109 protein-coding genes and 1 pseudogene (1 of these 110 only partly in view) are annotated in these 112010 nt (G+C 66.9%); 70 read left to right on the forward strand and 40 right to left on the reverse strand.

What is annotated here, in order from left to right:
• Positions 1-143: 143 nt before the first annotated feature.
• Complete coding sequence (locus HNP60_RS02365) at positions 144-599, forward strand: carboxymuconolactone decarboxylase family protein (RefSeq protein WP_184149749.1); 456 nt, start codon at positions 144-146, stop codon at positions 597-599.
• The gene (locus tag HNP60_RS02370) at positions 599-1465 is read left to right on the forward strand and encodes a sigma-70 family RNA polymerase sigma factor (protein WP_014074840.1); all 867 of its coding nucleotides are present in this window, start codon (positions 599-601) and stop codon (positions 1463-1465) included. Before HNP60_RS02365 ends, HNP60_RS02370 begins: the two co-directional genes overlap by 1 nt.
• A 563-nt stretch (positions 1466-2028) precedes the next feature.
• On the opposite strand, the pseudogene HNP60_RS19820 reads toward HNP60_RS02370, so the two are convergent.
• The 3 genes and pseudogenes from HNP60_RS19820 to HNP60_RS02385 form a co-directional block, all read right to left on the reverse strand.
• Positions 2029-3414, reverse strand: a pseudogene (locus HNP60_RS19820) (DEAD/DEAH box helicase); the annotation flags it as partial.
• 696 nt (positions 3415-4110) lie between these two features.
• Positions 4111-5154: an aspartate-semialdehyde dehydrogenase gene (locus HNP60_RS02380; RefSeq protein ID WP_184051117.1), complete on the reverse strand. Its 1044-nt coding sequence runs from the start codon at positions 5152-5154 to the stop codon at positions 4111-4113.
• Between the two features lie 323 nt (positions 5155-5477).
• A complete protein-coding gene (locus HNP60_RS02385; protein WP_184149755.1) occupies positions 5478-5771 on the reverse strand; it encodes a DUF1244 domain-containing protein in 294 nt (97 codons plus the stop codon).
• A gap of 114 nt (positions 5772-5885) precedes the next feature.
• Between HNP60_RS02385 and pyk the strand changes: the two genes are divergently transcribed.
• A complete protein-coding gene (gene pyk, locus HNP60_RS02390) occupies positions 5886-7343 on the forward strand; it encodes a pyruvate kinase (protein ID WP_184149757.1) in 1458 nt (485 codons plus the stop codon).
• A 244-nt stretch (positions 7344-7587) separates the two neighbouring features.
• A complete protein-coding gene (locus HNP60_RS02395; RefSeq protein WP_221414653.1) occupies positions 7588-10587 on the forward strand; it encodes an N-6 DNA methylase in 3000 nt (999 codons plus the stop codon).
• 20 nt (positions 10588-10607) lie between these two features.
• Here HNP60_RS02395 and HNP60_RS02400 read toward each other — a convergent pair whose 3' ends face one another.
• Positions 10608-11234, reverse strand: coding sequence for a hypothetical protein (locus tag HNP60_RS02400; protein WP_184149760.1), 627 nt, complete (start codon positions 11232-11234; stop codon positions 10608-10610).
• On the reverse strand, positions 11221-12303 hold the full coding sequence (locus HNP60_RS02405) for a Rieske 2Fe-2S domain-containing protein (RefSeq protein WP_184149774.1): 1083 nt from the start codon (positions 12301-12303) through the stop codon (positions 11221-11223). The genes HNP60_RS02400 and HNP60_RS02405 overlap by 14 nt, the downstream gene beginning before the upstream one ends.
• A gap of 80 nt (positions 12304-12383) precedes the next feature.
• Here HNP60_RS02405 and HNP60_RS02410 point away from each other — a divergent pair, with 80 nt between their 5' ends.
• Positions 12384-12935, forward strand: coding sequence for a TetR/AcrR family transcriptional regulator (locus HNP60_RS02410; RefSeq protein ID WP_184149777.1), 552 nt, complete (start codon positions 12384-12386; stop codon positions 12933-12935).
• A 35-nt stretch (positions 12936-12970) separates the two neighbouring features.
• On the opposite strand, the gene HNP60_RS02415 is transcribed toward HNP60_RS02410, so the two are convergent.
• From HNP60_RS02415 to ubiA, 4 genes are all read right to left on the reverse strand, one after another.
• Positions 12971-13684 (reverse strand): 2-phosphosulfolactate phosphatase, encoded by a 714-nt coding sequence (locus tag HNP60_RS02415; RefSeq protein ID WP_260394610.1) that lies wholly within the window; start codon positions 13682-13684, stop codon positions 12971-12973.
• 121 nt (positions 13685-13805) lie between these two features.
• A complete protein-coding gene (gene ykgO, locus HNP60_RS02420; RefSeq protein ID WP_008069451.1) occupies positions 13806-13931 on the reverse strand; it encodes a type B 50S ribosomal protein L36 in 126 nt (41 codons plus the stop codon).
• Between the two features lie 271 nt (positions 13932-14202).
• A complete protein-coding gene (locus HNP60_RS02425; protein WP_014074852.1) occupies positions 14203-14847 on the reverse strand; it encodes a YqaA family protein in 645 nt (214 codons plus the stop codon).
• 49 nt (positions 14848-14896) lie between these two features.
• Positions 14897-15802 (reverse strand): 4-hydroxybenzoate octaprenyltransferase, encoded by a 906-nt coding sequence (gene ubiA, locus HNP60_RS02430; protein ID WP_184051100.1) that lies wholly within the window; start codon positions 15800-15802, stop codon positions 14897-14899.
• Positions 15803-15956: 154 nt separating this feature from the next.
• Between ubiA and HNP60_RS02435 the strand changes: the two genes are divergently transcribed.
• From HNP60_RS02435 to HNP60_RS02445, 3 genes are all read left to right on the forward strand, one after another.
• Positions 15957-16328, forward strand: a complete 372-nt coding sequence (locus HNP60_RS02435; protein ID WP_014074854.1) for a DUF4440 domain-containing protein — start codon at positions 15957-15959, stop codon at positions 16326-16328.
• Between the two features lie 126 nt (positions 16329-16454).
• On the forward strand, positions 16455-17063 hold the full coding sequence (locus HNP60_RS02440; RefSeq protein WP_338056685.1) for a DUF4136 domain-containing protein: 609 nt from the start codon (positions 16455-16457) through the stop codon (positions 17061-17063).
• On the forward strand, positions 17060-18217 hold the full coding sequence (locus tag HNP60_RS02445) for a M14 family metallopeptidase (protein WP_184149783.1): 1158 nt from the start codon (positions 17060-17062) through the stop codon (positions 18215-18217). Before HNP60_RS02440 ends, HNP60_RS02445 begins: the two co-directional genes overlap by 4 nt.
• Before the next feature lie 303 nt (positions 18218-18520).
• On the opposite strand, the gene map is transcribed toward HNP60_RS02445, so the two are convergent.
• Together map and HNP60_RS02455 are read right to left on the reverse strand one after the other, a co-directional pair.
• Positions 18521-19291 (reverse strand): type I methionyl aminopeptidase, encoded by a 771-nt coding sequence (map, locus tag HNP60_RS02450; protein ID WP_184149786.1) that lies wholly within the window; start codon positions 19289-19291, stop codon positions 18521-18523.
• Position 19292: 1 nt separating this feature from the next.
• The gene (locus tag HNP60_RS02455) at positions 19293-19505 is read right to left on the reverse strand and encodes a ParD-like family protein (protein ID WP_184149789.1); all 213 of its coding nucleotides are present in this window, start codon (positions 19503-19505) and stop codon (positions 19293-19295) included.
• A gap of 313 nt (positions 19506-19818) precedes the next feature.
• On the opposite strand from HNP60_RS02455, the gene HNP60_RS02460 reads away from it, so the two are divergent.
• On the forward strand, positions 19819-21669 hold the full coding sequence (locus tag HNP60_RS02460) for an AAA family ATPase (protein ID WP_184149792.1): 1851 nt from the start codon (positions 19819-19821) through the stop codon (positions 21667-21669).
• A 120-nt stretch (positions 21670-21789) separates the two neighbouring features.
• Here the strand turns inward: HNP60_RS02460 and HNP60_RS02465 are convergent, their stop codons facing one another.
• Both HNP60_RS02465 and HNP60_RS02470 read right to left on the reverse strand, forming a co-directional pair.
• Positions 21790-22185 (reverse strand): hypothetical protein, encoded by a 396-nt coding sequence (locus HNP60_RS02465; protein WP_184149795.1) that lies wholly within the window; start codon positions 22183-22185, stop codon positions 21790-21792.
• Positions 22186-22430: 245 nt separating this feature from the next.
• Complete coding sequence (locus tag HNP60_RS02470) at positions 22431-23159, reverse strand: dienelactone hydrolase family protein (RefSeq protein WP_184149798.1); 729 nt, start codon at positions 23157-23159, stop codon at positions 22431-22433.
• A gap of 126 nt (positions 23160-23285) precedes the next feature.
• Between HNP60_RS02470 and gpmA the strand changes: the two genes are divergently transcribed.
• Positions 23286-23972: a 2,3-diphosphoglycerate-dependent phosphoglycerate mutase gene (gene gpmA, locus HNP60_RS02475; RefSeq protein ID WP_184149801.1), complete on the forward strand. Its 687-nt coding sequence runs from the start codon at positions 23286-23288 to the stop codon at positions 23970-23972.
• Positions 23973-24248: 276 nt separating this feature from the next.
• Here the strand turns inward: gpmA and HNP60_RS02480 are convergent, their stop codons facing one another.
• Positions 24249-24524, reverse strand: a complete 276-nt coding sequence (locus HNP60_RS02480; RefSeq protein ID WP_184149804.1) for a GNAT family N-acetyltransferase — start codon at positions 24522-24524, stop codon at positions 24249-24251.
• Between the two features lie 6 nt (positions 24525-24530).
• A complete protein-coding gene (locus tag HNP60_RS02485) occupies positions 24531-25169 on the reverse strand; it encodes a GGDEF domain-containing protein (protein WP_184149807.1) in 639 nt (212 codons plus the stop codon).
• Between the two features lie 230 nt (positions 25170-25399).
• Between HNP60_RS02485 and purE the strand changes: the two genes are divergently transcribed.
• The 7 genes from purE to HNP60_RS19825 all read left to right on the forward strand — a co-directional run bounded on the left by purE (position 25400) and on the right by HNP60_RS19825 (position 29630).
• Positions 25400-25888, forward strand: a complete 489-nt coding sequence (purE, locus tag HNP60_RS02490) for a 5-(carboxyamino)imidazole ribonucleotide mutase (protein ID WP_184149810.1) — start codon at positions 25400-25402, stop codon at positions 25886-25888.
• Positions 25885-26973 (forward strand): 5-(carboxyamino)imidazole ribonucleotide synthase, encoded by a 1089-nt coding sequence (locus tag HNP60_RS02495; protein ID WP_184149813.1) that lies wholly within the window; start codon positions 25885-25887, stop codon positions 26971-26973. The genes purE and HNP60_RS02495 overlap by 4 nt, the downstream gene beginning before the upstream one ends.
• Before the next feature lie 19 nt (positions 26974-26992).
• Positions 26993-27487: a dihydrofolate reductase gene (locus HNP60_RS02500; RefSeq protein WP_184149816.1), complete on the forward strand. Its 495-nt coding sequence runs from the start codon at positions 26993-26995 to the stop codon at positions 27485-27487.
• A 128-nt stretch (positions 27488-27615) separates the two neighbouring features.
• Entirely contained in the window at positions 27616-28548 is a 933-nt protein-coding gene (locus HNP60_RS02505) for a bifunctional riboflavin kinase/FAD synthetase (RefSeq protein ID WP_184149819.1), read from the forward strand.
• Between the two features lie 102 nt (positions 28549-28650).
• On the forward strand, positions 28651-29214 hold the full coding sequence (locus HNP60_RS02510; RefSeq protein WP_184149823.1) for a GNAT family N-acetyltransferase: 564 nt from the start codon (positions 28651-28653) through the stop codon (positions 29212-29214).
• An 18-nt stretch (positions 29215-29232) separates the two neighbouring features.
• Positions 29233-29499, forward strand: a complete 267-nt coding sequence (locus HNP60_RS02515; RefSeq protein ID WP_184149825.1) for a nuclear transport factor 2 family protein — start codon at positions 29233-29235, stop codon at positions 29497-29499.
• An 8-nt stretch (positions 29500-29507) separates the two neighbouring features.
• The gene (locus HNP60_RS19825) at positions 29508-29630 is read left to right on the forward strand and encodes a hypothetical protein (RefSeq protein ID WP_260394615.1); all 123 of its coding nucleotides are present in this window, start codon (positions 29508-29510) and stop codon (positions 29628-29630) included.
• A 10-nt stretch (positions 29631-29640) separates the two neighbouring features.
• On the opposite strand, the gene HNP60_RS02520 is transcribed toward HNP60_RS19825, so the two are convergent.
• From HNP60_RS02520 to HNP60_RS02530, 3 genes are all read right to left on the reverse strand, one after another.
• Entirely contained in the window at positions 29641-30444 is an 804-nt protein-coding gene (locus HNP60_RS02520) for a MipA/OmpV family protein (protein WP_184149827.1), read from the reverse strand.
• A 162-nt stretch (positions 30445-30606) separates the two neighbouring features.
• Positions 30607-30885 carry an entericidin EcnAB gene (locus HNP60_RS02525; protein WP_184149829.1) on the reverse strand — a complete coding sequence of 93 codons (279 nt, stop codon included), beginning with the start codon at positions 30883-30885 and terminating at the stop codon, positions 30607-30609.
• A 66-nt stretch (positions 30886-30951) separates the two neighbouring features.
• Positions 30952-31140 (reverse strand): Thivi_2564 family membrane protein, encoded by a 189-nt coding sequence (locus HNP60_RS02530; RefSeq protein WP_014074873.1) that lies wholly within the window; start codon positions 31138-31140, stop codon positions 30952-30954.
• Positions 31141-31477: 337 nt separating this feature from the next.
• Between HNP60_RS02530 and ileS the strand changes: the two genes are divergently transcribed.
• The 4 genes from ileS (at position 31478) to HNP60_RS02550 (ending at position 35997) form a co-directional block, all read left to right on the forward strand.
• A complete protein-coding gene (gene ileS, locus HNP60_RS02535; RefSeq protein WP_184149832.1) occupies positions 31478-34510 on the forward strand; it encodes an isoleucine--tRNA ligase in 3033 nt (1010 codons plus the stop codon).
• Positions 34507-35022 (forward strand): signal peptidase II, encoded by a 516-nt coding sequence (lspA, locus tag HNP60_RS02540; RefSeq protein WP_184149834.1) that lies wholly within the window; start codon positions 34507-34509, stop codon positions 35020-35022. The genes ileS and lspA overlap by 4 nt, the downstream gene beginning before the upstream one ends.
• Before the next feature lies 1 nt (position 35023).
• Complete coding sequence (locus HNP60_RS02545; RefSeq protein ID WP_184149836.1) at positions 35024-35443, forward strand: DUF3035 domain-containing protein; 420 nt, start codon at positions 35024-35026, stop codon at positions 35441-35443.
• 65 nt (positions 35444-35508) lie between these two features.
• Positions 35509-35997 (forward strand): pyridoxamine 5'-phosphate oxidase family protein, encoded by a 489-nt coding sequence (locus HNP60_RS02550; protein WP_184149838.1) that lies wholly within the window; start codon positions 35509-35511, stop codon positions 35995-35997.
• A gap of 93 nt (positions 35998-36090) precedes the next feature.
• Here the strand turns inward: HNP60_RS02550 and HNP60_RS02555 are convergent, their stop codons facing one another.
• Both HNP60_RS02555 and dxs read right to left on the reverse strand, forming a co-directional pair.
• Complete coding sequence (locus HNP60_RS02555; protein ID WP_184149840.1) at positions 36091-36900, reverse strand: DUF72 domain-containing protein; 810 nt, start codon at positions 36898-36900, stop codon at positions 36091-36093.
• On the reverse strand, positions 36897-38825 hold the full coding sequence (gene dxs / locus HNP60_RS02560) for a 1-deoxy-D-xylulose-5-phosphate synthase (RefSeq protein WP_221414774.1): 1929 nt from the start codon (positions 38823-38825) through the stop codon (positions 36897-36899). The genes HNP60_RS02555 and dxs overlap by 4 nt, the downstream gene beginning before the upstream one ends.
• Before the next feature lie 91 nt (positions 38826-38916).
• Between dxs and HNP60_RS02565 the strand changes: the two genes are divergently transcribed.
• Together HNP60_RS02565 and HNP60_RS02570 are read left to right on the forward strand one after the other, a co-directional pair.
• The gene (locus HNP60_RS02565) at positions 38917-39303 is read left to right on the forward strand and encodes a VOC family protein (protein WP_184149846.1); all 387 of its coding nucleotides are present in this window, start codon (positions 38917-38919) and stop codon (positions 39301-39303) included.
• Between the two features lie 3 nt (positions 39304-39306).
• Positions 39307-39627 carry a hypothetical protein gene (locus tag HNP60_RS02570; RefSeq protein ID WP_184149849.1) on the forward strand — a complete coding sequence of 107 codons (321 nt, stop codon included), beginning with the start codon at positions 39307-39309 and terminating at the stop codon, positions 39625-39627.
• Between the two features lie 305 nt (positions 39628-39932).
• Here HNP60_RS02570 and HNP60_RS02575 read toward each other — a convergent pair whose 3' ends face one another.
• Positions 39933-40397, reverse strand: a complete 465-nt coding sequence (locus HNP60_RS02575; protein ID WP_014074883.1) for a Fur family transcriptional regulator — start codon at positions 40395-40397, stop codon at positions 39933-39935.
• Positions 40398-40507: 110 nt separating this feature from the next.
• Between HNP60_RS02575 and HNP60_RS02580 the strand changes: the two genes are divergently transcribed.
• Positions 40508-41509 carry an alpha/beta hydrolase gene (locus tag HNP60_RS02580; RefSeq protein WP_184149852.1) on the forward strand — a complete coding sequence of 334 codons (1002 nt, stop codon included), beginning with the start codon at positions 40508-40510 and terminating at the stop codon, positions 41507-41509.
• Between the two features lie 21 nt (positions 41510-41530).
• Here the strand turns inward: HNP60_RS02580 and dctA are convergent, their stop codons facing one another.
• Positions 41531-42805, reverse strand: coding sequence for a C4-dicarboxylate transporter DctA (gene dctA / locus HNP60_RS02585; RefSeq protein ID WP_041392454.1), 1275 nt, complete (start codon positions 42803-42805; stop codon positions 41531-41533).
• Positions 42806-42923: 118 nt separating this feature from the next.
• Here dctA and HNP60_RS02590 point away from each other — a divergent pair, with 118 nt between their 5' ends.
• The 6 genes from HNP60_RS02590 (at position 42924) to HNP60_RS02615 (ending at position 55459) form a co-directional block, all read left to right on the forward strand.
• Positions 42924-44666, forward strand: a complete 1743-nt coding sequence (locus HNP60_RS02590) for an acyl-CoA dehydrogenase (RefSeq protein WP_184149855.1) — start codon at positions 42924-42926, stop codon at positions 44664-44666.
• Positions 44667-45005: 339 nt separating this feature from the next.
• Positions 45006-48158 (forward strand): TonB-dependent receptor domain-containing protein, encoded by a 3153-nt coding sequence (locus tag HNP60_RS02595; RefSeq protein WP_184149858.1) that lies wholly within the window; start codon positions 45006-45008, stop codon positions 48156-48158.
• Between the two features lie 144 nt (positions 48159-48302).
• On the forward strand, positions 48303-50450 hold the full coding sequence (locus HNP60_RS02600; RefSeq protein WP_184149861.1) for a PQQ-dependent dehydrogenase, methanol/ethanol family: 2148 nt from the start codon (positions 48303-48305) through the stop codon (positions 50448-50450).
• Positions 50451-50860: 410 nt separating this feature from the next.
• Complete coding sequence (gene ahpC / locus HNP60_RS02605) at positions 50861-51424, forward strand: alkyl hydroperoxide reductase subunit C (protein ID WP_184051044.1); 564 nt, start codon at positions 50861-50863, stop codon at positions 51422-51424.
• A 173-nt stretch (positions 51425-51597) separates the two neighbouring features.
• On the forward strand, positions 51598-53181 hold the full coding sequence (gene ahpF / locus HNP60_RS02610) for an alkyl hydroperoxide reductase subunit F (protein WP_184149864.1): 1584 nt from the start codon (positions 51598-51600) through the stop codon (positions 53179-53181).
• A gap of 139 nt (positions 53182-53320) precedes the next feature.
• Positions 53321-55459 carry a M3 family metallopeptidase gene (locus tag HNP60_RS02615; protein WP_184149867.1) on the forward strand — a complete coding sequence of 713 codons (2139 nt, stop codon included), beginning with the start codon at positions 53321-53323 and terminating at the stop codon, positions 55457-55459.
• A gap of 55 nt (positions 55460-55514) precedes the next feature.
• On the opposite strand, the gene HNP60_RS02620 is transcribed toward HNP60_RS02615, so the two are convergent.
• From HNP60_RS02620 to ispH, 5 genes are all read right to left on the reverse strand, one after another.
• Positions 55515-55868: a YbaN family protein gene (locus HNP60_RS02620; RefSeq protein WP_184149870.1), complete on the reverse strand. Its 354-nt coding sequence runs from the start codon at positions 55866-55868 to the stop codon at positions 55515-55517.
• A 52-nt stretch (positions 55869-55920) separates the two neighbouring features.
• Positions 55921-56412 carry a DUF6265 family protein gene (locus tag HNP60_RS02625; protein WP_184149873.1) on the reverse strand — a complete coding sequence of 164 codons (492 nt, stop codon included), beginning with the start codon at positions 56410-56412 and terminating at the stop codon, positions 55921-55923.
• Between the two features lie 77 nt (positions 56413-56489).
• Entirely contained in the window at positions 56490-56948 is a 459-nt protein-coding gene (gene rnhA / locus HNP60_RS02630) for a ribonuclease HI (protein ID WP_184149876.1), read from the reverse strand.
• Positions 56945-57919, reverse strand: a complete 975-nt coding sequence (gene thrB, locus HNP60_RS02635) for a homoserine kinase (RefSeq protein ID WP_184149879.1) — start codon at positions 57917-57919, stop codon at positions 56945-56947. The genes rnhA and thrB overlap by 4 nt, the downstream gene beginning before the upstream one ends.
• 4 nt (positions 57920-57923) lie before the next feature.
• Positions 57924-58880 carry a 4-hydroxy-3-methylbut-2-enyl diphosphate reductase gene (gene ispH / locus HNP60_RS02640; RefSeq protein WP_184149882.1) on the reverse strand — a complete coding sequence of 319 codons (957 nt, stop codon included), beginning with the start codon at positions 58878-58880 and terminating at the stop codon, positions 57924-57926.
• Between the two features lie 143 nt (positions 58881-59023).
• Between ispH and HNP60_RS02645 the strand changes: the two genes are divergently transcribed.
• The 9 genes from HNP60_RS02645 to tatC all read left to right on the forward strand — a co-directional run bounded on the left by HNP60_RS02645 (position 59024) and on the right by tatC (position 66339).
• On the forward strand, positions 59024-59677 hold the full coding sequence (locus HNP60_RS02645; RefSeq protein WP_184149885.1) for a hypothetical protein: 654 nt from the start codon (positions 59024-59026) through the stop codon (positions 59675-59677).
• A 72-nt stretch (positions 59678-59749) separates the two neighbouring features.
• A complete protein-coding gene (argS, locus tag HNP60_RS02650) occupies positions 59750-61480 on the forward strand; it encodes an arginine--tRNA ligase (RefSeq protein WP_184149888.1) in 1731 nt (576 codons plus the stop codon).
• Positions 61480-62223 (forward strand): SPOR domain-containing protein, encoded by a 744-nt coding sequence (locus tag HNP60_RS02655; RefSeq protein ID WP_184149891.1) that lies wholly within the window; start codon positions 61480-61482, stop codon positions 62221-62223. The genes argS and HNP60_RS02655 overlap by 1 nt, the downstream gene beginning before the upstream one ends.
• Positions 62224-62251: 28 nt before the next feature.
• Complete coding sequence (gene nagZ, locus HNP60_RS02660; RefSeq protein WP_184149894.1) at positions 62252-63265, forward strand: beta-N-acetylhexosaminidase; 1014 nt, start codon at positions 62252-62254, stop codon at positions 63263-63265.
• The gene (locus tag HNP60_RS02665; protein ID WP_221414652.1) at positions 63262-64071 is read left to right on the forward strand and encodes a segregation and condensation protein A; all 810 of its coding nucleotides are present in this window, start codon (positions 63262-63264) and stop codon (positions 64069-64071) included. Before nagZ ends, HNP60_RS02665 begins: the two co-directional genes overlap by 4 nt.
• Positions 64068-64679 carry an SMC-Scp complex subunit ScpB gene (gene scpB, locus HNP60_RS02670; protein WP_184149897.1) on the forward strand — a complete coding sequence of 204 codons (612 nt, stop codon included), beginning with the start codon at positions 64068-64070 and terminating at the stop codon, positions 64677-64679. Before HNP60_RS02665 ends, scpB begins: the two co-directional genes overlap by 4 nt.
• Positions 64680-64832: 153 nt before the next feature.
• Positions 64833-65078: a twin-arginine translocase TatA/TatE family subunit gene (locus HNP60_RS02675; RefSeq protein ID WP_184149900.1), complete on the forward strand. Its 246-nt coding sequence runs from the start codon at positions 64833-64835 to the stop codon at positions 65076-65078.
• Between the two features lie 32 nt (positions 65079-65110).
• A complete protein-coding gene (gene tatB / locus HNP60_RS02680) occupies positions 65111-65569 on the forward strand; it encodes a Sec-independent protein translocase protein TatB (RefSeq protein WP_184149903.1) in 459 nt (152 codons plus the stop codon).
• Positions 65566-66339: a twin-arginine translocase subunit TatC gene (gene tatC, locus HNP60_RS02685; protein WP_184149906.1), complete on the forward strand. Its 774-nt coding sequence runs from the start codon at positions 65566-65568 to the stop codon at positions 66337-66339. The genes tatB and tatC overlap by 4 nt, the downstream gene beginning before the upstream one ends.
• A gap of 13 nt (positions 66340-66352) precedes the next feature.
• Here tatC and HNP60_RS02690 read toward each other — a convergent pair whose 3' ends face one another.
• Positions 66353-67414: a cell wall hydrolase gene (locus HNP60_RS02690; protein WP_184149909.1), complete on the reverse strand. Its 1062-nt coding sequence runs from the start codon at positions 67412-67414 to the stop codon at positions 66353-66355.
• Between the two features lie 199 nt (positions 67415-67613).
• Here HNP60_RS02690 and HNP60_RS02695 point away from each other — a divergent pair, with 199 nt between their 5' ends.
• The 23 genes from HNP60_RS02695 (at position 67614) to HNP60_RS02805 (ending at position 93193) form a co-directional block, all read left to right on the forward strand.
• Positions 67614-68600, forward strand: a complete 987-nt coding sequence (locus HNP60_RS02695; protein ID WP_184149912.1) for a cysteine synthase A — start codon at positions 67614-67616, stop codon at positions 68598-68600.
• A 58-nt stretch (positions 68601-68658) separates the two neighbouring features.
• On the forward strand, positions 68659-69045 hold the full coding sequence (locus tag HNP60_RS02700) for a hypothetical protein (RefSeq protein ID WP_014074908.1): 387 nt from the start codon (positions 68659-68661) through the stop codon (positions 69043-69045).
• A 52-nt stretch (positions 69046-69097) separates the two neighbouring features.
• Entirely contained in the window at positions 69098-70387 is a 1290-nt protein-coding gene (locus HNP60_RS02705; protein WP_184149914.1) for a DUF4350 domain-containing protein, read from the forward strand.
• Between the two features lie 204 nt (positions 70388-70591).
• The gene (locus HNP60_RS02710) at positions 70592-71074 is read left to right on the forward strand and encodes a division/cell wall cluster transcriptional repressor MraZ (RefSeq protein ID WP_041391689.1); all 483 of its coding nucleotides are present in this window, start codon (positions 70592-70594) and stop codon (positions 71072-71074) included.
• The gene (rsmH, locus tag HNP60_RS02715; protein WP_184149917.1) at positions 71071-72051 is read left to right on the forward strand and encodes a 16S rRNA (cytosine(1402)-N(4))-methyltransferase RsmH; all 981 of its coding nucleotides are present in this window, start codon (positions 71071-71073) and stop codon (positions 72049-72051) included. The genes HNP60_RS02710 and rsmH overlap by 4 nt, the downstream gene beginning before the upstream one ends.
• On the forward strand, positions 72048-72701 hold the full coding sequence (locus HNP60_RS02720) for a colicin transporter (protein ID WP_184149920.1): 654 nt from the start codon (positions 72048-72050) through the stop codon (positions 72699-72701). The genes rsmH and HNP60_RS02720 overlap by 4 nt, the downstream gene beginning before the upstream one ends.
• Positions 72701-74458 carry a peptidoglycan D,D-transpeptidase FtsI family protein gene (locus HNP60_RS02725; RefSeq protein WP_184149923.1) on the forward strand — a complete coding sequence of 586 codons (1758 nt, stop codon included), beginning with the start codon at positions 72701-72703 and terminating at the stop codon, positions 74456-74458. Before HNP60_RS02720 ends, HNP60_RS02725 begins: the two co-directional genes overlap by 1 nt.
• Entirely contained in the window at positions 74458-75885 is a 1428-nt protein-coding gene (locus HNP60_RS02730; RefSeq protein ID WP_420825238.1) for a UDP-N-acetylmuramoyl-L-alanyl-D-glutamate--2,6-diaminopimelate ligase, read from the forward strand. Before HNP60_RS02725 ends, HNP60_RS02730 begins: the two co-directional genes overlap by 1 nt.
• On the forward strand, positions 75882-77267 hold the full coding sequence (locus tag HNP60_RS02735) for a UDP-N-acetylmuramoyl-tripeptide--D-alanyl-D-alanine ligase (RefSeq protein WP_184149929.1): 1386 nt from the start codon (positions 75882-75884) through the stop codon (positions 77265-77267). The genes HNP60_RS02730 and HNP60_RS02735 overlap by 4 nt, the downstream gene beginning before the upstream one ends.
• Positions 77264-78334, forward strand: coding sequence for a phospho-N-acetylmuramoyl-pentapeptide-transferase (gene mraY / locus HNP60_RS02740; RefSeq protein WP_184051007.1), 1071 nt, complete (start codon positions 77264-77266; stop codon positions 78332-78334). Before HNP60_RS02735 ends, mraY begins: the two co-directional genes overlap by 4 nt.
• Positions 78331-79659, forward strand: coding sequence for a UDP-N-acetylmuramoyl-L-alanine--D-glutamate ligase (murD, locus tag HNP60_RS02745; protein WP_184149933.1), 1329 nt, complete (start codon positions 78331-78333; stop codon positions 79657-79659). The genes mraY and murD overlap by 4 nt, the downstream gene beginning before the upstream one ends.
• Positions 79660-79733: 74 nt before the next feature.
• Complete coding sequence (ftsW, locus tag HNP60_RS02750) at positions 79734-80933, forward strand: putative lipid II flippase FtsW (protein ID WP_041392470.1); 1200 nt, start codon at positions 79734-79736, stop codon at positions 80931-80933.
• Complete coding sequence (gene murG, locus HNP60_RS02755; RefSeq protein WP_184149936.1) at positions 80930-82093, forward strand: undecaprenyldiphospho-muramoylpentapeptide beta-N-acetylglucosaminyltransferase; 1164 nt, start codon at positions 80930-80932, stop codon at positions 82091-82093. The genes ftsW and murG overlap by 4 nt, the downstream gene beginning before the upstream one ends.
• On the forward strand, positions 82090-83517 hold the full coding sequence (murC, locus tag HNP60_RS02760; protein WP_184149938.1) for a UDP-N-acetylmuramate--L-alanine ligase: 1428 nt from the start codon (positions 82090-82092) through the stop codon (positions 83515-83517). Before murG ends, murC begins: the two co-directional genes overlap by 4 nt.
• The gene (locus HNP60_RS02765) at positions 83517-83735 is read left to right on the forward strand and encodes a hypothetical protein (RefSeq protein WP_014074921.1); all 219 of its coding nucleotides are present in this window, start codon (positions 83517-83519) and stop codon (positions 83733-83735) included. The genes murC and HNP60_RS02765 overlap by 1 nt, the downstream gene beginning before the upstream one ends.
• On the forward strand, positions 83735-84658 hold the full coding sequence (gene murB / locus HNP60_RS02770; protein ID WP_184149941.1) for a UDP-N-acetylmuramate dehydrogenase: 924 nt from the start codon (positions 83735-83737) through the stop codon (positions 84656-84658). Before HNP60_RS02765 ends, murB begins: the two co-directional genes overlap by 1 nt.
• On the forward strand, positions 84655-85626 hold the full coding sequence (locus tag HNP60_RS02775; RefSeq protein ID WP_184149944.1) for a D-alanine--D-alanine ligase: 972 nt from the start codon (positions 84655-84657) through the stop codon (positions 85624-85626). Before murB ends, HNP60_RS02775 begins: the two co-directional genes overlap by 4 nt.
• Positions 85623-86588, forward strand: a complete 966-nt coding sequence (locus HNP60_RS02780; protein WP_184149947.1) for a cell division protein FtsQ/DivIB — start codon at positions 85623-85625, stop codon at positions 86586-86588. The genes HNP60_RS02775 and HNP60_RS02780 overlap by 4 nt, the downstream gene beginning before the upstream one ends.
• Before the next feature lie 5 nt (positions 86589-86593).
• The gene (ftsA, locus tag HNP60_RS02785; protein ID WP_014074925.1) at positions 86594-87856 is read left to right on the forward strand and encodes a cell division protein FtsA; all 1263 of its coding nucleotides are present in this window, start codon (positions 86594-86596) and stop codon (positions 87854-87856) included.
• Between the two features lie 115 nt (positions 87857-87971).
• Complete coding sequence (ftsZ, locus tag HNP60_RS02790) at positions 87972-89456, forward strand: cell division protein FtsZ (protein ID WP_184149950.1); 1485 nt, start codon at positions 87972-87974, stop codon at positions 89454-89456.
• A 54-nt stretch (positions 89457-89510) separates the two neighbouring features.
• Positions 89511-91322: a tetratricopeptide repeat protein gene (locus tag HNP60_RS02795; protein WP_184149953.1), complete on the forward strand. Its 1812-nt coding sequence runs from the start codon at positions 89511-89513 to the stop codon at positions 91320-91322.
• Positions 91319-92479, forward strand: a complete 1161-nt coding sequence (locus tag HNP60_RS02800; protein WP_184149956.1) for a deoxyguanosinetriphosphate triphosphohydrolase — start codon at positions 91319-91321, stop codon at positions 92477-92479. The genes HNP60_RS02795 and HNP60_RS02800 overlap by 4 nt, the downstream gene beginning before the upstream one ends.
• 36 nt (positions 92480-92515) lie before the next feature.
• On the forward strand, positions 92516-93193 hold the full coding sequence (locus HNP60_RS02805; protein ID WP_184149959.1) for a DUF938 domain-containing protein: 678 nt from the start codon (positions 92516-92518) through the stop codon (positions 93191-93193).
• Here the strand turns inward: HNP60_RS02805 and HNP60_RS02810 are convergent.
• The 8 genes from HNP60_RS02810 to HNP60_RS02845 form a co-directional block, all read right to left on the reverse strand.
• Positions 93156-94109, reverse strand: a complete 954-nt coding sequence (locus HNP60_RS02810) for a DMT family transporter (RefSeq protein ID WP_184149962.1) — start codon at positions 94107-94109, stop codon at positions 93156-93158. The genes HNP60_RS02805 and HNP60_RS02810 overlap by 38 nt on opposite strands.
• A gap of 21 nt (positions 94110-94130) precedes the next feature.
• Complete coding sequence (rarD, locus tag HNP60_RS02815) at positions 94131-95018, reverse strand: EamA family transporter RarD (protein WP_420825216.1); 888 nt, start codon at positions 95016-95018, stop codon at positions 94131-94133.
• Positions 95015-95287, reverse strand: coding sequence for a hypothetical protein (locus HNP60_RS02820; protein ID WP_420825217.1), 273 nt, complete (start codon positions 95285-95287; stop codon positions 95015-95017). The genes rarD and HNP60_RS02820 overlap by 4 nt, the downstream gene beginning before the upstream one ends.
• Positions 95288-95380: 93 nt before the next feature.
• Positions 95381-95956, reverse strand: coding sequence for a PEPxxWA-CTERM sorting domain-containing protein (locus HNP60_RS02825; protein ID WP_184149965.1), 576 nt, complete (start codon positions 95954-95956; stop codon positions 95381-95383).
• A 136-nt stretch (positions 95957-96092) separates the two neighbouring features.
• Positions 96093-97376, reverse strand: coding sequence for a cystathionine gamma-synthase family protein (locus HNP60_RS02830; protein ID WP_184149968.1), 1284 nt, complete (start codon positions 97374-97376; stop codon positions 96093-96095).
• A gap of 101 nt (positions 97377-97477) precedes the next feature.
• Entirely contained in the window at positions 97478-98761 is a 1284-nt protein-coding gene (murA, locus tag HNP60_RS02835) for a UDP-N-acetylglucosamine 1-carboxyvinyltransferase (protein WP_184050980.1), read from the reverse strand.
• Between the two features lie 103 nt (positions 98762-98864).
• Entirely contained in the window at positions 98865-100184 is a 1320-nt protein-coding gene (locus HNP60_RS02840) for a M20/M25/M40 family metallo-hydrolase (RefSeq protein WP_184149971.1), read from the reverse strand.
• A 99-nt stretch (positions 100185-100283) separates the two neighbouring features.
• Positions 100284-100850 (reverse strand): HNH endonuclease, encoded by a 567-nt coding sequence (locus HNP60_RS02845; protein ID WP_014074937.1) that lies wholly within the window; start codon positions 100848-100850, stop codon positions 100284-100286.
• Positions 100851-100946: 96 nt separating this feature from the next.
• Here HNP60_RS02845 and gluQRS point away from each other — a divergent pair, with 96 nt between their 5' ends.
• From gluQRS to HNP60_RS02860, 3 genes are read left to right on the forward strand one after another with little or no spacing between them, the layout of a single operon-like run.
• Complete coding sequence (gene gluQRS, locus HNP60_RS02850) at positions 100947-101831, forward strand: tRNA glutamyl-Q(34) synthetase GluQRS (protein WP_184149974.1); 885 nt, start codon at positions 100947-100949, stop codon at positions 101829-101831.
• Positions 101832-101863: 32 nt separating this feature from the next.
• Complete coding sequence (locus tag HNP60_RS02855; RefSeq protein WP_184050974.1) at positions 101864-102100, forward strand: HIG1 domain-containing protein; 237 nt, start codon at positions 101864-101866, stop codon at positions 102098-102100.
• 14 nt (positions 102101-102114) lie between these two features.
• Positions 102115-102699: a cob(I)yrinic acid a,c-diamide adenosyltransferase gene (locus HNP60_RS02860; protein WP_184149977.1), complete on the forward strand. Its 585-nt coding sequence runs from the start codon at positions 102115-102117 to the stop codon at positions 102697-102699.
• Between the two features lie 26 nt (positions 102700-102725).
• Here the strand turns inward: HNP60_RS02860 and HNP60_RS02865 are convergent, their stop codons facing one another.
• Positions 102726-103679, reverse strand: a complete 954-nt coding sequence (locus HNP60_RS02865) for a hypothetical protein (RefSeq protein WP_184149981.1) — start codon at positions 103677-103679, stop codon at positions 102726-102728.
• A gap of 122 nt (positions 103680-103801) precedes the next feature.
• Between HNP60_RS02865 and HNP60_RS02870 the strand changes: the two genes are divergently transcribed.
• Both HNP60_RS02870 and HNP60_RS02875 read left to right on the forward strand, forming a co-directional pair.
• Entirely contained in the window at positions 103802-105067 is a 1266-nt protein-coding gene (locus HNP60_RS02870) for a glutamate-5-semialdehyde dehydrogenase (protein WP_184149984.1), read from the forward strand.
• A complete protein-coding gene (locus tag HNP60_RS02875) occupies positions 105064-105639 on the forward strand; it encodes a hypothetical protein (protein ID WP_184149987.1) in 576 nt (191 codons plus the stop codon). The genes HNP60_RS02870 and HNP60_RS02875 overlap by 4 nt, the downstream gene beginning before the upstream one ends.
• Before the next feature lie 594 nt (positions 105640-106233).
• Here the strand turns inward: HNP60_RS02875 and HNP60_RS02880 are convergent.
• From HNP60_RS02880 to HNP60_RS02890, 3 genes are all read right to left on the reverse strand, one after another.
• On the reverse strand, positions 106234-106950 hold the full coding sequence (locus HNP60_RS02880; RefSeq protein WP_260394617.1) for a L,D-transpeptidase family protein: 717 nt from the start codon (positions 106948-106950) through the stop codon (positions 106234-106236).
• A gap of 93 nt (positions 106951-107043) precedes the next feature.
• Positions 107044-107559, reverse strand: a complete 516-nt coding sequence (locus HNP60_RS02885) for a DUF2721 domain-containing protein (RefSeq protein WP_184149993.1) — start codon at positions 107557-107559, stop codon at positions 107044-107046.
• Positions 107556-108767 (reverse strand): LL-diaminopimelate aminotransferase, encoded by a 1212-nt coding sequence (locus tag HNP60_RS02890; protein WP_184149997.1) that lies wholly within the window; start codon positions 108765-108767, stop codon positions 107556-107558. Before HNP60_RS02890 ends, HNP60_RS02885 begins: the two co-directional genes overlap by 4 nt.
• Before the next feature lie 119 nt (positions 108768-108886).
• Between HNP60_RS02890 and HNP60_RS02895 the strand changes: the two genes are divergently transcribed.
• The 3 genes from HNP60_RS02895 to clpS all read left to right on the forward strand — a co-directional run.
• A complete protein-coding gene (locus tag HNP60_RS02895) occupies positions 108887-110629 on the forward strand; it encodes a PHA/PHB synthase family protein (RefSeq protein ID WP_184150000.1) in 1743 nt (580 codons plus the stop codon).
• 150 nt (positions 110630-110779) lie between these two features.
• Positions 110780-111703 (forward strand): phasin family protein, encoded by a 924-nt coding sequence (locus HNP60_RS02900; RefSeq protein ID WP_260394618.1) that lies wholly within the window; start codon positions 110780-110782, stop codon positions 111701-111703.
• A gap of 152 nt (positions 111704-111855) precedes the next feature.
• Positions 111856-112010 carry the start of an ATP-dependent Clp protease adapter ClpS gene (clpS, locus tag HNP60_RS02905; protein ID WP_173385012.1) on the forward strand. The gene runs 175 nt beyond the window's last position, so 155 of the gene's 330 nt are visible here — the first part of the coding sequence; its start codon is at positions 111856-111858; its stop codon lies off the right edge, out of view.

Here is a 112010-nt window from a genome sequence, read left to right on the forward strand (position 1 = left end):
GGGCCGGTGTCCAGCATCGAGAGTGGGCAGGGGCGCTCGCGGCGCGCGCTTCGCCCATTGCGCATGAAAAAAATTCCGGCCGATGTCACATTCGCTGGCGCCGGCTCGTCATGTCCGTGCAACCCTGAAGGAAGGAGATGACGATGACCACCCGCTTCAATCCCTATGCCGCCGCGCCCGCGCTGATGAAGAGCTGGACGGAGCTGTCCCTCGCCGTGGCCGACAGCCTCGAGTCCAGCCTGATCGAGCTGGTCAAGATCCGCGCCTCGCAGATCAACGGCTGCGCGAACTGCATCAACATGCACAGCCATGAGGCGCGCGCGAAGGGCGAGACCGAGCAGCGCATCTATTTGCTCTCCGCCTGGCGTGAGGCGCCCTGCTACACGGATCGCGAGCGCGCGGCGCTAGGCTGGACGGAAGCGCTCACCCGCCTGTCGGAAGGGCATGCCCACGCGGCGGCGAAGGAAGCGCTGAACTGGGAATTCACCGAGGAGGAGCAGGTGAAGCTCACCTTGATGATCAACATCATCAATGGCTGGAACCGCATCGCCGTCGGTTTCGATCTCTGGTACGACATGCCCGTGAAGGCAGCGGCCTGATGGAGCGGGGGACGCGGCAGGACGCGGCGGCGCGGTTCGATCCGCTGCGTCCCCGGCTGGTCCGGGTCGCCTACCGGATGCTCGGCTCGGTGGCCGATGCCGAGGACATGGTGCAGGAAGCGTTCATTCGCTGGATGGGCACGGATCAGGCCGCGATCCGCGAGCCGGAGGCCTTCCTGCGCCGGGTCGTCACGCGCCTGTGCCTCGATCATCTCAAGTCCGCGCATGTCCGGCGGGAGACCTATGTGGGGCCGTGGCTGCCCGATCCGCTGGTCGAGGAGGATGCGGGCGAGGAGGAAGAGGACGTCACCTTGCCGCTGATGCTGGCGCTGGAGCGTCTTTCGCCGCTCGAGCGGGCGGCCTTTCTCCTGCATGATGTGTTCGGCCTCGGCTTCGCGGAAGTCGCCGCGACGGTCGGGCGGGACGCGGCGGCCTGCCGGCAGCTCGCGGCGCGGGCACGCACGCATGTGCGGGAAGCGCGGCCACGCTTCCGCATCGCGCGGGATCGTGGGCTGGAGATTGCCGGCGCGTTCTTCGCTGCCTCGCGCAGTGGCGACATGAGCGCGCTCGGGGCGATGCTCGCGCAGGATGTGAGCATGCACAGCGATGGCGGCGGCAAGCGCCCGGCGACCATCCGCCCGGCGCTCGGCTTCGCGCAGGTCATGCAGCTTCACAAGGCGCTCGGCATCCTGTTCCGCAAGCATGGATCGCAGCTGGTGCGCGTCTGCTTCGTGAATGGCCTGCCCGGCTTCGTGACGCTGGAAGCGGACGGCGAATATCAGACGACGGCGCTGGACATCGAGGATGGCCGGATCGCCGCCATCTACGTCATGCGCAATCCGGACAAGCTGCGCCACCTGCACTGAGGGGCGCACGGGGCCGGAGCTACCTGAATGTCAGGTCCCCGCCGGCCCGGCGCGCTTGGCACCTCTGTCCCGCCCGCCGCGCCGGCAGGCGCGGGGCGGGAGCGGGATGATCGGTTGGGGGAGGGTGGTCAGCCGCTCCGTCCGGCCCGGCTGCGGCGCCCGCCGCCACCACCGCCGGCATTGCCCTGCGGACGGCCATTGCCGAAGCGGCGCTGGCCACCGTCGCGGCGCGGGCCACGCTCGGCTTCGCTGCCGGCGGGCGCGCCTTCGCGCATCCGCTTGGGCAGCTGCTCGCCGTCCCGCCGGGCCGGCTGGTCGCCATAGACGGCCAGCGGATCGAAGTTCGGGCGGCCCTGGCCGCCACCGCGTGCCTCACCCTGACGTGCGCCGTCGTGGCGCTGCCCGGTGCGGCCGCCGCGCTCGTTGCCCTCGGGGCCACGACGCTGGGGGCGGCCATCGCGGCTCGCATGGTCCCGGCCGCCCTCCGGCGTGCGCTCGGACCAGGCCGGGCGGCCCCGGCCTTCGATGCGGATATCGATCAGCGGCCGCTCGCGACGGCCCTCGCCCTGCGGGGCGGCTTCTGCGCGAGCCTGCGCGGGGCGGCGATCCTGCCGCTCCGGCCGGGGCGCATGCGCGTCCTGCCGGCGGTCGGCCTGTGCCGGTGCGCCGCGCTCGCCATGGCGCGCGCGCTGCGGGCGCCGGCCCTGGCGCGCGCCGTTGCCGGCATTGCGGCCCGGCGCGCTGTCGCCCACGGCCTGCTCGATCGCTTTCTTGGAAGGCAGCGGCAGGCGTCGTGCCTCGACCACGAAATTCTCCGGCAGCGGCATCTGCTCCAGCTTCACGCGGGTCAGCCGCTCGATGTCGCGCAGATAGGGGCGCTCGTCCGGCGCGACGAAGCTCATCGCGATGCCGTCCGCGCCCGCGCGGGCCGTGCGGCCGATGCGGTGGACATATTGCTCGGGCACGTTGGGCAGCTCGAAGTTGAACACGTGCGAGACGCCCGAGACGTCGATGCCGCGCGCCGCGATGTCCGTCGCCACGAGGATCTGGACGCTGCCGTCACGGAAGCCCTTGAGCGCGGCGGTGCGCTGGCCCTGGCTCTTGTTGCCGTGGATGGCGGCGGCGCTGATCTGCGCGGCGACGAGGTGGCGCGCCACGCGGTCCGCGCCATGCTTGGTGCGGGTGAAGACGAGCGCCCGGTCCAGCGCGCCCGAGGCGATCGCCTCGCGCAGGCGCAGGGTCAGCAGCGCCTGCTTCTCCTGCTGCTCGACGAAGGTGGCATATTGCTCCACGCGCTCGGCAGTGGTCGATTGTGGCGCGACTTCCACCTTCACCGGATTGTGGATGAACTGCTTGCCAAGGTCCGCGATGGCCTGCGGCATGGTGGCGGAGAAGAACAGGCTCTGCCGCTCCTTGGGCAGCATCCCCGCGATGCGCTTGAGCGGCTGGATGAAGCCGAGGTCCATCATCTGGTCGGCCTCGTCGAGCACGAAGATCTCGACATTGCGCAGCGTGAGCGCGCGCTGCTCGATCAGGTCGAGCAGGCGGCCCGGCGTCGCGACGAGGATGTCGCAGCCCGGCACCAGCGCGCGCGCCTGCTTGCCCACCGGCACGCCGCCGAAGACGACCTGCACGGAGAGGTTCAGATATTTGGCATAGCCGCGCATGTTCTCGGCGATCTGCGCAGTGAGCTCACGCGTGGGCGAGAGCACCAGCATGCGGCAGGAGGCCGGCTTGCGGGCCTGCGCATTGCCGATCAGCCGGTGCAGCGAGGGGAGGGAGAAAGCGGCGGTCTTGCCGGTGCCCGTCTGGGCAATGCCCAGCAGGTCGCGCCCTTCGAGCAGCGCGGGAATCGCCTGCTGCTGGATCGGCGTCGGGTCGGCATAGCCCTTGGTTTCGAGCGCGCGAAGGAGGGGCTCGGCAAGACCAAGGTCGGAAAAATAGGACATGAATATACTCTCGATAAGGACATGCGGCGCATGCGCGTCAGAGGCGCGCGCGCAACAGGGGTCTCCGTTACGGGCGACCCTGCGTGAATAAGGAAGCTTTTGCGGTTTCGCATCCGTTCGTCCCGGCCGCCCTTGTGCGAAGATCGCGGGGCCTCACGCTGCTCGGAATTGCGCCGGATCACTAGTCCGCGCGCCGAATGCTGCGCTGCACATAGGGCTGTTCGCGGGGAAAAGCAAGGGTGCCGGGGTTCGGCGGGTGTCCCATGGTCTGTTTGCCGAGTTTCCCGAAACGTCCAGGCGCGCCGCCAGCGCGGCGGCGGGTCCTCTCCGAGGGCAAACGGACCGGGAGGTCAGGAGGCTGTTGGCGGGTATTGCCGCTCCTCTGCCGTCATACCCGTGCACACGGGAATCCAGTTGCGAGGGTGCGATGTGGCGCGGCCGTGATCCCGCATCATACGACGGCGATGCAGACAGGATTTCGCGCCGGATCGCGGCTGCACCCTCAGCTCCCGTCGGCAAGGTGATCTGGATTCCCGTGTGCACGGGAATGACGAGGATAGGACCGATAATGACCAGCTGCCTTGAGGATCGCCGAGTCCAGTTTGAGAAACTGGAAGAAGCGGAATCCCGGATCGAGTTCGGGATGACATATCCATCCTCCCCGGCGCATCACCGGGGAGGGGAGGCTACGTCAGTTCATCGGCCGCAGAGCACTTCGCCGATCTGCACGGCGTTGAGCGCGGCGCCCTTGCGCAGATTGTCGCCCACCACGAACATCGCGAGGCCGTGGTCCACCGTGCGGTCGGGGCGTACGCGGCCGACGAACACGGGGTCGGCGCCGGTCGCTTCCAGCGCGTTCGGTACGTCGCTCAGCACCACGCCGGGGGCCTTGCCGAGCAGGGCGAGCGCGGTCTCCACGTCGATGGGCCGCTCGAACTCGGCATTGATGGAGAGGCCATGGCCGGTGAATACCGGCACGCGCACGCAGGTGCCCGAGACGGGCAGGTCGGGAATGCCCAGGATCCTGCGGCTCTCGTCGCGCAGCTTGAGCTCTTCCTCGGTGTAGCCGTCCTCGCCCAGCACATAATTGAGCGGCACGATGTTGTTGGTGATCGGCACGGCCCACTTCTCGGGCGCGGGGAGGAAGTCCGCCTTGCCGTTGAAGGCGAGCGCGGCGCCCTTGTCGCCCACCGCGGCGATCTGCCGGGCCAGCACGTCGATGCCTTCCATGCCGCCGCCCGAGACGGCCTGATAGGTCGCTACGATCAGCCGCTTGAGCCCCGCCGCCTCGTGCAGTGGGCCGAGCACCGGCATGGCGGCCATGGTGGTGCAATTGGGATTGGCGATGATGCCCTTGGGCATGTTGGCGAGCGCATGGGGATTCACTTCGGCGACGACGAGCGGCACGTCCGGGTCGCTGCGCCAGGCCGAGCTGTTGTCGATCACGATGGCGCCCGCGGCGGCCACCTTGGGCGCCAGCGCCTTGCTGGTCGAGCCGCCGGCGGAGAAGAAGACGAGGTCGAGCCCGGCGAAATCGGCGGTGGCGGCGTCCTCCACCGTCACTTTCTCGCCCTTGAAGTCCACCTGCGAGCCGGCCGAGCGGGCGGAAGCGAACAGGCGCAGCGTGCCGACCGGGAAGTCCCGTTCCTCGAGCAGCTGGCGCATCATCGAGCCGACGAGGCCCGTCGCGCCGACGACGCCGACATTGAGCGGAACATTGGATGAGAAGCGGGCAACCATGAGTGAACGTCTCCTTGTGTTGGGCGGAGAACGCGGCGGTCAGGCTTCCGGTCGGAAAGTCGGCCCCGCGCGCTTCGCGGGGCTTGCGGTCCGGATGATCGTGGCCCTCAGGCCGCGCGCGTACCAGACACCGCCCCGCGAATGCGGGTCGGTTTGGTCATAATCGTCGGCAGGGCGATCATCGTGAACATCGCGCGGGCCTCTAGCGGCGTCGGCGCTCCAAGTAAACAGGGGGCGCGCAAATTTTGTGACAAGGCTGCACGGGGCGCCCGCCTCGCGACATTTCCTTGCGTGAAAGGCGTTTGCGCGGGCCGCGGCGCGGGTCAGCCGGCGTTGCGCGCCACGCTGGCTTTCATGCGCTCCAGCTGCTCGGGCGTGGCTTCGCTCTGGTGGCTGTCCTTCCACTGCGCATAGGGCATGCCGTAGATGATCTCGCGCGCGCTTTCGCGGTCCATCGCCCCGTCGGCCTCGGCCACCCAGTCGGCGAGGCAATTGCGGCAGAAGCCGGCCAGCCCCATCAGATCGACATTCTGCGCGTCGGTGCGATGGCGCAGATGATGGACGAGCCGACGGAAAGCCGCTGCCGCCGTCTTGTCATCGAGCGTCTCTATCGTCATTGAATGCCTCTTCTGCTTTCTGTTCGAACCATTGCCGCCCTGTTCGCCGCGCTTGCCGCGTCGTTACCGTCATTTGGGCAGGCATATCGCTGACGCAAGGGGTTGCCTTTACCGATGAAGAAACTTGCCCCCCGCACCCGCAAGGTCCGTATCCTCGCCACGCTCGGCCCGGCCAGCAGTGGCAGCGAGATGATCCGCCGGCTGTTCCTGGCCGGGGCGGATGCCTTCCGCCTCAACATGAGCCATGGCGGGCATGAGGGGCATGCGGCGAATGTCGAGGCGATCCGCGCGCTGGAGAAGGAGCTTGGCCGGCCGACCACGATCCTGGCGGACCTGCAGGGCCCCAAGCTGCGCATCGGCACCTTCGCCGACGGCCCGGTGATGCTGAGGCCGGGCGACAGCTTCCGGCTGGATCGCGACACCGAGCCCGGCGACGCGCGGCGCGTGGCGCTGCCCCATGCGGAGATCTTCGCCGCCGCCCAGCCGGGCACGCGGCTGCTGCTGGACGATGGCAAGCTGGTACTGCGCGTGAAGGCCGTGAGCGACGATGCCATCGAGACGCAGGTCGAGGTCGGCGGGCAGCTCTCGGAGCGCAAGGGCGTCAACGTGCCGGACGTGGTGCTGCCGATGGCCGCGCTCACGGACAAGGACCGGCGCGACCTCGCTTTCGCGATCGAGGCGGGGGTGGACTGGATCGCGCTCTCCTTCGTGCAGCGGCCGGACGATCTGGCCGAGGCGCGCCGGCTGATGGGCGGCCATGGCCAGCTCCTCGCCAAGATCGAGAAGCCCGCCGCGCTCAACCGGCTGGAAGAGATACTGGAAATGTCGGACGCGGTGATGGTGGCGCGCGGCGATCTCGGCGTCGAGTTGCCGCCTTATGCCGTGCCGCCGCTGCAGAAGCAGATCGTGGAGAGCGCCCGACGCCTCGGCAAGCCGGTGGTCGTCGCGACGCAGATGCTCGAATCGATGATCAAGTCGCCCACGCCCACCCGCGCGGAAGTGTCGGACGTGGCCACGGCGGTCTATGACGGCGCGGACGCGGTGATGCTCTCGGCCGAGACGGCGGCAGGCGACTGGCCCGAGCAGGCCGTGGCGATGATGGACAGCATCGCGCACAGCGTGGAGCATGATCCGGGCTATCTCGATCGGCTGCACTTCACCAAGACCATTCCCGATCCCACCACGTCGGACGCGCTGGCCGGCGCCAGCCAGACGATCACCACCACCGTCTCGGCCAAGGCGATCGTCTGCTTCACCGCATCGGGCAGCACCGTGCGCCGCATCGCGCGCGAGCGGCCCTCCGCGCCCATCCTCGCCCTCACGCCGCGCGCCACCACCGCGCGCCGCATGGGCCTGTTCTGGGGCGTCCACGCCGTGCGCACCAAGGATATCGGCAGCTTCGAGGAAATGATCGGCAAGGCCAAGCGCATGGCCCTGCGCCACGGCATCGCGGCGGGCGGGGACAAGATCATCGTCCTCGCCGGCGTCCCCTTCGGCACGCCGGGCTCCACCAACGTCCTGCACGTCGCCACCATCCGCGGCGATGAACTGCGGGTCCACGGCGAGGGCTAGGGGGCGCTGTCGGAGCGCCTTGATGGCCGGGGCTATGGCTGGACGGGGCGGGGCGCGGCTTGCGGATAGCTGCTCTTCGTTGCGACCATGTCCGATGGCAGCTACGCTCCCAATATCGCGCGTTGAGCAAGCTTGCTAACGCGGATATTCTTCTTCTGTCCGTTTCTCGACGGCACCGTGAAACCGGGATAACAAGCGACACGCAAGAAAAGCTGGGCTTGGATGCCCCGAAGGGGGGGACATTTTGATTGAACTGATTGAACGCCTACTTCAGCGGGAGAGCCAGCGAACGGAAGCCGACATTCAGGCCGACATTCGGCAGTTCATACTAATGGCACCCTTTGACCTTAATGATAATCAGGTCGTAAACTTGGAGTCACCGGTAGGGGACCGCCGCCGCATTGACATCGAGGTTGGTTCGACTGTCATCGAGGTCAAGCGCGACTTGCGACGAGGCAGGGTGAGGATAGACGCAGCGGAGCAATTGGCTGGTTACGTGGCCGCGCGCCGCGAGCAGACTGGTCAGCGTTACATTGGAGTTCTCACTGACGGTATCGACTGGACGTGTTACGATCTAGTGGACGGTTCTACCCTTCGACCGGTTGCACAATTCACTCTGCAATCCACAGCCGACCTTGATCGGCTCGTTGTGTGGGTCGAGGGCGTACTCGCCACGACCCACGCCATCACCCCCACGTCCACAGCTATAGTGACGCGCCTAGGAGCGGGCAGCAGCGCATATGCCTTGGACCGGGCCACGTTGGGTGCTCTCTATGCCCGGAATCGTGACTTGCCCACGGTTCGGATGAAGCGAGAACTTTGGTCTCGGCTGCTAACTTCGGCTCTGGGAACTCAATTCGAAGACACCGACGACCTATTCATCGAGCACACGCTCCTCGTAAACTCAGCTGAGATCATCGCCCACGCCGTCTTGGGCCTTTCGGTCCAGTCGATCCCGCCGGCTGCTCTCTTGTCTGGGCAGCGCTTCGACGAGGCGGGAATCTATGGCGTCGTTGAGCCTGACTTTTTCGATTGGGTCGTCGAGGTAGATCAAGGTGAGGTTTTCATTCGGACCTTGGCGCGGCGGCTTGCTCGCTTCGATTGGAGCAACGTCGAGCAAGACGTGCTGAAAGTACTTTATGAAAGTATCATCGGGGCGGATACGAGAAAGCGGCTGGGGGAATATTACACCCCGGACTGGCTTGCTCAGGCCGTCGTTTCCGAAACCTTGCGCGCGCCTCTCTCCACTCGCGTGCTTGACCCGGCCTGCGGTTCGGGCACCTTCCTATTCCACGCAATTCGAACTTACATCGCCGCAGCGGAAGCGGCCGGGAATTCGCTTCCCGAACTACTTGCGGGGGTAACGCAGAATGTAATCGGGATGGACCTTCATCCGGTAGCCGTGACCTTAGCACGCGTTACCTATCTCCTGGCTCTCGGGCGCGCTCGGATTGTCGATCCGAACCGCTGCACCATTCAGATCCCGGTTTATCTTGGCGACTCGCTCCAATGGCGCGAACAGAACACGGACCTTTGGTCTGCGGGAAATCTCGTTATTCAAGCGGATGATTCTCGGGAGCTATTCACGTCCGACCTTCGCTTCCCATCCACTTTACTTGACGATGCGGGTAGATTTGACCAACTGGTCAACGACTTGGCCCGCCGTGCCTCGTCGCGTAATCCGGGTGCACCAGTCCCATCGTTATCCGCGACATTTCAGAGACTAGGCATCGCTCAGGAAGACCGCGCAACAATCGAAGCGACCTTCCGAACTATGTGTCGACTCCACGATGAGGGCCGCGACCATATTTGGGGCTACTATGTTCGAAATCTAGCTCGCCCGATGTGGCTCTCCCGTGAAGGGAACAAAGTCGATCTGATTATCGGCAATCCGCCTTGGCTCGCACTGCGGTTTATGACACCCGGAATGCAGACCACTTTCCGCAACATGAGTACGGCGCGCGGACTCTGGGCTGGAGCCGAGTTGGCGACTCAGCAAGACCTTGCGGGGCTATTCGTCGTGCGTTCGTGCGAACTCTATCTTCGCCGCAATGGGCGATTTGCGATGGTGTTGCCCAACGCCGCACTCGACCGACCAAATTACGATGGTTTTCGGACCGGGGCCTATGGCGACGGTGCAGGCGGTTTGCAGATTGCGTTCCAACCAAGCTGGGATTTGCGTCGCCTCCGTCCGCACTTCTTTCCCCGAGCAGCTTGTGTAATATTCGGCGAGCGAGCGGAAGAAGCGGTTCCGATGCCCCTAGAGGCGTCGATCTGGAGGGGCCAGATCGTTGACCGTTCCGCACCCTGGGATGAGATTTCCGCCTTGCTGGAGCGCACGGAAGGAAGTGTCCGGCGATTGGCGGGGGCATGTCGGTCTCCTTACCACGCGATGTTCACGCAGGGTGCCGTTCTCCTCCCACGTTTGGCGTTTATGGTCGAACGCCAGCAGGCCAACCCGCTAGGCTTACCCGCCGGAAGCGCAGCCGTCATCTCACACCGTAGCAACAATGAGAAGAAGCCCTGGAAGCAGCTAGATAGCTTGACGGGCATCGTCGAAACCGACTTCCTCCGACCGGTTCATACCGGTGAAACGTTGTTGCCATTTCGCATGTTGGACGCGCTCGAGGGCGTATTGCCATGCAATCAGCAAGGATTGCTAAGCGAGCCAGAGGGCATCGACATGTTCCCCGGATTAAGCCGGTGGTGGTCGCAAGCGAACGACCTATGGCTAGAACATCGTTCGAGCGAAAAGCTCACGTTGATGGAACAGTTGGATTACCAATCCAAGATGACCAAACAACTCCCGGTCGCCGCGCTGCGGGTCGTGTACAACCGCAGCGGTATGCACGTCGTCGGCGCGAAATTAGAGGATCGTCGCGCCATCTTAACTAGTGGCCTCTACTGGATGCCGGCCTTTTCCGTCGCTGAGGCAGACTATCTATGCGCATTACTCAATGCCCCTCATACGACCGAACTAGTCAGGCCCCTTATGTCGTACGGCAAGGACGAGCGCGATATAGCAAAGCACATCTGGGAGTTGCCAGTTCCGCGCTTTGATACTGCCAACGAAACACATGTCCGGCTGGCGGCCTTAGGTGCGCAGTTGGAGCAAACGGTCCAAGCTATCGAATGTAATGAGGCTCGTCATTTTGCTGCATTGCGGCGCGATATCCGCCGTATCATTGAGACGACAGATGAGGGCATTGAGGCAAACGAGTTGGCCCTGGAATTACTCGGTTAACGTCCTGGCGGAGCCCCCAATCAAGCCGTCGCAGCCTCCGGTTCCCAGACCCAGAACTTCTCGCCGAACCGGGCGTGGAGCTGGTCCAGCAGTTCCTTCTGGATCGCCTTCACCCGTGCGGCGGTGGTGAGTTCGGCTTCGTCCACTTCCTCCCACACCAGGCTGGTCTTGTCCTCGTAGAGATGTTCGCCGGCCAGCAGCGCGCGGTTGTCATAGGGCCAGATGAAGGCCTGCCGGCTGCGGACATGGTAGAATTTGTGCGGGTCCGGCACGTCATAGCCGATCGCCTGCATGATGCCGCCCAGACCCAGCAGGTTGAAGGTCAGCTCGTCCGCGATGCCCCAGTCGGCCACGGCGATGCGGTCGTCACTGTTCCAGAGCACCACGTCGCCCACGCTGTTGTAGAAGGCCTTCACGCCCTCGCGCCCCTTGATCACGGCGGGATTGGCGCCCCATGTGATCCGGTAGACCGGCCGCTCCACCATCATGTCGTCGGCGCAGATCTGGTCGTAGAGCCCGGCGCCCTCGAGATGGACGTGCCGCCAGAAATTGAGGATGATCTTGCGGTGGAAGGGGTTGCGCGTCTGTTCGTAAAGCGCCTCGGTGGGCTTCATGCAGTCGTAGACGGCCTGTTCAAACCGGTTCATCCTCTCGTCTCCTCTCCGATGCGGCACCGGCCGGGTCCTGCGCCCGTTCCCGGTCCATCATCGCCTGGAGGATACGGCGGCCCTGCACCGCTGTCACGTCGCTCTTGAGCATCAGTTCGGGCGGCAGCGCGTCCATGGTGCTGATGATCTTCTCGATTTCCTCGGTCGCGAAACTGTCCTCGGCGAGCACCGGCTCCAGCCGGATCTTAGCGTCCTCCAGCCGGTCGCGCGAAGGGGCGCTCATGCCGAAGAAATAGTTGCAGCTCGTCTTCGTCGCCGGCGTCACGGCGTGCCACACGCGGCTGGTGTGCAGCAGTCGCCCGCCCTGCGGCCGGTCTTCCGGAATGCGCGATTCGCCGATCCCGGCGTGGAAGCCCGGGAAGTAGAAGTCCATGCCCGAGATCCGGTCGACGGGGCCGTCATACACGCTGCGGTCGTGATAGGGCGGCATCGGCGTGTTGCGCATGAAGCGGCGGCTGGAGAGGCGCCGTTCGTTGAGGTCGCGCACTTCCGGGGTCGCCGCATCGTCCGGCGTCCCGATCGAGGTCGCGTGCAGATAGCCCAGGTGCGAGAGGTCCAGCAGATTGTCGTTGAGCAGCTGGTAGCGGCCCTTGACGTGCATCGAATAGAAAGCGTCGGGGATCATGCCGGGGATGTTGAAGCCGATCTCGTCGAGCGTCGGGATCAGCGCCTCGTCCGCCTGGTCCGGGTCGCCCGGCCAGATCCAGGCCCACAGGCCCCGCTCGACGAGCGGATAGGCCTTGATTGCATAGACGCCGGGGATCGTCTTCTGGCTCGGCACGAAGGTGCATTTGCCGTCCGAGCCGAAGGTGATGCCGTGATAGCCGCACTGGATGGCGTCGCCCACCCGCTTGCTTTCGCCCAGCGGATAGTGCCGGTGCGGGCAGCGCCCGTCCACCGCCACGGCCGTCCCGTCCGCCTTGCGATAGAGCACGACCGGCTGGTTGAGGATCCAGCGGCTGAGCAGCGCCTCGCCGATCTCGCGGCAGAAGGCCGCGACATACCAGCCGTTGCGCGGCGCGTAGCTTCCGGGCGTGAAGGGGTACATGCATCGTCTCCATCGGCTAATCGAACATTGTTCGTTTTGCGATGGATGCTTTTTGCGCGCGTTGGTGTCAAGGCGCTGGCATGTCTTTCTCCAAACTCGACCGGGACATGATCGTGGCGGAGGCCGTCGCGCTGCTTCGGGAGGAGGGGCTTGGCGCGGTGAGCCTGCGCCGGGTCGCCGCGCGGCTGGGCGTCAGCGTCTCCTCGCTGTACTGGCACGTGCCGGACAAGGGCACGCTCCACGGGCTGATGTCCGCGTCCATCTTCCGCGCCTGCCTGGATGCCATTCCACCCGCCGGGGACTGGCGCGGCTGGCTCCATGGCTTCGGCCTCGCCTTGTGGGACGCGCAGATCGCGATTCCCGATGCGCGCCAGCTCATCATCGTCGCGCGCCCGCAGGCGGGCCTTGCCGAGGCTTCGCTGGCGCGAATCCTGGACGCGCTGGAGCAGCTCGGCCTGCCGGCGCCGCATGCGCTTGTCGCGCAGCGCTCGGTGCAGGCGCTGGTCACGGGCTGGACGACCTTGCGCTCGGTGCGCCCCGATGCCGTGGCGGCCGATCGCGACAGTTTCGTCATCGCGCTCGATGTGCTGATCGACGGCTGGGCGACACGGGTGGCGGCGGAAGTCGCCTGAGGGGAGCGGGCCGGCGCCGCACGCCCCCATGACTCCTATTGCCGGTAGGCCCCGTCCACCAGCAGCGGCGCGCCGTCGCTTGCATCGATGTCCACCGCCATCTCCACGTCGCCGCCATGGCCGGCCGCGATCAGCTCCCGGCCGGAGGCGGATGCGTGCACGAGCCGCGCCACGTCCGCCCGGGCCGCGTGCCAGGCCATGCAGGCGGTCTCCGCTTCGGCGGAGAGGGCGGGGCCGAGCCCGGCGATGATCGCGCCCGCGCCCAGCCAGTCCTCGATCGCCGGGCGCAGCGATCCGTCCGGCCAGCGCTCCCCGGCGGGAATCACCGCGATGTCGCGCCCGGCCGCGAAGGCGCGCACCGACTCCGCGAGCGCTGTGGCATTGCGCAGGCAGCCGGTGAACACCGGCCGGTCGCCGCAGGCCAGCGAGAGGCGCCCGCCATTGGGGGAGGGGAGGATGAGCCGCGTGGCCGGCGCGATGTCCGACAGGCTGACCGGGGAGAGGGAGAAGCCGCCGCCGGGCGCCCCGCGCGGCTGCGCGATCACGCTTCCGGCCGGGGGCTCAGCCTCCCGGGGGCCCGGTGCGCCGCCGTCCGCAATTCCGAGGTCATGCGGACAGACCAGCGCTCCGCGTGCCGTCGCCACGTCCACGGCGGTGGAGAAGGACAGCACATCCACGATCACGATCACGCCGACCGCGTCGCGCAGTGTCTCGATGCCGTGCAGGCCCCATTCGCAATGGACGGTCATGCCGCTCTCCCGTGCGCCTCTCATGGGCCGGATCGGCAACGCCAAAACGCCCGGCCAGAGACTGGCCGGGCGTCTTCTGTTCCGTCAAGCGGACTTGAGGCAGTCCGCCGCGTGCGCTGGATCAGCCCTGGCGGGCCTTGAAGCGACGCTGCGTCTTGTTGATGACATAGGTGCGCCCGCGACGACGGATCACGCGGTTGTCCCGGTGGCGGTCCTTGAGCGACTTGAGTGAATTGCGGATCTTCATGATCGGGCGTCCAGTGAATCGTGCGGTCGGAAAATCGAAGCCGCGCCTCTATGGGCCGGTCCGGGGAAAGTCAAGGCGCGAGGGGCCGAAAAATCGCCTTTCCTCGCCCGGCTGCGCGGGCGCAGCGCGGCGGGGATCGGCCGTTTTCCCCGGCCATGCGCCGCGCGGTGAGGGTGCGGGGAGGGTTGGGCGCGACCGGCGCGCCCCCCTCCAGCACCGATTCGCGCGAGGGTGCGGGAGCGGCACAATGGGCCCCCCGCATCGCGCATCCTTACCGGGCGATGATCTGTTCCATGGTGGCGTTGCCGCACTTGTCGTTCGTGGCGCCGCTGCCGCCGCCGAGCACGCCCGCGAGCAGCACGCCGCCCACCAGCAGCACCGCGAAGGCCGCCGTGATCCAGCCGAGATAGCGCTCCAGATAGACCTTGATCGGCGCGCCGAACTTCCAGAACAGCGCGCCCACCAGCACGAACTGCATGGCGCGCGAGGCGACGCTGGCCCACAGGAAGGTGAACAGCGGCAGGCCGATGAAGCCCGCCGTGATGGTGATGAGCTTGAAGGGGATGGGCGTGGCGCCCTTCACGAGGATGATCTCGGCGCCATAGTCGCGCAGGTAGCAGGCCGCCTTGGGGAAGCTCTCGGTCAGGCCGAGCGTCGCGAGCAGGCTCTGCCCCAGCGCCTCGAACAGGAAGAAGCCGATCGCATAGCCGAGCAGTCCGCCCGCCACCGAGGCGAGCGTGCAGATGATGCCGTAGCGCAGCGCCCGGGCCGGGCGCGCGAGGCACATCAGCCCGAGCAGCGGATGCGGCGGGATCGGGAAGATGCTCGATTCGAGGAAGGAAACGACGATGAGCCACCATTCGGCATGGCGGTGCGCGGCCTTGGCCAGCGTCCATTCGTAAAGGCGATGCAACATCGCGGGCGCCCATAGCCGCTTTGCCGGGCGGGCGCCAGCGCCGGAAAAATCAGGCGCTGCCGACGACGAGGCAGGCGAGGAACATCAGCAGGCCCGCGAACCGGTTGGAGCGGAACTTGATGAGCGGGTCGGCCTCGTCTTCGCGCAGCGTGCCGACCTGCCAGAGGAATTGCGCGGCGAGCGGCAGCAGCGCGACCGGCGCGAGCCACACAGGCGCGACCAGCCAGAGCGCCGCGCCCCAGAGCGCGAGGGCCAGCGCGAAGCAGGCGGCGACGCCCGCCTTCACATGCCGCCCCATGGCCAGCGCGCTGGAGCGGATGCCGACCAGCGCGTCGTCCTCCCGGTCCTGCAGCGCGTACACCGTGTCGTAGCCGATCACCCAGAAGAAGGCGCCGGCATAGAGGAGCAGCCCCGCCGCATTCATGCCGCCGGTCATTTCCACCCAGCCCACCGGCGCGGCCCAGGTGAACACCAGCCCCAGCCAGGCCTGCGGCCACCATGTGATGCGCTTCATGAAGGGATAGGCCGCGACGAGGGCGAGGCTGGCGAGCGCCACCAGCTGCGCCTGCCAGCGCAATTGCAGCAGCACGATGAGGCCGATGAAGCAGAGCGTCAGCAGCCAGGCCCAGCCCGCCTTGAGCGAGACGGCGCCGCTCGCGATCGGGCGGCTCGCGGTGCGCGCCACCTGCGCGTCGAGGTCGCGGTCGACGATGTCGTTGTAGACGCAGCCCGCCCCGCGCATGGCGATGCTGCCGAGCAGGAACCAGAGCAGCATCGGCCAGCGATCCGGCAAGCCGCCCGCCAGCGCGATCGCCCAGGCGCCGGGCCAGAAGAGCAGCCACCAGCCGATCGGCCGGTCGAACCGCGCGAGCAGCGCATAGGGGCGCGCGGCGGCGGGGAGCAGGCGCATCAGGCCGCGCATCTGCGTATCCGGTACGAATTGCGCCGCGTCCATGATGTGCCGCTCCGGTCCCCGTGCTGTGCCGATGCTCCGGCCCATAGGATTGATCGCCGCGCAAGGGGAGTCCCTCTTTCGCTCGTCCTTCCGCGCAACCTTCTGCCCGGCGCCGCATTGGCAGGAAGATGGAGATGGAAAAGGAGAATGCGTGATGGAAGACGATCGCGTCTGGTCGCATGAGAAGGCGTTGTGGACCGGCAGTGCCGAGCAGTTCGCCGCGGCATTGGATGAATCCTGCCTCATGGTCGTGCCGGCGCCGCCTTATGTGCTGGAGGGCCGCGACGCCATCGAGAGCATTGCCGCCACGCCGCGCTGGGCGGAGGTCACGCTGGCCCATGGCTGCATCGTCCGCCCGCAGGACGGACTGATCGTCGCGGCCTATGAGGCTTATGCCAAGCGCCCCGACGCCACCGAGATGCGCGCCTGGTGCACCTCGACCTGGCGCCGCATTGCGCATGATGACTGGCGGCTGGTCCAGCACCAGCAGATGCATGCCGCCGATGGCCCGCTTCGCTCGGGCTGAGGCGTGGGCCGCACCGCCTCCGCGCACGGTGATCTTGATCCCGGCGCGGGGAGGGTGCACTGCTTGTGGGTCGCCAATGGGCGGCGGGAACAACAGGTTGGCACGAGACGCAAGGATGGAGAGGCGATGATGCGCACGAGGCACTTGAAAGGCGCGCTGCTGGCGCTTGCGCCGGCGCTTCTGCTTACGGGCTGCGCCACGTCCACCGGCCCGGTCGAGGTCACGCGCTTCCATGCCGATCAGGTGGCGCGCCAGGGCCGCGTGACGATCGTGCCGGCCGACGCGGCGGACAGCAACAGCCTGGAATTCCGCGCCGTCGCCAATGCGGTGAGCGCCGCGCTGGCCCGCAATGGCTTTACCGTGCTCGATGAGGGCGCGGCCGGTGGCGATGTCGAGGCGGTCGTCGCCCTGACGCGCGACACTTATGCGCCCGGCGCGCAGGGCCGCTCGCCCGTGAGCGTCGGCGTCGGCGGGTCGACGGGCAGCTTCGGCAGCGGCGTCGGCGTGGGCATCGGCCTCAATCTCTCGGGCAAGCCCAAGCCGGTGGTGGCCACGCGCCTGCGCGTGCAGCTGCGCCGCGCGTCGGACAAGGTGGCCTTCTGGGAAGGGCGTGCCGAGACGGCCGCGAAGGAGGGTTCGCCCGCCGCGCAGCCGGGCATTGCGGTCGGGCGTCTGGCCGATGCGCTTTTCCAGGGCTTCCCCGGCTCGTCCGGCGAGACTATCACGGTGCAATGACCAACCAGACCCGTCCCGCGCCCGCCCCTCTTCTCATCACCAGCCGGTTCGACAGCGGCAATATCGTCGTCGAGCGGATCGAGGGAACAACCGCCACGCTTTCCATCCGCAAGGATAATGAGAGCGATTTCTTCCAGTGGTTCCATTTCCGCGCCGCCGCCCCGGCCGGCACGGCGCTGACGCTGCGCATCACGGGCCTGCATGGCTCGGCTTATCCCGATGGCTGGCCGGGCTATGATGCCGTCGTCTCGGAGGATCGCGAACAGTGGCTGCGCGCGCCCGCGACTTATGATCGGGGGGAGGATGGCGGCACGCTCACCATCCGCCACGAGATGGGCGCCGATGCCGCCTGGTTCGCTTATTTCGCGCCTTATTCGCTGGAGCGCCACCAGGATCTTCTGGCGAGCGCCGCCTCCTGCCCCGGCGTCACGCTGCGCCAGCTCGGCCTCAGCCTGGATGGCCGGCCGATCGATTGCCTGGAGCTGGGCACGGGCGAGAAGCCCGTCTGGCTCATCGCGCGCCAGCATCCCGGCGAATCCATGGCCGAGTGGTGGATGGAAGGCGCGATCGACATGCTGACCGATCCGGGCAATGCCCATGCCCGTCGCCTGCTGGCCGCCTGCCGCTTCCACATCGTGCCGAACATGAACCCGGATGGTTCCTTCCGTGGTCATTTGCGAACCAATGCGGCCGGCATCAATCTCAATCGCGAGTGGCATGCGCCCGCCGCCGAGCGCTCGCCCGAAGTGCTCTGCGTGCGTGATCGCATGGACGAGACCGGCGTCGCCTTCTGCATGGACGTGCATGGCGACGAAGCCATCCCCGCCGTGTTCCTTGCGGGGTTCGAGGGTATTCCCACCCTGCGGCCGGAGCGCATCGCGCTGTTCCGCAAATATCGCGATACGCTCGCTGCCCGCACGCCGGATTTCCAGACGCGCCTCGGCTACACCGAATCGCAGCCGGGCAAGGCCAATCTCTCCATGGCCACCACCCAGATCGCGGAGCGCTACGGCGCCGTCGCCATGACGCTGGAAATGCCCTTTAAGGACAATGATGACCTGCCCGATCCCCGGCAGGGCTGGAGCCCCGAGCGCTCCATGCAACTCGCCCGCGATTGCCTCGCCACGCTCGCGGAAATGGTCGGGGACATCTGAGGTCCGGGGACATCTGAGCGGAGAGGGAGCACCCGCGCCCCGGAGGCACCGCTCCCCGTCCCCCATTCCCTTCGTCATCCCGGATTCTCAGCGCCCGGCCTCCTCACGCCCGGCCCCCATCTCCTTCGTCATCCCGGGCTCGACCCGGGATCCAGCTTCTTCTTTTTCAAACCTGCCGGGTCCCGCGATCCTCAAGGCAGCGGGATCCCGGGTCGAGCCCGGGATGACGTCGTGCCGGGACGACATCGTGCCGGGGCTACATCGTGCGTGAGAGGCCAGGGCGCCGCCCCCAAGCCCCGCCCATCACGCCATCATCGCCGCCTCCTCGCGGCGCAGCGTCAGCACCTCCACGCCGCGCCCCGTCACCGCGACGGTATGCTCGAATTGCGCGGAGAGCTTGCCGTCCTGCGTCACCACCGTCCAGCCGTCGTCCTGCGTCGTCACTTTGCGGCTGCCCTGGTTGAGCATCGGCTCGATGGTGAAGACCATGCCCTCGCGCAGCGTCATCCCCGTGCCGGGCTTGCCGAAGTTGAGCACCTGCGGCTCCTCGTGCATCTCGCGGCCGATGCCGTGCCCGCAATAATCGCGCACCACGGAATAGCCGTGCCGCCTGGCGTGCCGCTCGATCGCGAAGCCGATGTCGCCCAGATGCGCGCCGGGCCGCACTTGCCTTATGCCTTTCCACATCGCCTCGCGCGCCACGCGCACCAGCCGACGCGCGGCCGGCGGCGCATCGCCCACGATGTAGGTCTTGCTGGAATCGGCGATGAACCCGTTCTTCTCCAGCGTGATGTCGAGATTGATGATGTCGCCGTCGCGGATGATCTGCCCCGCATCGGGCACGCCATGGCACACGACATCGTTGATCGAGCAGTTGAGCACATAGGCAAAGCCATATTGCCCCTTGCTCGCCGGCCGCGCCGCGAGGTCCGCCGTGATGAACCGGTCGACCAGATCGTTGACCGCGAGCGTGGACATGCCCGCCAGCGCCTGACCGTCCAGCATCTCGAACACCGATGCGAGCAACCGGCCGGAGATGCGCATCAGCGCCAGCTCGTCCGGGGTCTTCACCATCTCAGGCCGCCACGGCCTCGGGCCCCGCAGCTTGCCCATGCGCCGCCGCCACCTGCATCCTGATGATTTCCACATAGGAGAGCGCCGGGTTCGCCTCGGCCAGCATGCCGATCTTCATCCAGAACTCCGCCTGCGCATTGATGGAGCGGCACATCACCCCACTCGCCCGCCGCACTTCCTCATGCAGATCATCCCCGATCTTGACGATACCCATGTCTGATTCCCCGTGATCGACTATACGGAGTGTATATGGATCGTATATTGCGGGGTGTCAAAGGGGGGTGGGGGCGGCGCGGCGAAGCTTCCGGGAAAGACCGCCCTGAACGGCGGTTCCGACGGCCGCATTGGGCTCAGCGGTCATTCCTATGCGAAGTGCTAAGCGACAGGTTCTTCGTCAACATCGCACCATCAGTGGTTGCCGTAACTTCAACGGGAAAACCATTGTCGAAGCAATTGCCGATAGGCATATCGGGGATGAGAGGCATTCGTGCCTCAACTGATCCATTAACGGAAGGCTAAGCTTTACAATGCGGATCGAATACTTACAGGTTTCTAACATCCTGAGCTTTTCGCATGTGCCAAATATCACGGATGCAGAAAAAATCACCTTTGATGATGGCTTAAATATCATAATCGGTGAGAATGGCTCCGGGAAATCTACGGCTCTTGAGATAATAAATTTTCTGTTCAAACACGTATTCTATCGCCAATTTGTATTTAACAGTGATCTTTTTGAGCAACGACATAACCTGTCATCTGCCGACCGCGGGCAGATCTTGCAGCCTGTCGATCAGCGCGACGTAGCGGCATTTCGGCTTGAGGCGAACTGGCAAAGCGGAGCTTTGGAGCAGCGGATTAGGATCGCGCTACGCCTTGATGAGATAGATCACGGAAACATCAAAAAAATCAAAGATAACTTGGTCAATATTTTAGAGCATGCCCGTATCTATTCGACCTACGCACCCTCGGTGGAAGGCGGTCATCGAGATTTGTATACTGTCGATGTCGTAATCGATCGTGCGAGAAACACCTTTTCTATACACCTTCAGAATGGAGGGGAGGACTTCGGATTTCGTTATTTAACAGATTACAATTATTTCAAGGAGGCCATCGCCCTTCACAACCATCTGAATCCTGAACGAACAATTATGCCCCTTTTGGAGTCCTTCACCCTTATTAGCAGTTATCGAAACTACAATGCTTTCCAGCCGAGCATTTCGCTACGTAATGCGGCAGCAGCGCAGCAGATCCAACAAATCAGGTCTCAGGATTTCGGTCGCAGCCTTAATGCAATTGATCAGCAAGAACCGTCAATCTTCGGTCTCGTGCGGCTGCAGGTCGCCGAGCGGCACTACGATTTGATGTCGCAGGCCAAAACGAAAGAGCAGTGCGAAGATGAGGCAAATACTCTACCGTTCATTGTTGCGATAAATAAGCGTCTTCAGGTAATCAACCTGCGCTGCGAGATTCGCCTGCAAGAGCAGCGCACCTGGGATTACAGTTTTCATTTTTACGACACTCGTCGCAACCAGCCTATCGGGGACATCAACAGCCTGAGCGCCGGTCAAAAGGCGATCATCCACCTAGTTATGGAGGCATACGGGAGGGGCGACCTGAAGGGCGGCGTTATCATCATCGACGAACCCGAGATCCACCTCCATTACCAATTTCAACATGAATACTTGCAGGTCATCCGCGATCTGAATCGCGTGCAGAAGTGCCAGTACATCTTGGTCACGCACTCGGAGGCGTTGATCAACTCAAGCACGATCAATTCGGTCCGGCGCTTTGCCCTGAGCGCCGATGGGCGCACTCAAATCCATGCACCGACACTAAACGCAGACCAAAAAAGCTTGATCAAAATCCTCGACAATACGCGGTCGACCTACGCCTTTTTTGCCAAGAAGGTCGTCCTCGTCGAGGGTGACAGCGATCGCTATTTTATAAAGGCAGTTATCCAAGAGCGCTATCGCCAGCTCGATCAGGAAATCGCCGTTCTCCACATCGGCGGCAAAGGTGAGTTCCAAAAGTGGCGAGATCTGTTCGAGGCCTTCGGCTTAACAGTCTATGCGATTGCTGACTTCGACTATATCATCAACCTGCACTATTCGACTGCGAAAGGTGCGCGGTTAAAGACCCAAGCAGAGATTGCGGCCTTCAAGGTCGCTCATCCCGATTGGCAGGCGAAGATCACCGACGAGATAGCGAACCGAACGTTTATCTTAAGCGAGGGGGATCTCGAGTGGTATCTTAGCATTGGCAAGGACCTCGATCAGGTTATCAATTTTTGTCAGAACAGGCTGGCGATATTCCTTGCTGATGATGCTGATCCCAAGAGCGTCGAGGTACGGGCAATTATGGAGGCGATCACAAGCTGAGTGGCGTTACCCGCCAGCTTTGAACACGTGCCCGGTGCGGCTGTGGGCGATGGGCTGGAAGTCATCGCACATTACGGGGTGTCAGGCGCAATCAAACAGGTCTGGCTGCGGGGAAATCATCTAGTCGCCGGAGGGCTGCCATAGCCGGGCAAAAACGTGCCGATAATGCCATGCCAGCGCGGCCCACCAGATGGGCCAGATGCTACCCCAAACATAACTGCCGGTCAGGAAATAGTGAAACAGGGCGATCACCGTGATGGCAGGGGCCACCAGCAAGAGTCCGATCGGTGATGACCGATCGACCATCAGCGCCGCGCCCCCTGTCAGCAGGGAGATGATAAGAAGCGGGTTCATGAAACCGGACCTGTTGAGTGCGCCGGTGAGGTCTGCGGCAGCTTCAACGGCTTCAGGGGGATGGTTTCCGTCAAACTGTATGACGACGGATAGCGTCAGGCCGATCAGGCACAATCCGAACAAGCAGCGCGCTACATTCCAACCGATCTCGTTCCAGCGCATCGTGGCCGTTCCCCTGCGGACCCCAGAGACGATAAACATCAGAATCCAGCGGCCGACAAGCCAGGACTTCGCGCAACTTTGGGCGGCGACGCTTCATCCGCGTGCCATCATGAAATGCCCTGCGGCGTTTACTTGAAAGCCGGCATGCCGCTTCGGCCCGTTTCTGGCGAGGACCTGCCGTTCAGCAATCGGCGATGAAGGGACATCGATGAGCCGTACCGGGCCGCCCCCGCGCCACCCGGCATTCAGCTATCCGTTAATCCCAGCATTTCCCCCAAAAACCCCGTCGCCGCGGCCCAGCTTCTGCGGTTCGTGTCCGGCTGGAAGCCGAAGCTGCGGTCGGCGTTGAGGGGCACGTCGTCGGCGGTGAAGGCGTGGCCGGTGCGGCTGTAGGTGATGAACTGGAAGTCCACGTCCGCCTCGGCCAGTTCCTTGCACAGCGCCGTCTTGGCTTCGGGCGGGCAGAGATTGTCGTTCCAGCCGTCGCAGATCATCAGGCTGGCGGTGATGGGCGCGTTGGGGAAGGGCGGGGCGTCGTACACGCCGTGGAAGGAGACGCCGGCCTTGATGTCGGCGCCCGCGCGGGCGAGGTCGAGCACGCATTTGCCCCCGGCGCAGAAGCCGATCGCGCCGAGCCGGCCCGTGTCCACGCCCGGCAGGCCCTTGAGCTCGGCCAGTGCATCGAGCAGCCGGGTCTTCACAGCCATGCGGTCCGCCATGAAGTCGTGCAGCAGCTTGCCGGAACTTTCCATGTCCGTGCCGCGCTTGCCCTGCCCGTAATAGTCGACGACGAGCACCTTGTAGCCGAGCGCCGCGAGCGTCTCGGCCTTGGCGAAATCCCATTCCTTGGCGCCGAAGAAATTGGGGAAGAGCAGGATGCCCGGCTGCGTGCCGGCTGCCGTGTCCCCCACGAACATCGATTCGAACGGGCCGCCGGGGCCCTCGTGGATGTGAACGGTGCGGGTGATGGCCATGATCCGTCTCCTTCGCTTTGTCGGGTCGGGGGCTTCAATGGCCGATTGTCCCGTGCCGGACAAGTTGCGCCATCCTGAAATCGCGCTATCAGGCCCCCAGCCCAAGACAATCCGGAGTGATCCTGCATGCCCACGCTTGTCCTCATCCGCCATGGCCAGTCCGCCTGGAACCTGGAGAACCGCTTCACCGGCTGGTGGGATGTGGACGTGACGGAGAAGGGCGCGGCGGAAGCGGCTGCGGCAGGCGCGCTGATGAAGGAGAAGGGGCTGGATTTCGACCAGTGCTTCACCTCGCTGCAGAAGCGGGCGATCAAGACGCTCCATCTCGCGCTGGAGGAAATGGATCGGCTGTGGCTGCCGGTGGAGAAGGACTGGCGCCTCAACGAGCGGCATTATGGCGGCCTCACCGGTCTCGACAAGGCGGAGACGGCGGCGAAGCATGGCGACGCGCAGGTGAAGATCTGGCGCCGCAGCTTCGATGTGCCGCCGCCGCCGCTGGAAGCGGGCAGCGAATATGATCTCTCGAAGGACCGGCGCTATGCGGGCATCGACATTCCCGCGACGGAAAGCCTCAAGGATACCATCGCGCGCGTGCTGCCTTATTGGGAGAGCCGCATCGCGCCGGAGCTGAAGGCGGGCAAGCGCGTGCTCATCTCCGCCCACGGCAATTCGCTGCGCGCGCTGGTCAAGCATCTCTCCAACATTCCCGATGACGAGATCACCGGGCTGGAGATCCCCACCGGCCAGCCCATCGTCTATGATCTCGCGGACGATCTCACCGCGCTCGACCGTTATTATCTCTCCGAGCGCTGAGTTGCGGGACGCGCGGGGAGGGGCGCAGCCCCACCCTTCCCGCACGCGGGAAATCTTGGTTCAAGCGATTGATATAAAAGAAAAATAGGATCGACCGCGATCCGCTCGCCCGGGGGGACGGTCCCCGGGTGGAGACCAGCCTTTTTATATGTCCTGATGTGTCCGGAAATAGCGCGCGGCGGACCGCCCCGCCGGGATCAGATCCCGCCGAAAACCGGGCTTTTTCCTGCTGAGAACACGCCATCGCACCGATGGCCAACCGTCCGCCTTTTTCCGTCAGGCGGCGAGCACGTCGCCTGCCTCGGGGTGCCGCCGGAAATAAGTGACGACATAGCTGCACAGCGGCCGGATCTTCAGGCCCCGCGCCCGCGCGTCCGCGACCACGCCGTCGATCAGCCGGGCCGCGATGCCCTGGCCCTGCAGCGCGGGCGGCACTTCGGTATGGGTGATGGCGAGCACATCGCCCTGCCGGTGGTAGTCGGCCAGCGCGAGCCCGCCGTCCACCGCCAGCTCGTAGCGGCTGCGTTCCGCATTGTCCCGGAAGTCGCTCATGCCTCTTTACTCCTGCGGGCGGGCGGCCGCGGACCAGCTCCCGCCGCTCGCCTGCCTTTTGGCGCTGTACATGGCCATGTCCGCGCGGGCGATGGCGGCGAAATCGCTGTCGCCCGGGCGCAGGTCGGTGCAGCCGAACGAGGCGGAGAGCGGCAGCAGATGGTTGCCGAAGCGGCATTCCGTCTCCGCGATCATGCGGGCGAGCTGGCGTGCCTTGTCCGCCGCGCCGCCCTCGCTCACGCCATCGAGCAGCAGCGCGAATTCATCGCCGCCCACCCGGGCCGCGATGTCCGTGTTGCGCACGCAGGCGCCCAGCATCCGGGCGACGTGCAGCAGCGCATAGTCGCCGGCGCTGTGCCCGAATGTGTCGTTGATGAGCTTCATGCCGTTCACGTCCACGAACACCAGTGCCGACTGCGCGCCATAGCGCTCCAGCCGGTTCAGGCGCTCGGCGAGGCAGGCGATGAAATGCCGCCTGTTGTAGAGCGGCGTGAGCGTATCGCGCACGACCAGCCGCTCCAGCTCTTCATTGGCAAGTTGCAGCAGCCGCACTTCCTTGCGGAGCGCGTCCACTTCCTGTTCGAGTGCCGAAACGTCTCCGCTGCTCTGATCGCGCGAAACGTCCCGGGTAGTGGCTCGTGCCAAACTCTACCTCCCTTGCGCGACCGCGGGATGATGATGTTTATCGCTGTATAAATTCATGTTCTGAAAAATGCAGCCCAAAAAGCGCGTTTCGGCCCATGGATGGACCGCTTTGACCGGTTGTGCAGCATGGCAGTGATCTCTATTGGCCAGTGCCTTAACGAGACATTGCCAGCTATTCCCTACCGGAAAGTTCGGCATCTTTTTGAAACCGCAAGGGCAGGGACGCGGCCATGGTGAAAGTGGGAATTATCATGGGGTCCCGGTCGGACTGGGAGACCATGCGCCACGCGGCCGAGACGCTGGAAGCGCTGGAAATCCCCCATGAATGCAAGGTGGTCTCCGCGCACCGCACGCCGGATCGGCTCGTGGACTATGCCAAGGGCGCGGTCGGCCGGGGCCTTCAGGTCATCATCGCGGGCGCCGGCGGGGCCGCGCATCTGCCGGGCATGACGGCTGCGATGACTCGCCTCCCGGTGCTGGGCGTGCCGGTCCGCTCGGCGGCGCTCTCCGGCGTGGACAGCCTGTATTCGATCGTCCAGATGCCGGGCGGCATTCCGGTCGGCACGCTGGCGATCGGCAAGCCCGGCGCGATCAATGCCGGCCTGCTCGCCGCCGCGATTCTCGCCAATGGCGACCCCGCACTGGCGCAGCGCCTCGAAGCCTGGCGCGCCCGCCAGACCGAATCGGTCGCGGAAACCGTCGCGGACGATGTCGAATGAAGATCGTTCCGCCGGGGTCCACCATCGGCATCGTCGGGGGCGGCCAGCTCGGCCGGATGATGGCGATGGCCGGGGCGCAGCTGGGCTATCGCGCGCACATCTTCGCGCCCGAGCCCAGCGGCCCGGCCGCTGACGTCGCCGCGGACTGGACGCAGGGCGCTTATGAGGATGCCACGGCGCTGGCCCGCTTTGCCGAGGCGGTGGACGTCATCACTTATGAATTCGAGAATGTGCCGGCGGCCACGGTCGATCTGCTGGCCGGGCTGGGCCATGTCCATCCCAATGCCCGCGCGCTCGGCATCGCGCAGGACCGGCTGAGCGAGAAGGCCTTCTTCGCGGGCCTCGGCGGGCGAACGGCGCCTTATCGCCCGGTGGCCGATCGCGCGGGGCTCGCCCTGGCCGTGGAGGAGATCGGCGCCCCGGCCATCCTCAAGACGACCCGCTTCGGCTATGACGGGAAGGGGCAGGCCCGCATCATGGCGGCCGATCCCGCGCAGCTCGATCGCGCCTGGGCGGAGATCGGCGGACGCCCGGCCCTGCTGGAAGGCTTCGTGCGCTTCGACCATGAATTCTCGGTGATTCTGGTGCGGGCGCGTGACGGGGAGGTCCGCTTCTGGGATTCGCCTCATAACGTCCATGTCGAGGGCATCCTGTCGACCTCGGTGGTGCCCGCGCCCGCGCCGGTGCTGGCGCAGGTGGACGAGGCACGGGAGATCGCCACGCAGGTCGCCCATGCCCTCGATTATGTCGGCGTTCTGACGCTCGAATATTTCGCGGGCGACAAGGGGCCCATCTTCAACGAGATGGCGCCGCGCGTGCATAACAGCGGCCACTGGACCATCGAGGGCGCCGTCACCAGCCAGTTCGAGAATCACGTCCGGGCGATTTGCGGCCTGCCGCTGGGCTCGACGGCCCGCGCCGCGGCAGGCGTCGCCATGGAGAATATCATCGGGGCGCGGGCGCATGACTGGGCAGAGATTCTTGCCGACGAGACCGCCCATCTCCATCTCTATGGCAAGCACGAGGCCCGTCCCGGCCGCAAGATGGGCCATGTGACGCGGCTGCGCCTGAATGGAACGGCCTGACATGCCGGAGGATCGCATCATGACGGATGCTCGCCCCGAGATCGTTCTCCTCCTCTCCCGCGCCGATAATGGCGTGATCGGCAGCGAGGGCGATATTCCCTGGCATATTCCCGGCGAGCAGCGGCGTTTCAAGGCCATGACCATGGGCACGCCGATGGTCATGGGGCGCAAGACGTTCGACAGCCTTCCGCGCCTGCTGCCCGGCCGGCGGCACATCGTGCTGACGCGCGACCGGGCGTGGCAGGCCGAGGGGGCGGAAGTCGTCCACAGTGTCGAGGACGCGATCGCCATCGCGCAGGCACCGGTCCTGTCCGTGATCGGCGGCGCGGAGATCTATCGCCTGTTCGAGCCGGTCGCGGATCGTCTGGAAATCACGCAGGTCGGGCTGAACCCGCCCGGGGACGCGCGCATCGATGCCCCCTCGCCGGCGCGCTGGCGCGAGGCTGCGCGGGAGGATTTCGCCGCCGCGGGCGATGCTCCCGCCTACAGCTATCTGACCTTCCTTCGCGCCTGAAGACCATGAGAGCGTGCCCTGCTGCGGCCGGGGCACGGCGCCCGGGGCCGGCAGGGCCGTGCCATCCTCTGCTGCACCGGCACGCGGGGACTGGCGCAGGCGCGGCCCGGTGCCTATAGCGCGCCGGAATGGAACGGATCACGAGCGATGAGCCCATGCCCGCGCATCTGCGCGGCGCAATCATCGCACTGGGCAATTTCGATGGCTTCCATGCGGGGCATCAGGCGGTCGTTGGCCGTGCCGTCGCGCGTGCCCGTGCGGAGGGGCGCCCCGCCATCGTCGCGACGTTCGATCCTCATCCGATCAGTCATTTCCGCCCGGACCTGCCGTTTTTCCGCCTGACCACGCTGGCGCAGCGCGAGCGGCTGTTCGCGGCGGCCGGGGCGGATGCCATGCTGGTGTTCCGCTTCGGCGCGGAAATGGCGGCTATGAGTGCCGAAGCGTTCGTCGACCTGCTCTGCGGCAGGCTCGCGGCGGCGGGCGTGGTCACGGGCGAGGATTTCACCTTCGGTCGCGGTCGCAGCGGTACCATCGCGACGCTGGCGGCACTGGGCGCGAGCCATGGGCTGGCCGTGGAGGCCGTCGCCGCCGTGCGGGACGAGACGGGCGCCGTGATCTCGTCGAGCCGCATCCGCGAGGCGCTGGCGGCGGGGGATTGCGCCACCGCGACGCGGCTGCTCACTCGGCCTTTCACCATCGCCGCGCCGGTCATCCATGGGGACAAGCGCGGGCGCACTATCGGCTTCCCGACCGCGAACATGGATCTGGGCGACTATCTTCGCCCGGCCTATGGTATCTATGCGGTGCGGGTGCTGCTGGCGGACGGACGGGTGCTGCCGGGCGCCGCCAACCTCGGCATCCGCCCCACTTTCCAGCCTCCGAAGGAGCTGCTGGAAACCTACATCTTCGATTTCTCGGAGAGTCTTTACGACCAGACCGTGGAAATCGCGCTGATCGAGCGGCTGCGTTCCGAGGAAAAGTTCGACAGCCTGGAGGCTCTCGTCGCGCAGATGGACGAAGACGTCGCCCGCGCCCGGGCGATCCTCGCCGCCACGCCCTGAGACGCGGGGAAAGACTCGCCCCGCGCGCGTCCCTTGCGCAGATCTGTTGCATCCGCCGCTCTCCTGCCCTCAGATAGGAAGACAAGAGAACAGGAGAGGACCGTGACCCAACCGCCCACCATCGAAGCGCCGCGTCTCATCCTGCGCGCTTTCCGCGCGGAGGATGTCGAGACCTTCTGCGCGCAGATGGCTGACGATGCGTTCGCCACTTTCATCACGCGGGAGGGACGGGGGCTTTCCCATGGCGAGAGCTGGCAGCGCTTCTGCTCCCTGGCCGGCCATTGGGTCGCGCGCGGCTTCGGGAATTTCGCGGTCGAGGAGAAGGCGAGCGGCGCCTTTATCGGCCATGTCGGTCCGCTGGAACCGCCCGGCTGGCCGGCCTTCGAGATCGGCTGGGGGATTTTCCCGTCTCATCAGGGCAAGGGATATGCGAGCGAAGCGGCAGCGGCGGCTTTCCGCTGGGCGCATGAGGCGCTGGGCAGAACCGAAACCCTGCACATGATCGACGACAGCAACGCGGCCAGCCAGAAAGTGGCCCGTGCCCTTGGCGCCGAGCCCGGCGAGATGTGGACGCCCTTCTGGCCCGACGCGAAGCCGGTCCGCAAATGGCGCACCACATGGGAAGCCTTCACGGCCTCGCCCGCCTTTGCACGACTGACGATGTAAGGGGGAAGGGAGACCCGCATGACGGACGCTCAACGGGCGATCGAGGCCGCAAACAAGCAGGTCGTGCTGGATATGTGGCACGAGGTGATCGACGGGCGCAACGTCGCGGCGGCGGCGAACTATATTGCCCGAGACTACATCCAGAACAGCCCGAGCGCGCCTTCAGGGCTGGAGGCACTCATCGCTTTCCTCCGCAGGGAATTCGACGATGCGCCGCCGCGGGCGCCGGGCACATATCCGCTCACCCGCTTCGAATTTGTCCTTGCCGAGGGCGATCAGCCCTAGTGCAGCTCATGTTCCGCCGGGATGTGCCGGACCCGCATGATCCCGCGCGCCTCCGCCCGGTCTGGTGGTATGACAGCTATCGCCTGCGCGACGGCCTGATCGTGGAGCATTGGGATTCGGCGCTGGAATGAGGCGCGTGCCTCAGCGCCGGGTCCGGCGGAAAGTATAGCTCAGCGCCAGCCCGCCGGAAATCTGGTCCCGCGATCCATAGTCCCGCACGATCGGCGAGTCGGCGACATCGCCGATCAGCCGGTCATAACGCGCATAGCCATGGACGCTCCAGCGCTGGTCGATCTGGCGGATGAAGCCGACCGTGCCGCCCACGGCCTGCGCGCCGCCGCCGGGATCGAAGGCGGGCAGGCCGGAAGCCGCGCTTTCCGCCGCCGACACCCCGAAATAGGCGCGATGCAGGCGCTTGCCGCCCAGCGTGAGGCGTGGTCCGGCCGAGACCAGCCAGTTGTCCGCATCCCGCAGGACCCAGTCCGCGCTGAGCCCGCCGACCCAGGCCTTGTGGCCGCCCAGGCCGCGCCGCACGTCCGCGCGCAGTCGCAGCGCCTCCACGACATAGAACTGGACGAAGGCGCCTGCCTCCAGGGTTCTCCCGACCGTGGCGATGCCCGGCGCGGTGTCGCTGCCCCGGCGTCTTCCCTCGAAATTGAGCGCAGGGCCGATCTCGAAGGTTCCCACCCGCGCCAGCGGAAAGCCGAAGCTTTCATCCGGCGCCTCGAAGGGAAAGGGGCTCTCGCCACGGGCCAGATCGACTTCCATGAAGGGGCGCAGCGAGACTCGGTCGGCGCCGGGATAAGCGGGGACGAGCTGAGGCCCGAGCGCGACGCGGATGCGCAAGGGTTCCTTGTCGCTGCTCGTCTGCTGGGCCTGGGCGGTGGCCGGAAGAAGGAATGCAAGGCCGGAGAGGAAAGCTGTGCGAAGAAAGGCGATCGGCATGTCGTCTCCGGCTCGCAGCTTGGTGCCCGGCCCGGTGCCGACGCCGCTTGCGATGTCTAGGCCCTCTGCATAACTCGCTGCGCCGCCGTGTAAATATTGAAAGCCCGAAGCGGCACCGCGATGCCGGCTTCGGGCTTGCCATTCAGCTTTTCAGTTGACGGGTCAGTCGCGGATCCGGTTGCCGGCCTCGCTCATCGCTTCGCCGGTTTCGTCAGCCGCGGCATCGGCGCCTTCGCTGATGTCTCGGCCGAGGTCCCGCGCGGCTGCGCCGGCATCGTCGGCGGCCTCTTCGGTGGCCTGCACAGCGTCATCGCCGGCTTGCTCGATATCCGAGCCGATCGCATCGCCGGCCTCGCGACTTTCTTCCTGAGCCCGGTCACTGCACGCCGGAAGCGTCGCAGCGAGCAGGGCGGCTCCAAAAACTGCCAGGGACGTTTTCATGGGTTCTCCTTCTGTGAAAGCATGTAGCGGGCCCGCCCGGGGGCGGGACCGGAACTGCGCGTGCGATCAGTCGACGCGCACGTCGCCGAGCGAGCCCAGCACGCCAAAGGCCTGCAGCAGCCAGAGGATCACGGCGATGACCACCACGACGTTCAGGATGCTTTTGATCTTCCCGTCCATCGGGATGTAGGTGTTGATCAGCCACAGCAGCACGCCGACGACGACCAGAATGATCACGACACTGACGAGCGACATCGGAATTCTCCCTGCATTTTGGCCGTCGACGGTCGGAATGAAGATCGCGGCCGGGCATAGGCCCTGTTAATGACGCGCAAACGTCCAAACGCGCGGGAAGGTTCCTTCGTCGCAGTTCTGAGCCGGGATCGGGCATCGCGGACCGGCGCGGCTTCCCATGCAGGACAGGCCTCTCGCTTGCGCAGGTCCGCGCGCTCGCGTAGGGGCGCATGCTGAACGATGCACCTGCATGTAAGCCAAGCCCGCTCGGCTGAGCCTGTCGAAATGCCGCCCCATTCCTCCGGGGCGTCCGGCGTCTCGACAGTCCCGGACCGGCGGCGGACCTGACCGGAAAACCATGACCGACCAGCCAGACTATAAGAGCACCGTCTTCCTGCCCCAGACCGACTTTCCCATGAAGGCGGGCCTCGCGCAGAAGGAGCCGGGCATTCTCGCGCGCTGGGAAGCGATGGACCTGTACGGCAAGCTGCGCGCCCAGCGTGCAGGGCGCGAGCGCTTCATCCTGCATGACGGCCCGCCTTATGCGAATGGCGACATCCACATGGGCCATGCGATGAACAAGGTCCTCAAGGACATCATCGTGCGCAGCCAGAGCCTGCTCGGCAAGGACGCGCCCTATGTGCCCGGCTGGGATTGCCACGGCCTTCCCATCGAGTGGAAGATCGAGGAAGCCTATCGCAAGAAGAAGCTGAACAAGGACGAGGTGCCGCCGCAGGAATTCCGCGCCGAGTGCCGCGCTTATGCCGAGCAATGGGTCGGCGTGCAGCGCGAGCAGTTCAAGCGCCTGGGCATCATGGGCGACTGGGACGATCCCTATCTCACCATGAAGTTCGAGGCCGAGGCGGCGATTGTCGGCGAGCTGCTGAAGTTCGCCGAAAGCGGCCAGCTCTATCGCGGCGCCAAGCCGGTCATGTGGTCCCCGGTCGAGAAGACCGCGCTGGCCGAGGCCGAGGTCGAATATGAGGATGTCGTCTCGACGCAGATCGATCTGGCGTTCGAGATCGTCGAGGCGCCGAACGCGCCGGAGCTGGTCGGCGCTTATGCCGTGATCTGGACGACCACCCCGTGGACGATCCCTGTGAACCAGGCGATCGCTTATGGGGAGGATATTGAGTATGTTGCTGTCGCGCAAGCGGCGGCAGGTGACGATTTGCTGCGGGCAGGCGCGAGTGGCCGTATTTTCCTGATAGCGAAGGCTCTTCTTTCTCAATTCCAAGATCGTGTTGCCGGGGGCGGCGATGAGGCTTGGGAGTTGAAATGGGCAGGCATAGGCAGAGATTTAGCCGGCGCCATCGCGCGCCACCCGATGGCCACCCTCCTTCGTCATCCCCGCGAAGGCGGGGATCCAGCTTCTTCTTCGGAAGGCGGCGAAGGTAGCTGGACCCCGGATCAAGTCCGGGGTGATGCAAGTGGCAAGGGCCCGCTGTCCAACTTCTTCGATCGTCCCCGTCCGTTCATCGCCGCCGATCATGTCACCACAGACGCCGGCACCGGCCTCGTCCACATGGCGCCCGATCATGGCGAGGAAGACTTCATCGCCTGCAAGGCGGTGGGCATCGATCCCGTGTTCGCCGTCACTGACGATGGCCGCTACCGGGACGACTGGCCGTGGCTCGGCGGCCAGGGCAGCGTCATCAACACGAAGTTCAATGGCCCCGACGGCCCGATCCTGACCGACCTGCGCGCCACGGGGCAATTGCTGTCCGTGGGCGAGCTGAAGCACAGCTATCCGCATTCGTGGCGCTCCAAGGCGCGGATCATCTATCGCTGCACGCCGCAATGGTTCATCCCGATGGACAAGGCGGCCACCGCATCCGACTTCGTGGTGCCGAGCCTCATGGCCGGGGTGGGCGCGGGGATCGCCATGGCGGTGAACCCGGACACGCCCGATCACATCATGACCAATGGCCCGACGCTGCGCGAAGTCGCGCTCGATGCCATCGAGCAGACCCGCTGGGTGCCCGCGCGGTCGCGCAACCGCATCCACGCGATGGTGAGCGACCGGCCGGACTGGGTGATCTCGCGCCAGCGCGCCTGGGGCGTGCCCATCGCGCTCTATGTGGATCGCCAGACCGGCCAGTATCTCAACGATCCCGACGTGAATGCCCGCATCGTCGAGGCGTTCCGGCAGGGCGGCGCGGATGCCTGGTTCGGCGCCGATCATCAGGCGTTGCTCGGTCCGCGCTATCGCCTCGCCGATTTCGAGGTGGTGAACGACATTCTCGACGTGTGGTTCGACAGCGGCTCGACGCACAGCTTCGTCGTCGAGGCACGCTATGGCGAGGGCGTCCGCGCCGATCTCTATATCGAAGGCTCGGACCAGCATCGCGGCTGGTTCCAGTCCTCCCTACTGGAGAGTTGCGGTACGCGCGGGCAGGCGCCCTACAAGGCTGTCCTCACGCACGGCTTCGCGCTCGACGGGCAGGGCCGCAAGATGTCCAAGAGCCTGGGCAATGTCGTCGATCCGCTCAAGGTGATCGATGAGAGCGGCGCGGACATCCTTCGCCTGTGGGCGGCCAGCACCGATTATTTCGACGATGTGCGCATCGGCAAGGAAGTGCTGTCCGGCGCGTCCGACGCCTATCGCAAGCTGCGCAACACCTTCCGCTATCTGCTTGGCGCGCTCGCCGGCTTCGAGACGGCGGACCGGGTGCCGGTTGCCAATATGCCTGAGCTGGAGCGCTACATGCTCCACCGCCTCGCCGAGCTGGACATGGAACTGCGGTCCGTGGTGGATCGCGAGGCGCAGTCCGAGGACTGGCTGGAATTCGGCCGCTATGTGCGGGCGCTGGGCGAATTCGCCAACAACGATCTGTCGGCCTTCTTCTTCGATATCCGCAAGGATTGCCTCTATTGCGACGTCAATCCGGCGAGCGGGCAGGAAACGGACAAGCGCCGGGCCTATCGCACCGTGCTGGATCATCTGTTCCATGCGCTGGTGCGCTATGCCGCGCCCATCATCCCCTTCACGGCGGAAGAGGTCTGGCAGGCGCGTTATCCCGATGAAGACAGCTCGGTGCACATGCTCGAATGGCCGGACGTGCAGGCCGGCTGGCGCGATCCGTCGCTCGGCGTGCGCTGGGCGGCGATCCGTTCATCTCGCGATCAGGTGAACGAGGCCATTGAGCCCCTGCGACGGGAGAAGGTCGTGCGCTCCAGCCTCGAGGCGGACGTGCGCATGGCCGATGTTCCCGAGGCGGTGGATTTCGCGGAGATGTGCATCGTGGCGAATGTGAGCGAGGATGCGGCTCTGGAAAGCCCCGCGATCAGCCCGACGACCCACCACAAATGCGGCCGCTGCTGGCGCCACCTGCCAGAAGTGACGGACGATGGCGCGCTGTGCGATCGCTGTGCGGCGGTGCTGGCATGACGCGCGCGCCGGCCTTTCATCGCAGGCTTGGTCTGTCGCTTGCGGGCGGCATCGTGCTGTTCGACCAGCTCATCAAGTTCTTCGTGACGCACACGCTCCAGTTGCAGTCGCGCGGGCCGCTGGGCATCGAGCTGCTGCCCTTCTTCAATCTCACCTGGACCGAGAATCGCGGCGTCTCGATGGGCTTCTTCTATGCCGAGACGGAACTGATGCGCTGGGCGCTGGTGGCCATGACCATGGCGATCGCCGGGTTCGTGGCCTGGTGGATGTGGCGCGAGACGCAGCGTGACGATGCCGTGGCGCTCGGCCTCGTGCTCGGCGGCGCCATCGGCAACATCATCGACCGCGTGCGCCTGGGCTATGTCATCGACTATGCGGACTTCCATATTGGCGAGTGGCGTCCCTTCCTCATCTTCAACCTCGCCGATGCCGCGATCACCATCGGCGTCCTCATCCTGCTTGCACGCGCGCTGCTGCTGCGCGAAAAGGCCGCACCCAAGGAGTCCCGTTAAGATGCGTACGACTTACCGCCTTCCGCTGATGCTCGCCGGCGTCGCGACGCTCTCGGCCTGTGGCGGCACCAATCTGTTCAATCGTGACCGGCCGGACGAGATGGCGGTCTCCCGCCAGCCTCCGCTGGTCATTCCGCCCGATTTCGCGCTCACCCCGCCGGCACCCGGCACGGCCGCCAGCCAGCAGAACACGCTGCAGCAGCAGGCCCTGGAGGCCATGTTCGGCGGCACCGCGCCGCGCAGCGGCAGCGAGACTGCCGCACTGCGCGAGGCAGGCCGGTCGACGGCCGAGGTCGGCATCCGTTCCTCCGTGGGTGACAACCAGACCGAAGTGATCGACAAGGGCTCGACCACGCAGGACATCGTCGCCGCGCCGGAAGGTGACGGCCAGACCGCACGGGTGGTCGGCGGCGGTCAGTAACCCCGCCGCATGGCCGGGCAACCAAAGCCCGCGCCGCCCGTTGCATGGAGGAAAGGAGAGCCTCCATGTCCGACGATCTTGCGCGGGAAGTCACGCATCAATTCTGGAAGGCGCTGGCCGACAGCCCCATCCTCATGGTCCGGCGCGACGGCAGCGGGGAACATGCCCTGCCGATGACCGCGCAGCTTGACGAGGCGCTGGGCCCGCAGCGGGGCGGCGCGATCTGGTTTTTCACCGTGACCGACAACCGGCTCGCGGCCGGTGGCCCGGCCATGGCCCAGTTCGCCGCGCGGGATCATGATCTCTTCGCCTGCATTTCCGGCCGCCTCGTGGAGGAAACGGATCCCGGCGTGATCGATCGCTTCTGGTCCAGCGGCGTCGCTGCCTGGTACGAGCAGGGCCGGTCCGACCCCAAGCTCCTCATGCTGCGCTTCGATCTCGACGACCTGGAGATCTGGACGGCCGACATGAGCATCAAGGGCCGCTTCCGGTTGCTCCTGGGGCGCAAGGTGGACCCGGAGGATGCAGGCGCCCATATCCGCACCCACGCCTGATCAGGCTGACATCCGGCAGGGACGTTTCGCGTGACGAGATGTCTCTGCCGGTCGCTCGAAAGCGAGGGCGGGCCCCTCGGGAAACGCTCGCTCTTAAGCGGGACGGCCCAGTCGATCGGCGAGAGCCATGGCTGCTGCCGGATTTCTCAGCTTGGCGCCTGAAATGAAATAGATGAACACGTCGCGGGCCGATCCGTCCGCGGCGTTTCCGTCGCTGACATAGGTCAGCTCCGCCGGACATTGTCCCTCGGACCATGCGCGGGCAATGCCTGCCCAGCGGTCCAGTTCGTCCGGGCCATAGCCCGTCGCGACGTCCTCCTGGCTCTGCATGAGCCGCGCATACATGAAATCCGCCGTGGGATCGGCGATCATGGGATGCTTGTCATGCGCCGCCACGACGATGCCCACGCCGTGCCGCCGCGCTAACGCGACGAACTCGGGGCAGGCAAAGCTCTCATGCCGCACTTCCACCACATGGCGCGTGCGCACGCCATCGATCTGCGCCGGCAGCATCGCCATGAACGCGGCGATGTCATCGGGATCGAACTGGCGCGTCTCGCGGAACTGCCACAGGATCGGCCCGAGCCGGTCGCCCAGCTCGGACAGGCCGGACGACAGGAAGCGCCCGATGGACTCCTCCGCTTCCGCCAGCTTCTTCTTCGCCACGCAATATTGCAGCGCCTTCACGGCATAGACGAAGCCCTCGGGCGCAGCGTCACGCCATTTGGCGTATGTCGCGGGAGTCTGGGTGCGGTAGAAAGTGCCGTTGATCTCGATGGTGCCGAGATGATTGACGGCATAATCCAGCTCCCGGGCCTTGGGCAGATCGGCCGGGTAGAAATTGTCGCGCCAGGGCTCGTAGGTCCAGCCGCCGACACCGGTGCGGATGGTGCCCGGCGTCACGCGCGCGCGCCCGCTTCCTCCACGCCCGCGCTGTTGTGGCGCAGCGCCGTCAGCACCGTCTCGACGATGTGCGGCGCATTGAGGCGGGCGTCGTCATATTGCTTCTCGGGCTTGTCCTGATCCTGGAACACGTCCGGCAGGCGCATGGTGCGCAGGCGCAGACCGCCGTCGATCAGGCCCTCGTCGCTCGCCAGCGTCAGCACATGGGCGCCAAGGCCGCCAATGGCGCCTTCCTCGATCGTCACCGCGACGTCATGCGTGGTCAGCAGCCGCCGGATGAGCGCTTCATCGAGCGGCTTGGCGAAGCGCAGATCGGCAACGCTGGTGGAAAGGCCGCGCGCGTCGAGGGTGTCGGCGGCTTTCAGGGCCTCTTCCAGCCGCGTGCCCAGCGAGAGGATCGCGATCTTCTTGCCTTCGCGCAGCAGGCGGCCCTTGCCGATCGCCAGCCGCTCCGGCGTCGCGGGCAGCGCCACGCCCACGCCATTGCCGCGCGGATAGCGCAGGGCGATGGGGCTCTCGTCATGACATGCGGCGGTGTGGACCATGTGGACCAGCTCCGCCTCGTCCGCCGCCGCCATCACCACCATGTTCGGCAGGGTGGCGAGATAGGTGATGTCGAAGCTGCCGGCGTGAGTCGAGCCGTCCGCACCCACCAGCCCTGCGCGATCGATGGCGAAGCGCACCGGCAGGTTCTGGATCGCCACGTCATGCACCACCTGATCATAGGCGCGCTGGAGGAAGGTGGAATAGATGGCGCAGAAGGGCCGCATGCCCTGCGCCGCGAGACCCGCCGCGAACGTGACGGCATGCTGCTCGGCAATGCCGACATCGAAGCAGCGGGCCGGGAAGGCCTTCTGGAACTTGTCCAGCCCCGTGCCCGAGGGCATGGCGGCCGTGATGGCCACGACCCGGTCGTCGCGCTGGGCTTCGTCCATCAGGGCCTGCGCGAACACATTGGTGTAGCTCGGCGGCCCGGCCGGCGCCTTCACCTGCTCGCCGGTGATGACGTTGAACTTCTGCACGCCATGATATTTGTCGGCAGCGGCTTCGGCGGGCGCGTAGCCCTTGCCCTTCTGCGTGACGACATGGACGAGCACGGGCCCGTCCGCCATGTCGCGCACATTCTCCAGCACCGGGATGAGCTGGTCGAGATTGTGGCCGTCGATCGGCCCGACATAATAGAAGCCCAGCTCCTCGAAAAGCGTGCCGCCCATCGCCATGCCGCGCGCGAACTCGTCGGTCTTGCGGGCCGCGTGGTGCAGCGGGCGGGGGAGCTTGCGGGCGAGCTTCTTGAGCGCCTCGCGCACCGAGAGGAATTCTCGGCTGGAGACGATGCGCGCCAGATAGGCGGACAGTCCGCCCACCGGCGGCGCGATCGACATGTCGTTGTCGTTGAGGATGACGATCAGCCGGTTGCCGGCTTCCCGCGCGTTGTTCATCGCCTCATAGGCCATGCCGGCGGACATGGCGCCATCGCCGATGACGGCGATCGCCTTGCCTGCCCTGCCGGTCAGCCGGTTGGCGATGGCGAAGCCGAGCGCGGCGCTGATCGAGGTCGAGGAATGCGCGGCGCCGAACGGATCATATTCGCTCTCGCTGCGCTTGGTGAAGCCGGAGAGGCCGCCACCCTGCCGCAACGTGCGGATGCGGTCCCGTCGGCCGGTGAGGATCTTGTGCGGATAGCACTGGTGCCCCACGTCCCACACCAGCCGGTCTTCCGGCGTGTTGAAGACATAATGAATGGCGGCAGTCAACTCGACCACGCCGAGCCCGGAGCCAAGATGGCCCCCGGTGACGCCCACCGCTGAAATCATCTCTGCGCGCAGTTCGTCCGCGAGCTGCCGCAGCTGGCCCGGGGCAAGTTTACGAAGGTCGGCAGGATCGCGCACCTGGTCGAGCAGGGGCGTCTCGGGCTGATCGATCATGTCCGGCATTTAGTGTGCCTGGGCTCAAATGTCGAACCATGTTCGCGCGAAACTTGTTATAACCGCCTGGGGAAACGAAAGGAGCCAATTCATGGGGGTCGTGAGCGGAGGGCGCGCCATCGCGTTCGTGCTGAGCCGGGACGTTGGTGCTCTCAAGCCATTCTACCGGGATGTGCTGGGTCTGCCTCTGCTCGCGGAGGATCCCTATGCGGCGACGTTCGACCTTGGCGGAGGGACGTCCCTGCGCCTGACCGCCGTGGGCGACCATGTCCCCGGGCCGCATGCCGTGCTGGGCTGGCAGGTCGACGATCTCGACGCCGCGCTGGGCCGGCTGGAGGCCACCGGGACCTCATGCGAGATCTACACCGGCTTCGGGCAGGATCCGCGCGGCGTCTGGACCAGTCCGGATGGCGACGTGCGAATCGTCTGGTTCAAGGATCCGGAAGGCAATCTGCTGAGCATGACGCAGTTCAACTGACGCGTGGATTTCATTCAGCAAAGCAAGGTCTGGCTGGTCGCCTTTACCGGCCTCATGCGGGATGCGCTGCATATCCATGTTGCGCTGATCCTGTATTTCGGCGCCGTGCTCCTCCTGCGCTGGCGGATCGGCAGCTGGAAGCCATGGCTGCTGGTGCTTGGATTCGCGCTGCTGGGCGAGCTGATGGACATCTGGGAAAGCCTGCGCAGATCACTGCCCATCCCCTGGCAGGAAAGCTGGAAGGACATCTGGAACACCATGGTCTGGCCCAGCGCCATCCTGCTGCTAGCGCGCTACACCGGGATATTCCGGCAGAGGCGATAGCGGGGGGCGGGGTTCATGTGGGCCAACACTGCGCCGGGGCATGGAAGACGACAAAGATGACCATAGGTCCGGGCGATCTTCCATGAACGTGACGGAAAATCCGGTCAGGCGAACGGCAGTGTTCGTCCCACGAGCCTGTACGGTCCGCCCGGGTGGTGGAGGGCTTCAAATGAAGAAAGTGCCTGCCTCGCCTGCACCTGCCTCTCGGCGGTCTCCGGAGGGGTGGTCATAACGCAGCGGCTGCAGGACAGGCGGAGCGCGCCTCTCCTTTTCTCCGGGGCATTGATATGGATTGGTCCGGGCCTTCAGCCGCACTTGGCGCAGGTGCCGAGCACTTCGATCACGGGACGTTCGGCCTTGAAGCCTTCGTGGGCCGCGACGCCGCGCACGCGCCCGGTCAGCGTGTCGTCATCGATATGCGTCGCTTCCCCGCAGGTCTTGCAGACGAGGAAGATGCAATCGTGAAGGCAGCCGGGATGCGCATTGGCGATATAGGCATTCGCGCTTTCAACCCGCTGGGCGAGATTGTTCGTCACGAACAGGTCGAGAATGCGATAGACGCTGTTCGGCGCCACCCGCTTGCCGCGCTTGCGTGAGACCTTGTCGGCGATGTCATAGGCCGAGGCGGGCTTTTCCTCCGCCGCGAGCACGGTGAAGATATCTCCGCGCATCTCGGTCCATTGCTCGCCCTTGCCTTCAAGCGTCGCGCGCGCGGCCGTCTCAAGCAGGGAGCCGGTGGGTTCGTTGTGATCGTGCCGATGGTGGGCCATGGTTCCCAATCTAGGCCTTGCCGAGGCAACCCACAAGCCTTGCCGAGAAGCCTTGGCATCACGGCCCCGCTGCGCTATCGATGACTGGACAAAATCAACAAGGAGGGGGCATGCGATTCCCGGGATGGATGCGGCGGCTCGGCAAAGGCCTGGCTGCTCTCGGCCTCGCAATGGCGGTGCCGGCCACGGCGCAGGTGTCGGTGGAGAAGGTGCGCGTGCATTCCCCGGCCATCGCGGGCAATCTGGAAGGCAACAGCGCCGAGCGCGACGTAATCGTCGTCCTGCCGTCGGGCTATGCGCGCGATACGAACCGGCGTTATCCCGTCGTCTATTTCCTCCACGGCTTCATGGCGACCGCCGAAAAATATGACGGGTTCATCGGCTTCGCGGAGGCGCTGGGCGAGCGCGACATGATCCTCGTCGTGCCGGACAGCTACACCAAGCATGGCGGCGCCATGTATTCGAGCTCGTCGACCGTCGGCGATTTCGAGAGCTTCATTGCCCGCGATCTGGTCGCCTACATCGATGGCCGTTACCGCACCATCGCGCGGCGCGAGGGGCGCGGCCTTTCCGGCCATTCGATGGGCGGATACGGCACGCTCAAGATCGGCATGAAATATCCGGGCGTGTTCTCGAGCCTTTATGCCATGAGCAGTTGCTGCCTTTCCGCCCGCGGCATCACGCCGGAACGCGGAAAGCAGCTCGAGGCGATGAGCATGGCGCAAGCGCTTGAGGGCGATTTCGGCGTGCGCGCCGATTTCGCGGCGGCGGCGGCCTGGTCGCCCGCGCCGGACAAGCCGCCCTTCTTCCTCGACTTCGGCACGAAGGATGGTGTCGTGCAGCCCGGCGTACTCGCGCAATGGGCCGCGAACGCGCCTCATGCGATGGTGCCGCAATATCTGCCTGCGCTGCGCAGCATGAAAGCGATCGCCATGGACGTGGGCGACAAGGATTTCCTGCTCGTCGACAACCAGGAAATGACGCGGCTCCTCACGCGCTTCGGCGTGCCGCACAGCTACAGCATCTACGACGGCGACCATGGCAATCGCGTCGCGGAGCGGTTCCGCGCGTTCGTGCTGCCGTTCTTCGCGGAGCATCTCGCCACGCAATAAGGGGGTGGCGCGGGCGCCGGGCTATTTGCCCAGTGCCCGCGCCAGCATATCGCGATCGAGCTCGCCTTCCCATTTGGCGACCACGATCGTCGCCACGGCGTTGCCGATGAAATTGGTGAGCGCGCGGCATTCGCTCATGAACCGGTCTATGCCGAGGATCAGTGCCATGCCCGCAATGGGGACGCTCGGCACCACCGCCAGCGTGGCGGCAAGCGTGATGAAGCCCGCGCCCGTCACGCCCGCCGCGCCCTTGCTGGAAATCACCGCGACCGTCAGCAGTGCGATCTGCTCGCCAAGCGACAGGTCCACGCCGCAGGCCTGCGCGATGAACAGCGCCGCCAGCGTCATGTAGATGTTCGTGCCGTCGAGATTGAAGCTGTAGCCCAGCGGCACGACGAGGCCGACGATGCCCGGCGCGCAGCCGGCCGATTCGAGCCGGGCGATGAGCGGCGGCAGCGCCGCTTCCGAGGACGAGGTACCCAGCACCAGCAGCAGTTCGCTGCGGAGATAGGCAATGAGGCGCAGGATGGAGAAGCCGTTGGCCCGGGCGATGGCGCCCAGCACCAGCAGCACGAACAGCGCCGATGTGAGGTAGAAGGCCGCGACGAGCCCCACCAGATTGCCGAGCACGCCAAGGCCATAATGCCCGATGGTATAGGCCATGGCGGCGAAGGCACCGACCGGGGCAAGCCGCATGAGCAGCGCGACGAGCCGGAAGACGATCACCGCCAGACGGTCGACGAGGTCGACCACCGGCTCGGCTGGCTCCCCGACCAGCGCGATGGTGATGCCGAACAGGACCGCGACGAACAGCACCTGCAGGATCGATCCCTCGGTAAGGGCGGAGAGCGGCGTGGTGGGAATGATGTCCAGCAGGAAGGCGGACAGGCTGCTGTGCGCGGCCGCGCCGACATAGCCGGACACCGCCTCGCTATCGAGCGTACGCGGATCGATGTTGAGGCCGGCGCCGGGCTGCGCGACATTCGCGACGACGAGGCCGACCACCAGCGCCAGCGTCGACACCACGATAAAATAGCCGAAGGCGCGGGCTGCGACACGGCCGAGCTCGCCCAGCGCACGCATGTGGGCGATGCCGCTCACCAGCGTGAGGAAGATGACCGGCGCGATCACCATCTTGATGAGCTTGATGAAGCCGTCGGCCAGCGGCTTCATCGCGCTGCCCCATTCCGGCCGCAACGTGCCGAGCAGCACGCCCGCGACGATGGCGATCAGCACCTGCACATAAAGCTGGCGCGACCAGGCGAACCGCCGCCCTGGCGCGCCGCTCCTTTTCATCCCGATCGTCTCCATGATGCAGGCTGTCCCCGTCCTCGTTCGTCGGCCGATCGCCGGACCTACACGAGCGCTGCGTTTCGCGATACAGGTCGGTCCAAATCAATTGGAGAGGATTTTCATGGCGGACTATCACGCGCCGACCGGCGAGCAGCTTTTCGTGCTGGAGACGGTCGCGGGGCTGGAGAGCCTGAGTGCGCTGCCCGGCTTTGGTGACGCCACGCCCGAGCTTGCCGGCCAGATCCTCGAGGAATCAGCGCGGCTGGCGGAACAGGGCTTCGCGCCGCTCAACATGATCGGCGATCGCGAGGGCGCGCGGCTGTCGGAAGGCAGGGTGACGCTGCCGGCGGGCTTCGCGGAGGCTTATCGCGATTATGTCGAGGCGGGCTGGAATGGCCTTTCCGCCGACCCCGCGCATGGCGGGCAAGGCCTGCCCTTCGTGCTCTCGGTGGCGGTGCAGGAGCAGTTCACGGCCGCGAACATGGCCTTCTCGCTATGCCCGATGCTCACGCTGAGCGCGATCGAGGCCCTGCAGGCGCATGGCGACGCGGCGATGAAGGCGCTGTACCTGCCGCATCTCGTCTCCGGCCACTGGGCAGGCACGATGTTGCTCACAGAACCGCAGGCGGGCTCCGACGTGGGCGCGCTGCGCACGTCCGCCACGCCTACGGACGATGGCACCTATCGGCTGCGCGGCCAGAAAATCTTCATCACCTGGGGCGAGCATGACCTCGCCGAGAACATCATCCATTTCGTGCTCGCGCGCCTGCCGGACGCCCCGGCGGGGTCGAAAGGGATCAGCCTGTTCCTAGTGCCCAAATATCTGCCGGACGCGGACGGGAAGCCAGGCATACGCAACGACATCCGCTGCATCGCTCTCGAGCACAAGATGGGCATCCATGCCTCGCCCACCTGCACCATGGCGTTGGGCGAGGAGGGGGCGTGCGTCGGCTGGCTGATCGGCCAGCCCCATGGCGGCATGGCGGCGATGTTCACGATGATGAACCACGCCCGCATCAATGTCGGCAATCAGGGCGTCGCCATCGCCGAGCGGGCCTGGCAGGATGCGCGGGCCTATGCAGCGGAACGCGTGCAGTTCGGCCCCATCATTGGCCATGCAGACGTGCGCCGGATGCTGATGACCATGCACAGCCTGACGCAGGCGGCCCGCGCGATCGTCTATGCCAATGCCGCGGCCGTAGACCGGGCGCACAGCGAGCCGGACCCGGAAACACGCGCTTACTGGAAGCGGCGCGCCGATCTGCTGACCCCGATCAGCAAGGCCTGGGCGACCGATGTCGGCATCGAGGTGTCGAGCCTGGCGATCCAGGTGCATGGCGGCGCGGGCTTCATCGAGGAGACGGGCGTCGCCCAGCATTATCGGGACGCGCGCATCGCGGCCATTTACGAAGGGACGAACGGCATTCAGGCCATGGATCTGGCCGGCCGCAAGCTGCGGCTCGACAATGGCAAAGCGATGGCCGAGCTCGAAAGCGCGATCCGGCGCGACATCGATGACTGGCGGGATCAGGAGGCGCGGCAGGCCATGACGGTCGCGCTCGAGCGGCTGGCGCAAGCCCGCGAGGCGATGCTCGCGCATGATTCGGCGGGCGTGGGGGCGGCGGCCTCGCCTTTCCTTGCCCTGTGCGGCGCTGTGGCCGGCGGCTGGCTGCTCGGGCTCCAGGCCGAGGAGGCGGAGAGGCGTCTGGTCGCCGGGCAGGCGGATCAGGGCATGCTGAAGTCCAAGCGTGCGGCTGCGACCTTCTTCCTGCGGCAGCGCCTGCCGGTTGCGCTGGCGCAGATCGAGGCCGTGCGTGCGTCCCCCAGCCAGCTGCTCACCGGGAGCGATTTCCCCTCGGCCTGATCGCATCGCCTGAGAGCCTCAAGTTGATATTATCCATTTCGGTCACCGTTCGGCGCACAGAGAGGCCATGACAAAACGCCGGTCAGGAAGGAATATTATTCAAAATATTCAGTCATTTATAATGAATGTTGCTTTCAGGGCACAGTCGGCTGTTCGTTGTGAAAGGATGATGAACTCCGCTTGAATGAATATATCATGATAGCTAGTTTCCCTCCGCCAGCCTGTGAAACCGGCACGCCAGCATTCGCTGGCACCTCGATAATGAGCAATTCAGCGAGGGTTGGTTTCGCCAGGACTGGTCGGCCCACCAGACGGGCCACTGGTAAGGGAGAGGAACCAATGACTTCCATATTCGGCATCCATTGCAGGCGCGCGGCCCTGGCATGTTCCACCGCGCTCACCGTCTTCACGCTGCCCCAGGCCGTGCATGCGCAGGAAGCGCCGCAAGCCGCCGAGGAGCAGGCGATCGTCGTCACCGGCTCGCGCATCGTGCGCCGCGACTATGAAGCCAACAGCCCGATCGTGACGGCTGGCGAGGAGTTGCTGCAAAGAAGTTCGACCGCAGCGCTGGAAACCAACCTCAACAAGCTGCCCAACTTCACGCCGGTGCAGACGCCGTCGCTAGGCGGGGACATCCAGCCGACCGCGACCAACACGCCGGGCGCGGCGACGGTTTCGCTGCGCGGCCTCGGCACCAACCGCAGCCTCGTGCTGGTTGACGGCCGACGTACGACCCCCGCCAACGCGCTGGGTGTCGTCGACATCAACACCATCCCCTCCGCCGCTATCGAGCGTGTCGAGATCATCACTGGCGGCGCCTCCGCAACCTATGGTGCTGACGCTGTAGCCGGCGTGGTCAACTTCATCCTGAAGAAGAATTTCCAGGGCCTGCAGCTCGATGCCCAGATGGGCATCTCCCAGCGCGGCGATGGTCAGGAATATTCGATCAGCGGCATCATGGGCTCGAACTTCGAGGACGGGCGCGGCAACATCACCATCGGCCTCTCGGTCAACAATCGTGAATCCGCCTATCGCCGTGACCGCCCCTGGTTCCGTGATGCGTGGCAAGATCCGCGCTTCACTGGCAACGAGTTCTTCCCCTACTTCTCGGGCTATCAGCCGATCGGTTCAAATACACCGTCGCAAGCCGTGATGAACTCCATCTTTTCCGGGGCAGCCCCCGGTGCGGTCGGCGCAGGCTCGCGCCTTTACTTCAACGAGGATGGCACGGCTTTCTCCGGTTTCTTCCAGAGCCCGGCGGCAGGCGCCTATCGCTTCAAGGGTGATCTGACTGGCCTCAAGTACAAGAGGCAGGGCGACGGCACGCTGGGTCAGAACTTCCAGGACGAGTTGCTGCTGCTTCCGCTTGAGCGCTACAACATTTACACGCGCGGCAACTACGAGATCAACGACTGGGTTGGCGTGTTCGCGCAGGGCACATTCACCCGTGTGCAAACCCGGACGATCAACCAGCCCTCACCGTCGGTGAACGGCTGGTCGGCAGCCATCCCCAATGACGGCCGCGCGATCCCAACCGAGTTGGCCACGATCCTGAACAGCCGTGCGGATCCAACGGGACCCTGGCAGCTCACTTATTATCTCGACTTCATGAACCGTGAATCGAAGACCGACGTGCTTACCTACAACATGGTCGCCGGCTTCGAAGGCAAGATCCCGGGCACGGACTGGACTTGGGAGGTCTACGGGTCGCAGGGCGAATCGGAGACCAGCTCGCTCATCACCGGTACGGCCTCGCTCGAGCGTTTCCGCGCGGTGATCTCGGCGCCAAATTGGGGCGCCGGCTTCAGGGCGCAGGGCAATGCCGCATTCGGCGGCTTTGGCGCATCCTCAGCGACCTGCACCAGCGGCTTCGATCCTTTCAACAAGTCCACGCCGATCTCGCAGGATTGCATAGACGCGATCAGCGCGCCGCTCTCCAACCGCGCCGTGATGCAGCAGACCGTGTTCGAGGCGAACGCCCAGGGCGGCCTGTTCGAACTGCCCGCCGGACAGGCGCGGGTCGCGCTCGGTGCCAGCTATCGTCAGAATGCCTATGACTTCCACAACGATACGTTGACCGAGCAGGGCACGTCCTTCCTTGACCAGACGATCGGCATCTATCCGAGCGGAAGCTCGGCGGGCACGATCCGTAGCAAGGAGCTCTATGGCGAGTTGCTCATTCCGATCCTGGCGGATCTGCCGCTGGTGAAGAAGTTCGAGCTGAACCTCGGCGCCCGCAACGCGGACTATAACACGACGGGCAATGCGTTCACGTGGAAGGCCGCCGGCGACTGGGAAGTCACCGACTGGCTCCGCGTGCGCGGCGGCTACAACAAGGCGATCCGCGCGCCTAACGTTGCCGAACTCTACCTTGCTCCGCAGCAGACCTTTACGGCAGCTGGTGGCGGTGACGTCTGCCGCCTCAACAACACGCTGGCCTGGTCCGCCAATCCGGCGGCAAATTCGAATGCGGCGAACGTCCGTGCTGTCTGCTCGATCTTGATGAATCAGAACGACGGCACCAGCGGCCGAGACACGGCGGCCGTCTTCTACGGCGACCCGCAGTTCTACAACGCCCTCGGCCCGGCATTCGCATTCCCTACCCTTGTCGGTAACCCGAACATCAAGCCAGAGACGGCGAAGACCTGGACTCTGGGTGCGGTGATCAACTCGCCGTCGTCGAATGAGTTCTTCCGCCGCTTGCGCCTGAGCGTCGACTACTACAACATCAAGGTCGACGACGCGATTGGACCGCTCACGCTGGACACTGCCCAGCGCGCCTGCTTCGATCCGACCTTCAACCCCGCGATCACCAGCAATCCGACTGCGGCTGCGGCCACTGCGCAGTGCCAGGCAATCGGTCGCGTGACGGGAGACGGCGCCCTCGGCAACGTGCAGGTGACCTATCTCAACAATGGTCGCTTCCGCACGCAGGGCATCGACGCTCAGCTCGACTGGGCCTTCCCGGTCGGTCCGGGCACGTTCAGCCTCAACACCGTCTTCAACTATCTGCTCACGCTCAAGTCCGCTCCGCTTCCGGCTTCTGCCGGCGCGGCGGGTCAGCTGGTGGAATATGCGGGGACGCTGGGCCCGGCAGGCAGCAATGCCATCGCCGAGAATGGGCTTAATCCGGGCGCCTTCCGCTGGAAGTTGTTCAACACCTTCACCTATGGTGTCGGTCCGGTGTCTGTGTCGCTGCAGTGGCAGCATCTCCCGGCGGCCAAGTCGATCGCCTACACATCGAATAACGCCACGCCCTTCGTCGGTGCTCCCGCCTACGATCTGTTCAACCTGAACGGCAGCTTCTCAGTGACAAAGACGGCGTCGCTGCGCTGGGGTGTGGATAATCTGTTCGACAAGGCCCCGCCGCTGGTGGAATATAATGCTTCCAGCACGGGTCTGGCGAACGGCATTGGCGCGAGCCCGTTCAACGCCTACTTCTATGACTTGAATGGCCGGCGGTTCTACATCGGCGGAAGTTTCAAGTTCTGATCGACCGGAAGATGAGGGGCTGCCGGACCGGCGGCCCCTCCATCCAGACATCCGGCGAGCACTGCTCTCGCTGGGCGCTGTGATCTCGCCCCGGCTGGAAGCGGAAGGCGGACAAAGCGACGGTTCATCGAGGGAGGGGAAAGAATGGCAAGGCAGGCAAAGCGGTTTCTGAGCACCGCGCTGCTGGCACTGGCCCTCGCCGGCTGCGGCGGCGGCAGGGAGGAAGCGGACAAGGGCCCGGGCGCGATCGACCAGGCCCGGCTCGAAGCGGCCGCAAGCGATGACGACAACTGGCTGACCTACGGCCGCACATATGCCGAGCAGCGCTTCTCCAACCTCACGCAGATCAATGACGGCAATGTCGGCGAATTGTCGCCGGCATGGGTCGTCGAGCTGGACACCACGCGCGGGCAGGAAGGCACGCCGATCGTGGTCGACGGCATCCTCTACACCTCCACCGCATGGTCCAAGGTGGTCGCCGTCAACGCCGCGACCGGGCAGAAGCTCTGGCAGTTCGATCCGGAGAATGAGGGCTCCAAGGCGGCCCATGCCTGCTGCGACGTCGTCAATCGCGGCATCGCGGTGTGGAAGGGCCGGGTCTATGTCGGCACCATCGACGGCCGGCTCATCGCCATCGACGCGAAGACCGGCCAGAAGGTCTGGGAAACCGTCACCGTCGACCAGAAGAAGCCCTACACCATCACCATGGCGCCGCGCGTCGTGCGCGACAAGGTCATCATCGGCAACAGCGGCGCGGAACTGGGCGTGCGCGGCTATGTCTCGGCTTATGACACGGCGACGGGCAAGCTCGTCTGGCGCTTCTACACCGTGCCGGGCAATCCGGCGGACGGGCCCGACGGCGCCGCCTCGGACGAAGCCATCGAGAAGCTCGCCCGGCCGACATGGTCCGGCGACAATTACTGGAAGCTGGGCGGTGGCGGAACGGTGTGGGATTCCGTCGTCTACGATCAGGAGCTGAACCAGCTCCTCGTCGGCGTCGGCAACGGCTCGCCCTGGAATCACAAATGGCGTAGCGAAGGCAAGGGCGACAATCTGTTCCTTTCCTCCATCGTCGCGCTCGATCCGGACACCGGCAAGTACAAGTGGCACTATCAGGTCAATCCCGGCGAGACATGGGACTATACCGCCACGCAGGGCATCATGCTCGCCGACCTCAAGATCGACGGCAAGGACCGCAAGGTCTTCATGCAGGCGCCGAAGAACGCCTTCTTCTATGTGGTCGATCGCACTAACGGCAAGCTGATCTCGGCCAAGCCCTATGCCTATCAGAACTGGGCCGAGGGCATCGATCTCAAGACCGGCCGCCCGATAGAGAAGCCCAATGTGCGCTATGAGGACGGGCCGCAGCTCATCATCCCGTCGGGCATCGGCGCCCATGCCTGGATGCCGATGAGCTATTCGCCCAAGACCGGTCTCGTTTACATCCCCGCGATGGAGCATCCGCTGGTCTATGGCGACGCCAAGCCGTTCGAGATTCACGAGGGTCGCTGGAACACGGCCGTCTCCTTCCTCGATCCGCCGCCGCTCCCCGGCCTGCCGGACACGGTGGAGGGGCGCCGCAAGGCGCTCGAGGGCATGGTGAAGGGCAAGCTGGTCGCTTACGATCCGATCGCACAGAAGCCGGTCTGGGAAGTGCAGCGCGACTGGCCGTGGAACGGCGGCACACTGGCCACCGCTGGCAATCTCGTCTTCCAGGGCACCGCGAAAGGCGATTTCGAGGCTTATCGGGCCGACAACGGGCAGAAGCTCTGGTCCTTCCAGACGCATCGTGGCGTGCTCGCCGGGCCGATCACCTATCGCGTCAATGGCGAGCAATATGTCGCGGTGATGGCGGGCTATGGCGGATCGATGGGCATGGCCTCGGGCACGCCGTTCATGAAGAACAAGATGCCCAACGGCCTCATCATCGCCTTCAAGCTGAAGGGCAAGGCCACGCTGCCGCCCTATACGCCGATCCCGCTCGACAAGCCGACCCCGAGCGACGAGCGGTTCACGGCGGCGCAGATCGCCACCGGGCAGAAATATTTCTTCACCTTCTGCCAGATCTGCCATGGCGGCCCGGTCAACCCGGATCTGCGGCGCTCGACGCTGCTGCGGGAGAAGGACGTGTGGCAGCAGGTGGTCATCGATGGCGCCTTGTCGCAGAACGGCATGGCGAGCTTCCGCGACTATCTCACGCCCGCGCAGGCGGAAGGCATCCGCGCCTATCTGAACCAGCGCGCGAAGGAACTGCTGAAGGAAGAGGAAGCGAAGGGCGCCAAGGCGGACTGAGCTGCCTCTTCTCGCTTCGTGGGTGCGGCAGGCGCAAGGCCTGATGTGGCCGCGCACAGGAGCGATCCATGAATTGCGCCGTGCCGTCGGCGCAACCGAGCGCTGATGGAAAGCGGCATAGCCGTGGACTGCCGGCCCAGCTTTGCTGGGTCGGCAAGGCCCGGAATCATGCATCCTGGCGAGGCAAAAAGGCGCGCTGGCGGGATCCCGGCGAAAAGGACCGCGCCATCCTATTCCTGGCCTTGAAAGCGCAAGGCATTTGACCCAGTTCAGGGCCGGGACGCTGTGTCCCTCAAAACCATGGAAGCTCGTTGATCGAGTGAATCGATCTTTGGGCTCACTTTAATCAATTTTGTGCATTTAAGCCGGACGCCTATCTAAAGGTCGTCATTCAACCCAAGGAGCAGACCATGAGTCTCGTCAATACCCCGATGAAGCCGTTCGCAGCCACTGCCTTCAAGGAAGGCAAGTTCGTCGACGTCACCGACGCGGACGTGAAGGGCAAGTGGGCGGTCTTCTTCTTCTATCCTGCCGACTTCACCTTCGTCTGCCCGACGGAGCTGGAGGATCTGGCCGACATCTACCCCACGCTGCAGGGCATGGGCGTGGAAGTCTACTCGGTCTCGACCGACACGCATTTCTGCCACAAGGCATGGCATGACACCTCGCCGGCCATCGGCAAGATCAATTATTACATGCTGGGCGACCAGAACCACAGCATCTCGAACAATTTCGAGATCCTGCGCGAAGGCGTCGGCCTCGCTGATCGCGGCACCTTCGTCGTCGATCCGGACGGCATCATCCAGCTCGTCGAGATCACGCCGGAAGGCGTCGGCCGCAACGCGACAGAGCTTTTGCGGAAGATCAAGGCGCTTCAGTACTGGGCCAGCCATCCTGGCGAAGTGTGCCCCGCCAAGTGGGAAGAAGGCGAGAAGACTCTTGCGCCTTCGCTCGACCTGGTCGGCAAGATCTAATCAGTTCTCCCACGGTTCCGGGGCCCTTCGGGGTTCCGGGATCGGGAGCAGCCCGACCCCTGGCTGTCAGGCAAGGGGCAGGGGGTGAGGCGCACGCAGCGATCTGCGAAAATCCCGCCCTGACCCCGGCCCCTCTCCTGAAGAGAAGGGGGTTTCATCCAAAGGAGCTCACTATGTTGGACGCCGCGATCAAGACCCAGCTGCAGGCCTATATGGCCAACATCAAGCTGCCGATCGAGCTGGTGCCCTCGCTCGACGGCGGCGCCAAATCGGCCGAACTGCGCGACCTGCTCCACGAAATCGAAGGGCTGAGCCCCCTCGTCACGCTGGCAGCGGACGAAGGCGATGCGCGCAAGCCCAGCTTCCTCATCCGCCGCGCGGGCACGGACATCGGCGTGCGCTTCGCCGGCATTCCCCTCGGCCACGAGTTCACCTCGCTGGTGCTCGCCTTGCTGCAGGTCGGCGGCCATCCGCCCAAGGTGGATGATGACGTGATCGCGCAAGTGAAGGCACTGGAAGGCGACTTCGTCTTCGAGACCTATTTCTCGCTCTCCTGCCAGAACTGCCCGGACGTGGTGCAGGCGCTGAACCTGATGAGCGTGCTCAATCCGCGCATCCGCCACACCGCGATCGACGGCGCCCTGTTCAAGGCCGAAGTGGACGAGCGCAAGGTGATGGCTGTGCCCACCGTCTATCTCAACGGCGAGGTGTTCGCGTCCGGCCGCATGGACATCGAACAGATCATCGCGAAGCTGGACACCGGCGCGACGGCCCGCGCGGCCGAGAAGATCGCTGCCAAGGAGCCGTTCGACGTGCTCGTGGTGGGCGGCGGACCGGCCGGTGCGGCAGCGGCGATCTATGCCGCGCGCAAGGGCATCCGCACCGGCATCGTCGCCGAGCGCTTCGGCGGGCAGGTGCTCGACACCATGGCCATCGAGAACTTCATTTCCGTGCCCCACACGGAAGGGCCCAAGCTCGCCGCCGCGCTGGAGCAGCACGTCAAGGATTATGACGTGGACATCATGAACGTGCAGAAGGCGAAGAAGCTCGTGCCGGCGAAGACGCCCGGCGGCTATGCCGAAGTGCAGCTCGAGAGCGGCGCCTCGCTAAAGGCCAAGGCCGTGATCCTCTCCACCGGCGCGCGCTGGCGGCAGATGAACGTGCCGGGCGAGGACGAGTATCGCAACAAGGGCGTCGCTTATTGCCCGCACTGCGATGGCCCGCTGTTCAAGGGCAAGCGCGTCGCCGTGATCGGCGGAGGCAATAGCGGCGTGGAAGCGGCGATCGATCTCGCCGGCATCGTGGCGCATGTGACGCTGATCGAGTTCGACAGCCAGCTGCGCGCCGACGCGGTGCTCCAGCGCAAGCTCTACAGCCTGCCCAACGTCACGGTCATCACCTCGGCCCAGACGACAGAAGTGCATGGCGACGGCGAGAAGGTGATCGGCCTGACCTACAAGGATCGCAACAGCGGGCAATCCCATCTGTTGGAGCTGGAAGGCATCTTCGTGCAGATCGGGCTCGTGCCGAACACGGAGTTCCTGGTCGATACGGTCGGCCTCTCCAGTCGCGGCGAGATCGAGGTGGACGCGCGGGCGCATACGTCCCAGCAGGGCATCTTCGCGGCCGGCGACTGCACCACCGTGCCTTACAAGCAGATCGTCATTGCCATGGGACAGGGTTCCACCGCCGCCCTCTCGGCCTTCGACTATCTCATCCGGCTCGCGCCTGCCGACGAACAGGCGAAGGCGGCATAAAAGCCACAACCGGGCGGGAGAGGCGCCGGGAGTTTCCCCGGCCCGGCGCCTCCACCTTGCAACACCTTGATGAGCCGGTAGACTTCCGGTCAACGATCCGCCCCTTGCGCGGTTCAACGTCAATCAAGGATATGCATCGATGCACGCCAGGTTCGTTCTCACATCCCTGACGGCTCTTGCCGCCGTTTTCGCGACACCCGCCATGACCCAGACCAGCAACAGCATCACAGCCGAATGGACCGGACCTTATGGCGGCGTGCCCGCCTGGGACAAGGTGAAGGTGGCGGACTTTCCGCCCGCCTTCGAGGCGATGATGGCCTCGATCAAGGCCGACTTCGAGAAAGTGGTGTCCAGCAAGGCGGCGCCCACCTTCGACAACACGATCGCCGCCATGCAGACGGAAACGCTCGACGACCGGGTGATGCCGATCTGGGGCGTCTACACCTCCAATCTCTCCAATGACGAGGTGCGCGCGCTGCAGCGCGACTGGAGCCCGAAGCTGAGCGCTTTCTACAGCCAGCTCACGCTCGACCCGCGCTACTTCCCCCGCGTGAAGGCCCTCTATGACAAGCGGGCCACGTTGGGGCTGGACGCCAAGCAGATGCGCCTGCTCGAGCGCACCTATGACAATCTCGTGGCCAATGGCGCGCAACTCGACGCGGCGCAGAAGAAGGAGCTGGTGCGGCTCGGCACCGAGCTGGCCCAGCTCTACAGCACTTTCTCCAACAATCTGCTGGCCGATGAGGAGAAATATCTCACCTTCACCAGCGAGGCCGACCTGGCAGGGCTGGAGCGCGACTTCATCGCCACGATGAAATCCGCGGCGGAAGAGCGCAAGGTGCAGGGCTGGGTGCTGGTCAACACGCGCAGCTTCGTCTCGCCATTCCTCGAAAGCTCGACGCGGCGCGATCTGCGCGAGAAAGTGTTCAAGGCCTTCGCGAACCGCGGCGACAATGGCGACGCGCATGACAACAATGCCGTGATCGCGAAGATCGTGGCGCTGCGCGCGGAGCGGGCGAAGCTGCTCGGCTTCCCCACCCATGCCCATTTCCGCATGCGCGACACCATGGCCGGCACGCCGGAAAAGGCGATGGACCTCATGATGAAGGTGTGGCCGGCGGCCGTCGCGCGGGTCGATCAGGAAGTCGCCGACATGCAGGCCATTGCCGATGAGGAAGCCAAGGCGGGCAAGGGGCCCGGGATCGTCATCGAGCCCTGGGACTATCGCTTCTATGCGGAGAAGGTCCGCAAGGCCAAGTACGACCTCGACCAGAATGAGGTGAAGCCCTATTTCCAGCTCGACAAGATGGTCGCCGCCATGTTCGACGCGGCGGGGCGGCTCTATGGCTTCAGCTTCACCGAGAATACGGGCAAGGTGCCGGTGTTCCACCCCGACATCCGCACGTTCGAAGTGACGCGGAACGGCAAGGTGGTCGGCCTCTTCTATCTCGACACCTGGGCTCGCACCGGCAAGCGCTCGGGCGCCTGGATGACGACCTACAAGAGCCAGAATCACCTCAATGACAGCGAATATGTGCTGGCATCCAACAATAATAATTTCGCCAAGGGGCAGCCGGGCCAGCCCACGCTCATCAGCCTCGATGATGCAAGCACGCTGTTCCACGAGTTCGGTCACGCGCTGCATTATCTGAGCTACGACATCACATGGCCGGGGCTGGGCGGCACGCCGCGCGACTTCGTGGAATATCCGAGCCAGGTGAACGAGAACTGGCTGCTCACGCCTTATGTGCTCGAGACCTATGCGCGCCACTACCAGACCGGCGAAGCGATCCCGCAGGCGCTGCTCGACAAGATCGAGGCGAGCAAGACCTTCAACGAGGGCTTTTCCACCGTGGAATATCTCTCCTCGGCGATCGTCGACATGAAGCTGCATAACCGGGCGACCGCGCCCACCGACATCGACGCCTTCGAGCGCGAGACGCTGGCGGAGATCGGCATGCCGAAGGAAATGATCATGCGGCACCGCCTGCCGCAGTTCAGCCATCTCTTCTCGTCGGATGCCTATTCGGCGGGCTATTACAGCTATCTCTGGTCCGAGACGATGGACGCCGACACATGGGCCGCGTTCGAGGAGACCGGGAATGTCTGGGATCCCGAGACGGCGAAGCGCTTCAACGCCACGTTGCTCTCCACCGGCAACGAGACCGACCGCGCCGAGGCCTATCGCGCCTTCCGCGGCCGCGATCCCGACGTGAATGCGCTGCTGCGCCGGCGCGGCTTCCCGGTGCCGGGCGAAGCGGGCGAAAAAGGCAAGTGACGGATTGAGGAGAGGGAGTGCGGCCAGGCCGCGCTCCCTCTTCACATCGGGCGGATCATTCCGGCCGCGTCCATATCCACGTGCCGAACACAAGAGCGGCGGCGATGGAGGCGAGCGGCCACGGCCAGGGCGCCATCGCCAGCGAGATGCCGACGCTCAGCGCGAAGGCGACCAGCGCCGCACGCTTGCCCCGCCGGCTGATCGCGCCGCGCTCGCGCCATGCCCGGATCGGCGGACCGAAGCGGGGAGACTCGATCAGGCGCCGCTCCAGCGTGGGGCTGCTCCGCGCGAAGCAGAACGCGGCGAGGATGAAGAAAGGCACGGTCGGCAGCAGCGGCAAGACGATGCCCGCCGTGCCGAGCAGCACGGAGAGCGCGCCGCCCGCGAAGAACAGCGGTCTCAGCAGCATGGCGCGAGGGGGCCGTGCGGGCCAGTGGACCGACCCGGGATGAGCGACAACGTCAGGATCGCCTGAAGCTCCAGCGCATTGGCCGCGATCCGTCCAGCATAGCGATCTCCGCTTCGAGATGGCCGTCGGTCAGCCGATAGGTGACGCGCTGCGGATAATCATTGTCCGGATTGACGAAGCTGACCGACGCCGCCTCCGGTCCGCCGGACGGGGTCTGCCGGTCCATCGCGAAGCGGGTGGGCGGCGCGCCGCCGGGCTGCGCGATGAAGACGATCGTCCCGCCCTCGCGCACGATGCGCATATGCTCGAAGCTGTAGCTGCGCTCGCCGCCGAACATATGGCCGCTGCCGATCATCATCGCGCCACGCGGGGTAGTCCAGCATTCCTCGCTGAAGCGCGCCTCGCCCGTCTCGGCGAGCCAGCAGCCGGCCATCCAGCCGGGCAGCGACGCGACGACGGGCGCATCGGCCCGCGCGCCTGCCGCCGCCAGCAGGCCCGGCAGGATCATGACCGCCACGAGCATGTTTCGCTGTGCAAACCGCATGGCCGCCTTCCTGCCCGTGCGACGGGGCGGAGTCAAAGCTTCGTCCATCGCCGCCATGCGCAGGCGCGCGGTCGATCTTAAAGCTGTTGCTGCGGAACTCGCCGCGCGGCTTCGGCCGCCGCGCTCGCCAGCCGGTCGGCGCGCTCGTTTTCCGGATGGCCGGCATGGCCTTTCACCCAGCGCCAGTCGACCCGGTGCCGCCCGCTCGCTTCCAGCAGCGCCTGCCACAGGTCCGCATTCTTGACCGGCTTCTTGTCGGCCGTGCGCCAGCCATTGCGCTGCCAGCCGTGAATCCAGCGGGTGATGCCGTCCTTCACATAATTGCTGTCGGTGGAGAGGATCACATGGCAGGGGCGCGTCAGGGCTTTCAGGCCCTCGATGGCGGCCATCAGTTCCATGCGGTTGTTCGTGGTGTGCGCCTCCCCGCCGGAAAGTTCCTTCTCATGGCCGTTGAAGCGCAGCACCGCGCCCCAGCCGCCGGGGCCGGGATTGCCCTTGCAGGCGCCATCCGTGAAGAGCTGGACCGTCTGCGTCATCGAGCGTGCCGGACCAGCTCCGGCGCATAATGGGCCAGCCGCCGCACATAAGCGAGCGGGTCCTTGCGCGTGACCAGCGCATCCGCCGGGGTGTTCAGCCAGTCCCATGCGCGCGAGAGGGCGAAGCGGATGCAGGCGCCGCTCGCGAGATTGCGGAACTGCGCCTGCTCGAAGGGCGAGAGCGGAAAGCGGCTTTCATAGCCGCGCAGCAGCCCGTCCCCCACGGCGGCGTCATGATGGCGACCAGTGGTATCGAACGACCAGGCGCTGTGCATGATGGCAAGATCGTAGACGCGGATGTCCGTGCAGGCGAAATAGAAATCGATCAGCCCGGTAACCTTGTCCCCCAGCATCAGCACATTGTCCGGGAACAGATCGGCATGGATCGCGACATGATCGAAGTCGTCGGGCCGCCAGGCGGCCGTCACCGCGTCGATGGCAAAGCCCAGATCGTCATGGAGACCGGGCGCGATCTCGTCGAGGCTGCGCCCGCAGCGCTCGAACAGCGGCTGCCAGCTCGCCATCCCCATCGAATTGGCGCGGGTCGGCGTGAAATCCGCAACGGCGGCATGCATGTCCGCCATGGCCCGGCCCGCCGCGAGAGCCTGCGCGGGCGTGGGGTGCGAGAGCGAGACGCCGGGCAGGAAGCGGATGAGGCAGGCGGGGCGGCCCGCCAGCTCCTGGATCTCCCGCCCTTCCCGATCCTTCACGGCAGGGGGGACGGGCAGTCCCTTGTCGGCCAGATGATCGAGCAGGGCCATGAAGAAAGGCAGGTCCGCCGCATCGACCCGCTTCTCGTAAAGCGTCAGTATGAACCGCGCGCCCGTGCCGTCCGCACCGGTCGTGTCGACCAGATAATTGCTGTTCTCCACGCCCTCGGCGATGCCCTTGGCCGCGACCAGCGTGCCGACGTCATAGCGCTCAAGGAAAGCGGCCAGCGTCTCGGCCGGAACCTGCGTATAGACGGCCATGCGCTCAGGCTGCTTCCAGGCCGCGCGGCAGCTTGAAGGAAATCACTTCGGTCGAGGTGCGCACTTCCTCCTCGGTGATGGCGAAGCGCTGGCCGAGCGCGTCGATCACGCCGCGCACCAGCACTTCGGGCGCGCTGGCGCCGGCAGTGAGGCCAAGCGTCGCGATGTCCCCGAGCCACTCCAAATCGAGATCGTCCGCGCTGCGGATGAGCCGGGCGCGCGCGCCGCATCGCTCGGCCACTTCCACGAGGCGCAGCGAATTGGAGCTGTTGGGCGCGCCGATCACCAGGACCGCCTGCGCCCGGGCCGCGATCTCCTTGGCGGCGGCCTGCCGGTTCGAGGTCGCGTAGCAGATGTCCTCGCCCTTGGGGGCCGCGATATCCGGGAAGCGGCGCTGGAGAATGGCGACGATTGAGGCGGTGTCGTCCACCGAGAGCGTGGTCTGGGTGAGGAATGCCAGCGACTGCCCGGGCGCGGTCGTGATCGCCTCGGCATCCGCTTCGGTCTCGATGAGAGTCATCGTGCCCTCGGGCACCTGGCCGAAGGTCCCGATCACCTCCGGATGATTGGCATGGCCGATGAACAGGATATGCCGCCCGGCCTCGACTTGCCGTTCGGCCTGCCGATGGACCTTGGAGACGAGCGGGCAGGTCGCGTCCAGATAATCCAGTCCGCGCGCCTGCGCATGGGCCGGCACCAGCTTGGGTACGCCATGCGCGGAAAAGACGACAGGCCGGCCATCGGGCACTTCATCGAGTTCATCGACGAACACGGCGCCGCGCGCGCGCAGGCCATCGACCACGAAGCGGTTATGGACGATCTCGTGGCGGACATAGACCGGCGGCCCGAATTTCTCGAGCGCGCGCTCCACGATCATGATCGCGCGGTCGACACCCGCGCAGAAGCCACGGGGCGCGGCGATGAGCACGTGGAGCGGCGGGAGCGTTAATGATGCGGCCATGTAGCGCTCTTTAGGGCCATGGAACGCGCAGGGAAAGGCGCTTCCTTTCAGTTGCGCGGCCGGGGGTCCGCGACTAAGAAGCGCGGACTTGTTTGCGAGCCGGTGCCGCCTTGCGCGCCGGATGAAGAAGGGTTTGGGCCATAGTGCGGATCGCCGCTGCATCGAAATTCGTCGTTCTGGCCGGCGCGCTGGCAGTCGTATCCGGCTGTGCGAAGCGGGGCGACATCGATCCGACCGGCCAGGGCATCATCCAGTTCCGTTCGGCATGCCCCATCGTCGCCATCCCCGCCCACACCGGCGACATCACGGTCTTCGATCCTCCGCAGAGCCGGGATGCGGCGGCCGTGGACATCGTGGCGAACATCACCAATCTGCGCTCGAGCTGCACGCCCACCGGCGAGGAAATCCACAGCCAGGCCACTTATCTGGTGAGGGCGCTGCGTCGCGATCCGGGTCCGGCACGCGACGTGGATCTGCCGGTCTTCTCCACGGTGGTGCGCGGCGGCACGCAGGTCATCGCCAAGCGCGTGACGACCGTCCGCCTGCATTTCGCGGAAGGGTCGCTGCGCGCCGAGGCGAACGGCACGGCCGCCGCTTATGTCAATCGCGCCGCGGCGACGCTGCCGTCGGATATCGAGCAGATGATCACCAAGCCCCGCCGCACCGGCGATGCGGACGCCGCGCTCGATCCGCTGGCGCGCCCCGAAGTGCGGGCGGCGATCCAGCGAAGCAGCTTCGAGCTGCTCGTGGGGTTCAACCTGACCACCGATCAGCTCCGCTACAACATCACCCGCTGAGATTTTTTCCCGGCGGCCGGGCGATCATGACCATCCTGTCGCCGGACGCCGCCGCTGACAGGACTGCATGACATGAGTATCTTTGCCCGCACTGCCGCTGCGCTCGACGGCCTGCTCGACGAGATGGTGGCCGCCGGAGAATTGCCCGCCGGCCTCAACCGGACGGCCGTGACCGTCGAGCCCCCGCGCGACCCTTCCCATGGCGACATGGCGACCAACGCCGCCATGGTGCTCGCCAAGCCGGCCGGCACCAATCCGCGCGCGCTCGCGGCGCTGATCGTGGCGCGGTTGAGCGCGCTGCCGGACGTAGAAAGCGTCGACATCGCCGGGCCCGGCTTCATCAACTTGCGCCTCGTGCGGTCGGCATGGGAAGGCGAGCTGGCCGCCGTCCACGCGGCTGGCGCCGATTATGGCCGCTCCGCCACCGGCGCGGGCCGCACCGTCAATATCGAATATGTCTCGGCCAATCCGACGGGCCCCATGCACATGGGCCATTGCCGCGGCGCGGTGGTGGGCGATGCGCTCGCCAGCCTGCTTGCCTTCAGCGGCTATGACGTCACCCGCGAATATTATATCAACGATGCCGGCAGTCAGGTGGAGACGCTCGCCCGCTCCGTGCACCTGCGCTATCGCGAGGCGCTGGGCGAGGACATCGGCGAGATTCCCGAAGGCTTCTATCCCGGCGACTATCTGGTCCCCATCGGGCAGGCGCTCGCCGCCGAGTTTGGCGACACTTATGTCGCCGCCGCCGATTCGCTCTGGCTGGAGCTGTTCCGCACGCGCGCCGTCGCGGCGATGATGGACATGATCCGCGACGATCTCGCTTTGCTCGGCATCCATCACGACCTCTTCTCCTCCGAGGCGGAGATGCAGCGCAGCGGCAAGGTGGACGCGGCGATCGCGCGGCTCGAGGGCATGGGGCTCATCTACGAAGGCACGCTGGAGAAGCCCAAGGGCGAGGCCGACGAGGACTGGGAGCCGGTCCCGATGGTGCTTTTCCGCGCCAGCCAGTTCGGCGACGACAGCGACCGGCCGGTGAAGCGGCCGAACGGGCAATATACCTATTTCGGTAACGACCTCGCTTATCATGCCGAGAAGGCCAGCCGCGCGGACGAGCTGATCGACATCTGGGGTGCCGACCATGCCGGCACCGTCAAGCGCATCAAGGCCGCCGTCGCCGCGCTGACCGGGGGCAAGGCCAGGTTCGACGTGAAGCTCGTGCAGATGGTGCGGCTGCTGCGCGACGGCGAGCCGGTGAAGATGAGCAAGCGCTCGGGCAATTTCGTCACGCTCGCCGATGTGGTGGAGGAAGTGGGCAAGGATGTCGTGCGCTTCACCATGCTCACGCGCAAGGCGGACGCGCAGATGGACTTCGACTTCGCCAAGGTGGTGGAAGCCTCGAAGGACAATCCGGTGTTCTACGTGCAATATGCCCATGCGCGGATTTCCTCGCTCGGGCGGCGCGTGAAGGAGACATTTCCGGACACACTCCCGGCGCCCGACCTGTCCCGCTTCGGGGCGGAGGAACTGGACCTCATCCGGCAGCTCGCCAATTTCCCGCGCGTGGTGGAGAGCGCCGCCCTGGCGCGCGAGCCGCACAGAATTGCCTTTTATCTCTATGACTTGGCTGCATCCTTCCATGGCTGGTGGAATCTCGGCAACGATCAGCCCGAGCGTCGCGTCATCGTCGCGGGCGATGGCGCGATCACGGCGGCGCGACTGCACTTGAGCGCGGGAATCGGGCAGGTTATCAGGAACGGGCTCGCCCTGATGGGTGTCGCGGCGCTTGAGGAGATGAGCTGATGACTGCCGAACAGGGGGATGGTTTCAATCTGGACGATCGCGACCGACTGCCCTGGCTGGAGCCCGCCGGGGCCGAGGAAGAGCCGGAGCGCGCCTCGTCCGCGAAAGTGATCGGCCTCGTGCTGGCCGGGCTCGTGCTGCTCGGTGCCATCGTCGGCGGCGGCTACTGGCTCAAGAACCGGAACGGCGCGGCAGGCGGAACGGAGGAGGCCCGCCTCATCCAGTCCGAGGGACAGAGCTTCAAGATCCCCGCCAATGCGTCCGATGCCCGGGAATTCGACGGGGAAGGCGACGCGGCTTTCGATGCGAGCGAGGGTGGCGAAGCAGCCGGCCGCATCGATGTCAGCAAGGCCCCAGAGGCGCCGCGGACCGACCTCAAGGCCGCGGTCGAACCGACGACGCCGTCTGCCCGCCCTGCCGCCGGCAAGCCCAATGTGACCGCGCCCGTCAAGACCGTCTCCGTCGCCTCGAAGAAGCCTGCGACCACGGCGGCGAGCGCGAGCGACGGCACCCCGCGCATCCAGCTCGGCGCTTTCGGCTCCAAGGAGATCGCGGAAGGCGTCTGGAAGAAACTGTCCGGCCGCTTCGAATATCTCGCGCCGCTTGGCCATTCGGTGGAGCCGGTGGAGACCGGTGGCAAGACGCTGTACCGCCTTCGCGTGCCCATGGCCTCCGTCGCGGAAGCCGGGACGACCTGCGGCAAGCTCCGCGTGGCGGGCGAAAACTGCATGGTCGTCCGCTGAGCCGCATGGGGGAACCGGGGCACAGGCCATGAAGCCAGTGATCTTCGGCCTTGCGGGCGAGCGGGTGAGCGAGGCGGAACGCGCGCTGTTCCGCGCCTGCGATCCGGCGGGCTACATCCTGTTCGGGCGCAACATCCGCGACCGCGCGCAGGTCCGCGCGCTGACCGACGAGCTGCGCGAGATCGCCGGGCGCGACGATCTGTTCATCATGATCGATCAGGAAGGCGGCCGGGTCGCGCGGATGCGCGCGCCGGAATGGCCGGATTATCCGCCCGCTGCCGCATTCGATGCGCTTTACGAGCTGGCACCGTCGAGCGCGATCGAGGCGGCGCGGTGCAACGCGCGCGCGCTCGGCGCGATGCTGGCCGAGGTCGGCATCACGGCGGACGCGGCACCGGTGCTGGACGTGCGGCAGGAAGGCGCCAGCGATATCGTGGGTGATCGCTCGTTCGGCAGCGAGCCGATGCGCGTCGCGGCGCTCGGCCGTGCGACGCTGGACGGCCTGCGGGCCGGCGGCGCGGTCGGCATCGTCAAGCATATGCCGGGCCATGGCCGGGCGCTGGTGGACAGCCATCATGCGTTGCCCACCGTCACCGCGAGCAGCTGGGACCTGGAACGCGACATGGCGCCGTTCCGCGCGCTCAACGGCGCGCCGGCGGGCATGACGGCCCATATCGTCTACACTGCCTGGGACGCGGAGCGCCCCGCCAGCCTTTCGCCGCGCGTGATCGGCGAGATCATTCGCGGCGCCATCGGCTTCGACGGGCTGCTGATGTCCGACGATCTCGACATGAAGGCCCTGAGCGGCGCGGCGGACGAGCTGGCGGCCGGTGTCATCGCGGCGGGCTGCGATCTCGCGCTCAATTGCTGGGGCCGGATGGCGGAAATGACCGCCATCGCTGCCCGGCTGCCCGACATGAGCGAGCGCGGGCGCGAGCGACTGGCGCGGGCGATGGAGACGATCGCCGACGGGCCGGACGCGGACTGGCCGATCGAACGGTCGCTCGCCACGCGCGATGCCCTGCTGGCGCAGCGGGCATGAGCGGGGACGCCGGCTCCGGGGCTGGCGACACCGACTGGAACGAGCCCGTCCGCCGCGCGCCGGGGGAAGCCGTGCTCACTGTCTCGGTGGAGAGCTGGGAAGGGCCGCTCGACGTGCTGCTCGCGCTGGCGCGGACGCAGAAGGTGGACCTGCGCGAAATTTCCATCCTCGCCCTTGTCGAGCAATATCTGCGCTTCATCGAGGAAGCGGCCGAGCTGCGGCTGGAGCTGGCGGCGGACTATCTCGTGATGGCGGCCTGGCTTGCCTATCTCAAGTCCGGCCTGTTGCTGCCCCGCGAAGCCCAGCCCGATCCCTCGCCCGAGGAACTGGTCCTGCGCCTGCATCTGCGCCTGCAGCGGCTGGAAGCGATGCGCGAGGCGGGCGCCCGGCTGCTGGCCCGGGACCAGATCGGCCGCGACGTGTTCGTCCGACCCGCGCCGGAAGGGCTGCATCGCCCGCGCGCGATCGTCTGGCGCGCGAGCCTTTATGATCTCATCCAGGCTTATGGGCAGGTGAAGGCGCGCACGGCGCCGCGCATCCACATCGTCCATCGCCGGCCGGTGATGACGCTCGACGAAGCGATCGAACGGGTCTCGCGCCTGGTCGGCATGGAGATCGACTGGGCAGCGCTCGGCCGCTTCCTGCCGGACACTGCCGATCCGCAGTTGCGCCGCTCGGCGCTGGCGAGCAGCTTCGTGGCGGCGCTGGAGCTGGCCCGGCAGGGCCGGGTGGAGCTTCGGCAGGAAGGGATTTTCGAGCCGCTCTATCTTAGGGCTGCGTCCCGCCCGGCGGGAGCAGGCGCATGACGGGGGACATGGCCGCGCGGCTCGTGGAAGCCGTGCTTTTCGCTGCCGAGGGGCCGCTCACCCCGCAGGAAATCGCGCGCCATGCCGGGCTGGAAGGCAGCGCGCTGCCGCATCTCGCGGCCCTTGCCGATCATTATGCCGGGCGCGGCATCGAGCTCGTCGAGCGGGGCGGCCGCTGGCATTTCCAGACCGCGGCGGACCTTTCTCACATCCTGCGGCGCGAGCGCGAGGAGCCGCGCAAGCTCTCCCGCGCCGCCGTCGAGACGCTGGCGATTATTGCTTATCACGAGCCGGTGAGCCGCGCCGAGATCGAGGCGATTCGCGGCGTGCAAGTGGCGAAGGGGACGCTGGACGTGCTCATGGAAGCCGGATGGGTGCAGCCGGCGGGCCGGCGCGAAGTGCCCGGGCGGCCGCTCATTTATGCCACCACGCCCGATTTCCTCAGCCATTTCGGCCTTGCCAGCCGCCGCGATCTGCCGGGAATCGACGATCTGCGGGCGGCCGGTCTCCTCGATCCCGTCGACCTCGCCATGGAAGCCGCGGAGGCGCATTCGCTGCTGGAAGGGGAGGAAGAGGACGAAGCGCGGGACGAGCCGGCCGACGAGTGACTTGCGCTTTTCCGGCCGGGCGTCCCGGATTTGTCACGATCGCGGGGCATGGCGCGCTGCCCGCATGACATCATGGCGGACAATCGACGCCGCCATGCATTGCGCATCGCGCCCGCAGGCCCTAGTTAGATCGGATTGACAGGAGAATTTCGCATGGGTTTCGGTTCCCCCCTGCATTGGATCGTTCTGGTCCTGGTCGTCGTGCTGTTGTTTGGCGGCGGTCGCATCTCGGGTTTGATGGGCGACGTCGCCAAGGGCATCAAGAGCTTCAAGAAGGGGCTCGCGGATGACGAGGACGAGACGGCGGCCTCGGCCAAGCCTGCGCAGCGGATCGAGCAGCGTCCCGTGGCCGCTGGCGAGCAGACCGCGACGCGTGACGAGCAGAAGCTCGATAGTTGATCTCACTGCGCTGACACGGCGGGTCGCCTGCAATGTTTGATATCGGCTCGTCCGAGCTGCTGCTGATCATCATCGTGGCGATCGTCGTGATCGGCCCGAAGGATCTGCCGCGCGCGCTCTACAAGGTCGGGCAGGTGGTCGGGAAAGCGCGCGGCATGGCGCGTCATTTCCGCACAGGCCTCGATGCCATGGTCCGCGAGGCGGAGCTGGAAGAGCTGCAAAAGCAATGGGCCCGCGAGAATGAGCGGATCATGCGCGAGACGCAGCTGCCTGGCATGAGCACGTCCGCGCCCGCGTCCGCTTCCGCAGCGGACGGCGCGCCCGCGCCTGCCCTCGAGTCGCCCGGTGCTTCTCCGGAAGGGACATCCACCGCTGAGAGCGCGTCGCCTCCGGGCGAGGCAGTGCCGCCATCGCCATCCCTCGCCGGCACGGACCAGCCCTCGCTCCCGCTCGACGGAGGCACAGAGCCGCCCAAGGGGTCCGCAGCATGATGGACATCGACGAAAGCAAGGCCCCGTTGCTCGATCATCTGATCGAGCTGCGCAAGCGGCTGCTCGTCTGCGTCTGGGCTTTGTTCATCTCGGGCGGCATCTGCTATTATTTCGCCAGTGAAATCCTCGGTTTCCTGATCCAGCCGCTGAAGGACAGCTTCGGCCCCGGGCAGGGACGGTTGGTCTATACCAAGCTCTACGAGGCCTTTTTCGTGGAGCTGAAGGTTGCCCTCTTCGGCGCGCTGTTCATTTCCTTCCCGATCACCGCGAACCAGCTCTGGGCCTTCGTCGCGCCCGGCCTCTATGCCAAGGAGAAGCGGGCACTGCTGCCCTTCCTGCTGGCGACACCCGTGCTGTTCTTCGCGGGGGCGGCGTTCGCTTATTATCTGGTGATGCCGACCGCCTTTCATTTCTTCCTGAAATTTCAGGGCGAAGCGGGCGGGCTCGATGTCGAGGCGCTGCCCAGCATGGAGAGCTATCTCGGCCTCGTCATGCAGTTCATCCTGGCGTTCGGCATCAGTTTCCTGCTGCCGGTGCTGGTGATGCTGCTCAACCGGGCGGGCATCGTGACGCGCGCGCAGCTGATTGGCGCGCGGCGCTATGTGATTGTCGGCGCTGTCGCGGTGGCGGCCGTGCTGACGCCGCCGGACGTGATCTCGCAGCTCATGCTCGCGATCCCGCTGTGCCTGCTCTACGAACTTGCACTGATCGCGATCTGGTTCACCGATCGCCGCAGCGCGCGCGAACAGGCGCTGGCCGAAGTAGAATAGTTTTCCCGCAGATCTAGCGAAGCGACCGGCCGCTTTCGAGATATTCCCGTTTGATGTGCGATTCCGGCAGGCCGCGCGCCGTGCCCTCTTGGGATGCTTGCTGGACAGAGGCGGGCGCCGGGCTGGGGGAGCGGGGCGCCAGGTCGCGCATCGGCACCGTATCGGCGACTGGTAGGGCGGACAGGGCTGGCATCGCGAATGCCGCCCTGCGCGGATCGATATAGGCATTGGCGCCCGGCCCGTTCACGCTCTCGACGCCCGCATAGGATGCGCGGAACCGGGCGGGCAGGCCGGCATCGCCCGGCGCCCGGTAGAAGACGTGGGCGCCGATGATCGCGACGGGGTGCATCCGGCTCGCCCAGCCGGGAAACACCGTCATGGCATGATAGAAAGTCGCGTGGCCGGCGGGCGCGAAGATCGCGCCGCCGAGCGCAGCCTGCGCGACGCGGCGGGCCCTCAGCCAGCGGGCGGGCTCGGGCGCGCGCGCCATCGCGCCATTGCAGGCGAAGGTGAACTGGCAACGCAGGTCGTCCCGATCCGTGCCTTCGTAGACGACGCCGCAGACGCTGTTCGGCCAGTCCGGATGGCGCACCCGGTTGAGGATCACTTGCGCGATGGCGCGCTGTCCTTCCTCCGGCTCGTTGGCGCCCTCATAATAGATGGCGTTGGTGAGGCAGGAGAGGGCGCGCATCCGGTCGATGGCGGTGCGGCCGGCAAAGCGATGGGGCGCGGGCGGCGGGCCGATGTCGATGGCGAGAATGTGCCGGTTGCCGCGCCATTGCGGCGGCAGGCCGTCGGCACGGCGCGCTGCCTGATCCGCCGTCGGCATCAGGGCGCCTTCCGCGTAGAAATAGGCCGATCCGGGAAACGTCGCGCCCGGCTGTGCGAAGGAGGCCGGAGTGCCCGGGTCGGTGGGTTCAGGGCCTCCCGCGATCTCGCCTGCCGCCATGGGAATGAGCCGCAGACCCAGCGCCAGGACCGCGAACGGCGCGATCCAGCGCCAGACCGACAGGCCGCTGCGCGGCGCGAAGGCGTCGGCGTGCGGGCTCTGAATGGCAGGGACGATCGGTGGCATGGCGCTCCCTATCACAAGCGGCGTAAATTTTCCCGAAAGCCGTGCGCCGGGCACCGCGCGAACCGGCCGGGGAAGTCTGCCGGTGCGGCCCCGTGGGCGCACCGGTTCATGTGAGGGCAGCAGGCGCCCAATCTGCGCTTGCGTGGGCGCGCAATCTCCTTGCTTGCCGTCGGCGTGCGGGCATCCTACGTCAGAGCGCATGACCCTTCACAGCAACACGCTTTCCCTGATCGGCAACACGCCGCTCGTGCGCCTTGCCGGTCCATCGGAGGCAAGCGGCGCCGAGATTTACGGCAAATGCGAATTCATGAACCCCGGCGCATCGGTGAAGGACCGTGCCGCGCTCTCCATCGTCGAGGATGCCGAGGAGAAGGGGCAGCTCCTGCCCGGCGGCACCATTGTCGAGGGCACGGCGGGCAATACCGGCATCGGCCTGGCGCTGGTCGGCAATGCCAAGGGCTATCGCACGATCATCGTCATGCCCGAGACGCAGAGCCAGGAGAAGAAGGACACGCTGCGCGCGCTCGGCGCGGAGCTGGTTCTGGTGCCGGCCGCGCCCTTCTCCAATCCCGGCCATTTCGTGCATACCTCCCGCCGGATCGCCGAGGAGACGCCGAACGCGATCTGGGCCAACCAGTTCGACAATATCGCCAATCGCCGCGCCCATATCACCGGCACGGCCGAAGAGATCTGGGCGCAGATGGAAGGCCGGATCGACGGGTTCACCTGCGCGGCGGGCACCGGCGGCACCATCGCGGGCGTCGGGCTTGGCCTCAAGGAGAAGGACGAGCGCATCGCCATCGCGCTCACCGATCCGCATGGCGCGGCGCTCTATAATTATTATGCCCATGGCGAGCTGAAGGCGGAAGGATCGTCGGTCGCCGAGGGCATCGGCCAGGGCCGCATCACCGCCAATCTCGAAGGCGCGCCGATCGACACGCAGTTCCGCATTTCCGATGCCGAGGGCCTGCACTGGGTGGAAAAGCTGATGGGCGAGGGGCTGTGCGTCGGCCTGTCGACCGGCATCAATGTCGCGGGCGCCGTGGCGCTGGGGCGAGCGCTGGGGCCGGGCAGTCGGGTCGTTACCATCCTGTGCGACACGGGCCTGCGCTATCTTTCGACTCTCTACAATCGTGACTGGCTCGAATCGAAGGGGTTGACGCCATTCCCATGGCTGTCCAACTAATGATCGGGGTGGATCGGCCGCGTTGGGTAGCGTCGGCTGGCCGACCGGGAGTTTGAGCGTGGCTCAAAAAGGCGAAGTGCGCGCCCATCGCGAGGAACTGCAGCGTGTCCAGATCGGTCTTGTCGGTCTGGCGGCGGTGCTGCTGATCGTCACCCTTGCCAATCTCGTGGTGCAGACCGCGCGGGGAGACAAGTCGAGCAACGGTACCCCGGTGGTGATCGACGAGAGCGCGATCGGCATCGTGGTGCCCAATGGCAGCGGCAGTGCGCAGCCGAGCGCGAACGAGCCGCTCGCCGACCTTGGCGTGACGCCCACGGCGGACAGCGCGGCGGCACCCGCGCCCCAGTCCACTGCGCCAAGCGGTGCCGTGCCTGACCTCGAACCTGACCCGCGCCTGCGCGAACGCATGGACCAGGACGCCGATCGCACCAATTCCACGCGCTGATCCGGCCGTGCGGTTCCTCGCTTCGCCCCGGCGAGTCCTTCCTTCATTCCTGTTGACGCTGGCGGTGCCGGGTGGTGCGCTGCTGGCCGGCTTTGCTGGGTCCGCGTTGCGCACCGGCCGGCTCGATCCGCTGGACTGGCTGCTGCCGGGGATGGCAGCGGTGCTGCTGCTGGTCTGGTTCACGTCGGGCGGCCCGGGGTGGCTGCGGGCGGCCCGGGCGATGCTCCTCGTCGCCGCGCCGCTGCTGGCGCTCTTCATCCTTGCCGGCACCGGCTGGCCATGGGCCGGCATCGTCCTGCTGGTTGCCGGGCTGGCGCTGGCTGCAGGGGCGGGACTGGTTGCGGCGCGGAATGCCGGGAAGGCGCGGTGGCTGGCGCTCTGCGGGCTTCTCCTTCCGGCGATCGCCTTGCCCTCTCTTGCCGACGCGCTTGGCGGCGAGGGTGGCGCAAGGGGTGTGGCCGGGCCGGTGGGCGTCATGACGGCACTGCCGCTGCATGGTGCGGCGGTGGTGGCCGCGCCCGGCCATCCCTCGCTCGATTCGGTGGGGCTGCGCGCGCCGCTCTGGCTGTGGCTGGAACGGCATGGCCCGCTGCGCCCGATCGACGCGCTGGACCGGGCCGCGCTCGACGGGGTCGGCACGTTGCTCCTTGCCCAGCCGCGCGCGCTCGCGCCGGGTGAACTCCTGGCACTGGACGACTGGGTGCGGGCCGGCGGCCGTGCGGTGATCCTGGCCGATCCCCTGCTGCACTGGCACGATCCCCGGCCGCTCGGCCATCCCGCGCGGCCGCCGCTGACGAGCCTGCTCGATCCGCTGCTCGCGCATTGGGGCCTGCGCCTCGACATGGCGGAAAAGGCGGACGGGGCGGACGCTGTGGAGCGACGCCCTCTGGCATCGGGGTCGCTTCTTCAGCTTTCGGGCGCCGGGCGCTTCGAGCGGCATGGGAAAGGATCGGCATGCACGCCCGATGAGGCCGGGCTGATCGCGCGATGCCGGATCGGCGCGGGGCAGGCGCTGCTCGTCGCCGATGCCGACTGGATCAACGATGCCCTGTGGACGCTGGCGCCGGACCGGCCCGGCGATCTCGGGGCCTGGACCAGCGACGCACCACGCCTGCTGGAGATCTGGCTGCGCGGCGGGGACTCGCCTGCCGATCCGGTCACGACATGGCTGGCAAGCGGCGAGGCGCTGGTGCGTGGCCTGCGGGCGTCGCTGCTCCTGCTGCTCCTTCTCGCACTGGCGGATGCGCTGGTGGCGCGGCGCCCCAGTGGTTCCCAGCCCGCAAAAGAAATGAAGAGGGATCAAAGAAAGAACATTTCAAAAACATCAATCGATACAGGGTGAAGTCGGAGCGAGTTCCCCCATCTCAGCCCAGTTTTCCCAAGATTCTCCCTTCCGTTCCCCGGCGTCTCCTGCTAATTGGAAGCGTCAAGGGGCGCTCGTAGTGTGTGCGAGTCTGTTGCCCGGCATGCGGTTTCCCCGCTTGCCGGAACGGGAAGCGCTGCGCCCTGGCAGGGAGGCCTTGAGCGGGTGTCGTCGGCGGTTTTCATGGGCAACGGAGCAAGCGCCCTGGATGGGAAGGGGCGCTTTGCGCTGCCTATTTCCTTCCGCTCCGTGCTCAACGCCCATAGCGACGAGCCCGGATCGATGCTTGTTCGTGCCGAACCGCGCCGCAAGTGCATCACGCTGTTCGGGAGCAAGCAGGTCGATTTCTTTCAGGCAAAGGCTGACGAAACCGCGCAGATCGCCCTGACACGCGGTGACGATTTCGACCCCGATCAGGCTGCCGTGGACTTCTGGAGCACCATCAAGTCCGTGACGATCGACTCGGGCGGGCGCTTCACCCTGCCGCCCGCTTTCCGCCGCCTTTACGGCATCACCGACGGCGTGTTCATCGTCGGTGGCGGCCGTTTCGCACAGATCTGGGATCCCGAGCGCTATCTCGCGGAGAGCCCCACCAATCCGCTCGCGGTCGAGGAATGCGAGATGTTCCTCGAGGAGCTTCGTTCCAAGCGGGAGGGTCGCGCATGAGTGCGGCATCCCCCGCGAACCCGCCGGCCGCGCAGCACCGCCCCGTGCTGCTCGATGAAGTGCTCGACGCGCTCGCCATTGCCCCTGGCGAGTGGCATGTCGATGGCACTTTCGGTGCCGGCGGGTACAGTTCGGCGATGGCGGGGCGCGGCGCGCGCGTCTTCGCCATCGATCAGGACCCGGACGCCATTGCGGAAGGCCAGCCCGTCATCGCCGCGAGCGAGGGCGCGATCCGGCTGGTGCAGGGCAATTTCGGCGAGATGGACCGGCTGCTCGCGCATGAAGGCGTCGATGCCGTGGACGGCGTCACGCTCGATATCGGCGTGTCCTCGATGCAGCTCGACCGGCCCCGGCGCGGCTTCGCCTTCCGCTTTCCCGATGCCCCTCTGGACATGCGGATGAACCAGTCCGGCGAGACCGCCGCGGAATTCCTGAACCGGGTGGACGAGACCGTGCTGGCCGACATCCTCTACACCTATGGCGAGGAGCGCCAGTCGCGCCGGATCGCCCGTGCCATCGTCGCCGCGCGGCCGCTGGCGACCGTCGGCGATCTCGTCGGCGCCGTGCACCGCGCGATCGGACGGCGGCCCGGGGACAAGACCGATCCGGCGACGCGCACTTTCCAGGCGATCCGCATCCATCTGAACGGCGAGCTCGACGCGCTGGAGCGCGGGCTGGACGCGGCCGAGGCTGTGCTGAAGCCCGGCGGTCGCCTCGCCATCGTCACGTTCCACAGCCTCGAGGACCGTATCGTCAAGAATTTCCTGCGCGCGCGCAGTGGCCAGGAAGGCGCCGGTTCGCGCCACCGGCCGGAAGCCCGCGCCGCGCAGGCCCCCACTTTCCGCAAACCCGCCCGCGCCGTGCGCCCGGGCGAAGCAGAAATCGCCGCCAATCCGCGCGCGCGCTCCGCCACGCTTCGCAGTGCCGTGCGCACCGCAGCCCCCGCCCGCATCTCTCGACAGGGAGCAGACTCATGATCGCCATCAAGCGCCTGCAAAGCATCATGTGGATTCTCGTCGTCGCGATGGGCGCGCTCGCTGCTTATCTGATCAGCCTGCGCGTCGCGACCGAGCGGAACGCGGTCCATCATCTCATCGACCAGATCCGCTGGACGCGCTCGGAGATTCGCTATCTGGAGGCGGAGTTCGGCGCGCGCGCGAGCCTGCGCCAGCTCACGGCCTGGAACCAGAACGACCTGCGCCTCTACGTGCCGGGCCCGGGTCAGTATCTGCCCGACGAGCGCGCGCTCGCCAATCTGGAAGGCATGGCGCCGGTGGGTGACGGCTACGCGCCGCCGCCGGTGATGGTCGCCATGGCGAAACAGGATGAGGCCGCGCCGGTCGAGCTGGCCGCCGCCGCGCCTGCGCCGACCCCGGCCGCCGCGCCGCGCAAGCCCAGCACGGAGGTGCGTGCCCCCTCGGAATTCGCGCTGATCCGCACCGCGTCGGCTGCCGAGCCCGTGCCCGGACGCGTCAACCTCGCCGACACCAGGCCGTTGGCAAAGCGGACCGACAAGGCCGCCGTCCGGCCCGACCCCGCCGCGCGCAAGACAGCACGCCTCGCGCTGCTGGACGAGAAGCTGCTCGGGGGCACGGCCTTCGCCAGCGGCGAGGGCAAGGTGCGCTGATGGCAACCATCCTCGCGCAGCCGGAGCCGCGCCCCAATCACGGCAAGGCCGTCGATCTCGTCTCCGTTGCGCATGGCCGTCTCATGCTGGTGCTGCTCATCTTCGTGGCGATCACCGGTGTGATGACGGTGCGCATGGCATGGATGGGCGTGGATGCCGGCGTGCAGCATGAGCGGTCGATCAGCCCGCTGCCCGTGCCGCGCCGCGCCGACATCGTCGACCGCAACGGCGTCCCGCTGGCGCGCGACATTGACGGCTATGCGATCGCGGTGCGCCGTGACAGGCTGCTTGGCGACCCCCGCGAGCTGGCCGTGAAGCTGCACGAGATCTTCCCCGACCAGACGGTCGGCTATTTCTATAAGAAGCTGACCTCGGGCAGCCAGTGGAACTATCTGCGCACGCGCGCCCTGCCGCGCGAGGTCGCCGCGGTGAATGCGCTGGGCGAGATCGGCATCGAGTTCCCCCGCGAGCCCGAGCGGCTCTATCCTCAGCGCACGCTCGCGGCGCATCTGGTCGGCTTCGTCGATCGGGACGGACATGGCGCGATGGGCGTGGAGCGGGCTTTCGACAATCGCCTGCTCGACGCGCAGATGCGCGGCAAGCCGCTCCAGCTCTCCATCGACACGCGCGTGCAGGCGGCGCTGGAGGACGAGCTGACGCGCGGCATGGAGGACCAGCGGGCGAAAGGCGCGGTCGGCCTCGTGCTCGATTCGCGCAATGGCGAAGTGGTCGCCATGGCCTCCCTGCCCACATTCAATCCCAACCGGATCGACCCTGTGCCGGCGCCGCCGCCGGTCATGGGCGCCGACGGCAAGCTGCGCCCCGGCCGCATCACCTGCGACATGTCGCCGCGCTGCAATCGCGTGGTGCAGGCGCGCTATGAGCTGGGCTCCACCTTCAAGCCGCTCTCCTTCGCCATCGCCATGGACGCGGGCGTGATCGTGAGCATGACCAAGCGTTATGACGCGACCGCGCCGCTGCCCGTCGGCCGCTTCACCATCAAGGACGATCATCCGCTCGGCCGCTGGCTCACCGTGCCCGAGGCGCTTGTCCATTCCAGCAATATCGTCACCGCCCGCATCGCCGACGAGATGGGGCAGGCGCCGCTGGAGCGCGCCTATCGCTCGTTGGAGTTCGACCGGCCCGCCAGCGTCCAGCTGCGCGAGCAGGCCGGCACGCTGTTCCCGGCCAAATGGTATCGCACCACGATCATGACCACCGCTTATGGCCATGGCATCGCGGTGACGCCGATGCATCTCGCCAGTGCCTATGCCGCGCTGGTCAATGGCGGCATGTGGCATCCCGCCACGGTGATCCGTCGCGCGCCAGGCGAGAAGATCGATTCGCGCCGCGTGTTCAGCGAGGCGACCAGCGCACGGATGCGCCAGCTGCTGCGCATGATCGTGCAGACCGGCACCGGCCGCAATGCCGACGCCGCAGGCTATCGCGTCGGCGGCAAGACCGGCACGGCCGAGAAGCCCAAGGACGGCGGCTATGCCCGCCGCTCGCTGGTTTCGACCTTTGCCTCCGCCTTCCCGATGGAAGACCCGCGCTATGTCGTCGTGGTGATGATGGACGAGCCCCAGGGCAGTGCCCGTTATCCCGGCATCCGCACCGCGGCCTATACTGCGGCGCCGGTCGTCAAGGCGTTCGTCTCACGTGTGGGGCCACTCCTCGGCGTCTATCCCGAAGCCAACCGGGACGTCGACATTTCCGAGTTGATGCCGCTGGTCGAAGGGGACAAGGAGGCCGAATGATGCGTCTCTCGACCTTTCTTCCCGACCTCGAGTCCGCTGCGGGCGACGCGGCGGTGAGCGGCTTCGCCATCGACCATCGCAAGGTGGCGCCCGGCACCATTTTCGGCGCTTTCCGGGGCGCGCGGCTGAATGGCGAGGACTTCATCCCGGCCGCCGTCGCGGCCGGGGCGATCGCGGTCGTCGCGCGGCCCGAAGCGAAGGTCGAAGGCGCTGTCCACATCGCCGACGAGGATCCGCGCCGCCTGTTCGCCGCGCTCGCCGCGCGTTATTATGCGCCTTATCCCGAGACGGTGGTGGCGGTGACCGGCACCAACGGCAAGACATCGACGGTGGAACTCACGCGCCAGCTCTGGCGGATGCTCGGGCACAAGTCCGCGTCCATCGGCACGCTGGGCGTCACCACCTCGGTCGATCAGGTGTCGACGGGCCTCACCACGCCGGACATCGTGACGTTCCTTTCCAACATGGCTGGCCTCGCCCGGGAAGGCATCACCCATGTCGCTTATGAGGCATCGAGCCACGGGCTGGCGCAATTCCGCAGCGAGGGCCTGCGCATCGCTGCCGGCGCCTTCACCAATCTGAGCCGCGATCATCTCGATTATCACGGCACGATGGAGCATTATTTCGCCGCGAAGATGCGCCTGTTCGACGAGGTCGTGGCGCCCGACGGGACGGCAGTGGTCTGGGCGGACGACGAGCGCTCGGGCGCGGTGGTCGAGCATGCGCGCGCGCGCGGCCTGCGGGTCGTCACTGTCGGCACGAAGGGCGAGACGCTGCGCCTTGCCGGCCGCACGCCGACCCAGCTCGGCCAGACGCTGCTGATCGAGGCGGAAGGCGCCACGCACAAGGTGGAGCTGCCGCTGATCGGCGCCTATCAGGCCGCCAATGCCCTGACCGCCACGGGCCTCGTGCTGGCGACGGGCGGCGCGCTCAGGGACGTGCTGGGCCTGCTCGCGCGGGTGCAGCCGGTGCGCGGGCGGCTGGAACGCGCGGTCATCACGCGCGTCGGGGCGCCGGTCTATGTCGATTATGCCCATACGCCCGATGGCCTGCGCGCCGCGATCGAGGCGCTGCGGCCGCACACCCGGGGGCGGCTCATCACGCTGTTCGGTGCCGGCGGCGACCGGGACGCGGGCAAGCGGCCGCTGATGGGGCGCGTGGCCAGCGAGCTCAGCGACATGGTGATCGTGACCGACGACAATCCGCGCAGCGAGGAGCCGCAGGTCATTCGTGCCGCGATCATGGCCGGTGCGCCGGACGCGCGCGAGATCGGCGGACGCCGTGCCGCCATCGCCGCCGCCATCGCGGAAGCGGGGCCGGACGATATCGTCCTGCTGGCCGGCAAGGGCCATGAGCAGGGGCAGATCATCGGCGACAGGGTGCTGCCGTTCGACGACGTCACGGTCGCACGGGAATGCGCCGCATGACGCCATTGTGGACATCCGAGGCGATCGCCGAAGCGACTGGCGGGACGGCTAACTCGTCCTTCGACGTGACCGGCGTGGCCTTCGACAGCCGCGAAGTGGCGCCTGGCGACCTTTTCGTCGCGCTGCGGGGCGAGCATGCCGACGGGCATGACTTCATTCCCATGGCGCTGGCGGCGGGCGCGGGCGGCCTGCTGGTCGAGCGCGAGGTGAACGGCCCCTTCGTCAAGGTGGCGGACGCCGCGCGCGGCCTCGAGGATCTGGGCCGGGCGTCGCGTCGTCGCACGGGCGCGCGCATCATCGGCGTCACCGGATCGGCCGGCAAGACCGGCACCAAGGAAGCGCTCTACCGTGCCTTCGACCGAATGAGCTTCGGCGGCGCGCACCGTTCGCTCAAGAGCTACAACAATCATGTGGGCGTGCCGCTCAGCCTCGCGCGGATGCCGGCGATGACGCGCTACGGCATCTTCGAGATGGGCATGAACCATGAAGGCGAGCTGCGGGCACTCAGCCGCATGGTTCGCCCGCATGTGGCGATCGTCACGACCATCGCGCCGGCGCATATCGAGTATTTCGGCAGCGAGGAGAAGATCGCCGATGCCAAGGCCGAGATCTTCGAGGGGCTGACAAGCGACGGCACTGCCATCATCCCGGCCGATTCCCCCCATGCCAGCCGGCTCTACAATGTCGCTGCCCGCCATGCCGCGCGGATCGTCACCTTCGGTCTGCGCGCCGGCGCGGACGTGCGCGTGGTGGAGGAGGCGCCCTCTGCGCGCGGCGGCACGCTGGTGACGGCCCAATTGCGCACCGCGCGCCTCAGCTTCACGGTCGCCATGCCCGGTCGCCACTGGGTGAGCAATGCGCTGGCGGTGCTGGCAGCCGTGGAGGCGGTCGGCGGCGATCTTGCCCAGGCCGGGCTGGCGCTCGCCGAAATGAACGGCCTGCCGGGGCGCGGCGCACGGCGCACGCTGCGCACGGCCGATGGCGGCGAAGCGCTGCTGATCGATGAATCCTACAATGCCAACCCCGCCTCCATGGCCGCGACGCTGGCGCAGCTCGGCGAGGAGCGGGGCGAACGCCGCATCGCCGTGCTGGGCGCAATGAAGGAACTCGGTGCGCTGTCCGAGAGCCTGCATCGGGGCCTCGCCGATGCGGTGCGGGCGGCCGGCGTCAGCCTCGCCGTGCTGGTGGGTGACGAGATGGCGCCGCTGGCCGATGCGCTGGCCGGCGATGTGCCCGTGGAGCGGGCGAAGGATGTGACGGACGTGCTCGACTTGCTGCCCGGCCGCCTGCGCGGCGGCGACGTGATCCTCGTCAAGGGGTCGAACAGCATCGGGCTCTCCCGCCTGGTCGACAGGCTCGCGGCGGAAGAGGTGGCGGCATGATCTACTGGCTTGCCGAGCAGCTCAATTTCCCCGGCGTGCTCAACCTGATCCGCTACCTGACCTTCCGTGCCGGCGCTGCCATCATCACGGCGCTGCTGATCGGCCTCATCATCGGCCCGCGCTTCATCGGCTGGCTGCGCGTGCGGCAGGGCAAGGGCCAGCCGATCCGCGACGACGGGCCGCAGACGCATCTCGCCAAGCGCGGCACGCCCACCATGGGCGGGCTGATGATCCTCACCGCGCTGATGCTCTCGGTGCTGTTGTGGATGAACGTGGCATCCATCTATCTGTGGGCCTGCCTGCTCGTGACTCTGGGCTTCGGCGCCATCGGCTTCATGGACGATTACGACAAGGTGACCAAGGCGAGCCACAAGGGCCTTTCCGCCCGCATGCGGCTGCTCGCCGAGTTCGCCATTGCCGGCCTCGCGACCTGGCTGATCGTGCGGCACAACGGCACGATGCTCTATCTGCCCTTCTGGAGCGGCGGCGCGATCGATCTCGGGCCGCTCTACTATCTCTTCGGCGCGTTCGTGATCGTCTCCTTCGGCAATGCGGTGAACCTGACGGACGGGCTGGACGGCCTCGCCTCCATGCCGGTGATCGTCGCCTGCATGGCCTTCATGCTCATCGCCTATCTGGTCGGGCGCGCGGACTATGCCGCCTATCTCGGGATTCCGCATGTGCCGGGCGCGGGCGATCTGGTCATCCTGTGCGGCGCGATCGTCGGCGCGGGGCTGGCGTTCCTGTGGTTCAACGCGCCGCCGGCGGCCGTGTTCATGGGCGACACCGGCAGTCTTGCGCTCGGTGGCACGATCGGGGTGATCGCCGTCGTCGCGCATCACGAGATCGTGCTGGCGGTGATCGGCGGCCTGTTCGTGATCGAGGCGCTGTCCGTCATCATCCAGGTGTTCTTCTACAAGCGCACCGGCAAGCGCGTGTTCCGCATGGCGCCCATCCACCATCATTTCGAGCAGCTCGGCTGGGCGGAATCGACTGTCGTCATCCGCTTCTGGATCATCTCCTTCGTGCTCGCGCTGGCGGGCCTCTCCACGCTGAAGCTGCGATGATCGTCTCGGACGCCTTTGCCGGCAAGCGCTATGCAGTCCTCGGTCTCGCCCGCTCCGGGCTGGCGACGGTGGACGCGCTGGCGGCAAGCGGCGCCTGGGTGATCGCCTGGGACCAGCGGGAGGACGCGCGCGCGCAGGTCGCCGGCAAGGCCGTGCTGGGCGATCCCATGGAAATGGACCTCAATGGGCTGGACGCGCTGGTCGTTTCGCCCGGCGTGCCGCTCAATCGCCATCCGGTCACATGCCGGGCGCGCGCGGCCGGCGTGCCGATCATCGGGGATATCGAGCTGTTCGCGCTTGCGCGGCCCACTTTGCCGCCGCACCGCGTGGTCGGCATCACCGGCACCAACGGCAAATCGACGACCACCGCGCTCATCCATCATATCGTGCGGGTCGCCGGCCTGCCGACGCGCATGGGCGGTAATATCGGCCTGCCCATCCTCGCGCAGGATCCGCTCAAGGCGGGCGGGGTCTATGTGCTCGAACTGTCGAGCTACCAGATCGACCTCACCTTCACGCTCGACTGCGACGTCGCGGTGCTGCTCAACGTCACGCCCGATCATCTCGATCGCTATGCCGATTTCGATGCCTATGTGGCGTCCAAGGTGCGTCTGTTCGGGATGCAGTCCCCGGACCATACCGCCATCGTCGCAGTCGACGACGATGTGACGCGCGACGTGGCGGCAGGGCTCCCGCGTGCCCGGCGCGTTTCGGCGGCATCCGTCGATCCCGCGATGCAGGCCCGCTGGCCCGCCCTGCAGGGACCGCACAATGCGCAGAATGTCGCGGTCGCGGTCATGGTCGCGCAGGCGCTCGGCATCTCTGACGCCAATGTCGGCGCGGCGCTCGAAAGCTATGCCAGCTTGCCGCACCGCATGCAGCGCGTGGCGGAGATCGACGGCGTGCTCTACGTGAACGACAGCAAGGCGACCAATGCCGCCTCGACCGCGCCGGCGCTGGCCGCCTGGCCCGCGATCGGGGGGCGGCCGCGCATCCACTGGATATTGGGCGGCCTTGCCAAGAGCGAATCGCTGGACGAGTGCGCCGCCGGTTTCCCCAATGTCGCCCATGCCTACACGATCGGCGAGGCCGGGCCGCTGTTCGCCCGGCTGCTGGGCGAGGCCGATGTCCCCGTGACCGAATGCGAGCTGCTGGTCACTGCCGTTGCGGAAGCGGCTGCTCGCGCGCAGGCTGGTGATGTCGTGCTGCTATCGCCGGCCTGCGCATCCTTCGATCAGTTCCGGGATTTCGAGGCGCGCGGGGATGCCTTCGCGGCAGCCGTCGCCGCGCTGGGCGAGAAGACGCCTGCGGGGGACAGCCGATGAGCGACCAGAGCGACGAGGGTATCACGCTGATCGACGGCGGCGCGCCGCGCCAGCCGCGCTTCGGCCAGCTCGACATGGCGCTGGCGCCGCTGCGCGCCCGCCCCGGCCGGCCGCTGCCGCGCGAACGCACCGCGCTCGCCATCTGGTTCTGGGAAATCGACCGGGTGCTGCTCGGCCTCATCGTGGTGCTGATCGCCATTGGCCTGGTGGCCGTGGCGGCCGCTTCCCCGGTCGCCGCCGCGAAGCTCTCCGGCCGCGGCAACGAGCTGACGCCGCTCTATTTCTTCTATCGCCAGCTCATGTGGATCGGCCTCGGCCTGCCCATCATGGTGGTGATCTCCATGCTGCCCCGCCCGCAGGCGCGCCGGCTGGCGGTGGCGCTGGCGCTGGTCTTCGCCGCCTTTCTTCTGCTCGTGCCGTTCGTGGGCACGACCGTGAACGGCGCGACGCGCTGGTTCGGCAGCGGCGCCTTCCGCTTCCAGCCCTCGGAGTTCCTCAAGCCCTTCTTCGTGGTCAGCATCGCCTGGCTGCTTTCCCTGCGCGCGCGCGATCCCTCGCTGCCGGTGATACCACTGACCGGCATGCTGACCGGCATCGTCGCGCTGCTGCTCATGCGCCAGCCCGATTTCGGCCAGACGGTGATCTTCTGCGCGGTGTGGGCCGGGCTGCTGCTCATCGGCGGCGCATCGATGCGCATCATGGCGGGGCTGGGCTGCGTGGGCCTGGGCCTTTTCGTGCTCACTTATCTCTTCTACGAGAATGGCCGCGACCGCATCGACGCGTTCCTGTTCCCGGTCGCCGATCCTGCCGCGGGGCCCGATCAGGTGCAGCTCGCCCATGCCACCATCACGCGCGGTGGCCTGACCGGCGTTGGCCCGGGCGGCGGCACGGCCAAGTTCAACCTGCCCGAGGCGCATACCGACTATATCTTCTCCGTGATCGGCGAGGAATTCGGCCTCATCGCCTGCATGGCGATCGCGCTGGTCTATCTCGCCATCGTGGTGCGCGTCCTGCTGCGGCTGCTGGACGAGGAAGACCCCTTCGTCATTCTCGCGACCGCCGGGCTGGTCATGGTGATGGGCTTCCAGGCGATCATCAACATGGGCGTCAACATCCATATCTTCCCCTCCAAGGGCATGACGCTGCCCTTCATCAGCTATGGCGGCTCCTCGATGATCGCGCTGTGCGCCGGGGTGGGCCTGTTGCTGGCATTCACGCGGCGCAATCCGTATATGGCGCGCTCACCTTATGTCGTGACATGGAGCGGCCGATGAGCATCTTCCGCCACTATGTGCTGGCGGCGGGCGGCACCGGGGGGCACATGCTCCCGGCCCATGCCGTCGCCCAGGAACTGATGGCACGCGGCCACCGGGTGGCGCTGGTGACGGACGAGCGCGGAACGAGGATTCCCGGCATCTTCGAGGATGTGCAGACGCATGTCCTGCCGGCCGGGCGGATGAGCGGCGGCCCTTCCGGCTGGTGGAAGGGGTTGAAGGCGATCCGCGAGGGCCGGGCCATGGCGCGCCGCCTCTACGAGACGTTCGAACCCTCCGCGGTTGTCGGCTTCGGGGGCTATCCGGCGCTGCCCGCCCTGCTGGGCGCCTTTGCCGAGCGCATCCCGACCGTGATCCACGAGCAGAATGCCGTGCTGGGCCGCGTGAACCGGCTGGTCGCGGGCAAGGTGAACGCCATCGCGACGGCCTATCCTGAAGTCCGGCGCCTCGCCGGGCGCCACGCCGGCAAGGTGCATCTCGTCGGCAATCCCGTGCGCGAGAGCGTGCTCGCCCTGCGCGAGGAGCCATTCCCCGTCTTCTCGGACGAAAGCGTGCTGCGCTTGCTGGTGACGGGCGGGAGCCTGGGCGCGAGCATCCTCTCCGATGTGGTGCCCGCCGGCCTCGCCCTGCTGCCCGTCAGCCTGCGCCGCCGCCTGCAGGTGACGCAGCAGTGCCGGCCGGAGGACATCGAGCGCGTCCGCGCCATTTATGCGGAGATGGAGATCCCCGCCGATCTCGCCACTTATATCGACGACATGCCGACCAAGCTCGGCTGGTCGCATCTCGTCATCGCGCGGGCCGGCGCCTCGACCATCGCGGAACTGACCTGCGCCGGCCGCCCCGCCATCCTCGTGCCGCTGCCTATCGCGACCGACGATCACCAGACCTTCAACGCGCGGGAGCTGGCCAGGACCGGCGGCGCCCGGCTCATCCCCCAACCCAAATTCACGCCAGCGGAACTCGCCAAGCAAATGCAGAAACTCGCCATGGAACCCGGCGCCCTCCAGAATGCAGCCGCGCGCGCCCGTGCCGCCGGTTTTCCCGACGCGGTCAGGGACATGGCCGATCTCATCGAGAGCTTCAGCCCCGCGCCCCAGACGATCGACACGGTGCGCGTCGAGACCCCGGCGATGCCCGGCCTCGCGGGAGCAGGCGCATGAAGGGCGTCGGCACCGACATCGGCACGATCCATTTCATCGGCATCGGCGGCATCGGCATGTCCGGCATCGCCGAGGTGATGCACAATATGGGCTACACGGTGCAGGGCTCCGACGTGGCCGAGGGCTATGTCATCGCGCATCTGCGCGAGCTCGGCATCAAGGTGATGATCGGCCATGACGCCGAGAATCTGGGCGATGCCGCCGTGGTCGTCACGTCCACGGCGATCCGGCGCGGCAATCCGGAAGTGGAGCTGGCGCTGGAGAAGCGCGTGCCGGTCATCCGCCGCGCGGAAATGCTCGCAGAGCTGATGCGCCTTAAGTCGACCATCGCGGTCGCGGGTACGCACGGCAAGACGACGACGACCTCCATGGTCGCCGCGCTGCTGGACGCCGGCGGCATCGACCCCACCGTCATCAACGGCGGGATCATCAATAGCTATGGCTCCAACGCCCGGCTCGGCTCGTCCGACTGGATGGTTGTGGAAGCCGACGAGAGCGACGGCAGCTTCCTGCGGCTCGACGGCACGCTCGCCGTCGTCACCAACATCGATCCCGAGCATCTCGACCATTATGGCTCGTTCGATGCCGTGAAGGACGCCTTCGTCGAGTTCGTGGAGAATGTGCCTTTCTACGGCGCGGCGATGCTCTGCCTCGATCATCCCGAAGTGCAGGCCATCCTGCCGCGCGTGCAGGACCGGCGGATCGTGACCTACGGCTTCTCGGCGCAGGCGGACATCCGCGGCGAGAATGTCCGCCCCGTGCCCGGCGGCAACATGTTCGACGTGCAGATTCGCGAGCGTGACGGATCGGTGCGGCGCATCGAGGACATCACCATGCCGATGCCCGGGCGGCACAATGTGCTCAATGCCATGGCGGCCATCGGCGTCGCGCTGCAGATGGGCATTGCGGACGCGACCATCCAGTCCGGCTTCGCCAGCTTCGGCGGCGTTAAGCGGCGCTTCACGCGGGTGGGCGAGATCGCGGTGGACGGCGGCGAAGCCGTGGTGATCGACGATTACGGCCATCATCCGGTGGAAATCCGCGCCGTACTCGCTGCTGCGCGGGAAGGTGCGCAGGGCCGCGTCGTCGCGGTGGTGCAGCCGCACCGGTTCACGCGGCTGCGCGACCTCATGGACGAGTTCCAGCAGGCCTTCAACGATGCCGACATCGTCTATGTCACGCCGGTCTACCCGGCGGGCGAGCAGCCCATCGACGGCGTCGATGCCGAGGCGCTGGTCGCCGGGCTCAAGCGCCGGGGCCATCGCGCGGCCCAGACCATCCAGAGCGCCGAGGCGCTCGCTGCCGATCTCGCCGGCGAGGTGAAGGCGAACGACATGATCGTCTGCCTGGGCGCGGGCGACATCACCAAATGGGCCGCCGGCCTTGCCGGTTCGGTCAACGCGCTGCGCAAGGAGGTGGCCTGATGTGGGAGTTGATGCGCATCGGCCTCGAAATGCAGGAGCGCATGATCGAGGCGCAGAGCAAGGGGCTGGACGTCGCGCGCTCGATGATGGACGCCGCCGAGAAGCAGGGCGACGTCGCCCGGTCCGCGCTCGACATGGGCGAGGCCATGAACCGCGCCGGCAAGGCGCAGGCGGACCTGTTCGACCGCTGGATCAATTTCTGGAGCGGCCGTCTTTGATGAACGCGGCCGCCCTCATGCCCGATCTGCCGCCGGTGCGTGGGAAGCTGACGGCGCATGCGCCGCTGGCCCCGCTCGTCTGGTTCAAGGCGGGCGGCGCGGCTGACTGGCTGTTCGAGCCGCAGGATGCGGACGACCTTGCCGATTTTCTTGCCGCGCTCGACCCGGCGGTGCCGGTGATGGCGCTTGGCCTCGGCTCCAACCTGATTGTGCGGGACGGCGGCGTGCCGGGCGTCGTCGTGCGGCTGGGCAAGGCCTTCGCACGGGTCGAGCGGCTGGACGCGACAAGCCTGCGCTGCGGGGGCGGGGCTTCCGGCATCCTCGTCTCCTCCACGGCGCGCGACGCGGGCATCGGCGGCCTTGAGTTCCTGCGCTCCATTCCCGGCACGGTCGGTGGCTTCGTGCGCATGAACGGCGGCGCTTATGGCCGCGAAGTGAAGGACATCCTTGTCGAGGCCGACATCGTGCTGCGCACCGGCGAACGGGTGACCCTGCCGCTCGATGCGCTGGGCTATACCTATCGCCACAGCGAACTGCCCGAGGGCGCGGTGGTGATCGCCGCGACGTTCCGTGGTCATCCCGAGGCGCCGGAGACGGTGCAGGCGGAGATGGACCGCATTTCCGCCGCGCGCGAGGCGAGCCAGCCGCTGCGCAGCAAGACCGGCGGCTCCACCTTCAAGAATCCTCCCGGCGAGAAGGCCTGGGCGCTGGTCGACCGCGCCGGCTGCCGGGGCCTGACGCTGGGCGGCGCGCAAGTGAGCGAGAAGCACACCAATTTCCTCATCAACACCGGAGACGCGACGAGCGCAGAGATCGAGGCGCTCGGCGAGGAAGTGCGCCGCCGCGTGAAGGCGGAGAGCGGCGTCACCCTCGAATGGGAAATCCAGCGCGTCGGCCGTGCGGCGGAAGGGGACGGCGCATGAGCGGTCCCTGGAAAGTCGCGGTGCTGATGGGTGGCTGGTCCGCCGAGCGGGAGGTCTCGCTGAGCAGCGGTGCGGGCATCGTCAAGGCGCTGGAGGAACGCGGGCACAGCGCGATTCCCATCGATCTGGGTGCGAGCCCGGCGGAAGGGCGCGACCTGCCCGCCAAGCTGATCGCCGCCGATCCCGACATCGTGTTCAACGCGCTGCACGGCGTGCCGGGCGAGGACGGGACCGTGCAGGGGCTGATGGACATCATGGGCTATCGCTACACCCATAGCGGCCTTGCCACGTCGGTCATCGCCATCGACAAACAGCTCACCAAGCAGCATCTGGTCCCGCACGGCATTCCCATGCCCGGCGGGCACATCGTGGCGAGCGAGGATCTGTTCGCGGCTGACCCGCTGCCGCGCCCTTATGTGGTGAAACCGGTCAACGAGGGGTCCTCGGTCGGTGTCGCGATCGTCACGGCCGAGGGCAATTACGGCAATCCCATCGGGCGGGACGTGAAGGGGCCGTGGCAGGAATTCGACGAGCTGCTGGCCGAGCCGTTCATCCGGGGGCGCGAGCTGACCGTCGCGGTGCTCGGCGACCGGGCTCTCGCGGTCACGGAACTGAAGCCCAGGAGCGGCTTCTACGATTATGACGCGAAATATACCGACGGCATGACCGAGCATGTCTGCCCGGCCGATGTGCCGGCGGATATCGCGCAGGCGATGATGGACATCGCGCTGCGCGCGCACCGGCTGCTCGGCTGCAAGGGCACGTCCCGCTCCGATTTTCGCTGGGATGACGAGCAGGGCGTCGAGGGCCTGTTCCTGCTGGAAGTGAACACCCAGCCGGGCATGACGCCGCTCAGCCTCGTGCCCGAGCAGGCCCGGCATCTCGGCATGAGCTACGGCGCGCTGGTGGAAGCGATCATTGCGGACGCGCTGGCGGAAGGCACGCCGGCCAAGGGAGCGAAGGAATGAGCACGGCAACGATCAGGCGCGGATCGGGACGCGGCGCGCGATCGGGCTCGAGCGGCGCGGGCAACCGCCGGCCGCGGCGCGGCAAGAGCACGATCGACCGGCTGATCGGTCTCGTGCCGCTGTCCCCCGAGCAGATCGCGAAAGCGATGACGTGGGGCATCGCGCTGGTGGTGCTGGTGCTCCTGTGGGTGGCGGCGCGCTTCCTCGGCCTGCCGGCGATGATCGGCGCGGAGATCAGCGAGCTGGCCGGCCGGGCGGGCTTCGCCGTCACCAAGATCGAAGTGCATGGGCTCGATCGCATGGACCAGATGCCGGTGACCGACATCGCGGTCAAATATGTCGATCGCTCGATGCTTTCCGTCGATCTGGACAAGGTGCGCGGCGAGGTCATGAAGCTCGGCTGGGTGAAGGACGCGCGCGTCTCCCGCCGCCTGCCCGATGCGCTGATCGTGGACGTGATGGAGCGCCAGCCGGTCGCGGTGTGGCAGCATGACGGTCAGCTCAGCCTCGTCGATGCCACCGGCGTCGCGCTGGGCGGCGTCGATCCCGATGCCATTCCCGATCTGCCGCTGGTCGTCGGCCCGGATGCGAACCTCAAGACCGCCGCGCTCGCGCGCCTGATGGATTCCGCTCCCGCGCTCAAGCCGATGCTGGCGGGTGCGACCTGGGTGGGCAATCGCCGCTGGGACCTGCGCTTCCAGTCGGGCGAGCAGCTTCTCCTGCCGGAAGGCGAGGCCGAGGCGGCCGCCGCCCTCGTCAACTTCGCGCGGATGGACGGCGTGGACCGGCTGCTCGGCCGGGGCGTGCTGCGCTTCGACATGCGCGATCCCTCGCGCTTCGTGCTGCGGCTGCCGCCCGGCCAGAGCAAGACGGATGCACCCACGGTGACGTCCGCGCCGACCAGTCGGGCGGTCGTGACGGATGGCGGCGATGCGGGGACCACTCAGGCGACGGAGGGCTGAAGCACATGGCGGGGGGGCGCAACGACGGGCTCATCACGGCGATCGACATCGGCACTTGGAAAGTGTCGGCGCTCATCGCGCGCAAGCAGGAGAACGGCACGCTGGCCGTGCTGGGCACTGGCCAGCGGGAAAGCCGGGGCGTGCGGCGCGGTTTCGTGATCGACATGGAGCGCACCGAACTTGCCGTGCGCGAGACGGTGGAGCAGGCGGAGAAGGTCGCCGGCACCAATATCGAGAAAGTCATCCTCAGCTTCTCGGGCGGCAGTGTCGAGAGCAAGGTCGAGCCGGTGGAAATGAGCATCGGCGGCCGGCGCATCGAGCAGGCGGACATCGACACGCTTTATGACCGTGCCCGCGAGCGCATCGATCCCGAGGGCCGCGTCATCCTGCAGGCGCAGCCCACGCTCTACACCATCGACGGCATGCGCGGTGTCGCGCGCCCGCTCGGCCTTCATGCCGACCGGCTGGGCGTGGACATCCATGTCGTGCTGGCGGATGGCGCGCCGCTGCGCAATCTGGAGACCAGCGTGCGTGGCGCCTATCTGGACGTGCAGGCGATCGTCGCTGCGCCCGTCGCCACCGCCACTGCCTGCCTTTCGGACGAGGAGCGGGACCTTGGCGTCGCGCTGGTCGAGCTGGGTGCGGGCGTCACGAACATCTCGCTGCACATCGGCGGCATGCTGGTGGGGCTGCGCTCCATTCCCATGGGCGCGGCGGACATCACGGACGACATCGCCTCGGCCTTCGGCATTCGCCGCAGCCAGGCCGAGCGCATGAAATGCTTCTACGGATCGGCCATGCAGTCGCGCCGGGATTTCCGCGAGATCATCGAGATCGCACCGGCCGCGAGCAGCGGCGACCATGCCGAGGCGCGCCGGGTGACGCGGGCCGAACTGGTCGGCGTCATCTGCGAGCGGCTGGGCCGGCTCATGGGCGAGGTGGGCAAGGCCCTGGACGAGATGGGCTTCCATTCGCCGGTCGGTCGGCAGGTGGTGCTCACCGGCGGCGGCGCGGAACTGAAGGGCATCGCCGACTATGCGCAGACGGCGCTGGGCCGGGCCGTGCGCATCGGGCGACCAAAGGCGCTGGAGGCGCTGCCGGAAGCGCATCGCGGCCCCGCGTTCACGACCCTGACAGGACTGGCGTCCTATGCGCTCAAGGAGCGCGAGGACTTGCTGAACCGGCCTCTGGCGGAGCAGCGCGTGCACCGCGCGCGCGGCACCGCGATGGTGCAGCGGCTGATCGCCGCGTTGCGTGCGGGCTACTAGGGCCGGACGCAATATATTGTGGATGAATGGTTAAAAAGGACGTGAATTGGCCTCCCAACTGGTGCATGGTCCCCATGTATTGTTGGCGAGGATAGCGCCGGTAGGAGATTATTCGATGAGCATTGAGATCGGGCCGCCCCATGTGGACGAGCTGAAGCCGCGGATCACCGTGATCGGTGTCGGCGGCGCGGGCGGCAATGCGATCGCGAACATGATCGGGGCGTCGGTCGACGGGGTGGATTTCATCGTCGCCAACACCGATGCCCAGGCGCTCAATGCCTCCCCGGCGGAGCGTCGCATCCAGCTTGGCCCCCGCATCACCGAGGGGCTCGGCGCCGGATCGCGACCGGACATCGGCCGCGCGGCCGCTGAGGAAACGATCGCCGAGGTGCAGGAAGCGCTCGAGGGCGTCCATATGTGCTTCATTGCGGCGGGCATGGGCGGCGGCACCGGCACGGGCGCCGCGCCGGTCATCGCCAAGGCAGCGCGCGACAAGGGCATCCTCACGGTCGGCGTGGTCACCAAGCCGTTCACGTTCGAGGGCGCGCGCCGCATGCGCTCGGCCGAGCAGGGCATCGAGGACCTGCAGAAGCATGTCGATACGCTGATCGTCATCCCGAACCAGAATCTGTTCCTGATCGCCAATCCGAACACGACCTTCAAGGAAGCGTTCGAGATGGCCGATGAAGTGCTGCAGCAGGGCGTGCGCGGCATTACCGACCTCATGGTCATGCCCGGCCTCATCAATCTCGACTTTGCCGACGTGCGCTCCGTGATGGAGGAAATGGGCAAGGCGATGATGGGCACCGGCGAGGCCGAGGGCGATGGACGCGCGCTGCAGGCGGCGGAGAAGGCGATCGCCAATCCGCTGCTCGACGGCGTGTCGATGCGCGGCGCCAAGGGCGTCATCGTCTCCATCGTCGGCGGCGAGGACATGCGCCTCATGGAAGTGGACGAGGCCGCGAACCACATTCGCGAGCTGGTCGATCCGGACGCCAACATCATCTGGGGCTCGGCCTTCAACGAGAGCCTCAACGGCAAGATCCGCGTCTCGGTGGTCGCCACGGGCATCGATACCGAGGCCGGCGCCAGCCAGCCCAAGAGCCAGCCTTTCCGGCTCGGCGACATGGGCGGCGCCTCGCGTCCGGCGGTCGGCACGGCACCCTCCTTCGCGGCGGCCACGCCCGCGCCGGCGGCTCCCGAGCCCGAGCCTGCGACCGTGCTGGATCTCGGTTCCGTCGACGAGGATGAGGAGGAAGCCGCGCCGCCGGCCACCTTCACCGTCTCGGCACCGGAAGCGCCGGCAGGGGCAGCGCCCGCCTCCCCCCGTTTCCAGACGACGAAATTCGACGACATCACCGGTGATGACGAGCTGGTGCTGGACAGCCCCTTCGAGGATGCGCCGGCACCCGTCGTGCAGCCGCCGTCTCCGGCGCCCGCACCGGCGGCCGAGCAGCCCAAGGTGGTGGGCGGCACGTTGTTCGAGCGCATGTCGCAGCTCGCGCGCGGACAGGCCCGCCCGGCGGACGACGATGACGGCGACAATGACCGCACCGACTTTGAAGTGCCGCGTTTTCTCAATCGGCAGAACAATCAGTAATCCGGCGCGCCGGGCGCTCTCCAGCGCCCGGCCGACCGGAGAGGGTATCGCATCGTGACAAGGACGCGCTGGTTCATGGCCCTGATGCTGGCCACGACCGCGGGCGCGCAGGCCCAGACGAGCGGCGAGGTGGTGCAGGCCACGCCTCCGGCCGCGGCGGTCGAGCAGCTCAATCGCAATCTGGCGCAGCTCTCGCGCAATCCGCAGGACGTCAATGCCCTGCTCGGCGCGGGGCAGGCAGCGCTCGACCTGGGTGACATACAGGCCGCCAACGGCTTCTATGCGCGTGCCAACATGGTCAATCCGCGGCTCGGCAAGGCGAAGCTCGGGCTGGCGATCGTCCAGATCGCGCTCAAGCAGCCGGTCGAGGCGGCGATGAACTTCGATCTCGCGGCGGAGCTTGGCGAGCAGGCGCAGGGCCATCTCGCGGAGCGGGGCCTGGCTTATGACCTTACCGGCCAGCAGGAGAAGGCCCAGCGCGATTACGCAGCGGCGTTGCGCGCCAATCCGGGCGACCAGCTCGCGCGGCTGCGTCATGCCGTCTCGCTCGGCATATCCGGCCGGGTGGCTGAATCCGACAGCGAGCTGGAAAAGCAGCTTTCCGATGGCGACCGGGAAGCGTGGCGCATGCGCGCGTTCATCTACGCCATGAACGGGCGGATCGGGGAGGCGCGTCGCGTCACTCAGTCCGTCATGCCCAAGGGACTGGCCGAGGCGCTCGATCCCTATATGCAGCGCTTGCCCCTGCTCGATGCCGGGCAGAAGGCGGCTGCGGCTTATTATGGCGAGTTTCCCGCCAATGTGCTGAAGCTCGCGGCGCCGGATCCGGTGCGCGAGCGCGACGTGCAGGTCGCGGCGGCCAATGCTGAGCGCGAACGCGAGCGCGAGGCCCGGTCCTCGCGACGCAACCGATCATCGGATCGCAATGCGGGTCGGGACAGCCGCCAGCGCACGGCGAATGGGGGGCAAGCTGCGGCGAGGCCGAGCGCGAGCACACCGGCGTCTGCTGGCTGGTCAAACGCGCCCAAGGCACCGGCCGGGCAGCCCCCGGCGCCGACGACACCCCCGCCGACGCCTGCACCCACGCCTGTAGCATCGGCGCCCACATCCACGCAGCTCGCTTCCGGCGCACGGACGCCGCCGCCGTCGAGCGCGACCACGCCACCTCCGGCACCCGCGCCGCAGACTCAGGGCGCGACAGCCGCGCCGCCGCGCACGCAGGGGCCGAGCGATCCCGGCACCGCCATCGCCGCCGCCACGCCCGCGCCGCCGCCCTCCGGGCCCGCGCCGGCACCGGCTCCATCGGCCGGGGCGCCTTCACCCGGCTTCAGCCAAGCCGCCCAGCCCGTAGCCACGCCGGCGCCTTCGCTGGCCGATGCGCTTTCCGGTCTCTCGATTCCCGAGGAAGAGCGGCGGAGGGCCGCCGCCGCCGATCTGGAGGCCGTCGCGCGCATCCAGGAGCAGCGGCGCAAGGCGCAGGCCGCAGCGGACGCCAAGACGAAAGCCGAGGCCGAGGCAAAAGCCAAGGCCCGGGCCGAGGCGGAGGCCGAGAAGAAGGCCGAAGCCGAGCGCAAGGCGAAGCTCGCCGCCAATCCCTCCCGCAACTGGGTGCAGATCGCCACCGGCAAGGATGTCGACGCGCTTGCGTTCGACTTGCGCCGCATGCGCCGGACCTATGCCGACGCGATCGGCGATCAGGCCGGCTGGACGGCGCAGTGGGGCGCGACCCGGCGGCTGCTGGTCGGCCCGTTCAAGAATGTGGAGGATGCCCGCGCCGTGGTGGCGAAGATCGCCAAGTCCGGCGGGGACGCGTTCCTGTGGCAAAGCGAGGCGGGCGAGGACGTCACGAAGATCGGCGGCAAGTGACGCGGCTCGCATCCTTTGCCTGCGATCCGGCGCGCAGCCGGGGCCGGTGCCATGTCGAGCCGGGCGGCGAGGCGCGCGGCCCGCGCGACATGTTCCAGCGCGATCGTGACAGGATCATCCACTCCATCGCCTTCCGCCGCCTGCGGCACAAGACGCAGGTGTTCATCGCGCCGGACGGCGACCATTATCGCGTCCGCCTGACGCACAGCCTGGAAGTCGCACAGATCGGCCGCACCATCGCGCGCGTGCTGGGCCTCAACGAGGATCTGACCGAGGGGTTGTGCCTGGCGCATGATATCGGCCATCCCCCCTTCGGCCACAGCGGCGAGGACGCGCTTGAGGAAGCGATGGCGGCGCATGGCGGCTTCGATCACAATGCCCATTGCCTGCGCACGCTGACCACGCTGGAAAATGCCTATCCGCGCTTCCCCGGCCTCAATCTGAGCTGGGAAATGCTGGAAGGGCTCGCCAAGCATAACGGCCCCGTTACCGCGCCGAACTGGGCCATGCGGGAAGTCGATGCAGCCTTTCCGCTCGATCTGGAAAGCTGGCCGTCGCTGGAAGCGCAGGTCGCCGCGCTGGCCGACGACATCGCTTATGACAATCACGATATCGACGATGGGCTGCGCGCGGGCATCCTCTCGCTCGAGCAGATTCTGGCGGTGCCGCTGGTGCGCCGGAGCTGGGACCTCGTCACGGCCCGACATCCCGATCTCCCCGCCGAGCGGCTGATGCGGGAGCTGGTGCGCGAACAGATCGGCCTCATGGTCAATGATCTCATCGCCACCACCCGCGCCAACATCGCGGCCGCCGGGCTCGCGCAGGCCGATGTGGCGGCCGTCCGCGCGGCGGGCCATGCCATCGCCGCTTTCTCGGACGGGATGCGCGAGGAAGAGCGGGTGCTCAAGCGCTTCATGTACGCCAATCTCTATCATCACCCCAGCCAGCTGGAGGCGGCCGGCCGGGCGCGCATCATCGTGCGGGATCTGTTCGCTGCCTATCATGCCGATCCGGCGCTGATGGGAACGGCGTGGGACGCGACCTGCTCGGCCGAGGAGCCCTGGCGCAGCCGTCACATCGCCGATTATATCGCCGGGATGACCGACCGCTTCGCCGAGCGCGCCCACCGGGAGATTTTCGGTGACCGCGCGTCGTGAACCGCGCGGGCATGAGGCGGGCTGGGAGACCGGCGCATGACTGAGGATCGCGGCCTGCCGCCCGGCGCGCGGCCATGGCTCGCCGCCGAAAGCCCGGCTGCCGGCGACAAGCGTCATGCGCCCGCCACGGCGCGCAATCGCGATGCCATTGCCGAGGTGCTCGCACGGACCCTGCCGCCGCACGGCCGCGTGCTGGAAATCGCGAGCGGATCGGGCGAGCATGTCGTCCATTTCGCGCGGCTCTTCCCCGGCCTCGTCTGGCAACCGAGCGACCCCGATCCCGCGGCGCTGGCATCCATCGCCGCATGGAGCGCGGAGGCAGGCCTTGCCAATATCGCCCCGCCGCTGCGCCTCGATGCCGCCGCGCCGGAGGCATGGGGCGTCGGGCAGGCGGACGCGGCGCTGTGCATCAACATGGTGCACATCAGCCCATGGGCCGCGATGGTGGGTCTGTTCAGCGGATGCGCGTCGATCCTGCCACCGGGCGCGCCGCTGATCCTTTACGGTCCCTATCGCGAGGACGATGTGGAGACGGCGCCGTCAAACCTGGCGTTCGATGCCTCGCTGAAAGCGCGCAACCCCGAATGGGGATTGCGGGACGTGGCCGATGTCGATCGGATCGCAGCCGAATGCGGTTTCGAGCGAACGCAGCGCGTCGAAATGCCCGCGAACAATCTCAGCCTGATCTACCGGCGCGGTCCTCGTTCGGGCTGATGATGCTTGCGCGGCGGCGCACATGCTCGCGCCAGGCGATGTAGAGCCCGCTCACCGCGATGAGGGCGGCGCCTGCCCAGGTGGAGGGCGCCGGCCAGCTTGCCCAGAGCAGCCAGCCTGCCCAGGTGGCCCAGATCATCTGGCTGTAATCCATCGGGATCACGATCGAGACCGGGCCCCAGCGCAGCGCGGCGGTCATCAGCAGTTGCGCCGCGCCGCCGGTGACGCCCAGCGCCACGAACAGCGCCCAGCCGACGGGATCATGCGCCTGCCCGGCCCAGATCATGACGATGCCGAGCGGCGGCAGCGAAAGCAGCGTGAACCAGAAGACGATGACCGGCGCCTGCTCGACGCGCCCGAGATCGCGCAGCACGATAGCGACGATGGCCGTGACCAGCGCGCCGGAGAGCGCGACGATGAGGCCCAGCGACGCGAAATTGGCTGATTCCGGATGGGCCATGATGACCACGCCGACGAAGCCGAGCAGCACCGCGCCCCAGCGGTGAATGCCGGTCGGCTCCTTGAGCACGAGCGCGGACAGGATGGTGGCGAAGATCGGCATGGTGAAGCCGATGGACGTGGCTTCCGCCAGCGGCAGCAGCGCGACCGCCCCGAAATTCAGCAGCATGCCGAACAGGCCGAGCCCGGTCCGTGCGACATGCGTGCGCATCGGCGCCATCGGCACCAGCGCCAGCCCGAGGGTAGCGAAGGCCCAGCCGGCCGCCACTGGAAAGGCGAAGAGCTGGCGATAGAACAGGATCTCGCCCAGGTTCGCGCCGCGCTCCACCAGCAGCTTGCCGATGGCATAAGTGAGCGCGAGCATCATCATCGCGAGCAGCCGCAGCACGATGGCGTAGATCGGCCGGTCGCGCCTGTCCTCGCGGATATGCGGGGGCGCCCCTGGGGGCTCCGTCATGCCCTGCGTGCTCCCCGCAGGCTATCCCAGACGAACAGCGCGAGCGCCGCCCAGATCAGCAGGAAGCTGGCCCAGCGCTCGGGCGAGAGCGTCTCGCCCAGCAGCAGCACGCCGCTCAGGAACTGCAATGTCGGCGCGATATATTGCATGAGGCCGAGGGTCACCAGCGGCAGCGCGCGCGCAGCACTTGCGAAGAGGATGAGCGGCACGGATGTGACGGCACCCAGGCCGACCAGCAGCGCCGTGGTCCCGACGTCGCGGCCGAAGACGAGGCTGCCGTCCCGCGCGACCCAGGCCAGCACCGCGAGCGCGAGCGGGGCCAGCAGCAGCGTCTCCACCGCGAGACCCACCGAGGGCCGGCACCGGCGTCAGCTTGCGCACCAGCCCGTAGAGCGCGAAGCTGATGGCCAGCGAGAGGCTGATCCACAGCGTCTGGATTTCTCCCGCCGCCAGAATGGCCACGCCGACGCCCGCGAGCAGCACCGCGATGAACTGGCCGCGCTGCAGCCGCTCCTTGAGCACCAGCGTGCCGAGCAGCACATTGACGAGCGGATTGAGGAAATAGCCAAGGCTTGCGGCCACGACATGGCGCGTGTCGACGGCCCAGACATAGACCAGCCAGTTGGCGGCGATGAGCAGAGCACTGATCGCCAGTGCCGCCACGATGCGCGGCTGGCGCAGCGAATCGCGCAAGGCGGGGTAGAGCCGGTAGCCCGCCAGGACGATCGCGAGGAATGCGACCGACCAGACGATGCGGTGCGCCACCACTTCCATCGGCAAGGCGCCGTGGATCAGCTTGAAGTAGAGCGGCAGCAGGCCCCACATGCCATAAGCGCCAAGGCCGGCGAGCAGGCCGGCGCGATGGCGGGCCTGCAGCTCGGCTTCACCGAGGGGAAGCGGGGCGTTCAAAACAGGCCGCCGCCCGCCCACAGGCGCAGCATCCCGAAGGCCGCGACCGCGAGGCAGAAATTGCGTGCGCCGTTCCCGCTCGCGAACTGGCCGACAAGCGCGCCGAACAGCGCGAGCGGCACGATCAGCCAGTTGGCCCAGCCGAGGCCGGGGATGATGGCTGGAATGGCGAGGATGAGCGCGACCGCGCCGATCAGGACGGAAAGCAGCGAAACCATGCGCGCGCCATGAGCCTCGCGGCTCGTCTTGGCAAGAGCGCCGCGCCCCATGACAGGATCGCGCGGACAGGGCGCCCGCAAAAGGGCCATGCAGCAGGGGCCCAGCCCGGTGGCCGACCCCTGCTTGCCGCGATCAGATCGCGATCAGGCGAACCGGATGCGGGTCGCGCGCTGGCGGCGCATCGCGCCACCGGCGAGCGCAAAGCCGCCGATCATCATCGCCCAGGTGGCGGGCTCGGGCACCGCGCCGGCGCTGGCGACATCATAGGTCACGTCATCGATGACCCACAGATTGCCGCCCGAGCCGGTGATCACCACCTTGTCGACAAGGCCGGCATAGCCGTTGCCGATCAGGGTCGGTGCAGCGTTCAGCGACACAGCGCCCGTCGAAGAGACCAGCGACCCGCCGAAATAAAGGTCGACCGACAGCATGTTATAGCCCGCGAAATAAGCGCCGCCGAACGTGACGGGCGCGGCCCACATCATCGTGCCGGTGGGCGAAAGCGAGTCGGCATAGGCACGGAAGCTGCCGGACGCCGGGGTGTAGGGCGACTGCTCGCCTTCATAGACATACCAGCCGTTCGCGGACCAGTCGATGCCGCCATAATTGGCCGGCATCGCGCCAGTGCTGAGGCCTTCGAAATCGACCACCACGGCCTGCGATGCGGACGGCGCAACCGCGAGAGCAGCGGCGAGCAGCAGATATTTCGTCTTGAACATGATCTTTTCTCCCACGATTCGCCGCCAACAGGACCCCGTACGCGGCTCATGCTCCCTGGCCGCGCACCCACCCGGGTTGCAATCTGATTAACCCTGTATGTGCGTGCCTGATCGGGACGGGGAGCGGCGCAGCCGGTCAGGCGAGGTCCAGCGCGAGCCCCAGATCGGCGATCAGGTCGTCGGGATGCTCGATGCCGATCGACAGGCGGATGGTCGAATCCAGCACGCCGATCCGCTCGCGCACCGCAGCCGCCACGCCGCTGTGCGTGGTGGTCGCGGGATGGCTCGCGAGCGATTCCGTGCCGCCGAGGCTGACGGCCAGCTTGAAGATGCGCAGCGCGTTGAGGAAGCGGAACGCTGCGGCCTGCCCGCCCACGATGTCGAAGGAGAAGGTCGATCCCGCGCCGGTGCATTGCGCGTGGAAAGCGCGGCCGGTGGGCGAGAGCTGATCGGCGAAGGGCAGGTAATGGATGTCGCCCACCTTGGGATGATCGCGCAGGAAGGTGGCGATCCGGCCCGCATTGTCGTTGACGCGCTCCATGCGCAGCGCCAGCGTTTCCAGGCTGCGACCGAGCATCCAGCAGCTGTTGGGGTCGAGCTGGGTGCCGATGGCGCTGCGCAGCGCGCGCACCGGCCGCATCACGTCCCTCGCGCCCAGCGCCGCGCCGGCGATCAGGTCCGAATGGCCGCCGACATATTTGGTGAGCGAATAGAGCGAGATGTCCGCGCCATGTTCGATCGGCCGCTGGAAGACCGGGCCGAGCAGCGTGTTGTCGCACATGATGATCGGGCGGTGACCTTCCTGCTGCGCGGCGATCTCCTCGGCGATCTCGCGGATGAGGGCAATGCGCACCAGCCCGTTGGTGGGATTGGCCGGCGTCTCGATGAGGATGGCGGCGAGGCGACCCTTGCCGGCGGCTTCCCGTGCGGCGGCCTCGATATTCTCGCGGTCCACGCCATTGGTGAAGCCGACCGAAAGAATACCGAGCCGTGCGAGGCTGTTGCCGAGCAGCGTCTCCGTGCCGCCATAGAGAGGCTGGGAATGCAGCACCACGTCGCCGGGGCGCAGATAAGCGAGCAGGCTCGTCGTGATGGCCGACATGCCCGAGGAGAAGAGCACGCAGGCTTCCGTGCGCTCGTAGACCGCAAGGCGGTCCTCCACGATCTCGCTGTTGGGGTGATTGAAGCGGGAATAAACGAGTCCGCCTTCCTGCCCGGCCGGCGGCTCCCTGCGGCCGGACACATAATCGAAGAAGTCCTTCCCTTCCTCGGCGGACCTGAACGCGAAGGTGGAGGTGAGGAACACCGGCGGCTTCACCGCGCCTTCGGAGAGGGCGGGGTCATAGCCATAGTTCAGCATCTGGGTTTCGGGGTGCAGCGCGTGGCCGCCGATATGGGTCTTGCGGGAATTGTCGGTCATGGCGCGCTCCTGGCGGCAATGGGTTCATGTCCCGAGCATAGCCCGGGACGGCGCCGACACCATGTTATTTTATTGCGGGCGCCTGTGGCCCGGCCGGCCCGTCAGCCGTCGCTGTCGCGCTCGATGTCCGCACCGACGGCGGAGAGCTTCTCCTCCAGCCGCTCATAGCCCCGGTCGAGATGGTAGACGCGATTGACGATCGTCTCGCCCTGCGCGGCGAGGCCCGCGAGAATGAGGCTCATCGAGGCGCGCAGGTCCGTCGCCATCACCGGCGCGCCGGTGAGGCCCGGCACCCCGCGCACGACCGCCGTGCGGCCGTTCACGGTGATGTCCGCGCCCATGCGCGCCAGCTCGGGCACATGCATGTAGCGGTTCTCGAAGATCGTCTCGGTGAGCACGCTCGCGCCGTCCGCCAGCGCCAGCATCGCCATGAACTGCGCCTGCATGTCCGTTGGGAAGCCGGGGTGCGGCGCGGTGGAGAGCGTGAGGGGCTTCAGCCGCCCGTTCGCCGCCACGCGCAGGCTCCGGGCGCTTTCCTCTATGTGCACGCCTGCGTCGCGCAGGCCCTTGAGGATGGCGTGCATGTCATCGCTGCTCGCGCCGACCAGCTCCAGCTCGCCCCCGGTGATGGCGGCCGCGCAGGCATAACTGCCGGCCTCGATCCGGTCGGGCATCACCTTGTAGGTGGTGCCGTAGAGCCGCGGCTTGCCGTGGACCACGAGCCGGTCCGTGCCGATCCCCTCGATCTCGCTGCCCATCGCGACGAGCAGGCCGCACAGGTCCACGATCTCCGGCTCGCGCGCGGCATTCTCGATCACGGTCTCGCCGCTGGCGAGCGACGCGGCCATCAGCGCGTTCTCGGTGGCGCCGACCGACGGGAAGGGGAAGGAAATGAGCGCGCCGCGCAGGCCGCCGTCCGGCGCCAGCGCGCGCACATAGCCATTGGCCATCTCGATCGTCGCGCCCAGCGTCTGGAACGCCTGGAGGTGGAAGTCGATCGGCCGGTTGCCGATGGCGCAGCCGCCGGGCAGCGAGACGGTCGCTTCGCCCGCGCGCGCGAGCAGTGGCCCCAGCACCACGATGGAAGCGCGCATCTTGCGCACGATGTCATAAGGCGCGACGCTGGACGTGATGCGGTTTGCCCGCAGCGTCATCACCCGGCCGAAATCCTCCTGCCGCGAGCCCTCGACGGTGGTCGAGACGCCGAGCTGGTTGAGCAGGTGGCCGAAGCTGTCGACATCCGCCAGCCGCGGCAGGTTGCGCAGCGTCAGCGGCTCCTCGGTGAGCAGCGCGCAGGGCAGCAGCGTGAGCGCCGCATTCTTTGCGCCGGAAATGGTGATCCTGCCGGAGAGCGGCTTGCCGCCGCGAATGACGATACGGTCCATCGCGGCTTCCTAGCGTGTGCCGCGCCGAGCGCAAGTGGGGCCGGGGGCTGCGTGCCGATGCCGGGCGGATTTTCGCCCGATGCCGCGGCCCGGGCGCGGTCGCCTATCGCGCCGAGGGCTCGCGGCTCAGCCGGGACATCAGCAGCGCGGCGCGCTTGGCCTGCCGCTGGAAGCTGGGCAGGTCCACGCTTTCGCCCGGCGCATGGCTGCCCGCGCCATCCGGCCCGAGGCCGGCAAGGCCATCCACGTCCGCCGCGACGAAGCCGATGTCGCCCGCGCCCCGCCGCAGCGGGTCGAGCGCCGGCATCGCGGGAAGGCCGAGGTCGCCGTTCACGACATTGAGCCGGGTCAGCAGCGCGGTGTTGCCCTCGGTCGGCGCCATCGGCGGATAGCCTTCCTTGAAGCTGATCGTGGCCTGCGCGCCGGGGCCGTGCGCCGCGACGATCTGCTCGATCTTCTGGCGCACCCGCGCCGCCTGCTCGGGCGTGAGCGCGCGATAATCGCCGGTGGCGACCGCTTGGGCCGGAATGATGTTGGTCTTGCCGCTGGCGCTCACCGAAGCGTCGTTCGTCGCCAGCTCCGCCTGTGCGCCCCCGGCGACGAGGCCGATGTTGAAGGTGAGGTTGGGCTCGGGCAGCTCCTTGCGCATGGTGCTGATGATGCGCGCGACTTCGTAGATCGCGCCATCGCCCACCTGGCCGAAGATACCGCTGGAGTGCCCCGATTTCGCCGTCACGCGGATGGTGTAGCTGGTCGAGGAGCGCCGCGCGATCGAGCCATAGTCCTGCCCGTCGATGGTCACCAGTCCCTCGAAGTCGAGCGCGGCGTCGGCGCGCTTGCCTGCCGCGATCAGGTCCGCACGGGCAGCGTCGATGGGCTCGCCCACCGATTCCTCGTCGCCGGTCAGCACCACTTCGATGTTGGCGTCGCGCAGCGTGCCCGCGTCTTTCATGGCCTTGAGCGCCATCAGCATCACGACCACGCCGCCCTTGTCGTCGCCGATGCCGGGGCCGGTCGCCGTGTCGCCCTTGCGCTCGAACCTCTGGAACGGGGAGCTTTCCTCGAACACCGTGTCGAGATGGCCGATCAGCAGCAGCCGCTTGGTGCCCGGCTTGCCACTGTGCGTCGCGATGATGTGCCCGGCCCGGCCCGTCGCGTCCATCGGTTTCCATGTGACGGTGAAGCCGAGCGTCTCCAGCTCCGGCCGCACCATTTCGGCGACCTTGATGACGCCCGGGATGTTGCGGGTGCCCGAGTTCTGGTTGACCATCCGCTCCAGCAGCGCGATCGCCTCTTCCTGCTGCGCTTCAACGCTGCGGACCATGCGCTGCTCGGCGGCGCTGAGCTTCGCCGCTGCGGGGCTGGCGGCGAGCGCGAGGAGGGGAAGGGCGAGCAGGCGCGCGGCGCGGGGGATGTGGATCATGGCGCGCACGATAGGCGAAGTGCGGCGGGCTTTTCCAGCCCTCGCGGATCGGCCTCGCGCAATGCCGCCGCGCCGTCTCTCCGGCCGGAGTCGGAAGCCTCAGGCCAGCAGCTCGACATCCCAGTAGAGCCAGTCATGCCAGCTGTCGTGCAGATGGTTGGGCGGGAAGGCGCGGCCATGATCCTGGAGCTGCCAGCTCGTCGGGCGGATCGGCTGCTCGCGCAGCGCCATGTTGGCCTCGCGCGGGGTGCGGCCGCCCTTGCGCAGGTTGCAGGGCGAGCAGGCGGTGGCCACATTCTCCCATGTCGTGCGTCCGCCGGCGCGGCGCGGCACCACATGGTCGAAGGTCAGGTCGCTGGTCGCGCCGCAATAGAGGCAGGAGAAGCGATCGCGCAGGAAGAGGTTGAAGCGGGTGAAGGCGGGATATTCGCTCGGCCGCACATATTGCTTGAGCGCGATCACCGAGGGAATGCGCATCTGGAAGCTGGGCGAGTGGACTTCCCGGTCGTAGCTGGAGACGATGTCCACCCGATCCAAAAAAACCGCCTTGATGGCGGTTTGCCAGGGCCAGAGGCTCAGCGGGTAATAGGAAAGCGGGGTATAGTCGGCATTGAGGACCAGTGCCGGACAGTTTTCTGGATGGCGTATTCGATCGGGATGATACATGCGCGCTCGTGCCCCTTTCGTTGCGCCGCGATCCATCGTTGAGAACCGTGACGTCCTCATGACAGCAGAGATGATGACTCCTCGTCAAGAGCTAGTATGACCCGGGTAGACGCTCCACGACATCTGGTGACGCGCTTCGCGCCCAGCCCGACCGGCCGGCTCCATATAGGGCATGGCTGGTCCGCCCTGCAGGCCCATGATCTCGCGCGGGAAAGTGGCGGCACCTTCCTCCTGCGCATCGAGGACACGGACGTGACCCGCTGTCGCCCGGAATTCACCCGGGCCATCCTGGAGGATCTGCGCTGGCTCGGCATCGGCTGGGACGGGCTCATGATCCAGTCGACGCGCTTTCCGGCCTATGAGGCGGCGCTGGAGGCGCTGAAAGGGCAAGGCGTCGCTTATCCCTGCTTCTGCACGCGCGGCGACATCGCCCGCGAGCTGGCGGCGAGCCTTCATGCGCCGCACGGGGCGGACGGGCCGCTCTATCCGGGGACATGCCGTGGCCTTGATCCCGCGACGCGCGCGGAACGGATCGCGCGGGGCGATCCCCATAGCTGGCGGCTGGACATGGGCGCGGCGCTTGCCCGCACCGGACCGCTTAGCTGGCACGATGCGCAGGCGGGGGACGTGCCGGTCGATCCCGGCGCGCTGGGCGATCTCATCCTCAAGGGGCGCGACCGCCCGGCCAGCTACCATCTCGCGGTGGTGGTGGACGACGCGGCACAAGGCGTGACGGACGCGGTGCGCGGGCGTGACGTGTTCGCCTCGACTCACGCCCATCGCACCCTGCAGGCGCTGCTCGGCCTGCCCGTGCCCCTGTACCGCCATCATGCTCTGGTGGTGGATGCCGAGGGCAAGCGCCTCGCCAAGCGCAGCGACGGGCTGGCCCTTGCCGATCTGCGGGCGGCGGGCGTGGACGGACTGATGCTGGCGGACGATCTGCGGGCAGGGCGGTTTCCGGTTGGAATATTCCTCCGCTGAACCTACATCGCTCCAAACGGAGTCTTATCCCGATGGGCAATGTCGTTCTCGTAATCCTCATCATCCTCGCGGCGCTCGGCGCGGTGGCTTATCTCGTGCGTGGCGTGGTCACGTTCCTGAAGACGACGGAAGCCGATCTTCGGAATGACGGCACCGGCCCCAGCCAGTCGAGCCTCAAGCAGAACCGGATGATGATGGGCCGCGTCACCATGCAGGCGGCGGCGATCCTTCTGGTCGCGCTGCTGCTGCTGTTCAACGGCAGCAAATAACCGGCTGAACAGTCTTGGTCCGCCTCAATCGCATTTACACGCGGACGGGCGATGACGGGACGACCGGGCTGGTCGACGGCACGCGCGTGGCCAAGGACGATCCGCGCATGGCCGCGATCGGCGAGGTTGACGAGCTGAACAGCGCGCTCGGTCTGGCCATCGCCGCCATGGCGGGCGAGCCGTCGGCGGCAAGTCTCCTCCAGGGCATCCAGAACGATCTCTTCGATCTCGGCGCCGATCTTGCGACCCCGGGCGAGGACTTCACGCCTTCGGAGATGGTGCTGCGCATCGTCCCGGCCCAGGTCGAGCGGCTCGAGCAGGCTATCGACCGGCTCAACGATCCCATTCCGCCCCTGCGCAGCTTCATCCTGCCCGGCGGCAGCGAGGGCGCCGCCCGCGTGCATCTCGCCCGGGCCATCGCCCGGCGCGCCGAACGGGCCGTGCTGACGGCGAGCCGGGCCGTGGCGATCAACCCGGCCGCGCTCTCTTATCTCAACCGACTCTCCGATCTGCTGTTCGTCCTCGCGCGCGCGCTCAATGACAATGGCGCCGGGGATATCCTCTGGGTGCCGGGCGCCAGCCGTGCGGCGCAGCCCTAAGGCGCAGGACCGGGGCCGCAGCCCGATCAGGCGTTCCCGCACCGCACCCGGCGACTGTCGGCAATGTCCAGCGATTGCCCGTCCGCGCCGAGTGCGAGCGTCAGCGTCCTCGTCCACTGCTCGCCTTCGCCCGTGAAATCCGCCGTGATCCGGACGCTGTCCGGCGAGAGCGCCTGCGCGCTGCGCACCATGCCGCTGCTTTCGTGAAAGGAGAGGCGGTCGGCGGCGATTGCCAGCCGGCTTTCGTCACCAGCCCGGCCGCAGGCCTCGCGTGATGCCGCCCAGCGCCCCTGGAACGCAACCGGTATCCGCGCCGCCGTGGTGTCTGCGCCGGCCGGAACGACCCTGACCGTGCCGCGCGGCCGCAGGTCCGAGTCGCCGATGAGCCAGGGCCTTTCCCCCGGCTCGCCTTTCTGGCCATCGGGATTGCGCACCAGTGTCATCGTGCCGATCAGGTTGAACGGCGCGCCGTTCTCGCGCAGGCGGCCATAGGCCTGCACCGGCACGCGCGCCGTCACGGTGCCGCCGGTCTGCGGCCGCCCGACGAGCACATGGAACTCCGAATATTTCCGGTAGCTGTCGGCGAAGTCGGCCTCGGTCATGCCGCTCTGCCGGCCGTCCTCGCTCCACAGGCGATAGGCATCGCCATAGCGGCCTTCGCCGATCGCGAGGCCCCAGAGTTCGATCGTCGCGCCTGACGCCTCGACGCTGGCGGGATTGCGCGCGGCGCTTTCGTTGAGCGGCGTGCGGTCGTCCGGGAGGCCGCCCTCCTCGCCCGGCGCGGGCGGGACGAGCATTCCTCCGGCCGCGCCCGCGCTGTTGCCGGCGGCTCCGGGCCCGGCGACGTCGGTCGCATTCGCCGCGTTCGGGGTCATGCCATTCTCGGCCATGTCGTTCGCGGGGTCCTGCTGCGGCGATCCGCAGCCTGCTAACAGCGTCGCCAGCATCAGCGGTGCCAGACCGAAAGATTTCAACGGCATGTTGCTGTCCTCCTCATTGCGCAATCGGGAACGTCCGGCCCGGTCGCCGGTTGCAGCCATTTGCGTGCTTCCCCGGCCATGCTATGGGGATCGCCCCCCGCCGCCGGAGCGCCGAACCAGCAATGAACGATCTCACGCAAACGCCGGAAATGCTCATTGCCACCATGGGCGCGCGCGCACGCCGCGCTGCGACGGAGATGGCGATGGTGCCAAGCGCGCGCAAGGCCGAAGCGCTGCTCGCCGCGTCCGCTTCCCTTCGCGAGTCCGCCGCCAGGATCATTCTCGCCAATCGCGCGGACATGGAGCGCGGCGCTGCCAACGGGCTTTCCTCCGCCATGCTGGATCGGCTGCGGCTGGATGAAGCGCGTATTGCCGCCATCGCCGATGCCGTGGCCAATGTAGCGGCGCTGGACGATCCGGTCGGGCAGGTGATCGACGAGGCTGTGCGGCCCAATGGCCTGCGCCTCCAGCGCGTGCGGGTGCCGCTCGGCGTCATCGGGATCATCTACGAGAGCCGGCCCAATGTGACGGCGGACGCCGCCGCGCTCTGCCTGCGCTCGGGCAACGCGGTGATCCTTCGCGGCGGCTCCGAAGCGCTGGAAAGCAATCGCGCGATCCACGCCGCGATGGTCAGGGGCATCACACAGGCGGGGCTCCCCGCCGAAGCGGTCCAGATCGTGCCGACCAGCGACCGCGCGGTGGTGGGCGCCATGCTGCGCGCCGTCGGCCTGATCGACATCATCGTGCCGCGCGGCGGCAAGAGCCTGGTAGCGCGCGTGCAGGATGAGGCGCGCGTCCCCGTGCTCGCGCATCTGGACGGCATCTGCCACACTTATGTCCATGCCGCTGCCGATCCGGTCATGGCGCGCGAGATCGTGGTCAATGCCAAGATGCGCCGCACCGGCATCTGCGGCGCGATGGAGACATTGCTGATCGACCGCGCCTATCCCGAGCCGGAAGCCCTCGTGCAGGCGCTGCTCGACGCGCGCTGCGACGTGCGCGGCGACGAGGGCGTGCGCAAGCTCGACGATCGCGTCGAGCCCGCCCAGCCGGGGGACTGGGATACCGAATATCTCGACGCCGTCGTCGCTGCCCGCTTCGTGAGCGGGATGGACGAGGCGCTGGCCCATATCGCGGCGCATGGCAGCCACCATACAGATGCGATCGTGACCGGGGACCCGGCCGTCGCGGAGGATTTCCTCAACCAGTGCGACAGTGCGATCGTCATGTGGAATGCGTCCACCCAGTTCGCCGATGGCGGCGAGTTCGGCCTGGGCGCCGAGATCGGCATCTCGACCGGTCGGCTGCATGCGCGCGGGCCCGTCGCGCTGGAAGGGCTGACCACCTACAAATGGGTCGTGCGCGGCAACGGGCAGATCCGGCCATGAGCGGCGCGCGGTCCGTGATGCCGTCCCTGAAGCCGTCGCTGCGCCGCCTCGGCATGCTGGCTGCGCTCGGCTGGCTGGCAGGATGCCAGGCCGTGCCGCCGCTACGCACCGAGCCTGCTCCGCGCCCCGCGCCGCCGCCACCGCCCGCACCGGCTCCAGCGCCGCAGGCGCCGGCCGTGCCCTGGGATGTCGCGCCGGTCGAGCCGGGCGACTGGTCCTATCGCGCGGAGGGGCGTGACAGCCTCGCCCTGTTCGCGCAGGCCGGCGCGCCGCCGCGCGTGGCGTTCGTCTGCCGGGCAGGCACCCGCGAGGTGGCGATGCGGCTGCTTTCCCTGGACGGGTCCGCGAGGCAGGTGGTGATCCGCACCAGCTACGGCGCCCTGCAATGGCCCGCGCTTGCCGCGACCGACGGGACGCGGCTGGTGACCATCACCCGGCCGGCCAGAGATCAGGGCTTCGACTGGATCGCTTATTCGCGCGGCCGCATCGGCATCGAGGCGGCGGGAGAATCGCTGCTCGTCATCCCGGTGGGAGCGGAAATTGCGCGCGTTGTAGAGGACTGCCGGAACTGAGGTTTTCCGGCGGTTTCTGCCCGGATCGGCGGACGCATGATTATGATTCGAAAAAAGATAAATACAAGTCTTGTTCGCACGTGCGTTATGAATCACATCTATGCTCATCGCAGGGCAAAGGCTTCCAGCCGCAACCTCGCGAAATGGTTTTAACGCAAGCGAAAGGAGGTGATCCGATGTCTCATGGTTCAGCAATGGGGTCGGTCAAGTCCGTTCGGGGAGCCTGCCGCTAAGGCATTGGCGGCGGGTCGCGCGAGGATCCTGACAAGGGATCGGAACGCGGCGTAAATCCCCGGGTGGCGGCACTTCCGGCCGCTGACCATGTATGATGGGCCGCTCGGCGCCTCCAGAAGCAGGAGGTTCCGGCGGCCCCTCTCATTTGGGGGATATGATGCGAGGAACGGCGCGAACGCTGCTCGGCATGGCCTGTGCGCTCTGCATCGCGAGCGCGCCGGCGACAGCGCAGGAGGCGGGCTGGTCCGCGGCGCCATGGCTTGAGGATCTGGCGGCCATCCGCGCGGCGCTCCCGACGTGGGCTGAGAGCGGAAAACTTTCGCGGATCTCGGCAGGCGCGCCGAGCCGTGAGGCCCCCGCTCAGTTGCTGTGCAGGGCGGCCTGCGTCATCTGCGCGCCCTGCGGCACGGCCATCATCTTGCCGGAGGTGACGATCACGCGCGTGCCGAGCTTCGCCTCGGCGAAGACCAGCTTGGCGAAGGCGAGCGGCACGCCGATGCAGCCATGGGTGGCATTGCCCCAGGCCACTTCGCTGGCGTGGATCGCGACCCCGTCATTGGTGAGGCGCATCATATAGGGCATGGGCGCGCCATAGAGGTTGGACACATGGTCCACTTTCTTCTGCGTGATGGGGAAAGTGCCGAGCGGGGTGGGCTTGTCGTCCGCGCCGTAGAGGATGACGGCGGCGCCGATCTGGTAGCCCGCGCGGAACACCGCGATCGTCTGCGCCTGCAGGTCCACCGTGATGATGACTTCGCCCGGCGGCACGCCTTCCTCGTCCCACACATAGTCGCCATGGCGGAACGGCCTCTTGACCTCCAGCACGCGCTTGAGCTGCATGGCATCGTCGGCCTCGAAGGATGCGGGATGCGCCTCGGCGGCCGGGACCGGCTGTGCGGGCGCGCTCTCCGGCGCTTCCGGCTGCACGGCCGGTGCCGCTGGTGCAGGCGCTTCCCGGGCCGTGTCGGCGCGCGCGAAATGCATCGGGGCGAGGCTGGTCGTCAGCACGCCGGCCGCCAGCAGGCCGGCCAGGGCGAGGCCGGTGCGGATCATCCTGCGTTGCGTGGTCGCTTTCATGGCGCGGGTCCTGCGCCCATTCGGGGCCGGTGCGCAATGTGCCATTTCCGGCCGTTTCCCGATGGGACAGCTGCGCACGGATATCTTAACGGGTTAACGCGGGACCTTGTCGTCCTCCGCCGCGCCATTCTCCTCCTCGGCCTGATGGTAGAGGATCTCGTTGCGGATGTGGATAACCTGCGATCCCAGCCGCGTCTCGACGATGAAGATCGCGAATGCGCTGGCGATGGAGATCATCGATCCCATGAACAGCAGCGCGATCAGCGTGCCCAGATTGGCCATGACGAGATTGGACGCGAACAGCAGGATGACCACCGCGCTGATCAGCAGGGCGGCCAGCACGGACAGGAAGATGGCGGTATTCACTACCGATATCCGCCGGTCGAGGATGCGGATTTCCTGGATCAGCCGGTCATGCTCGGCCCCGGTCGACTGGGGCACGAGCTTCTCGACCACCCGCGCCCGGTCGATGACGCGGGCGAGGCGACTGGCGCAGACATTGAGGAAGCCGCCGATGCCTGCGAGCAGGAACACCGGCGCCACCGCAAGCTGGATGACATGCGTGACTTCGCTGACCTCGGGATAGCTCAGCGCCGGGATGGCACTCATCCGGTCGCCTTGGTGCCGGGCACGTTCACGCCCATCGACTGGAGGTAGCGCTTCACGTTGCGCGCCGCCTGGCGCAGCCGCTGCTCGTTCTCCACCATCGCGATGCGGACATAGCCCTCGCCGTCCTCGCCATAGCCGACGCCGGGCGCCACCGCGACCTTCGCCTCGGTGAGCAGCTGCTTGGAGAATTCGAGGCTCCCCATCTCGCGCAGGGCGGGCGGCAGCGGGGCCCATGCGAACATGGAGGCGCGCGGCGAGGGAATGTCCCATCCCGCGCGGGCGAAGCTCTCGACCATCACGTCGCGGCGCTTCTGGTAGAGCTGGCGGTTCTTCTCCACGATGTCCTGCGGCCCGTTGAGCGCGGCGCAGGCAGCGGCCTGGATGGGCGTGAAGGCGCCGTAATCCAAATAGGACTTCACCCGCGTGAGCGCCGCGATCAGCGTCTTGTTGCCGACCGCGAAGCCCATGCGCCAGCCGGCCATGGAATAGGTCTTGGACATGGACGTGAATTCGATGGCGATGTCCTTGGCGCCCGGCACCTGCAGGATGGAGGGCGTCGGGTTGCCGTCATAATAGAGCTCGGAATAAGCGAGGTCGGAGATCAGCCAGACCTGGTTTTCCTTCGCCCATGCGACGAGCCGCTCGTAGAAAGCGAGGTCCACCGTCTCCGCCGTCGGGTTCGACGGATAGTTGACGATGAGGATGCTGGGGCGCGGCACGGTGAAGTGCATCGCGCGCTCCAGCGCCCGGAAATAATTCTCGTCCGGCGTGGTGGGCACCGAGCGGATCGTGGCCCCGGCGATGATGAAGCCGAAGGTGTGGATCGGGTAGGAGGGGTTGGGCGCCAGCACCACGTCGCCCGGCGCGGTGATCGCCGTCGCGAGGCTGGAGAGCCCTTCCTTAGAGCCCATGGTCACGACTACTTCGCCCTCGGGATCGACGTCCACGCCGAAGCGCCGGGCATAATAATTGGCCTGCGCCTTGCGCAGCCCGGGAATGCCCTTGGACTGCGAATAGCCGTGAGCGTTTGGTTTCTGCGCCACTTCGACCAGCTTGTCGATGACATGGGCGGGCGGCGGCAGGTCGGGATTGCCCATGCCCAGATCGATGATGTCCTCGCCTGCCGCGCGCGCCGCGGCCCGCATCGCATTCACTTCGGCGATGACATATGGCGGCAGGCGCTTGATGCGGTAGAACTCGTCGGACATTGTGAAGTCGGTCTCCGTGGATGGAACGGGCCGGGCGATCCTGTCTTGGGACTGCCGGGCCACTCGTCCATATAGCCTGCGCAGCAACCACGTGCCACCAAAACCGAAGAGGTGCCCTGATGGAACAGCAGACGATCGATGCGCCGGGTCTGGCCCAGATGCAGCACTGGACCCGCGTGATCGGCCTGGCGCAGCAGCGCATCCTCGAGCGCAGTGCCGATCTGGTCGAGCGGGCCATGCGTTTCCGCAGCCTGGAAGCGCATCCCAATCTGGAGAAGATCGCCGAGATCCAGGCGCAGATGGCGAACCGCAGCATGGCGCTCTGGGAGCAGTTCCTGGCGCGCGCCGGCGGATCGGAGGGCGGCGAGGGCGAGGCGCCTTCGCAGGCCGATCTCGATCGCCGCTTCGCCGATCCGCGCTGGCGCGACAATCCGGTGTTCGATCTCATCCGCCAGATCTATCTGCTCGCGTCGGAATTCCTTCTCCAGCTTGCCGAGAATGTCGACGGGCTGGACAGCCGCGAGAAGGAGAAGCTGCGCTTCGTGACGCAGCGCTTCGTGGAAGCCTCGAGCCCGAGCAATTTCCCCTTCACCAATCCTCTGGTGATCGAGCGGACGATCGAGACGCGCGGGGAGAACCTGCTTACCGGGCTTGAGCATCTGCTGGCCGACATCGATCGCGGCCAGCTCACGCATACGGACGGCTCGGCCTTCGAGCTCGGCCGCAACATCGCCACGACGCCGGGCAAGGTGGTGCACGAGACGCCGCTTTACCAGCTCATCCAATATGCGCCCGCCACGCCGGACGTGATGGCGACGCCGCTGCTCATCTTCCCGCCGTGGATCAACCGCTTCTACATTCTCGATCTCAATCCGCAGAAGAGCTTCGTCAAATGGGCGGTGGATCAGGGGCTCACCGTGTTCATGGTGAGCTGGAAGTCGGCCGATGCCGGCATGGCCGATGTCGGCCTCGATGATTATGTGCTGCGGGGGCAGGTCGACGCCATTGATGTCGTGCGGAGCCTGCTCGGCGTGCCGGCTGTCCATGCCGTGGGCTATTGCGTGGCGGGCACAGTGCTCTCTGCCACGCTGGCCCTGCTCGCCGCGCGGGGCGAGGCGGACAAGGTGGCGAGCGCGACGTTCTTCACCACGCAGGTCGATTTCTCGCAGGCGGGCGATCTCAACCTGTTCGTGGACGATGAGCAGATCGCGCTGATCGAGAGCCTCGTCACGGAGGGTTTTCTGGACGGGCGCTATCTTGCCGCCACCTTCAATCTGCTGCGCGGGCAGGACCTGATCTGGAACTATGTCGTCAACAACTACCTGCTCGGCAACGACTATCCGCAGTTCGACCTGCTGTACTGGAATGGCGACACCACCAATCTTCCCGCCCGGTGGCATCGCGCTTATCTGACGGACTTCTACCGGGACAACCGGCTCGTGCAGCCGGGCGGTCTGGTCGTGGACGGTACGCCGATCGACCTCAGCCGTGTCGAGACGCCCAGCTATGTGCAGGCGGGCATCGAGGACCATATCGCGCCGGCCTGCTCCGTCTGGAAGATCATGGATCATTTCACCGGCCCCCGGCGCTTCGTTCTGGCCGGCTCGGGGCATATCGCCGGGGTGGTCAATCCGCCCGCCGCGGGGAAGTATCAGTACTGGACCAGCGAGGCGGCCCATGGCGATTTCGACGCCTTCCGCGCGCATGCGAAGGAGACGCGGGGAAGCTGGTGGCCGGACTGGATCGCGTGGCTGAAAGGCCTCGATCCCACCCGCGTCGCGGCGAGCGGCGCCCGTATTCCCGGGGAGGGCGCGTTGCCCGCGATCGAGGACGCGCCGGGGCGTTACGTCCGCCAGCGCTGAGGGCATGCGCGCGGCACCTGACGGGCGCGATCCAGCATAAGGACGGTGCCGCGAGCGCGGGGCAGGCGCCCGCGCAAGAGCCTCCCAGCGCCTGTAAGACAGTTTTGTTGCAGTGCATCATTATCCTTGCCAACAGGCGCGGAATCGCCTATGCTGCATTGCAACAAAACATTTCAGGAGATTGTTTTGGCTACTCCACCAAAGCCTGCTTCGCGGAAACCGGGCGCAAAAAGCGCGCCCGCAGGTGCGAAGCCAGCGACCGTGAAGTCGTCCACAGCGAAAGCCGAGACGCCGTCGAAGCCGACCGTCAAGGCGAAGCCGGCGCCGTCTGCCGCGGCACCCGCGCCCAAGCCTGCGGCGCCCGCGCCGAAGGTCGCCACGCCTGCATCGCAGGCCAAGCCAGCGCCCGTCGCCCAGAAGGCGGCACCGGCGCCCAAAGCTGCTGCCCCGGTCGAATGGCCGGTCTCCTCGCCGGCGAAGTCCGAGCCGGCCGTAGAACAACAGACTGCTGAGAAACTGACTGCGCAAGCAGCCACCCCCACTCCTCCCAAGGCGGTTGGCGTCGACACCCCTTCTGTCGCGACCGCCAAGACGAAAGGCGAATTGATCATGACCGATGCGATGGAAACCGCGAAGAATTTTGCCGAAGAAACCAAGACCCGCATGCAGAGCGCGTTCTCCGAAATGAACGACAAGGCCAAGACGACGATGGAGAAGTCGGCGAAGGCGTTCGAGGAGCTGGGCGAGCTGACCAAGGGCAATCTCGAAGCCATGGTCGAATCCTCCAAGATCGCGGCCAAGGGCGTCGAGTCTCTGAGCCAGGAAGCTGCCGACTTCGGCCGCAAGTCCTTCGAGAAGACCAGCTCGACCATGAAGAGCTTCGCGTCGGTCAAGACGCCGGCCGAGTTCTTCCAGCTGCAGAGCGAGCTGCTGAGCCAGGCGATGGACAGCTTCGCGTCGGAAGCGTCCAAGAACAGCGAAGCGATGCTGAAGCTGGCCGGCGACATCGCGCAGCCGATCAGCAACCGCGTCTCGATCGTCACCGAGAAGATGAAGAAGACGCTCGCGGCCTGATCGCACGGCTCTTCCGGAAAAGAGAAAAGGCGGCGCGCTCCGGTGCGCCGCCCTTTTTTTTCGCTTTATGGGCTCGGCCCTTGCAAGGGGGGCGGGCGATATCCTATTTTCGGGACATGAGAATGACCGGCGCTGAGACTTTCCGCCCCATCATGGCCGGACGGCAGGATGAGGAAGGGCCTGGGGGACCGGGGCTCGGCATTGCCACGCGCGCGCGCACCCGCACCAAGAAGCCGACGCCCTACAAGGTGCTCATGCTCAATGACGACTACACGCCGATGGAGTTCGTCGTCGATGTGCTCCAGCG

Source organism: Sphingobium lignivorans (assembly GCF_014203955.1).
Taxonomy (GTDB): domain Bacteria; phylum Pseudomonadota; class Alphaproteobacteria; order Sphingomonadales; family Sphingomonadaceae; genus Sphingobium; species Sphingobium lignivorans.

Excerpts from the sequence above, each read along its gene's own strand:
- HNP60_RS02695 (WP_184149912.1), top strand. The coding sequence starts at position 67,614 with ATGACCCTTCACAGCAACACGCTTTCCCTGATCGGCAACACGCCGCTC.
- HNP60_RS02505 (WP_184149819.1), top strand. The coding sequence starts at position 27,616 with ATGGAACGGATCACGAGCGATGAGCCCATGCCCGCGCATCTGCGCGGC.
- HNP60_RS02625 (WP_184149873.1), bottom strand. The coding sequence starts at position 56,412 with ATGCGGTTTGCACAGCGAAACATGCTCGTGGCGGTCATGATCCTGCCG.
- HNP60_RS02575 (WP_014074883.1), bottom strand. The coding sequence starts at position 40,397 with ATGGCCCACCATCGGCACGATCACAACGAACCCACCGGCTCCCTGCTT.
- HNP60_RS02590 (WP_184149855.1), top strand. The coding sequence starts at position 42,924 with ATGGCGGACTATCACGCGCCGACCGGCGAGCAGCTTTTCGTGCTGGAG.
- thrB (WP_184149879.1), bottom strand. The coding sequence starts at position 57,919 with ATGGCCGTCTATACGCAGGTTCCGGCCGAGACGCTGGCCGCTTTCCTT.
- HNP60_RS02525 (WP_184149829.1), bottom strand. The coding sequence starts at position 30,885 with ATGAAAACGTCCCTGGCAGTTTTTGGAGCCGCCCTGCTCGCTGCGACG.
- HNP60_RS02545 (WP_184149836.1), top strand. The coding sequence starts at position 35,024 with ATGCGTACGACTTACCGCCTTCCGCTGATGCTCGCCGGCGTCGCGACG.
- ispH (WP_184149882.1), bottom strand. The coding sequence starts at position 58,880 with ATGGCCGCATCATTAACGCTCCCGCCGCTCCACGTGCTCATCGCCGCG.
- argS (WP_184149888.1), top strand. The coding sequence starts at position 59,750 with ATGAGTATCTTTGCCCGCACTGCCGCTGCGCTCGACGGCCTGCTCGAC.
- HNP60_RS02465 (WP_184149795.1), bottom strand. The coding sequence starts at position 22,185 with ATGCGCTGGAACGAGATCGGTTGGAATGTAGCGCGCTGCTTGTTCGGA.
- HNP60_RS02720 (WP_184149920.1), top strand. The coding sequence starts at position 72,048 with ATGATCGCCATCAAGCGCCTGCAAAGCATCATGTGGATTCTCGTCGTC.
- HNP60_RS02880 (WP_260394617.1), bottom strand. The coding sequence starts at position 106,950 with ATGAAAGCGACCACGCAACGCAGGATGATCCGCACCGGCCTCGCCCTG.
- HNP60_RS02885 (WP_184149993.1), bottom strand. The coding sequence starts at position 107,559 with ATGAGTGCCATCCCGGCGCTGAGCTATCCCGAGGTCAGCGAAGTCACG.
- HNP60_RS02805 (WP_184149959.1), top strand. The coding sequence starts at position 92,516 with ATGACTGAGGATCGCGGCCTGCCGCCCGGCGCGCGGCCATGGCTCGCC.
- ftsZ (WP_184149950.1), top strand. The coding sequence starts at position 87,972 with ATGAGCATTGAGATCGGGCCGCCCCATGTGGACGAGCTGAAGCCGCGG.
- HNP60_RS02665 (WP_221414652.1), top strand. The coding sequence starts at position 63,262 with ATGAGCGGGGACGCCGGCTCCGGGGCTGGCGACACCGACTGGAACGAG.
- HNP60_RS02410 (WP_184149777.1), top strand. The coding sequence starts at position 12,384 with ATGTCTTTCTCCAAACTCGACCGGGACATGATCGTGGCGGAGGCCGTC.
- HNP60_RS02725 (WP_184149923.1), top strand. The coding sequence starts at position 72,701 with ATGGCAACCATCCTCGCGCAGCCGGAGCCGCGCCCCAATCACGGCAAG.
- map (WP_184149786.1), bottom strand. The coding sequence starts at position 19,291 with ATGGTGAAGACCCCGGACGAGCTGGCGCTGATGCGCATCTCCGGCCGG.
- ileS (WP_184149832.1), top strand. The coding sequence starts at position 31,478 with ATGACCGACCAGCCAGACTATAAGAGCACCGTCTTCCTGCCCCAGACC.
- ftsA (WP_014074925.1), top strand. The coding sequence starts at position 86,594 with ATGGCGGGGGGGCGCAACGACGGGCTCATCACGGCGATCGACATCGGC.
- murA (WP_184050980.1), bottom strand. The coding sequence starts at position 98,761 with ATGGACCGTATCGTCATTCGCGGCGGCAAGCCGCTCTCCGGCAGGATC.
- murB (WP_184149941.1), top strand. The coding sequence starts at position 83,735 with ATGAACGCGGCCGCCCTCATGCCCGATCTGCCGCCGGTGCGTGGGAAG.
- HNP60_RS02460 (WP_184149792.1), top strand. The coding sequence starts at position 19,819 with ATGCGGATCGAATACTTACAGGTTTCTAACATCCTGAGCTTTTCGCAT.
- HNP60_RS02865 (WP_184149981.1), bottom strand. The coding sequence starts at position 103,679 with ATGCCGTTGAAATCTTTCGGTCTGGCACCGCTGATGCTGGCGACGCTG.
- mraY (WP_184051007.1), top strand. The coding sequence starts at position 77,264 with ATGATCTACTGGCTTGCCGAGCAGCTCAATTTCCCCGGCGTGCTCAAC.
- gluQRS (WP_184149974.1), top strand. The coding sequence starts at position 100,947 with ATGACCCGGGTAGACGCTCCACGACATCTGGTGACGCGCTTCGCGCCC.
- HNP60_RS02890 (WP_184149997.1), bottom strand. The coding sequence starts at position 108,767 with ATGTCCGACGAGTTCTACCGCATCAAGCGCCTGCCGCCATATGTCATC.
- ahpC (WP_184051044.1), top strand. The coding sequence starts at position 50,861 with ATGAGTCTCGTCAATACCCCGATGAAGCCGTTCGCAGCCACTGCCTTC.
- HNP60_RS02435 (WP_014074854.1), top strand. The coding sequence starts at position 15,957 with ATGGAAGACGATCGCGTCTGGTCGCATGAGAAGGCGTTGTGGACCGGC.
- HNP60_RS02895 (WP_184150000.1), top strand. The coding sequence starts at position 108,887 with ATGGAACAGCAGACGATCGATGCGCCGGGTCTGGCCCAGATGCAGCAC.
- HNP60_RS02380 (WP_184051117.1), bottom strand. The coding sequence starts at position 5,154 with ATGGTTGCCCGCTTCTCATCCAATGTTCCGCTCAATGTCGGCGTCGTC.
- HNP60_RS02620 (WP_184149870.1), bottom strand. The coding sequence starts at position 55,868 with ATGCTGCTGAGACCGCTGTTCTTCGCGGGCGGCGCGCTCTCCGTGCTG.
- HNP60_RS02735 (WP_184149929.1), top strand. The coding sequence starts at position 75,882 with ATGACGCCATTGTGGACATCCGAGGCGATCGCCGAAGCGACTGGCGGG.
- HNP60_RS02615 (WP_184149867.1), top strand. The coding sequence starts at position 53,321 with ATGCACGCCAGGTTCGTTCTCACATCCCTGACGGCTCTTGCCGCCGTT.
- HNP60_RS02595 (WP_184149858.1), top strand. The coding sequence starts at position 45,006 with ATGACTTCCATATTCGGCATCCATTGCAGGCGCGCGGCCCTGGCATGT.
- HNP60_RS19825 (WP_260394615.1), top strand. The coding sequence starts at position 29,508 with ATGTTCCGCCGGGATGTGCCGGACCCGCATGATCCCGCGCGCCTCCGC.
- HNP60_RS02480 (WP_184149804.1), bottom strand. The coding sequence starts at position 24,524 with ATGAGCGACTTCCGGGACAATGCGGAACGCAGCCGCTACGAGCTGGCG.
- HNP60_RS02550 (WP_184149838.1), top strand. The coding sequence starts at position 35,509 with ATGTCCGACGATCTTGCGCGGGAAGTCACGCATCAATTCTGGAAGGCG.
- HNP60_RS02900 (WP_260394618.1), top strand. The coding sequence starts at position 110,780 with ATGCTGCATTGCAACAAAACATTTCAGGAGATTGTTTTGGCTACTCCA.
- HNP60_RS02870 (WP_184149984.1), top strand. The coding sequence starts at position 103,802 with ATGAACGATCTCACGCAAACGCCGGAAATGCTCATTGCCACCATGGGC.
- dctA (WP_041392454.1), bottom strand. The coding sequence starts at position 42,805 with ATGAAAAGGAGCGGCGCGCCAGGGCGGCGGTTCGCCTGGTCGCGCCAG.
- HNP60_RS02825 (WP_184149965.1), bottom strand. The coding sequence starts at position 95,956 with ATGTTCAAGACGAAATATCTGCTGCTCGCCGCTGCTCTCGCGGTTGCG.
- HNP60_RS02515 (WP_184149825.1), top strand. The coding sequence starts at position 29,233 with ATGACGGACGCTCAACGGGCGATCGAGGCCGCAAACAAGCAGGTCGTG.
- HNP60_RS02730 (WP_420825238.1), top strand. The coding sequence starts at position 74,458 with ATGCGTCTCTCGACCTTTCTTCCCGACCTCGAGTCCGCTGCGGGCGAC.
- HNP60_RS02365 (WP_184149749.1), top strand. The coding sequence starts at position 144 with ATGACCACCCGCTTCAATCCCTATGCCGCCGCGCCCGCGCTGATGAAG.
- HNP60_RS02600 (WP_184149861.1), top strand. The coding sequence starts at position 48,303 with ATGGCAAGGCAGGCAAAGCGGTTTCTGAGCACCGCGCTGCTGGCACTG.
- tatB (WP_184149903.1), top strand. The coding sequence starts at position 65,111 with ATGTTTGATATCGGCTCGTCCGAGCTGCTGCTGATCATCATCGTGGCG.
- HNP60_RS02455 (WP_184149789.1), bottom strand. The coding sequence starts at position 19,505 with ATGGGTATCGTCAAGATCGGGGATGATCTGCATGAGGAAGTGCGGCGG.
- HNP60_RS02655 (WP_184149891.1), top strand. The coding sequence starts at position 61,480 with ATGACTGCCGAACAGGGGGATGGTTTCAATCTGGACGATCGCGACCGA.
- HNP60_RS02565 (WP_184149846.1), top strand. The coding sequence starts at position 38,917 with ATGGGGGTCGTGAGCGGAGGGCGCGCCATCGCGTTCGTGCTGAGCCGG.
- HNP60_RS02780 (WP_184149947.1), top strand. The coding sequence starts at position 85,623 with ATGAGCACGGCAACGATCAGGCGCGGATCGGGACGCGGCGCGCGATCG.
- HNP60_RS02405 (WP_184149774.1), bottom strand. The coding sequence starts at position 12,303 with ATGTACCCCTTCACGCCCGGAAGCTACGCGCCGCGCAACGGCTGGTAT.
- purE (WP_184149810.1), top strand. The coding sequence starts at position 25,400 with ATGGTGAAAGTGGGAATTATCATGGGGTCCCGGTCGGACTGGGAGACC.
- lspA (WP_184149834.1), top strand. The coding sequence starts at position 34,507 with ATGACGCGCGCGCCGGCCTTTCATCGCAGGCTTGGTCTGTCGCTTGCG.
- HNP60_RS02500 (WP_184149816.1), top strand. The coding sequence starts at position 26,993 with ATGACGGATGCTCGCCCCGAGATCGTTCTCCTCCTCTCCCGCGCCGAT.
- ykgO (WP_008069451.1), bottom strand. The coding sequence starts at position 13,931 with ATGAAGATCCGCAATTCACTCAAGTCGCTCAAGGACCGCCACCGGGAC.
- gpmA (WP_184149801.1), top strand. The coding sequence starts at position 23,286 with ATGCCCACGCTTGTCCTCATCCGCCATGGCCAGTCCGCCTGGAACCTG.
- HNP60_RS02385 (WP_184149755.1), bottom strand. The coding sequence starts at position 5,771 with ATGACGATAGAGACGCTCGATGACAAGACGGCGGCAGCGGCTTTCCGT.
- rnhA (WP_184149876.1), bottom strand. The coding sequence starts at position 56,948 with ATGACGCAGACGGTCCAGCTCTTCACGGATGGCGCCTGCAAGGGCAAT.
- HNP60_RS02425 (WP_014074852.1), bottom strand. The coding sequence starts at position 14,847 with ATGTTGCATCGCCTTTACGAATGGACGCTGGCCAAGGCCGCGCACCGC.
- murC (WP_184149938.1), top strand. The coding sequence starts at position 82,090 with ATGAAGGGCGTCGGCACCGACATCGGCACGATCCATTTCATCGGCATC.
- HNP60_RS02810 (WP_184149962.1), bottom strand. The coding sequence starts at position 94,109 with ATGACGGAGCCCCCAGGGGCGCCCCCGCATATCCGCGAGGACAGGCGC.
- HNP60_RS02495 (WP_184149813.1), top strand. The coding sequence starts at position 25,885 with ATGAAGATCGTTCCGCCGGGGTCCACCATCGGCATCGTCGGGGGCGGC.
- HNP60_RS02370 (WP_014074840.1), top strand. The coding sequence starts at position 599 with ATGGAGCGGGGGACGCGGCAGGACGCGGCGGCGCGGTTCGATCCGCTG.
- HNP60_RS02470 (WP_184149798.1), bottom strand. The coding sequence starts at position 23,159 with ATGGCCATCACCCGCACCGTTCACATCCACGAGGGCCCCGGCGGCCCG.
- dxs (WP_221414774.1), bottom strand. The coding sequence starts at position 38,825 with ATGATCGATCAGCCCGAGACGCCCCTGCTCGACCAGGTGCGCGATCCT.
- tatC (WP_184149906.1), top strand. The coding sequence starts at position 65,566 with ATGATGGACATCGACGAAAGCAAGGCCCCGTTGCTCGATCATCTGATC.
- HNP60_RS02875 (WP_184149987.1), top strand. The coding sequence starts at position 105,064 with ATGAGCGGCGCGCGGTCCGTGATGCCGTCCCTGAAGCCGTCGCTGCGC.
- HNP60_RS02710 (WP_041391689.1), top strand. The coding sequence starts at position 70,592 with ATGGGCAACGGAGCAAGCGCCCTGGATGGGAAGGGGCGCTTTGCGCTG.
- ftsW (WP_041392470.1), top strand. The coding sequence starts at position 79,734 with ATGGCGCTGGCGCCGCTGCGCGCCCGCCCCGGCCGGCCGCTGCCGCGC.
- HNP60_RS02530 (WP_014074873.1), bottom strand. The coding sequence starts at position 31,140 with ATGTCGCTCGTCAGTGTCGTGATCATTCTGGTCGTCGTCGGCGTGCTG.
- HNP60_RS02845 (WP_014074937.1), bottom strand. The coding sequence starts at position 100,850 with ATGTATCATCCCGATCGAATACGCCATCCAGAAAACTGTCCGGCACTG.
- HNP60_RS02580 (WP_184149852.1), top strand. The coding sequence starts at position 40,508 with ATGCGATTCCCGGGATGGATGCGGCGGCTCGGCAAAGGCCTGGCTGCT.
- HNP60_RS02830 (WP_184149968.1), bottom strand. The coding sequence starts at position 97,376 with ATGACCGACAATTCCCGCAAGACCCATATCGGCGGCCACGCGCTGCAC.
- ubiA (WP_184051100.1), bottom strand. The coding sequence starts at position 15,802 with ATGGACGCGGCGCAATTCGTACCGGATACGCAGATGCGCGGCCTGATG.
- HNP60_RS02400 (WP_184149760.1), bottom strand. The coding sequence starts at position 11,234 with ATGAACCGGTTTGAACAGGCCGTCTACGACTGCATGAAGCCCACCGAG.
- HNP60_RS02440 (WP_338056685.1), top strand. The coding sequence starts at position 16,455 with ATGATGCGCACGAGGCACTTGAAAGGCGCGCTGCTGGCGCTTGCGCCG.
- nagZ (WP_184149894.1), top strand. The coding sequence starts at position 62,252 with ATGAAGCCAGTGATCTTCGGCCTTGCGGGCGAGCGGGTGAGCGAGGCG.
- HNP60_RS02445 (WP_184149783.1), top strand. The coding sequence starts at position 17,060 with ATGACCAACCAGACCCGTCCCGCGCCCGCCCCTCTTCTCATCACCAGC.
- ahpF (WP_184149864.1), top strand. The coding sequence starts at position 51,598 with ATGTTGGACGCCGCGATCAAGACCCAGCTGCAGGCCTATATGGCCAAC.
- pyk (WP_184149757.1), top strand. The coding sequence starts at position 5,886 with ATGAAGAAACTTGCCCCCCGCACCCGCAAGGTCCGTATCCTCGCCACG.
- HNP60_RS02415 (WP_260394610.1), bottom strand. The coding sequence starts at position 13,684 with ATGACCGTCCATTGCGAATGGGGCCTGCACGGCATCGAGACACTGCGC.
- HNP60_RS02840 (WP_184149971.1), bottom strand. The coding sequence starts at position 100,184 with ATGATCCACATCCCCCGCGCCGCGCGCCTGCTCGCCCTTCCCCTCCTC.
- HNP60_RS02690 (WP_184149909.1), bottom strand. The coding sequence starts at position 67,414 with ATGCCACCGATCGTCCCTGCCATTCAGAGCCCGCACGCCGACGCCTTC.
- HNP60_RS02675 (WP_184149900.1), top strand. The coding sequence starts at position 64,833 with ATGGGTTTCGGTTCCCCCCTGCATTGGATCGTTCTGGTCCTGGTCGTC.
- HNP60_RS02765 (WP_014074921.1), top strand. The coding sequence starts at position 83,517 with ATGTGGGAGTTGATGCGCATCGGCCTCGAAATGCAGGAGCGCATGATC.
- HNP60_RS02775 (WP_184149944.1), top strand. The coding sequence starts at position 84,655 with ATGAGCGGTCCCTGGAAAGTCGCGGTGCTGATGGGTGGCTGGTCCGCC.
- rsmH (WP_184149917.1), top strand. The coding sequence starts at position 71,071 with ATGAGTGCGGCATCCCCCGCGAACCCGCCGGCCGCGCAGCACCGCCCC.
- HNP60_RS02855 (WP_184050974.1), top strand. The coding sequence starts at position 101,864 with ATGGGCAATGTCGTTCTCGTAATCCTCATCATCCTCGCGGCGCTCGGC.
- murG (WP_184149936.1), top strand. The coding sequence starts at position 80,930 with ATGAGCATCTTCCGCCACTATGTGCTGGCGGCGGGCGGCACCGGGGGG.
- murD (WP_184149933.1), top strand. The coding sequence starts at position 78,331 with ATGATCGTCTCGGACGCCTTTGCCGGCAAGCGCTATGCAGTCCTCGGT.
- scpB (WP_184149897.1), top strand. The coding sequence starts at position 64,068 with ATGACGGGGGACATGGCCGCGCGGCTCGTGGAAGCCGTGCTTTTCGCT.
- HNP60_RS02520 (WP_184149827.1), bottom strand. The coding sequence starts at position 30,444 with ATGCCGATCGCCTTTCTTCGCACAGCTTTCCTCTCCGGCCTTGCATTC.
- HNP60_RS02820 (WP_420825217.1), bottom strand. The coding sequence starts at position 95,287 with ATGGGGCGCGGCGCTCTTGCCAAGACGAGCCGCGAGGCTCATGGCGCG.